This is a genomic window from Andreprevotia chitinilytica DSM 18519, assembly GCF_000711875.1.
Lineage (GTDB): Bacteria > Pseudomonadota > Gammaproteobacteria > Burkholderiales > Chitinibacteraceae > Andreprevotia > Andreprevotia chitinilytica.
Genome location: NZ_JONM01000005.1, coordinates 57,672 through 173,014, shown reverse-complemented (window position 1 = coordinate 173,014; position 115,343 = coordinate 57,672). Strand labels below are relative to the sequence as shown.

Genomic DNA, 115,343 nt, shown 5'->3' with positions numbered 1-115,343 from the left:
TAGGACGTTGGGAATCGTCGCTCATCCGTCCTGCTCCATTCTTCTTTTGCTAAATACTCGAGCTGTTCTCAGTCACGGCCGTTGCGTACGGCAAGGCTGAGCAACAACGCCAAGCTGGTTTTGTTGGTGGCGGTTTATTTGGCCTTGGCGCTCTTGACGTGGTCTTCCAGCTCTTTGAACGATGGTCGTTCGGTCGAGTTGAGCGCCTTGCGGCCGAACTCGACGGCCACCTGCGGCGCATAGCCATTGAGGCTGGCCAGCAAAGTCACCTTGACGGTCTGGAACACCTGGGTGCCCTCGCCCGCCTTGAACTCCAGCGAGCTCGCCAACGGGCCGATGAAGCCATAAGCCAGCCAGATCCCGGTAAACGTCCCCACCAGCGCTGCACCGATCAGCTCACCCAACTGGGCTGGCGGCAAATGCAGCGAGCCCATCGTATGCACCACGCCCATCACGGCGGCCACGATACCGAAGGCCGGCAAGCCATCGGCGAGCTTGGCCATGACACTGGCCGGCATTTCGGATTCATGATGGTGGGTGTCGATTTCGACATCCATCAGGTTCTCGATTTCGAACGCATTCAAGTTGCCGCCGACCATCAGGCGCAGGTAGTCGCAAATGAACTCGACCACGTGATGATCGTGGGCGATCTTTTCGTACTTGGAGAACACAGCGCTGGAATGCGGATCTTCGACATCGGCCTCGATGGACATTAGGCCTTCTTTGCGCACCTTCGAGAGCAACTCGAACATCAGCGCAAACAGATCCATGTAAAACGCCTTGCTGTACCGGGAGCCCTTGAAGAGGCTGGGCAGCGCCTTGATCGTGGCATTGAGCGGCTTGCCGCCGAAGCCGGCCACCAAGCCACCGATACCGCCACCGAAGATGATGACGATTTCGGCGGGCTGCCAGAGAACATGAAGCTCGCCGCCATGAACGGCGTACGCGCCCAGGATGCAGGCGCACATGAATACGTAACCGATGATGACGAACATGCGTCGAAATCCCTGTGCGATGCGGCAATGTCAGACTAGCGCCTGAATAGCCATTGCATGTGTTGTTGTATTAGTTCTAATGCGCTCTAGCATCTTAGTTGCAGGCCATGACACCGGCAATAAGCGATCCTATGCAGCAGTGGAATGCGGCGGATTTGCAACGGCTCGGCGCTACCAGAGCGATGCTTGTGCCTTGGCGGCTCGCACTGGCGCAAAACTCATCCGGTGCAGCGGGCATGGGCCAAGGCTCGCCAGTGCAGCCAGGTGCTCCGCGGTCGGATAGCCCTTGTGCTTGGAGAACCCATAACCGGGATAGCACGCTTCCAGCTCATCGGCTTCCCTATCCCGCGCCACTTTGGCCAGGATTGATGCGGCGGAAATCGCTTGTACCTTGGCATCCCCTTGCACGATGGTTTCGACCGGCATGGCGAGTTTGGGCGCACGATTGCCGTCGACCAATGCCCGCTCCGGCGTCACGGAGAGCGCCTCGACCGCGCGGCACATCGCCAGCATGGTGGCTTGCAGAATATTGATCGTGTCGATTTCAGCCGCGCTCGCACTGGCAATGGCCCAGGCGATGGCACGTTCCTGAATCTGGCCGAACAGCTGCTCGCGCTTTTTGGCGGAGAGCTTTTTGGAGTCGTTCAGCCCGACGATGCCGTGGTCATCCGGCAGGATTACGGCCCCGGCGAATACCGATCCGACCAGCGGGCCGCGCCCGGCTTCATCAACACCACAGATCAGCGCCATGCCCGCCCCAGTACGCCCGCGACTGCTTCAGCGGCACGCTCGGCAGCATTGCAACGCAACGCTTCGTGATGTTGCGTAAAGCGTTCCGCCAGTGCATCGGCCAAACGTTTGTCATCAATGAAGTTGCTGAGCGCCTGCACGAGGTTGTCGACGTTGGCGTCCTGCTGCAGCAGCTCCGGCACCAAAAAGCGACCTTCCAGCACGTTCGGCAGGCTGACATAGGGTAAACGCAGCTTTTTCTTCACCATCCGGTAGGTGAGCCCGGTCAGGCGGTAGGTGACCACGGTTGGCCGCTTGGCCAGCATTGCCTCAAGCGCAGCCGTGCCAGAGGCAACAAGAATGGCATCCGCCGCCTGCATCGCTTCGTGCGCGTGGCCGAACAGCATCCGGAACGGCAACTCCTGCGCGCCTTGCTTCCACATCTCGGTTTCGAACTGCAGCCGTGTTTCACGCGTAATCAGCGGCACCAGAAAGAGGGCATCGGGATAGCGCTCGAACAGTTTTTTGGCGGTCTCGACAAACAGCGGCGCGTGCAGTTCAAGCTCGCTTTGCCGGCTGCCGGGCAGCATGGCAAACACGGTGCGCCTGTTGGGCACATCCAGCACTTCGCGGATTTCGGCTTGTTTCGGTGCCAGCGGCATCATGTCTGCCAGGGGATGGCCTACATAGGTTGCAGGAATGCCCGCCTGACGATAAATCGCCTCTTCAAACGGGAACAGCAGGAGCATGTGCGATACGGCTTGGCCGATTTTCTTGAGCCGTTCCGCACGCCATGCCCACACCGACGGGCTGACATAGTGAATGGCCGGAATACCAGCGGCTTTTGCCGCCGCTTCGACATTCAAGTTGAAATCGGGGGCATCGATGCCGATCACCAGATCCGGCTTCTCCTTACGGATGGCGGACTTCAACTTGCCACGGATACCCAGCAGGCGCGGCAAGTGCTTGATAACCTCGGCATAGCCACGAACCGCCAGCGTTTCCATGGGCACGACCGAGGTCGCACCGACAGCCAGCATTTTCGGGCCGGCAATCCCGGCAAAGCGGGCACTGGGGTAACGGGTTTTCAGGGCGGCAATCAGCTGCGCACCCAATAGATCGCCAGACGATTCGCCGGCCACAATCACGATGCGCGGCCCGGCGCCGCCTGGTTCAAAGAGTCGATACGTCATCGGCTCGGATTCAATTTGTAGTTGGGAATGGTCGCGGGGAGCCTTACTCGCGCCGCATTGACGTGGCGCGCTGTAAGCCAGGCAGTGATGCCTTTCTCCGCAGCAGCGAGATGATACTTGAGTCTTGCAGGAATGCTGAGAAAAACCTTCCCTTATACCGCAAATTGCAAAGGAGTGTCTGTGATCAGCGTATCAGGCCGCGTGTGCTGGCCGCGAAGAAGTCGACGAATGCCTGCAGTTCCGGCGCACCCACGGCCGCGGCTTCGATCTGGCCTTTCGCCTCATCCAGCGGCAGATTCTGGCGGTAAAGGGTTTTGTAGGCGCGCTTGATCGTGGTGATCTGCTCGCTGGTAAAACCACGCCGCTTGAGACCTTCGCTGTTGATGCCATTTGGCGTGGCACGGTTGCCGGCAGCCAAGACGTACGGCGGTACGTCTTGCGAGATCGCTGCAGTGAATGCGCTCATCGCATGCGGGCCGACCTTGCAGAACTGGTGGATGGTGGTGAAGCCACCAAGAATCACCCAGTCGCCGATGGCTACGTGCCCGGCCAGCGTGGCGTTATTGGCAAAGATGCAATGACTGCCAATCTGGCAATCATGCGCAATGTGCACGTAGGCCATGACCCAGTTGTCGTCGCCAATCCGGGTTACACCTTGATCCTGCGTCGTGCCGGTAGACACAGTGACCGACTGGAAAAACGTATTGCCATTGCCAATCTCAAGCCGCGTGTCTTCGCCAGCGTACTTCTTGTCCTGCGGCTGGCAGCCGATGTGTCCGAACGGATGAAAGCGATTATTGCTGCCAATCGTCGTCGCCCCATCGATCACGACATGCGGGCCGACCACGGTGCCTGCACCGATTTTCACCCCCGGCCCGATCACCGAAAACGGGCCGACCTGGACATCTGCGGCCAGTTCAGCTTTGGGATCGATAACGGCGGAGGGGTGAATCAGCGTCATGGGCAAGCTTTGATAGTTCGAGGGTTCAGGGCAGGGATCAGCGCTTGACTTCGCGCTGCGCACACATCAGGTCGGCTTCGGCGGCGAGTTCGTCACCCACCTTTGCCGTCGCCTTGTACTTCCAGATGCCACGTTTGTGAGCCACGATTTCCACGTAGAGCGTCAGCTGATCGCCCGGCACGACTTGGCGCTTGAAGCGCGCGTTATCAATGCCAGCGAAGAAATACAGCGTCTCTTCGGACGGCTGCTCCGTCACGGTCTTGAACGACAGCACACCAGCCGCTTGCGCCAGCGCTTCAAGAATCAACACGCCCGGCATCACCGGATAGGTCGGGAAGTGCCCTTGAAAGAACGGCTCGTTGATCGTCACGTTCTTGAGCGCCTTGATCGACTTGCCGGGCTCCAGTTCGAGCACCCGATCAACCAGCAGGAACGGATAACGATGCGGGAGATGCTTCATGATCTCCATCACATCCAGCATTTGACTCATTTTTCTTCCTCTCCAGATGCCCCGGGTGCTGCACCCAAGGCCATCACTTGTTTTTCGAGTTGCTTGACCCGCTGCACCAACTCATTGAGATGGCGCACCTGCGCGGCATTCTTGAGCCAGTCACCGTGCTCTTGCATCGGGTAAGAACCCGAATACACACCGGACTGGTGAATCGTCTTGGCGACGAGCGTGCCGCCAAGCACGACCACGCCATCACAAATTTCCAGATGACCACTGATCATGGCCGCACCACCAATCTGGCAACGCGCCCCGATCTTGGTCGAACCGGCGATGCCGACACAGGCTGCCATGGCGGTGTGTGCACCGACCTGCACGTTGTGCGCCACCTGAATCAGGTTATCGAGCCGTGCCCCCTGCCCGATCACCGTATCTTCCAAAGCACCGCGATCAACTGTGGTGCAAGAGCCGATCTCGACATCGTCGCCAATGATGACGCGGCCAAGTTGCGGAATCTTTTCCCAGTGATCGGTCGCCCAAGCATTGCCAAAGCCATCCGCACCGATAATCGCAGCCGGGTGCAAAATCACCCGCGCACCGATCTCGCAACGATCCATCACGCAGCTTTGCGGATAGAGTCTGCTGCCCTCGCCGATCGACGCATCACGCCCAACATACGCATTTGCCATCAAAACGACGTTACGACCGATTTTTGCGCCAGCTTCCACAACTGCGCCCGGGCCGATTTCTGCACTGGGATCGACAAACGCTTCAGCGCTAACGCTTGCCGCAGGATGAACACCAGCAATCACTGCTGGCTGCGGATGCAGCAATTGTGCTGCACGGGCAAAGAACAACTGCGGATCGGCAGCAACGATATGTGGTCGGGCCAAGCCCTGCGCATCTGCAGCCTTCAGGACCACGGCACCAGCCCGGCTAGCCACCAACTGCACCTTGAACCTCGGGTTGGCAAGAAATGCGAGCGAGCGTTCATCTGCCGATTCCAGCGATGCCACCCGATCAATCAACACATCATCGCCCCGCGGCTCGCCACCCAACTGGCTAGCGAGCACGGATAAGGTAATGCCTTGGCTCATTTACTGTCCGACAACAGCTTGAGCACCTTGTCGGTAATGTCGATTTTCGGATTGCGGTACGCGGCTTCCTGCAGGATCAGGTCGTACTTCTCAGCGCTCGCGATTTGCTGGATCGCGTTGTTGACGCGTTCCTGCAGCCCGGCAAGCTCTTCATTGCGACGCGTATTGAGGTCTTCGTTCAATTCACGCTGAATGCGCTGAAAATCCTGATTCAGACGCACCAATTCACGTTCCTTCGCCTTGCGATCGTCATCCGGCAAGCCACCTTTGTCGAGTTGCGCCTGCAGCGCCTTGCCCTGCGTGGTGACTTTCTGCAATTCGTTGCGGCGATTGTCGAACTCGCGCTCAAGCTTCTTGGCTGCGCGAACCGCAGGTGCTGACTCACGCAAGATGCGCTCAGTATCGACAAAACCGATTTTTGTCTCAGCCAGCCCCACCATCGACGTGAGACACAGCATTAAACCCAATAACAGTTTTTTCATTTGATCTTTCCCGATACGAATCAAGCGACTTCTTCCATAGGTTGCTGGATCAGAACACCTGGCCCAATTGGAATTGGAATTTCTCGAGCTTGTCGCCCTCCTCAGCCTTGAACGGCTTGGCGTAGCTCAACTTGATCGGGCCAACCGGAGAAATCCAGGTGAACGCCATGCCGGCGGAATAACGCAAATCAGCGAAATTCGGCTTGGTGCCTTGCCCCCACGCTGCACCGCTATCCGCAAACAAGCTCAGGCGTGTGGATTTATCGTTTTTCATGCCGGGCATCGGGAACAGCAGCTCAACCTTGCTGGTGGCGTACTTGTTGCCACCGGCACCGTTATTGTTTTCGTCCTTCGGACCGACCGTGCCATAGGCAAAGCCGCGCAGACTATCGACGCCACCGACATAGAAATTCTTGTAGAACGGGAATTCATTGCCGCCATAGGATTTACCCAAGCCGCCTTCGATTCCCCACATCACGGTGAAATCCTTGGTGAGTGGTACAAACCAGTCGTTCTTGGCCGTCAGCTTGGCATATTTGACTGTCGACGGCGGAGTAGCGACCTCGCCAGCGATGTTGGAATACATCCCTGTGGTTGGATACGACGCGCTGTCACGGGAATCACGTGAGAACGACGTATTGAGCGAATAGGTGTTTACCGTTTCACCATGCTGATTGACGAACGCCAGCACGCGTTGCGGAGAAGAGGAGTTGGTCAGAATCCGCATCCGCTCATAGTTCAGGCCGAAGTTGATTCGATTGGTTTCGGAAACCGGGATACCGAACTGCGCACCGCCACCCAGCGCCGACGTGGTGTAGTTACCAATACCCAGATTGGATGCATCTGCATCGCGGCGATAGGCGCTCCAACCCAGCGACACACCATCCGGTGTGAAGTACGGATCGACGAGACCGAACGAGTAGACCTTGACCGATTTACTGGTGTTGAGATCGACGGTGAATTGCTTGCCGCTGCCAAGGAAGTTGTTCTGCGATAGGGACAGGATCAGCACGACCCCTTCGCTTTGGCCGTAGCCGACACCGATATTGAACGAACCGGTTTTCTTCTCGGCCACGCTGACGTTCACATCAACCTGATCGGTGGCTTCCGGGACAATCGGCGTATCGATGTTGACTTCGCTGAAGTAATCCAGCTGGTCCAGACGTTGCTTCGAACGCTTGATCTTCGAACCGTCGTACGGAGCGGATTCCACTTGGCGCAACTCGCGCCGGATGACGGCATCCCGCGTGCGGTTATTACCGCTGATATTGATCTTGCGGACGTATACCTTGCGACCCGGGTCGACATAGAACGTGAAGCTGGCAATGTGCTTGTCTTTGTCGAGTTCCGGCACGGCGTTCACGTTGGCAAACGCGTAGCCCTCGTTACCCAGTCGGTCCGAAATGGCCGCAGTCGACTTGTTGAGTTTTTCGCGCGAGAAAATCTCGCCCTTTTTCACTTCGATCAGCTTGGTCAATTCATCATGCGGCACGACGGTATCGCCAGCCACCTTGATGTCACCAATGGTGTACTGCGGGCCTTCGGTCACATTGACCGTGAGATACATGTCTTCGCGGTTTTCAGACACGGCCACCTGGTTGGAATCCAGGCTGAATTCGAGATAGCCACGGTCAAGGTAGAACGAGCGCAGCTTTTCCAGGTCCGCCGACAGCTTTTGCTTCGAATATTGGTCAGTACGGGTGTACCACGTCATCCAGCCCGGCGTGGTCAGTGACAACTGTTCCAGCAAATCGCTTTCTGAAAACACCTTGTTGCCGACGATATTGATCTGCTGGATCTTGGCCGGCACACCTTCGGACAGATCGAACTGTACCCCGACGCGGTTGCGCTCCAGCTTGGTGACTGTCGTCTTGACGATCACCGAGTAACGGCCGCGGCCGTAGTACTGCTGTTTCAGCTCCTGGACCGCCTGATCCAGCAAGCCCTGGTCAAAAATGCGCCCTTCCGCAAAGTTTTGCGTCTTGAGCGCTTTCTTGATGTCGTCCTTTTCCAGCAGCTTGGCACCGTTGACATTGATCTGCGAAATGGTCGGCCGCTCTTCGACAGTCACGATCAGCACATTGCCATCAGACTCGATCCGAACGTCATCGAAGAACCCGGTGGCATAGAGCGCCTTGATGGCGTCACTGGCCTTGGCGTCATCGAAACGCTCGCCGACCTTGATCGGCAAGTAGTTGAACACAGTACCGACATCAGTACGTTGCAGGCCTTCCACGCGGATGTCCTTGACCGTGAACGGGTCAAGGGCGAAGGCGTGGATACTGACGGAGCCGAGCGCTGCAGCAAGCAGCAAGGAGAGCGGTTTGAGTGTCATTGTCTCGGATCGGGCAAAGACCGCAGAACGGTCAACCGAATAGGAATCGATGGAAATCGTTGAACAAGGCCAGCGACATCAGACCGATCAGGAAAGCAAGTCCGATGCGCTGACCGATGGCTTCGACGCTGGCGGGCACGGGCCGGCCGGTCAGGAGTTCGGCGGTATGATACATCAAATGCCCGCCGTCCAGCACCGGCACCGGCAGCAGGTTCAACACCCCTAAACTCAGGCTGATCAGGGCCAGGGTATTGATGAACGGCGCGATGCCAAGGCGGATACTTTGGCCGGTAACATCGGCAATCGTCAACGGGCCGCTCACCTGCTTGAGTGACGCTTTGCCGGTCAGCATGTGGCCAAACATCGTCAATGTCAGTTTTGTCTGCAGCCACAAGGTCTTGGCTGCGACTTGCAGGGCCTCGACCGGCGCATAGCGGACGTGAATCTGCGTTTTGTTCCAGCGAGTTTCATCCATCGCCGGCTGAACGCCGAGCCGCCCTAACGTCACGCCGTTCTGCGTGAGCACCTTGGGTTGCACGGTGATTGTGAATTGTTGCGATTGGCGCTTTACAAGCAGCGTGATTGCTTTGCTGCCGTCATGTAAAAGTACCGCCTGCAATTGAGACCACTGTTTGAGTGGTACGCCGTTCAACCCCAACAGCTCATCCCCCGCTTGCAGGCCAGCCTTGGCAGCCGCACCATCCGGCTCAATGGCTTCGATGCGCGCAGTCAGCGGCCACGGCGAGATACCTAGGTTCGCCAGCAATTTGGCATCGAATGCAGCACGCCCTAATTCGACAAACGAGAGCGTAACCGGTCGCTGAGCGCCATTTTCGGTTTGCACCTGCAAGAGCACCTTGCCGTCACCCACCACGCTCAATATTTGCAGGAACAATTCATCCCAATTGCCAACGGCCTCTCCATTGACGGCAACGATCTGCTCACCCGATTTCAAGCCGGCTTTTTCAGCGATCGAGTCAACGGTGACACTCCCGATTTCAGGCTTGATGGTGTCGATACCATAGATGTTGAGACCGGTGTAGAGCACCAAAGCCAGCAGCAAGTTTGCCAATGGGCCGGCCACAACAACGGCCATTTTCTTCAAGGGGGGCTGGGCATTGAACGCAAACCGACGTTCTGACTCGGCAACTGGCGCTTCACGCTCGTCGAGCATCTTGACGTAGCCGCCGAGTGGAATTGCGGCAATTTGCCAGCGTGTTGCACCACGCTGCCAAGAATAGATCGGCTTGCCAAAACCGATTGAGAAGGTCAGTACCCGGATACCGCAACGTCGCGCCACCCAGTAATGACCGTATTCATGAATCGTGACGAGGATGGCCAGCGTGACCACAAAAGCGGCAATGGTGATCACGAGATGCATGGGAATCCTTGGAAACGAATTACGATGAGCGGCGCTTGGCTAGCCAACGCCTCGCAGCTTCTCTTGCCAGCGCATCAGCGTACAGCAACTGATCCAGATTTGTTGCTTGGCAACTGGATACGCATTCGGTCAACACAGATTCAATCAGTTCCGGGATACGGGTAAATGCGAGCCCATCCTCCAGGAAGGCCTCAACTGCAATCTCGTTGGCAGCGTTCAACACGGCGGTTGCCGCACCGCCAGCACGCAACGCTTCGAAGGCCAAACGCAAACAGGGGAAGCGTTGCAGATCTGGCGCTTCGAAATCAAGACGGCCGGCCGAGAACAGATCGAGGGACCTCACGCCACTTTCCACCCGCTCCGGGTAAGCCAAGCCGTAGGCAATCGGCGTGCGCATGTCAGGCGTGCCGAGCTGCGCCAGTACCGAGCCATCTGCATACTCGACCATCGAATGCACGATGCTTTGTGGATGCACAACCACCGAAATTTCATCGACGGAAGCATTGAACAGCCAACGCGCCTCGATAACTTCCAACCCTTTGTTCATCATGCTGGCTGAATCGACCGAAATCTTGCGACCCATCGACCAGTTCGGATGCTTGACCGCTTCGGCCGGCGTAATCGCCGCAAAAGTTTCAACCGGCCGAGTACGGAATGGTCCGCCCGATGCGGTGAGCAAAATCCGCCGCACGCCAACATCCGCGAGCGTCTGCGCATAGGGATGCTCGCGATGGGCGCGGGGCAACACTTGGTAGATCGCATTGTGTTCGCTATCGATCGGCAGCAGCTCTGCCCCACTGGCATTGACCGCATCCATGAACAGGCGGCCTGCCAATACCAGGGTTTCCTTGTTGGCGAGCAATATGCGCTTACCAAGCTGCGCAGCAGCGAGGGTTGGCTTCATGCCAGCGGCACCAACGATGGCGGCCATCACAGCGGTCACTTCCGGTGCAGTCGCAACTTCAACCAGCGCCTCTTCCCCGCAACGGACTTGGGTCTCCGAACCCGCTTCACGCAGACGGCCTTGCAGGCGATCAGCGATGCCTTCATCGAGCACAACCGCGAATTTCGGCCGGAACTGCAGGCACTGTGCAAGCAGCTTATCGAGCTGGCTAGCGCCGGTCAGCGCATAAACGGTGAAGCGATCAGGGTGGCGAGCGACAACATCCAGCGTACTAACACCGATGCTGCCGGTCGCGCCGAGGATGGTCAGGGTGTGATGGACGGAATTCATGGTGCACCTATCCCCGCGAGAGGTAACGACTTATAGCGGCGACGAAAATAAAACAGGATAGAGCGACAGGGTTGTCGCCAGCGGCAAGATAGCCAGCAGGCTATCGATACGATCCAGCACGCCACCATGGCCAGGCAGCAAATTACTGCTGTCCTTGATGCCGGATTGGCGCTTGAACAGCGACTCAAGCAAATCGCCGACAATACTGACGGCGGTCAGCGCCCACCCCACCAGGACCCAAGCCCAGACCGGCAGATTGGCTGGCGCAAAGAGTGTTTTGGGCAGGCAAATGGCGTAAATGGAAATCGCAATCAGCGCGCCGATCACACCCTCCCAACTCTTTCCCGGGCTAATCGAGGGTGCCAGTTTACGGCGACCAAATGCTTTTCCACTAAAATAAGCGGCGGTGTCGGCAACCCAGGCAATGGCCAGCACGCTCAGCAATGCCCATCCGCCAGAAACGCCACCATGCAGAATCAGCATGGCTTCACCGGCTGGCAGCAACACAGCCCAGCCCAGCAGCAGATTCAGATTGCCTGCATCACCCAATCGCCATTTCCGGCTTAGCCAAAGCGGCGCAAGCACACACCAGAACAAACTTGCCCCTAACATCAAGCCGAAAATCTGCAATGGATTGCGGATGCCAAAGGCCAGCCCGACAAACGCAAGGGCCGTTAAAACCGGGTAAACCGTCTTGAGCAAGCCACTCATGCCAGACAGACGCGTCCACTCCCACGCAGCCAAAGCGATGACAAGGGTAACGAATGCAGCCCATGCAGCTGGCGGCGCAAGGAACAAGGCAATCAGCACCAGCGGGATCAATACCAGTGCCGTCAGAATGCGAGTCTTGAGCATGGATCAGGAAACTGGCTGGACTTGCTCGCTGATCCGGCCAAAGCGCCGTTCACGCCCGCGGAACCAGTCGACCGCCGTCTGCAATGCAGCACGATCGAAATCCGGCCACAGCATGTCGGTGAAATACAGCTCGGTATAGGCAAGCTGCCATAGCAGGAAGTTGCTGATCCGCTGCTCGCCACCGGTGCGAATGAACAGATCGGGCTCGGGGGCATAGGCCATAGCCAGATACGGCGCGAGATCTGTTTCTTCGAAACCCGCAATCAATTCAGGCCGATCAGCCAGCATGCGTTGTGTTGCCTGGATGACATCCCAGCGACCACCATAATCGACCGCGATGCTCAGTGTGAGGCCGGTATTTGCTGCCGTTTTCTGCTCACCGTCATTGATCAGCTTGAGCAGTTCGGGGGCAAAACGGCTCCGGTTGCCGATGATCTGCAACCGGATCTGCTTTTCGTGCATGCGTTCGATTTCACCGGCGAGCACCTGCAGAAACAGCCCCATCAGGAAGGAGACCTCATCCGCGGGGCGACGCCAGTTTTCATTGCTGAATGCAAAAACGGTCAGGAACTCGACGCCCATCGCATCGCAGGATTTGATCGTTTCCCGCAGCGCATCGACACCTTTCTTATGCCCGAATACACGCGGCATGAGGCGTTTTTTTGCCCAGCGACCATTGCCATCCATGATCACCGCGACATGCCTTGGCACGCCGCAGCATTCATCTGGAATCGATTGGGTGGAACTTTTGAACATCTTTTTTGCTCGAACGCTGATTTTAACTATTTAGTAAGCCTAACATCTTTAAACTGTCATCAGCTCTTTTTCTTTTTCCGCGTAGAGCTTGTCAATTTCGGCAATGTATTTATCGGTCAGCTTCTGGATATCGTCCTGCCCACGACGCTCGTCGTCTTCAGAAATTTCCTTATCCTTCACCAACTTCTTCAGCTGTTCGTTGGCATCACGGCGAACGTTGCGCACCGCAACACGAGCATCTTCACTTTCGCCCTTCACAACCTTGGTCAGTTCCTTGCGGCGCTCTTCGGTCAGCATCGGCATCGGCACGCGAATCACGTCCCCCATGGAAGCCGGATTCAAACCAAGATCCGAATCACGAATGGCCTTTTCCACCTTGGCCACCATCGGCTTTTCCCAAGCTTGTACGCCAATCGTGCGCGCATCGAGCAGCGTCACGTTGGCCACTTGGTTGATCGGCGTCGGGTTGCCGTAGTAATCAACCATCACATGATCGAGGATGCCGGTATGGGCACGGCCAGTACGTACCTTGGCGAGATTGAGCTTCAAGGCTTCGATGCTTTTCTGCATCTTGGTGTCAGCGGTTTTTTTGACTTCTGCGGTCATCGTGTACTCCTTATGACGAATACGAAACAGACTAAACAAAACAGGCGGAGTCCTCCGCCTGTTTGCGGGCTCACCCAAGGGCAAGCCGTCTGGAAAATCTTTAGCAGTGTACCAGCGTGCCTTCGTCTTCCCCAAGCACGACCCGCTTGAGCGCACCCTGCTTGAAAATACTGAACACACTGATGTTCATCTTCTGGTCGCGACAGAGCGCAAAGGCGGTTGCATCCATCACTTTCAGATTGCGGCCAATGGCTTCATCGAATGTCACGGTCTGATAGCGCACGGCGTCCGGGTTCTTCTTGGGATCATCGGTGTAAACGCCGTCAACCTTGGTGGCCTTGAGAACGATATCAGCGCCAACCTCCATGCCACGTAGCGCGGCAGCAGTATCGGTCGTGAAGAACGGGTTACCGGTACCGGCACCGAAAATCACTACCTTGTTTTCTTCCAGATAACGGATTGCCTTGCCGCGAATATAGGGCTCGGCGACTTGCTGAATGGTGAGTGCGGACTGCACGCGGCTAACAATGCCGGCGTGGCGCATGGCGTCTTGCAGCGCCAGCGCATTCATTACGGTGGCGAGCATCCCCATGTAGTCGGCCGTTGCGCGATCCATGCCTGCCGCTGCCGGGGCAACACCGCGGAAGATGTTACCGCCACCAATCACCACCCCAACCTGCACGCCCAGATCAACAACCTCCTTGATCTCGCCGACGATGCGCTCGATCGTCGCACGATTGATGCCGTAACTATCGTCGCCCATCAGGGCCTCGCCAGAGAGTTTCAGCAAAATGCGTTTGTACTTGGGTGCTTGGCTCATTGAGGTGTCCTTTATATGGGCGAGGATGAATATCTATTCCACTTTGCAATCGGTCGTGATTGTAATCGCTACCAGGCACGAGCGATTGCAAAATAGAATCAAACAGCGAATCAAACAATCAGGTGCAGAAACGCCGCGCGTCGCCGCGCGGCGTTTCTGTTTACAACATCACAGGCCAAATAACATTTGCCTGCAGGATAGACTTAAAGCTTGGCTGCGGCAGCAACTTCGGCAGCGTAGTCCACCACTTTCTTCTCAATGCCTTCGCCCACGACAAACATCGTGAATGCGTTGACCTTGGCACCCTTGTCGGCCAGCAACTTCTCAACCGTCACGTCCGGGTTCTTCACGAACGGCTGACCCAGCAGGGTCACTTCGGCCAGGTACTTGTTGATGCGGCCTTCAACCATCTTGGCAACGATATCAGCCGGCTTGCCCGATTCAGCAGCCTGAGCCGAGAAGATTTTGCGTTCGGTTTCCAGCAGTTCAGCCGGAACCTGGCTCTTGTCGACACAAACCGGCTTGGCAGCAGCGATATGCATAGCGATATCCTTGCCCAGCGCGTCATCGCCAGCACCCAGCTCGACCAACACGCCGATCTTGGAACCGTGCAGGTAAGCAGCCAGTTGGCCTGCGGTTTCATAGCGCTGGAAGCGACGCAGGGTCATGTTTTCACCGAGCTTGGCGATAATCGCCTTGCGCAGATCTTCAACGGATTCGCCGGAGTCGGTCTTGGCGGCAGCCAGCGCTTCAACATCTGCCGGGCTGGACACGGCAACAGCCTTCGCTGCAGCCTTGGCGAAAGCAACAAAGCCTTCATCCTTGCCCACGAAGTCGGTTTCACAGTTCACTTCGATCAGCGCGCCAACCTTCTTGTCGTCGGAAATGAAGGCAACAACCACGCCTTCAGCAGCGGTACGGCCAGCCATCTTGGATGCCTTGTTGCCGGACTTGATGCGCAGCAGCTCTTCCGCAGCCTTGATGTCGCCGTTGGATTCGACCAGCGCCTTCTTGCATTCCATCATGCCCAAGCCAGTTGCTTCGCGCAGCTCGGCAACCATCTTTGCGGTAATTTCAGCCATGTCAGTCTCCAGATTCGGTCAATCTTGCAGTTTCAATCTTGTCAGTTACGAAAAAGGGGCTTGTTCGCCCCTTTTTCGATGGATGCTAATGCGTCCGGATTACGCTTCGGCGTTGGCAGCCGCAACGATTTCCTGAACAGCCTGGTTACGACCTTCCAGAACCGCATCAGCGATGCCGCGAGCGTACAGGCGGATAGCGCGGCTGGAGTCATCGTTACCCGGGATGATGTAATCGATGCCTTGCGGGTCGTTATTGGTATCAACCACGCCGATCACCGGAATGCCCAGCTTCTTGGCTTCAACGACGGTACCGTGCTGATAGCCGGTATCGATAATGAAGATCGCGTCCGGCAGACCCTTCATATCCTTGATACCGCCGAGCGAGCGCTCGAGCTTTTCAACTTCGCGCTGCATATCCAGCAGTTCTTTCTTGCCGTAGCCGCTGTTTTCGTCAGCCAGGACAGTCTGGATTTCTTCCAGACGCTTGATCGATTGCTTGACCGTCTTGAAGTTGGTCAGCATGCCGCCGAGCCAACGGTGATCAACGAAAGGAACGCCTGCGCGTTGCGCTTCTTCAGCAACGATTTCGCGTGCTTGACGCTTGGTGCCAACGAACAGGACAGTGCCCTTGTTAGCGGACAGGCGGCGAACGAATTTCACTGCCTCTTCGAACAGCGGCAGAGTCTTTTCGAGGTTGATGATATGAATCTTGTTGCGCGCACCGAAGATGTATTGACCCATCTTCGGGTGCCAGTAACGGGTTTGGTGGCCGAAGTGAACACCGGCCTCGAGCATTTCACGCATGCTGACAGACATTTAAAACTCCATAAGGGTTAGGGCCTACCGATTCGCGCGACACTTGGCTGATTTGATTAACTAAACAGCACAAGCACCCTTAAGGGCGAATCGGGAAGATTTCTCGTTTACCGGACCATCCAGCAAAGAGACGCAAGAGCATACCAGAATCGAGGGGGTCCGCTCAAGCTGAACAGCCACATGTCTGACTGATCAGCGGCCCCGGCAAGGTGGGCCGGCGAAAACTGAGCACAGCGCATCGAGCCGCTTATCCACTTCGGCCTGCGCAGCAGCATCCGCGCTCAACGCCTGCCGCAACACCAAATAGTCGTCAATCAGGTAGGCGGGCTCGGCAAGTTGCCGATCCAGCACCAAGGCTTCGTTGATCGACTTTTTAGCTGCTTCCGCATCACCAGCCCGCAGAGCCACTTCAGCCGAAAGTCTCAGGGCGTGAGCTCGTTCGCCAGACGGCACATCGTTGCGCGCCAGCAAACCACCCAATATTTGCGCTGCCCGCTCGTCGTGGCCGGCTCCGATTTCAAGCTTGGCCTCAACGTTGTCAAGACGGGGACTCCAGCCGCACGCTGCACCACACAGTTGCCGGGCAACCCCGAGTCGTTCACGTGCGCTGGTCAAGCGTGCGACTCGATCCGCCTCCCCTGTATCGGGCTGATTACGATCGATCAACAACAACGCCTGCTGGTATGCCGCCCTTGCCCGAACTTCGTCTGGATATAAGTGCTCTTCCGGCATGCCAGCCAACACCTTGTGCGCCTCATCGCGCCGCGCCAAGCGCGCCAGCCCCTGCGCCAAGCCCAACCGTGCCTCCCCCTGCCCGGCCCAATGATCGATGCTGGCATAAGCATCAAGTGCATCTTGCCAATAGGCGACCGCATCCTGATCCGCGCCGACCTGCGTCGACCGATTGGCTGCCAACACCGCCGCTTCGGCAAGCTGCACGCGCGCCGGTTTTTGCTCGACCGGGGCACTACCGCATGCGGCCAGCAGCAGCAGGTAAACAGGCAGCAATCTTTTCAACATCGCAATTGTCGGCAGGGTCATTGGCGACTATCCGGCAGCGGTGCCGACGCAGTTGGCGTCACCACCCAGTTTTTTAACGGCCAACTACGCGATGCACCATCGAGCGCTTCGCGAGTGGTGCGCAAAATCGAGTCGCCATTACGAATCATGCCCGGCAGGTGCGGTGCGGCCTCATCGACCACCCGGCGGCCCGTATTCACCAGCGCGGCAGCTTCGCTAGCCACGTGGTTGGCGTTGATCAAGGTTTGATTCAACTGATCCAGCGCACCAGGCAAGCGGCTTTCCACCTCGGCAATCGTGCGGTCGGTACGGTCCAGCACTTGGCGGGTCGATTGCAGCGTAGCGGGCACGTCTTCACCAGCTACCTTGTCGAGTTTGCCCAGCAGCTGCTCGACCGAAGCGCGCGTTTGCCTCATTTCGCTGGACAGTGCCTTGAAGTTTGCCAGCGTCTGGCGAATATCCGCCTTGGGGTCATTGACGTAATCAAGCGTAGTTTGCGCCGATTCGATAATAGGAATGACGCGCTGACGCAAATCCAGCGCGATGTCCGCAAACCCCAACGCCGGTGCAAAGGCCAGTTTGCCGCCTTCCGACAGCTGATTCAGATTCGGCGAACCGCCGACGATCTCGATGAAGTGATCACCCAGCAAGCCATCCTGTAGCAGACTGGCTTGCGAATCCGGCTTCACCCATTTCATGTAGCGGCTTTCTACCAGCAGGTCGACATCCACCTTGGCCTGCTCATTCAGCGACACCTTGTCGACCACGCCAACCTTGAAGCCAGACAATCGCACCTGCATGCCCGGAATCAGGCCGGCGCCATTTTCGGCAATGAAATGCAAGCGGGTCTTGGGCACGAAATAGCCTTGGCGCAGACCGAGCACCGCGATCAACACGCAAACGAGCAGCAGCGCCAAACCGCCAAAACTGCCCACCCGCAAGCCAAGCAGGCGAAACCGCGGATCGCTGTCGTTCAGGTAATTCATGTTTGATCCTGCATTTCTTGATCCCGTAGCGGACTGACGTCCAGCAGCGGCCGCCCTTCGTTGCCACCCACAATCAAAACCACCGACTGCGCGGCCAATGCCTGCCACAGCGGCAGGTCGCTCGCCCAATCCAGCCAGAGCGGCTCGACCAACACATAATGCGGCGCTTGTATAAAGGCCCGCGCCAAGACCAGTTCACGCTTGCGCTGGATATCCAGCCCGGAGGGCAGCGAATCCAGCAGCGGCTTGCGCACGGATTCCTCGATATTCAGCAATTGCAGCGCATCAACCACTCGTGATTCCAGCTGTGCCGTGTGGGCGTGCCGATGGTAGCACGCGGGCAAAATCAGGTTTTCCCACACGCGCAGGTTGCTTAACAAGCTATCGGCCAGCGCCAACAGCGCAACGCAACCCGGCTGCTCACCACTCAATTCGACGAACAGCTGATCAACCAGCGTGATCTCGGGTGGCAAGCGATACACCTCGCCCGCCACACAAGCGGGCAATGCCGTTAGCACATCTTCAACTTGACTCATGCCAGCAAGGACCAACCAAAATCGAGCAGGAATACCGCCAACAGGCCACGCATCACCGCGCGCGACGATGCCTTGGGAATCTCGGTGACATAAGGCTGAGCAGACAAGCCCACCCAGCACGCCAATACCACGGCGATAAAACCGAATAACGCACCCTTGCACACACACACAATCAGCATCGACGGTTGCATGATGCGGTCCAGCAACACCACCTGATAAGTAATGTCCCATCCGGAAGACAACACCACGCCACCCAGCAGCGCCGCCAGAGCCAGATAGAGCGCCAGTGCTGCGGCGGAAATCGTCATCCCCACCAGGCGGGGCACGATCAAGTATGAGGCCAACGGAATCCCCATCCGCGCCAGGCTGGAAAGTTCGCCGTGTACTTTCATCGCGGCGAGCTCGCTCGCTACTGCAGATGAAGAACGCGCAACCAGGATCAGCGCCGTGAACAAGGGACTGAGCTCGCTGAACGTAAGGCTCGCCAGCAAGCGCAGTGAAGCCTCGCGACTCTGACCGTATTGATCATGCAATTGGCTGACCACAATGCCGCCAAGCACGAAACCGACGATCAACATCATCAGCAGCGCTTCTACGCCGGTGAAATAAATCTGCTTGAGCAGCACGCGCCGCACAGGCCAGCGACGCAAATCGGCAAGCGCAGAAAGGAAAGCGGGGCGTCGGAGCAGGTCTGGCATCAGGAAAATAAAATAGGGAAGCAGTTGAATAAGACAAAGCCTAGCGCAATCACTAGACATTATCGACTCGGCACCCGACGCAAAGCCGCAGCGCCAACCTTGATATTGCCGAACAACCCCGGGCAATCGCGGCCATAGCCACAATCGATTAGAAGCGCGGCACATCACGCTTTAAACTATGCGGCAATCCATAGACCACCCACAGATTGCATTCAAGGATATCGACCATGGCAGCCAAACATTCGCGTCTCTTGATCCTCGGCTCCGGCCCGGCCGGCTACACCGCCGCCGTTTATGCCGCTCGCGCCAACCTCAAGCCGGTACTGGTCACGGGCCTCGCCCAAGGCGGTCAGCTGATGACCACCACCGACGTGGACAACTGGCCGGCCGACGCCGATGGCGTGCAAGGCCCGGAGCTGATGGAACGCTTCCAGAAGCATGCCGAGCGTTTCGGTACCGAAATGATCTTCGACCATATCCATACGGTCGATCTGCATTCCAACCCGAAAAAACTGATCGGCGATTCCGGTGAATACACGTGCGATGCGCTGATCATCGCCACCGGCGCATCCGCCCAATATCTTGGCTTGCCGTCGGAAGAAGCATTCGCCGGCCGCGGTGTTTCCGCTTGCGCCACCTGCGATGGCTTCTTCTATCGCGGCCAGAAGGTTGCCGTGGTCGGCGGCGGCAACACCGCTGTTGAAGAAGCGCTGTATCTCGCCAATATCGCCAGCCATGTCACGCTGGTGCACCGTCGCGATACGTTCCGCGCCGAGGCCATTCTCGTCGATCACCTGAAAGAGCAAGTCGAAGCCGGCAAGATCACCCTCTCGCTCAACAACACACTGGGCGAAGTATTGGGCGATGCCTCCGGTGTGACCGGCGCGCGCCTCAAGTCGACCGTAGATGGCAGCACCCACGATCTGGACGTGACCGGCGTATTCATTGCCATCGGCCACAAGCCGAACACCGATCTGTTCAAAGGCCAGCTGGAAATGGATAGCACCGGCTACCTGATCACCAAGGGCGGCCGTGACGGCAACGCCACGCTGACCAGCGTTGCCGGCGTATTCGCGGCTGGTGACGTGCAGGATCACATCTACCGCCAAGCGGTTACCTCGGCCGCCACCGGTTGCCAGGCGGCACTGGATGCAGACAAATACCTGCAAACATTGAAAAAGTAAGCGGCAGCACGTTGCACCTAGCTCCAAAAAAGCCCGGCTGATGTCGGGCTTTTTCATGCTCAGCTTGCTGCTGACTGTAGCGGGTGAGGCAAGCTACAAACTTTATGTCATACTCGCCGCCGAACCCGATTTTCCATCCGCCCTACTCGCGACGGATCGTGACACAAACTCCCCACTCCCAGCCCTGCCACCGCCTTTGCGTCCTGTTGCCTGAAGCGACAGATGCCTCCCATGCGCTCGACTGGTTGGCATTCGACGCCAGCGGCCAGTTGCTCGCCCAAGGCATCAGCCCGCTGACTGACCTGCCGCCGGCCCAACGCCTTGAGCTATTGCTGGCGCCGCCGCAACTGAGCATCCACCAGCTTTCGTTGCCACGCAGTCCGAGGCACCGTCTGCGGCCGTTGATCTTGAACGTGCTCGAAGACCGTTTGCTCGCGCCGCTGGATGCCTTGCATATTTGCTTCAACCAGACGCGCGATGGTCAAACGACCGTGCTCATCAGCGACCGCGCATGGCTGTGCCAGTGGCTGGATCATTTCGAGCAGGCAGGTCGTCATCCTGCCGCGGCCCATGCACTCGCGGAGCAGGTAACAGACTGGCGCTGGATATCCTTCCAGGACGGCTCGCAACGGGGCGGCGTGTTGCAAGCGCCAGATGGTCAGATCGTCCAATTGGATGACCAAGCCGTTGCCCAAAGCCTGATCCCCGCAGAGGCCACGCTGCAATCCGTCACGCTGGCCGACGTGCTCGCCAGCCTGCGCGAATCGACGTCCATCAACGTGCTGCAAGTTGAGTTCGCCGCGCGTTCGGCGTTGCAACTCGACTGGAAGCCACTCAAACGGGTCGGGATGCTGCTGGCCGTGCTGATTGGCCTCCTCTATCTCGGCGAAGTAGCCCAATGGCTGCAATTGCGCAGTGCAACGACGGCTTTGCAACGCGAGCTGCGTCAGACCTACGCGGCTGCTTTTCCGGGCGAGCCGATTGTCGACCCGGCCTTACAAATCGCCAGCAAACTGCGCTCCTCCGGTTTGGGTGGCGATAGCGGCCATCGCTTTGTTGACCTGCTGGCCCGCATCGAACCGGCGCTTGGCCCCGGCGTTCAGCTCAGCAAGCTGCAATTTCAGAGCGGCACAGTGCAATTGACGATCAGCAGTAGCGATGCCGCGGATGCGGCCAAGCGGTTAGGTGCTGCGGGGTTTCAGGTCGAGCACAGCGGCAACGCGCTGACGCTGAAAGAGAAAACACCATGATACAAATCCCGCTAGCACCAGCGCTGAAGCAATTCTGGGCCGGTCGCGATCCGCGCGAACAAACATTGCTCGCAATATGTGGCGTGATCGTGGCGGCGGCGCTGCTTTACTTGCTGGCATGGCAACCGGTCGCCAATGCCCAGACACGGCTCAAGAATCAGTTGCCGCGCCTGCAACAAGACCTGATCGAACTGCAGCGCGGCATCGGTGCGGTGAAAAGCCAGCCGGGTAATGCGGCACCGGCCGATGGCGATCTGCGTAGCGCGGTACAAGCGCAGCTCGACCGTTATGGCATCAAGGCCGATCTGCAAGCCTTGCCGCAGGAACGCATCAAGATCGACGTGGCCCGGCAGAAGCACGAAGACGCGCTCAAGCTGATTGCCGCGCTGGAACGCAGTGCCGGACTCCATGTCGAGCAAGCGCAACTCGGCGGCACCAATGGCATGGTGCAACTTTCATTGACCGTGGGGCGCTGACGTGGCGGGAAAACGCTTGTTGTGGATCGGCGTCATCGCCTTTGTGTTGTTCTTGTTGCTCCGCCTGCCAGCCAGTCTGGTGACCGGTTTTATTCCGAAACCATGGCAACTCGGTGAAGTCAGCGGCACCGTATGGCATGGCCGGGCGGCGCAATTCGGTACGAATGGCCAATTGCTATTGTCGAATCTGCGTTGGGATTGGCAACCATCCGCCCTGTTGCGTGGCACTTTGCGTTGGCAAGTCGCCATGCAACACAATCAACAGCCTGGGCAAGCATTGGTCGATATGGGTATTCGCGGCGCGCAAGTCTCGGACGTGCATGTGACTTTGCCTTTGGCGCCACTGCTCGCATTGGATAAAAAACTCGCGCCACTGCAAATCGGTGGCGATCTGAATATCGATGCCAAAGCAATCAGTGCCAAGGTTTGGGATGGCGTGATCCTGCAACTGAATGACGCCCACTCCGTGATCACGCCGCAAGCCAATCCGTTCGGTAGCTACCGGATCGAAACGCAGCGTGACGCCAATGGCATCAATTGGCACGTCGCGCCACTGCAAGGCACGCTGACGATTCAAGGCCAAGGCAGCGTTGCCAATAACGGCAAGGTTCAAGGCGCATTGAATTTCGTACCCAGCAAAGGCAATGAAGCGCTCTTCACACCGCTGATGCAGCGACTGGGTGGCAGCAGCAGCGGCTACACCCTGCAACTAGGCGCCATCAACTAGCTACACAAATTGGAGGAGCGAGCTTGCTCGCGATTGCACCGATGGATTGGCGTCACAATCGCGAGCTTGCTCCTACCTATCCACAAGACCCGCGCCCGTGGGTCAGGCCGACACATCCCAATCCACGTCCCGCAGTAACGCCGCCAGCTCCACGCCAGAACGTACCTTGAGCTTGGAATAGATCCGCGCCCGGTGCACTTCCACCGTCTTGATGCTGATATCGAGCACATCGGCAATCTGCTTGTTCAAACGGCCAACCAGCAACTCGCGCAACACGTCGCGCTCGCGCGGGGTCAAGCTGGCGAGGCGTTCCGCAAGGTGCTGGCGCACTTCCCAGTCGCCACGTGCGGTTTGATCCGCGTCGAGGTATTGCTCGACCTTGGCCACCAGCACGCGGTGATCGCAGGGCTTTTCAAGGAAATCGGCTGCGCCATCCTTGATTGCCGCAACGGCCATCGGCACATCGCCATGGCCGGTCAGGAACAGCACGGGCGGCAGGTAACTTGCCCCTTTCAGCTCGCCGTACAACTCCAGCCCGGTCATGCCGGTCATCCGGATATCGACAATCAGACAGCCGAAATCGGCCACATTGGCCGCCCCCAGAAAGGCCTCGGCCGAGTCAAAACCAAGGCTTGGCCAGTGGCGGGTTTCAAACAGCATGGACAGAGAATCGCGAACGGCAATGTCATCGTCGATGATGGCAATCGGGCGCATCAGGAGGTTTCCTTTTCAAGTGGAAGTTCGGCCGGGAGCGGTATCCGGCAAATGAAGCGGCAACCTCCACCCGGATTGGGCTCGGCGCGCAAATGGCCGCGGTGCTGTTCGAGCACCGAACGGCAAATATTCAAACCAATGCCCATACCGTCACGCTTGGTGCTGTTGAACGGTTGGAACAACGTGGACGGATCGGCCAAGCCGGGGCCGCGATCGGCCACGGTGACTTCCAGCGCTTCGCCGATGTTGACCGCGCCAATACGAATCTCGCGCTTGCTGATCGGCTGGCTTTCCATCGCCTCGACACTATTCTTGAGCAAGTTGAACAACACCTGCTCCAGCATCACGCTGTCGCCAACAAATGGGGGCAAATCGGCGGGGATTTCCTGCACGATCTTCACGCGGGCCTTGCGCGCCATCGGTTCAAGCAATTGCAACGGCACGGCCAGCAAGTCGGCCAGCCGACAGACTTCCTCGCGTGGCGCACGCTTGGAGGCGAAATCGCGAATGCCGCGAATGATTTGCCCGGCACGGCGAGCTTGATCACCAATCTTGCCAAGCACTTCACGAGTACGACTCACGGCCGGCGGCTCGACATTCAACAAGCCCTCGCCTGCTGCGGCGTAACTGGAAATCGCCGCCAGCGGCTGGTTCAGTTCGTGCGCCAGACTGGAGGCCAGCTCGCCCATGCTGACCAGCCGGGCCGTGTGTTGCAGACGCTCATTCCGTAGCCGGCTTTCTTCGGCTGCGGTGCGCAGGTCGGTAATGTCGGTAGCGATATCGAGCCAGACCGCACGACCATCGACCCAATCGAGACTACGCCGCTGCACGCTATACCAGCGGCCGTTGACCGGGTCGGCGCACTCGGCCAGCTGCGCATCTTCAGGCAGCAGCGGCACCAGGCAGTAGTCGCCGTCGACCGGCAGGACGAAGGTAGAGGCATGGTGACGGTTGCGGTACAGCAGCTGCCCGGTGTGGGCATCGGTGACCGATACCGCCGCTTCCAGCCCTTCCAGCACCGCACGCAACTGGGAGCGCGATGCCGCCAGCGCCTCACGCTCACGCTTGATCTCAGTGACGTCATACAGAGACGCCATCCAGCCACGATGCTCGCCGCGGCCATCGACCAGCTTGGATGCATACAGGCGAACGTCGAAACGCTCGCCATTCTTCTTCATGAAACGCAACTGAAAGCCATTGACTGGCGACTGCCCACTCAGAATCGCCTGATAGGCCGACGCACAGCGCGTCAGTTCCTCCGGCGGCCAGAACGGGAATGGCGGCTTGAGATTGATCATCTCCTCAGCCGACCAGCCGACCATATTGCAGAACGCCGGGTTCACGTAGATCAGCTTGCCTTCGGCATCCATCGCCCGCAGGCCAGTGATCAGCGAGTGCTCCATCGCTGCGCGAAAGCGAATCTCATCGTGCAATGCATCTTCGACCGCCAAGCGCTCGCGCATCCGGCGGCGCACCTGCGCCAGCGCCCAAAGCAACAGCGCGAACAACACCAACACGAGCACAATCAGCGCCGGCAGCGACCAACTGGTAGGCACATTCCGCAAACTGGCGCGCAATCGAAGGCCGTGGCCGGGTGGCTCGAAGCCAATTTCCCGCGTGATCCCGATCTTGAGCACCGCATCCGTCGGCGCCAGCAACAGACCACGGCCATCGAGCAAGGCAAGGTCGTAGCGTTGCACCATCCACCATGGAATCCGCTGTTGCAGCAATTGCGGCAAGGAATAGCTGGCCAGCACCGCCCCTTGATAAACAGTGCCATGGAAATACGGCACCGCCAGGATCACCGTCGGGACTTCATGTTCGATGATATTGCTGTACACCGGATAACCCAGCGTAGCGGCACCATCAATCGCCTCCAGCACCAGCGGATCATCCAGCGATGGCAAGCTACTTGGCCGCTCGCTATAGACCGGCAGCCCGCCCAGCCGGCGACCGGCCATGTCGACATGCTCGACCGTCATCAGCTCCGGGCTCGCCTTCATCAAGGCATCGGCACGGGTATTGAAATCGGTGGGATTGATCGCGCCGGCCGAAAGCCCGTAAGCCATGTTCTCCAGCGCATTCTGATTGGTCTGCAGATACAGGCGCACGCCCTGCTGTTGCCACAGCAAGTCTTGCATCATGGTGTTTTCACGCTGAACGCGCGTCTGCTGATCTTCCATCCACGCGTAACCCGCCAACGCGGCCACCATCATGCCGATAGCGGCATAGGCAAGCAGCCACGGCCATTGGCCGATGAAGCGGGTCAGGAAGGATTGGATGCGCATATGCGTTCAGGATAACGCGGTTGCTATCGCACCCCTATACAGATTTGCCTATATGGAATAAACCGTAGGGACCAGAAACAACAACGCCGCCCAAAGGCGGCGTTGTATGGATTGAACAGCGATTAACCAGGCAAATCTGATTAGTCGCGGCGGCCGGTGAGCATCATCAGAATATTCAGCAAGCTCACGAAAACGTTGTACACGTCGAGGTAAAGCTGCAGCGTGGCGCTGATGTAGTTCGTCTCGCCACCGTTCACGATACGGCTCACGTCATAGAGGATGTAAGCCGAGAAGATGCCCAGCACCACCACCGAAATCGCCAGCGAGGCAGCCGGAATCGCGAAGAAGATATTGGCAATGCTGGCCAGAATCACGATCACCATGCCGATGAACAGGAATTTGCCCATGAAGGAAAAATCCTTCTTGGTCACGGTCGCGACAGCAGCCAGCGAGAAGAAGATCGCGGCAGTGCCGATGGCCGCCATGCCGATCATTTCAGGCCCGTTCGAAAACCGTAGCGCGACTTGCAGAATCTGCGACAGCCACAGGCCCATGAAGCCGGTAAAACCCAACAGGATGAACACGCCGGCGGCGGTTTCCTTGGTTTTTTCGATCAGGTAGAACGAACCGAAGGCAACGCCAAAGAACAGCAGCAAACCAAAGCCGGCGCTCATGTGGAATTGCAGGGCAATACCCAACAACGCGCCAGCGGCAGTCGGCAGCATCGACAAGGCGAGCAGGAAGTAGGTGTTGCGCAACACCCGGTTGCGCTCAACGGCGAGCGATGCGCCGCCGTAGGTGGCGGTATTGAATTCCATGTTGGTCTTCTCCTTGAATGATCGTTGCATTGGAATCGCAGTCGATAAGATGGCGGCAGACCGGGAAAGTTTCAAGCTGAATCGGTCCGCCAGCCAATTAGCCCACTCCGGAACCAACCCCGGCAACCCTCAAGCAAGGGCCGTAGCTGCATCCTGCAGCACCTGATCCAGGCTTGCGCTCCGCCAGCGTGGCGCACCGTCGCGGTCGATCAATTTGGCGCGAACGCCTTCACGGAAATCACCGTGGCGCAGGCAGTACTTGGCCATGCGAATCTCCACCGCCAGCAGTTCTATATCAGTGAGATTGCGGGCACGTTGCGCCATTGTCCAGGCCAGCGCGACCGAATGCGGCGAGCCAACGCGATGAGATGCAGCAGCCTCACCAAGCCAGGCATTGTCGCCAGCATAGGCAGACAGTCGCGCGGAAATCGCGGCCAGATCATCCCCATCCATCAAGGTGCGGACTTCGTCGCGAACCGGCTGCCACAGCGACTCCGGCAACGGCGCCGGTTGTGCCGCAGCAAGCGCGCCCAGCGCATTGGCCAGTAGAATCGCATCGCTATGCCCGCCGCCGCTCCAGGGCAGCTCTGCCAGCGTGTCGAGCACCAATGGCCACGCGGACGACGCCAACGCCACATCGGCGGCGCCAGCCTCTACCGCATCGATCGCATTCAAGCGGATACCGGACAAAGCCATCAACCGGCCGACCCCATCGGCCAATTGGTGCAACCAGTAGCTCGCGCCGACATCCGGAAACAGACCGATCGCCACTTCCGGCATCGCCAGCAGGCTGGTTTCGGTCACGACGCGGTGGCTGCTCGATGCGAACAAACCGAATCCGCCGCCCATCACGACCCCGTTACCCCACGCCAGTACCGGCTTCGGATAACGGCGCAGTTCCATGCACAAGGTGTATTCGTGCGTGAAGAAGGCATCGGCCTCATCGATCAGCGCCTCATCGCACATGCTTTCATAGAGCGCTTTGATATCGCCGCCAGCGCAAAACGCCCGTTCGCCCGCACCGCGCACGACGATGGCCACGACATTGGGATCATCACGCCAAGCATCCAGTTGCTCCTGCATTGCCCAGACCATGGCAAGATTTTGTGCGTTGAGGCGTGCTGGGGCGTCGAGCACCATCAGACCGAGTTGTTTGCCATTTTGCGTGGCGAGCGTTTCAAAGCGGACCAAGCACGTTCTCCTGAAATAGCGTTTTCAATGCTTCAATAAACAACGGCAGCCTAAGCTGCCGTCATTGTCGAGGCGATGGGGGATGTCACCGATCAGCCTGTTCCGCCCACGGTCAGCCCGCCGTCGATCCGCATCGTTGGCTGGCCCACGCCGACCGGCACGCTTTGCCCGTCCTTGCCGCAGGTACCCACGCCCGGGTCGAGCGCCATATCGTTGCCGATCATCGATACCTTGGTCAGCACGTCCGGCCCGTTGCCGATCAGCGTTGCGCCCTTCACCGGGTACAGCATCTTGCCGTCTTCCACGTACCACGCTTCGGCCGCCGAGAACACGAATTTGCCACTGGTGATATCGACCTGACCACCACCGAAGTTGACCGCGTACAACCCTCGCTTTACCGACGCCAGAATCTCTGCCGGATCACGATCGCCATCGAGCATGATGGTATTGGTCATGCGCGGCATCGGCAGGTGGGCGTAGCTTTCGCGTCGACCATTGCCGGTTAGCCCCATGCCCATCAGGCGCGCGTTCAGGCTGTCTTGCAGGTAGCCCTTGAGCACGCCGTCCTCGATCAGCACTGTACGTTGAGTCGGGTTACCTTCGTCGTCAACGTTAAGCGAACCGCGGCGATCCGGGATGGTGCCATCGTCGATCACCGTCACACCCTTGGCCGCCACGCGCTCGCCGATCCGGCCAGCAAATGCACTGGAGCCCTTGCGGTTGAAGTCGCCTTCCAGCCCGTGACCAATCGCCTCGTGCAGCAGAATGCCGGGCCAGCCGGAACCGAGCACCACGGTCATTTCGCCAGCCGGCGCCGGGCGTGCATTCAAGTTGAGCAGCGCCTGATCGACCGCCTTTTGCGCATAGTCATGCACAACCGCATCGGTGAAATAACCGTAATCGAACCGGCCACCGCCACCCGCACTGCCCTGCTCACGCCGGCCACTCTCTTCCACGATCACCTGCACGCTCAGACGCACCAGCGGGCGTACATCGGCGGCGCGATGTCCGTCGTGGCGGGCAATGAAGATCACTTCGTATTCGGAGGCGAGGCTGGCCATCACCTGCACCACACGCTTGTCGATGGCGCGCGCGGCCTTTTCCAGTTTTTCCAGCAAGACCACCTTGGCTGCTTCATCCAGACTCGCCAGCGGATCGACCGGTGCATACAAACTGGTGCGCGGCAAAGCGCGGCTGATCATGGCGGTGCCGCTGCCACCTTGCCGACCGATGGCGCGTGTAGCGCGGGCGGCATCGAGCAAAGGGTTCAGGCCGATATCATCCGAATACGCAAAGGCGGTCTTCTCGCCTGAAATCGCCCGCACGCCAACGCCTTGATCGATGTTGAAGCTGCCGGATTTGACGATGCCTTCATCCAGACTCCAGGCCTCGGCACGGCTGTACTGGAAGTAGAGATCGGCATAATCCAGATCGTGCCGCATCAACTCGCCGAACACGGTCTCCAGCTGGTTTTCATCCAGGCCGAAGGGCGTAAGCAGCGTTTGCTGGGCGGTGGTCAGAGGTGCATTCATGGTGAGATCCAGCCAGTGAATCGCCGGGCCGCATGGCCGACGAAATAAATATGAACATCGAATAAGGCAAGGTAACGCCAGCAGGCCCGCTACGCAATCACAGCACGCGATGTTTCAGCGCCGGCAACACCTTGCGCACGCGTTCGAGCTGGCTTTCCTTGAGTTCCGCCAGTGCGATGCCTTCACCTTCTTCGACCAGCGCCAGCAGCTCACCCCACGGATCGGCAATCAAGCTGTGGCCGAAGGTCTTGCGGCCGGTTGGATGCAAACCGCCCTGCCCTGAGGCGATGAAGAAACACTGGTTCTCGACCGCACGGGCACGCAATAAGACTTCCCAGTGTGCCCGACCAGTGGTGGCGGTAAACGCAGCTGGCAGCACCCAGGCGTCGACATCGTGACCACGGAAAAGCTCGGGGAAGCGCAGGTCATAGCACACCGCCACACCAATGCGGCCGAACGGTGTATCGAATACCAGCGGTGCATCGCCCGGCTCGATGGTATCGGCTTCGGCATAGCGCTCGGCACCGTTGTCGAAGCCGAACAGATGAATCTTGTCGTAGCGCGCCACGCACTCACCTTGCGGATTGAATACCAGGCTGGCGTTGCGCACCCGGCCAGGGTCGCTCGAAACCAAGGGCAAGGTGCCGCCGACCAGCCAGATGCCGTGCTTGGCGGCAGCTTCGGCCAGCATGGTCTGAATCGGGCCATCGCCGAATTGCTCTTGCACCGCCAGCTTGTCGGTGTCCTTCGCGCCCATGATCGCGAAGTATTCCGGCAGCGCCACCAGCGTCGCCCCTTGCCCGGCTGCATCGGCAATCAGCCTTTGCGCAGTTGTGAGGTTGGTGGCGACCTCCGGCGTGGAAATCATTTGAATAGCGGCAGCGGTGAATGACTTCATGATCGCGTCTCGACTCTCTTATTCAATTTGCTAACTGGATGTGCCCATTAGGACCGTTTCTCGGCATGCGACTTGAACCCAAGCTGCTTGACCGGGGTGATTTGCGGATCGCGCATGGTGCCGCTGATATCGTACTCGTACGCCACCAGCTGGCCGAGCGGGTCTTTCAGGATACGTTGCAACAAGAAGGCAGCGACACCCGCAATGGGGTTGACGATGGTCGCCGCTACGGCCACCGAATCGCCCACCACCGGCACGATGCGTACACGCAGGTTTTGCGTGCCGGCGACGAAATTGGCGTCGCCACGGAACAACACCTGCGCTGCCGGGCCGGCGATGACGAGGTTGTCAGTCCGCGCCACGCCATGCTGCATCGTCGCCTCGCCCTTGATCGAATCGAACTCGAAGCCTTCCGAGAACACATCGCGGAAATCGAGCTGCACGCGGCGGGTGAGCGATTGCAAGCTCAGGATCGAGAGGAAACGCCCCGCACCCGGATCGATCTTGCTGAACTGGCCGGCTTGCACATCCAGCCGCATCGAACCTTCCAGCGTGTTCAGGTCAGGCGGGAACAGATCGCCATCCCATGCCAGATCACCGCTGATCTTGGCCGGCGCCCGCTTCATCGTTTCCGGATAGCCCAGTCGCGTCAGCAGTTTGCCCAGGCTTTCGGTATTGGCGTTGAACTTGGCCTCGACCCGCGATTTGCCCGGCCGTTGCCGCCACAGGCCGGACATGGTCGCCTTGCCGTCCGCATTGGCGATGGTCACGTCATTCAGCCGCCAGATTTCACCCTGCTGGACAGCATCCACATCCAGCTTGCCCAGTTGCAAGTCCTTGTAGCGGAAGTCCTCAACGTGCAGATCCATCGCCGGCAGGGTTTGCAATGGCGATGGGGCACTCGTTGCGGTAGCTGCCGCGGCTTTGTCGCCGGCCGGTCCGTTGGCGGGCGGTAACGGCAAAGTGAGCTTGCTCAGTTGGGCCGCGAGCTTGCCGCGCCCGTTGCCGTTCCAGTTCAGCTTGCCGGCAACTTCACGGCTAGCAATATCGCCCGCCCATGAGGAACCATCGCCACGCAGCTGCAATTTGAAATCGTTCAGCGTATAGCCCCAGCCGCTGGCGCGACCGAAGGTCACGTCGACGCCCGTCACACTCACATCGCCACCGCTCTTGCCGGTAGAACCGCTGGCGACCTTGCGCCACGCATCCAGATTGATTTCCGGCCAGCCGCCGACCACCACGATACCTGGCTGGGTAGGCGTGCCTGGCGCACGGTTCAGGCCGATTTGCCCAGAGGTCGGCTGACCATCCCGCAAGACAAAAGCGCCCTGCAATTGCCGGTCATAGCCAAATTCGATATCGGTCTGCTTGCCTTTGTCTGCGATGCGTACCCGCAGCGGGCGGCTTTCGGCAGCGGACTTACCCAGTGGCGCGGGCAAGTCGATCTGCGCACCGGTCAGTGGCGTTTGCAAGGCCAGTTCATAGCCCTCCCGCACCGTGGTGAGCGAGCCCTGATACGGCACGGAACCCTTGAAGCGCTCGGCAAACGGCAGCGTATAGCGCTTGGCCAACTCGGCCAGCTGCGCCTGCCCGGACAACTGCACCGCCAGATTGCCGCTGGCATCGGTGCCACCAGACAAATGGGTTGCACCACCCAGGGCTTGGGCTTGGGCATCACGAATCTGCAACTGGCTTTCAGTGAAACCAAGCACCCCCTTCGCAGCAGAGAGCACCGGCACGCCACCGCCGAAATCGAGTTGGTTACCCGCAAAGCGATACTGCGCACTGACCTTGGAATGATCCGAGCGGTATAGCGGCAAATCGAGCTTGAGCTGCAACTCGCCATCGCCCTCGGTCTTCAGGCCATCCAGATAGCTGTCGGTACGCTTGGCCAGCGGGCTTTGGTGCAGGAAGCGCAGGAACTCGCTGGTCGGGCCACGTGCCACGCCATCCACCTGCAACATCGGGTCTGGCGACGCGAGGTTCGGCACCAGCACGGCGACGTTCTGCGCCGTCGCGCCGAGAATCCGGGCGCTGCGGCCGTGGATTTCCATCCGGTTGCCGTGGAAATCAAGGCTGCCGTTGATGCTTTCGATCTCCGGCCAGCCATCCGCGTAATGCAGTGCCACATCCCGCGCATTTGCCGTCACCTGAAAGACGCCGCCTTTGTCGCCATCGAACGGGAATTTCATCAGCGGGCCTTTCAGCACCACCTTGCCGTTCTCGCCCTCACCTTGCTTGAGCGCCAGCTTGAGCCAAGCCAAGGTCTGATCGCCCACATCGCGTGGTAGATAGATATAGGCCCGATTCGCACGCAGGCGGGCGATATCCGCCTGTATGTCCGCATCGCCCAAATCAGTTCCATCGTAGCGATGCGTGCCCTTGGCAGAGAACGAGATATCGCTGTTTTGCAGCTGCAGTTTGTCCACCTGCGTTAGCCAGACCTTGCCATCCCGCTTCCAGCTCGTTGCGAGTTTCATCTGGTTGAAGCGCAGCGGTTCGACGAATCGTTTGGGATCGGTGAGGTGGAAATCGTCACTCGTCAAAGTCAGCTTGCCGCCACTCTGATCGAACTTGGTATCCAGATTGACACCCGTCAGCGCCGGCCAGCCGACATAGCCCGCCATACTGGCGTTTTGCAGCGAAAGCTCGCCGCTGTAATCGTTCAGCTTGGCGTTATCGCTCCATGTTGCATGCGCCAGTTTGACGTAGCCGCTGGCCGAGACCGGGTTGAGCTTGTCTTGCCATTCCGGCGGCAGCAGCGGCTTGAATGCCACCAGCGGCGCCAGTTGCCAATCCTTCGCCTCAAGCTGCCAGCCCTTGTCGTGCACGACTTGCAAGCTGCAATCGCGGCACAGCGCGCCGGTATCTGTATCGATACGCGCCGCCTTGAGCGTCAATTGCTGGCTGGCGCTGACACCGCTGCCGGTGAGCCGCCAACTGACCTTGCCGTCAAACTGCGCCAGACGGAGAGCGTGATCGGCATATGTACCCTGCCAATTGCGACCTTGCAGGGTCAGGTCGACGCGATGCAGTTGTGCATCGGCAAAACCGAAACTGATTTCGCCACCGCCCTGCCCTTGCCATGCCACCGGGCCGCGTAGCGATGCAGGCAGCCAGCGGGCGATGCGGGTGAGGTCGAACTGATCGAGACGGAAATTGGCCTCGCCATGCCAGCTGCGCCAATCCGCCACCTGATTGCCGTACCAGCTGCCATCCACCTGCAGCGGCGACGCCAGCGAGTTGGGCGGTGTAACCGAGATGGTGAAACGGTGGCGGTTGAAGGCTTTCTGCACATCCACCTGCACGCCAGTCATCACGACCGGTGCACCGCTCAGGTAATCATCCCAAGCGACCTCGCCACCGGTCAGCGACAACTCGCCCTGCGCCAACAACCAATCCACAAAGCGGTTGTCGTTGCTATGCCCCTCGCGCAAGGCAAAGCCGCCCAGATGCCAGACGCCTTGCGCATCACGCGCGACACTCAGCTTGGGGGCCGTGAGTGCCAGGCGATGAAAGTGCGGTGTGAGTGTGGGGATCGACAGCCACGAAACCTCAGCATCAACCGAAGCCAGCTGGATCGCCGGTTTGCCGGCAGGATCGAACACCGTTACGCCATCGATGCGCAGATAAGGAAAGATACCGCGCCAACTGCCGGATAGTTTTTCCACCGCCAGCTTGGTGCCGGCAGCCTTGGCAATCGCATTGACGATGGCAGGCCGGAACTCATCCAGCCGGGGCAGCAGGTAGAACTGCCACACCAGCGCCAGCGAGACCAGCAGCGCCGCCAACGCCAGCAACAATCGCAATACCAGCCGCGAATGCCAGCGCAACACTGCCAACGTCAGCTCGCCAGCGCGGCGCAACGTGGGCCCAAACGCGATGTTCATGCCCGAGCGATCCTTGCCAAAGCCAACAACAGATAAGAAGTACGGCGCAATTTCATCAAGTAAATCGTGTGGGCTGCAAAGTGAAGCGTGGGAAGAATCGAACAGTGCAAATTGGCACGCACTGCCGCATGACATAGAGTCATTCAATATGGAGCAAATGAAACAACTTCAGCGTTTCGTTGCCAGAGGTTTTACGACGACCCAAACCTGTGTCAACAGAACCTAATATTCTACCGGATTCCAGACGTTTCGCTTATGACCGAGCCCACTTCCAGCCCCAGCTCCAACACGCTCCCCGCCAACCTCGCCGCCGCCCTGGCCCATAGCCGTTACCTTGAACGCCTGTTCAACCGCCACCCGCAACTGGCGGAAGAAACCTCCACCCATCTGCATCAGCCCTTCGCCCGCTCCGAAATGGAGCTGCGCCTGCTCAAGCAACCCGCCAGCGACGAAGCCACCTTCAAGCGCCAGCTGCGCGGTCTGCGCCAAGCGGTGATGGCGCGGCTGATCGCCCGCGAACTATCCGGCCTCGCCAACCTGACCGAAGCCGTCCACACCGTCAGCGATCTGGCGGAAATCGCCGTGCAGCACGCGCTGAGCTGGGCCACCCAGCCGGATGAGCGCATCGGCACACCGATCGGTGAAGACAGCAAACTGCCGCAAGAACTGATCGTGGTCGGCATGGGCAAGCTCGGCGGGCGCGAGCTGAATGTGTCGTCCGACATCGACCTGATCTTTGTCTACCCGGAAGATGGCGTGACCGATGGCCCGCGCCACCTCACCAATCACGAATACTTCGCGCAGGTCGGCCGCAAACTGATCAACCTGATCGCCGACATCGACGAAAACGGCTTCGTGTTCCGCGTGGACATGCGCTTGCGCCCGTTCGGCGATGCCGGCCCGCTGGCCTGCTCGTTCGCCGCGCTGGAAAACTACCTGCTCACGCAAGGCCGCGAGTGGGAGCGCTACGCCTGGATCAAGGGCCGGCCGCTGACGGGCGATGGCGAAGCACTGATGCAACTCGTCACCCCCTTCGTCTACCGCAAATACCTCGATTACGGCGCGTATCACTCGATGCGCGAGCTGCACAGCCAGATCCGCCGCGAAGTCGCCCGGCGCGATATGGCCGACAACATCAAGCTCGGCCCAGGTGGCATTCGCGAGATCGAATTCATCGGCCAAGTGTTCCAGCTGATTCGCGGCGGGCGCACCAAGAGCCTGCAGCAACGCCCCACCCGCGCCATCCTCGACGAACTCGCCCGCCTGGGCCTGCTCTCGCAAGAGGCCGTCAAAGAGCTGCAAGAGGCCTACGCCTTCCTGCGTAACCTCGAACACCGCATGATGTATCTGGACGACGCACAAACGCAGATGCTGCCCGGCAACGATATCGACCAGCAACGCATCGCCAAGAGCATGGGCTTTGCCGATTGGCCGGCTTTCACTGCCGAGCTGGAACGCCAGCGTGGTCGCGTCACCCGGCACTTTGAAACCGTCTTCGTGCTCCCGCCCAATCAGGACGAAAACCACCCGCACGCCGCGCTGTGGCAACAAGCGCAAAACGGCGAAAACGCCGACAACGAACTCGCCAAGCTTGGCTATCAAGACGCCCATGAAATGCAGCGCCGCCTCAACGCCTTCGCCAGCGGCAGCGCCTATCAACAGATGCCGGATCGTTGCCGCAAACGCGTCGACGCCATCCTGCCGCCGCTGATCGAAGTCGCCGCCGGCTACCCCAACCCCGATGCCACGCTGATGCGCATCCTCGATCTGCTCGCCGCCATCGGCCGGCGCGAATCGTATCTGGCGCTGCTCGCCGAACATCCGCAAACGCTCAAGCGCCTCGCCAGCCTCTACAGCGCCAGCCCATGGGTCTCGGTTTACCTCACGCAACACCCGATCCTGCTGGATGAACTACTCGACGTGCGCCTGCTGTATCAAGTGCCGGACTGGAAAAAACTCGGCCTGATCCTGCGGCAGGAACTCAACGATCTGGACGACGACACCGAAGCCAAGATGGACTGCCTGCGCCACTTCCAGCACACGCAAGTGTTCCGCTTGGTGGCGCAAGACCTCGCCGGCCTGCTGCCGCTGGAAACGGTCTCCGATCATCTCTCCGACCTTGCCGATCTGGTGCTCGCCGTCACGCTCGAACAAACCTGGGCCGAGCTACCCGGCAAACACCGTCCGGCGCCACGCTTTGCCATCGTTGGCTACGGCAAATTGGGCGGCAAGGAACTCGGCTACGGCTCCGACCTGGACCTCGTTTACCTCTACGACGACGACCACCCGAACGCCAGCGAGCTGTACGCCAAGCTCGCCAAGCGCATCGTCACCTGGCTCAGCACCCTCACCGCCGCCGGCCTACTGTACGAAATCGACCTGCGCCTGCGGCCGAACGGCGCATCCGGCCTGCTCGTCTCCAACCTGCAAGCGTTCGAGCAATACCAGCGCGAATCCGCCTGGGTATGGGAACACCAAGCCCTCACCCGCGCCCGCTTCGTTGCCGGCGACAAGGATATTGGCGTGTGGTTCGAAAGCGTGCGCGAGGAAATCCTGCGCCAAAAGCGCGAACCGAAACCGCTGCACGATGCCGTGGTCGAGATGCGCCACAAAATGCTCGAATCCCACCCCGCCCGCCCGGACGACGTAAAGCACTGCCGCGGCGGCATCGTGGATATCGAATTCATCGTGCAATATCTCGTGCTCGCCAACGCCCACAACCACCCACGCCTCACCGCCAACCGCGGCAACATCGCCCTGCTCGGCTTCGCCGCTGCAGATAAATTGCTCGACCCGGCGCTGGTCGAACAAACCCAACGCGCCTACCGCGAACTACGCCGGCTGCAACATGCCAGCCGCTTGAATGGCAGCACGCTGGCCGTCGAGACGTTTGCGCCGCTGGCAGCGGATATGGTCGGCGTGCGGACGTTGTGGGAAAAGTTGTTTGGGGAGATTCCGGGGCTGCAGTAACACAAGCCTGAGCCACTCGTAGGGTGGGTTAGCCCTCGCGTGCGACATTTATGTCGCTCAGCGACTGGGGCGTAACCCACGCTGCCGGAGTTGCAAAGTCCCAACCACTATTTGATTTTGAATGCAGACTTGGTTGGATAAGGCATTACCAGATCACTGCAGCCCAACCAGGGCCACCATTAGCATTAAAGCCACCACCTGCCCCTGAACCCCTCGGGGCATAAGTAGCACATAGTGCACTTGCTGCACCTGGAGTACTAACACCGGGAGCAGTTTGACCAGCTACAACAGCAACGTTTCTTGCCACAGGGCCACCGCTGCCGCCACGACCTGCGGTGCCAGCTCCTCCTCCATACGCCACCGCAAGCACTGCTCCGTTTGATGCGGCAAAAAAAGTATCACCTCCATCCGATGGCGAAGAAGTGCCCGCCGCCCCAATGTTAATGGTGTAAGTCTCTCCGGGCGTCACAGGTAAAACCGCTAGCACACCACCACCACCAGACCCAGAACTAAACTGAAACTGGTTTGCTACTCCCCCGCCACCCCCGCCGCACAAAATCACCTGCACATGATTCACAGACTGCAAGTCAAGAAGCGGTGGCGCAGTCCATGTTCCTGTGGAGGTAAAGGTCTCCATGCCGGAGAAACCAGCGTTGGTTGTCAACGCGTAGGCATTAGCCATTAATCCTGACAAGGCAGTCGCGCAGAGCAGGCTCGCCCACATACCGCGTGCCCGGCGGACGGATTGGGAGACAGGGTCGATCATCGATTGCATTTTCATGATTCAACTTCCTCGCATGAATGAGATGTTTCAATCAAGAGGCGGTGCGTTCATGGCGGCGTTCATACGCTTACGGACGCCGCGCGGGCATGGCTGCCAAGACGTTCCAGAAAGGAACATACCGTACTGTATTCAAAAAAACCCCTGAATTCAATTAATTTAATAATTTAAATGAAAGAACTATGAAATAATTTACCTGATAAAACTTATACATATCTTTGTTAAAAAATAATAATTTGCCACCTAGATGCTCTGCCAAAAGATGATGCCGGCCGCCCTCCTGGCGTCACAGAGTAACGCCCAAGAAAAAACCCGCACCTTACAACGCGGGTTCTTGATTCTCTTGCCACTCACCAACTAACGACGATCTCTGCGTTCACCTGCATCGCTGCGCCCTTCCACATACAAACGCGCCAGATCGATTGCGCTACGGCGGTTTTCTGCCAGCTGCATGCCGCTACGCGCCAATTGATGCGCCGCCGAGCCGTGCTCGGTCAGGTAAGTCATGATCTTGAACAGCCGGCCCAACTCGGCCGCGCAATCCATGCCCATGTAGGCAAGGCCGGCCGGATCGATGGCAGGTTGTTCGTTCAGGTCGTTGAACGGGGCTGGGGGTACGACCGGGTATTCAGGGTAATAGGAAGGTAGATCGGGCATGATGCGCCTCCTTTCGTGCGGTTGAAGAGCCGCCACCTCGACGCCAATCGAGGGTGGCAGGCACTAGGCAGTGTTGGCGTACCGTGCACGAAACCGGCGCATCCGAAGATGCCACCACCTAGGCCCGCCATTGATAAATGGACGCACCACAGGGGTGTCGGACGAAAAAACCGCTTTGCAGCAGTTGTCCGATTCATGCACAGGACGCCAATCCTGATCGCGCTATTGAACGCGACACGCGGATTGTCCCGATGCCGGCAGGATGGCGCAAGCGCTTGTTAAGAGCGCTGTTCAAAATCTTTTTTGGCAACGGTTTACGTTGCCATTCCCCCCTTTTCGAAGGGGGGTTAGGGGGGATTTCTGCGACAGTTCAACATCCACCGGCGTCGAAATCCCCCTCAATCTCCTATGCCTGGACGAATCAGAAGATTCGCACGGCACAAAAAAGGGGGAAGTAAACCCCTGCAGCGCGTCAAGTTGACGGGGTGCTACACCCCCAATCCCACAAAAACAAGCCATTTCCGTGTCAGCCTAACCGTTTGTCATACAGATCACACCTCCCGTTTTCCTGACGCAACCGCCGCAAAAAGCCCATCTATAACCGAATGACGTTGTCTTTCGATCAGGAGGATGTGATGAGCCCCATCTGTAACCGTCTCGGTGTGATTGTTCTTTTACTGGGCGTAGGCGTTGCGCTCACCGGCTGCTTTGGCGGCGGGGGTGGCAGCACCAGCAGTAGCTCGTCGTCGGGCAATGCGGTTGCCGGGATTGCGGTGGCGCAGCAAGTCAGCGTTGTCGATGCCAAGTAGCCGGAGCGCCGCCATGACCATGCGTAAATCCGTTCGCAAGCTGATTGTCGCCGCGCCGTTTTTCTTTCAAGCCCTGGCCGCCTACGCTGCGGTGCCGGCCACTTCGGCCTTCAATACCGATCCGGTCGAAGTGCATGTGGCGGAGCGCTCGGCCGAGGCGTTCGCGCAGATCAACGAGATTCTCTGTTACATCGCGCAGACGAAGTACGACGCCTTCGTCAACAAGGGCCCTTACCGCGCGCTGGTCGATTCAAACCCGTGCAAATCGAACAAAGACGACCCGAATGCAGCGGCGGCCAGCAGCCAGGACCAGACCTCGGGCAGCAATAGTCCGAACTACATGACGTGGACGCTGAACGTGACCCGTGCCGACAACGCCAGCCCGGAGGCCATCGATTTCTGGGTTTCAGGAGCGGGCGGCGGCAATGGCAGCAAGATGAAGATTCAAGCCCATATGGTGGTCAGCGCCGGCGCTTCGGCGAGCAATCCGCTGGGGTTGTTCAAGCTGGATTACATCGGTTACCCGGTGGTGGGTGGCGTGGTCGGGACCACGTCCGTCATGCAGGGTTATATGGCCGTCACGCTGCAAGGCGGCAAGCCGCAGCTCGCTTTCTATGACACCAGCTCGAATAACGGCAATGGCGGCGGGCCGCAGGTGCAGCGTGTGGTGCTGGATCGCAGCGCCGACGGCACGACAGGTGACGGCACGACCGTGGAAGGCGACGGCACGCAATTCACCTTCGCTTTCGACAGCAATTTCTTCCACCGCAAGAGCGGTGCGTCGGACGTGTGTTACAGCCGCACGGCCTTCGATCAAACGGCGTGGAGCTACGGTCTTTACGACAGCGTGACGGGCGACCGCATTGTGCGTAACAGCGGCTTTCCGATCAGCGTGACGAAAAACGGCAACACCTTGCATGGTTACGTCGGCTATTGGGGCCTGTGGTTGCCGGACGGCAGCACGCTCAGCAATGGCGATACGGTCACGCGCGAATCGCAGAATGGCAGCGCCGGCGTGCCCTATACGCTGTTTGAGGCCGGTGGCCGCTTGACACTGCACACGCGCAAGCAAGTCACATTGGGCTCGATCGCCGGCATTCCGCTCAACTGGCAAACCATGGGGCAGAACAACACGCCCGGCACGCAATTCGAGGTGCATTGGGATAGCGCGCAGCACGCGTTCATCAAGACGCGTCAGATGCAGCAACAGCAAGGCGGGACGATGCAATGGATCGACATCAATCCACCGGTGGCGCTCACATCCAGCGATTTCGGCACGCAACAGGATTTCCAGGCGTTCTCACAATCCCTGGGCGGCGACGTGCGTATCGCGCTGTTCAACCCGGATCATTCGCAAGCCACCTTCAGTGATACATCCGCAGTGCAACTGGTGCTGCAAACGCTGGTACGGCCGGATGACGCTACGCCACCACCCGCCACCTTGCGCTGCTATGAAAGCTGCCCGGATACCACCCAGCTGACCGCCGCCAATCCTTATCATGCCCCCGGCACACCGAACAACTACACCTTCGACTTGAGCAGCATGTTGTTGAAGGAAGGCAGCACGCCGGTGCTGATGACGACAAACAGCGCCACCCAGTTCCAGTTCGGCCTGCAAACCGGGCTGTTGTTCGACCCGACCCCCACCAATCTGAACCTGCTGAAGTGCGACTGGAACCCCGCAGAAACTTGTTCGTGGAAAGCCTGGCAGGCGCTGGATCATTTCTACACCTGGGAAACCGGCCCCAATTCGTGGAACCAGCTCACGCTGCTGAAAGACGGCAGCGGCAACTTCCTCAAGTTCGATTCCCCGCTGGAAGTGGTTTTCAGCTATCTCGCTTCCAGCGTCAGCCTGGGCAGTAGCGATCTGCTGACCAAGGTGCCCTACAAGGATGGGTCGAGCTTCCGGCTGGAATATGCAGGCTTTGGCCAGCTGCAAGGCATTCCCGGCATCTGTTTCGATCCGCTGAGCAACAAGCCGACCGCTTGCGGGCCGGGTACACGCTGGCTGCCACAGTTCTCGCTCAACGATGGCTCGGTACTGCAGGATGCCACGGATAACACCAAGAGCTATCTCAGCAAGGCGTTGGCGAAGGAAGAGCGGATGCAGAAACAGCCAGACCTGACCAACTGCGCCACGCTGACCCTGCCGACCAGTCTCGTGCTGCCCGACCAGACCGGCTTATCCACCCCGACCGGCACCGAACCTGCGGTGACGGCTGCGCCAGCGGTAATCGGCGGTGTGCTGCAATAAGCCTCACCGCGCGCCAAGGGCGGCATGATGATGGCGTTGCGTCATCGGCTGCCCTCGGCCGCGTTGCCCTCCACAGTGCAGCCCTCCGTGCGGTCCCCTGTGCAACCGGCTACGCTGCAGTTTGCGTTGCTGGCTGCGCTACTGCTGCATGCGTCCTTGCTGGTGCTTCCGGGGCTTAGACCGGCGATGACGAAGACGCAGCCGGCTCGCTGGCTGCATGTCCGGCTCGCGCCGCGTGCGCTGACTCATTCGCAGTCGACTGCGCCGCAAGTACCGGTGCCGGTCGTTCTCGCCAAAGCCATCGCGCCAAGCCGACCGCTGGATCGCGTCGCCCCACGTACGTTGCCTATCGTTGAGAAGCCGGCTGCCCCAGCAGCGCCACAAACTGCGGAGGTTGAAAATATCGCCCCGTCCACCGGGCCCGTCACCGGCCTTGCCATCGCCGCCCAAGCCGCGCCAGTAATGCCATCAGCACGTGCCAGCTGGGGTGATCTCGTCGCAGAGCACCACGATCAACCGCCACCGCCTGCGCAACGCCGGCCGGATATGCGCTTGCTCAGCCTGCGTGATGGGTGGCAGCAGTCCTTGCAATATCAGCTCGCCACACTGACCGTCGAAGACCAAACCATCGGCGCCTGTCGCGCGCACTTGTTGGTGAGTGACCATTTGCCGGATACGCCGGATTGGCAATGCGATTCGGCCCAACTGAAAACACTGCTCGGCCAGATCGATTACCGACGCGTGCCGCTGCCGGTGCAACTGGGCTTTGCCTCCGCCACGCTGGAGATCGAAATCCATTTCGATGCCGGCTGGCGGGTGAGCGTTGCGCCGGCGGGGTTGCCGGTTTGAGCGCCTGTTCAAAGTCTCGCAAACTGCCAACTTAAAATGCTGCGGGGTTTTACCTCCCCCTTTTGGTGCCGTGCGAATCTTCTGATTCGTCCAGGCATAGGGGATTGATGGGGATTTCGACGCCGGTAGATATTGAGATGTCGCAGAAATCCCTCCTAGCCCCCTTCAAAAAAGGGGGGATGGCAGCGTAACCCGTTGCCAGAAAAGACTTTGAACAGGCTCTAAGCGCCGCTTGAAGTCGCGCTGACTTCGTAGCCCGGACGGCTTGCCGGCCGGGGTGGCACATACCAAGGCCGCAGCACCCGATTTCACCATTGCTCCCCGGCCGGCCAAGCCGTCCGGGCTACGGGTGGATTCGCGCTCAAGCTGCAAAAAACAGTCACACATCTCGGGTATGTTCCGTTTTTCGTATCGCATCCCGACCGCATCCGCTGATCGCCGCTATGGCGCAGGCGCGAAGGGCTACCAGCCGGCCGCGTAATCCATCAAACTATTACTCGGGTCGCCACAAGACTTGCCGTGTTGCGTCGCCCCTGACGCAGCCCCCTCCCGGATCATCCGTTGCCATGTATTCAAGCTTCCCCGTTTCTCGCCATCCGCTTGCTGTCGCGCAATGGCTTTTGCTGTGCCTGTCCCTATTCGCATTGCTTGCGCTGACGAGCCCGCCAGTCCACGCGGTCGACTATTTCGGCCGGAGCGACAAGCCCGCGCCTGATGCATCTGCGCCGGCCAAGGTCGTCGAGCAACCGCAAGCGCAGCTGGCAGTCATTCCGGAACCGATCCGCTCCTGGTTGCAGGCCAGCATCCGCTATCAGCTCGAATTGAATGCCTCCATCCGCCACGAGCTGGAACTCAGCAAGGGAAAGGGCCATTGGGCGCCGGGGATGGCGATCATCCTGTTGTCGTTCCTGTATGGCGTGCTGCATGCCTTGGGGCCGGGGCATGGCAAGGTGGTGGTCGGCAGTTATTTCCTCACCCAGCGGGCACGGATCAGCCACGGTTTGCTGATGAGTGGCTGGGCGGCGCTGGTGCAGTCGCTGTCCGCCATCGTGCTGGTGAGCGTGTTTGCGGCAGTGCTGCACTTCAGCGCACACCAATTGCTGAATCAGGCCGCCACGCTGGAGACGGTGAGCTACGTGGCCATCGCCGTGTACGGCATGGTGATCTTGCGGCGGCTTTCCAAGGGATTGGATAGCTGCGGTCACGATCACTCCAAGGATGGCGCGCAATCCAGCCCGATTGCGCCACATCGTCACCAGCCGCATAAAGCCAGCGATGGCACGCCGCACCGCTTCCGCTACAAGGCAATGACGTCGCCCGAATTACCCGAACCAAACAAAGGCCACACCGGCCGCAGCATGTTCATGGCCGGCACCGCCGTCGGCTTGCGGCCTTGCGCTGGGGCGATCGTGGTATTGCTGTTCTGCCTGGCGAACGAGATTTACCCGGTCGGCATCATCGCAACGCTGGCGATGGGCGTGGGCGTAGCGATCACCGTCTCGACCGTCAGTCTGGGCATGCTGGGCGTGCGCAAATTGATCACGCGTGGCAGCAGCGATACCCAACGTGCCATTCGCGCCGGCCGCATCGCCAGCTACACTGGCGCGATCGTGATTACCTTGTTTGGCCTGTTGCAAGCAGCGCTGTTGCTGACTGGCCTTGTTACCCCCATCGCAGCCTGATTCCCTCGTGCCCATGATCTTGTCGACTTCCCTCTTCCGCCGCCTTGCCGCAACGTTTGCCGTGCTTGGCAGCATGGTTTGCCTACCCGCTGCCAACGCCCATCCGCATGTGTGGGCGCAGTTCAAGGTCTCCGTTGCCATCGACGCCAAAGGCGCACCGACGCTGCAAGAGGAATGGACGTTCGATGAAGGCTTTACCGGCATGTTGATGGGCGATGTGCGCCCGAAAGGCGATCTGAAAAAGCAGCTGAACAACAAGGAAGTCGCGCAGCTCAAGAAAGATGCTTTCGACAACCTCGCCAACTTCAATTACTTCAACCACCTGCGCACCACGCGCGGGCCGCTCAACGCCAACCCAGCCACCGATTTCAAGGCGCGGCTGCAAGGCAACCAGCTGGTTTACAGCTTCTCGCTCACAATCAAAGACGCACTCGACCTGCGCAAGGAGATGCTGGAAGTCGGCCTGTGGGACGAGAGCTATTACGTCGCCATGGACCCGGAAAGCGAAAACGCCATCCAGGTCAACGCCGCGGCCCTGAAGTGCAAGACCAACACCTTCCTCGATAAGAAAAGCCCGATCATGTACGGCATGATTTTCCCGGCCGTGACGCGGATCGTCTGCTCCTGAAGCGCGATCACGCAAACTTACGAAACCACCGCACCGCAATCACACCAGCGCCCCCATCTTGGGGGCGTTTTCAATTCCAGCGCATCTCGCCATTTGCCAAGCCTGCAACGGGCTGTGGCGAAGCTTCATCAGCGTTTCATATTCGACGGCAACACTAGCGCCAGATTTTGCTGCATTGCGGTACATCCTTTCGCCACCCCTACACTTGGTTTCCAGTCGTCAAGCGAATCAAGGAGTCAGCCCCACATGGACATCCGTCAACGCATCACGATCCTGGTGGTTTCGACTTTCGTCGCCATTGCCTCGATCGGCGGCTACGCCACCTATCAATCTCGCGGAAACGCCAATCAGGTGAAGCTGGTGACCGAAGGCGTGGTGCCCAGCGCCTTGGCCTCGGCCGATCTGGTTTCGCAGCTCAAGGATGTGCAACTCGCCACCATGAATCTGGTATCGGCCCCCGATGCCAATCTGGTGAGCCAGATCAAAACCAGGCTGACCGGCCAGAAGGCCAAGCTGCAATCGAGCCTGGAACTACAACAGCAACAGGCCGATAGCGATACGCAGCGCGGCTTGGTGCAGCAGGCCAAGGAAAGCCTGCATAACTATTTCTCGGCGGTGGACGACACGGCGAATTTCAAGGTCGCGGGGCAGAACGAGCTGGCGGCGGCCACCTTGTTCGCCGGCGTGGCGCAGTATCAAACCGAGCTTGAGCAAATCATCGACACGCTGCGCATCGAAAAAACCCGCAGCAAGGACGCCGCCATCGCCTCGCTGAACAGCCGGCTGGCAAGTACGGTGTCGGCACTGTCGGTGGTGACCGTGCTGGCCATCGTCGTGCTCTCTGCCATCGGCTTCATGCTCTACCGCCAGATCATCCGCCCGATCGGCCGCATGCAGTCGATGATGAGCGAGATCGCGACCAGTCAGGACTTCACCCGCCGCGTGCCGGTCGAGCGTGCCGACGAGATCGGGCGCTCCACCGAAGCCTTCAACGCCATGCTCGCCAAAATTCAGGAAAGCTCGGCGCAGCTCAAGCAAAAGACCACCGATATCCAGGCCATGTTGCAGAACATGCCGCAGGGCATCCTCACCGTGGTCGCGGGCAGCCGCATTCACCACGAATACTCGGCCTATCTGGAAACCATCCTCGAAACCAACGACGTCCCCAACCGTGACGTGATGGCATTGATCTTCTCCGACACCCATCTGGGCGCGGACGTGCTCTCGCAAGTCGAGGCGGCCATCGGATCGTGCATCGGCGAGGATGCGATGAACTTCGACTTCAACGCGCATCTGCTGGTGGGCGAGGTGGAAAAGCGCATGCCGGACGGCCGGGTGAAAATCCTCGACCTGAACTGGTCGCCGATCACCGACGACAACGACACCGTCGTGCGCCTGATGCTGTGCGTACGAGACGTGACCGAGCTGCGCAAACTGGCGCTGGAAGCCAACGAGCAGAAGCACGAGCTGGAAATGATCGGCGAAATTCTGGCGGTGAGTCAGGAGAAGTTCCACGAGTTCATCGTCAGCGCACTGACCTTCATCGACGAAAACGAAATCGTCCTGCACCGGCACATCGAGCCCGATGCCGATGCGCTCGCACAGTTGTTCCGCAACATGCACACCATCAAGGGCAATGCGCGCACCTACGGCCTGCAGCATCTGACCAATGTCGTGCACGAAGCCGAACAAACATACGAAGCGCTGCGCAAGCCGCGCCCGGACATCGCCTGGGATCAGGATTCGTTGCTGGCCGAGCTGGCCGGCGTGCGCGCCGCGGTCGAGCGCTACTCCCACATCAATGAGGTCAGCCTGGGCCGGCGCGGCCCCGGCCGGCGTGGCGTCACCGAGCGCTATCTGTTGGTGGACAAGGGCGAGATTCTGGAAACCCTGCACCGGCTGGAAACCGTCAACACCGGCAACCTGCACGAGCTGGTGGCAGCGCGTGATGCCGTGCGCAAGACACTGCGCCTGCTAGGCACGGAACCGATTGCCGCCACCCTTGGCGCCGTGCTGGACGCGGTGCCTGCGCTGGCAGCGGAGCTTGGCAAGGCCACGCCATCCATCCGCATCGACGACAACGGCTACGTCATCCGCAACCAGGCCAGCGGATTGCTCAAGAATGTATTCATGCATCTGGTGCGCAACGCGGTCGATCACGGGCTTGAGGCCGCCGACGTCCGCACCGCCGCCGGCAAAGCGGCGAACGGCCTGCTGCGTATCTCGCTCGCCGTGGCGGATGGCACCTTGCAAGTCGCGCTCTGGGACGACGGCCGCGGTCTGGCGCTGTTGCGCATCCGCGCCATCGCTGTCGAGCGGGGGCTGGTCAGCGTCGATGAGCCATTGAGCGATGACGAGATCGCCAACCTGATCTTCCGCCCGGGCTTTTCGACTGCTGAACGCGTGACCGATATCTCCGGCCGCGGTGTCGGCATGGATGCGGTGCAAGACTTCGTCCGGCGTGAAGGCGGCAAGATCGCCATCCGCTTCACCGACGACGCGGTCGGCGCGAACTTCCGCCAGTTCAAGACCGTGATCAGCCTGCCGGATAGCTATGCCATCCAGGTGGACGACAACCAGCTGGAGCACCTGCGCGATGCCTCGGCTCACGCGGAGGCCCAGCCGCTGAGCCAGCGCGGCGAAGTCTCGACGCTTTAATTGATTCCCAGCGATTCATCCGGTCGGGCCGCTTGGCGGCTCGGCCACTTCATCCTCTGCAAGACAAAGGAGCAACCATGGCACAAGTCCTAGTGGTCGACGATTCCAGCACCGTTCGCAACGAAGTGTGCGACTTCCTCAAGGCAAACGGCCTTACCGTTGTCCCGGCCACCGATGGCAAGGACGGCCTCGACAAGCTGCGCGCCGACTCCTCGATCAAGCTGGTGGTCAGCGACGTGAACATGCCGAACATGGACGGCCTCACCATGGTGGAGAAGATTCGCGGCGAGCTGAAGAACAGCACCGTCAACGTGATCATGCTCACCACCGAGAACAGCCCCGCCATGAAGGAGCGCGGCAAGGCTGCCGGCGTGAAGGGCTGGATCGTCAAACCCTTCAACGGCGCTTCGGTGCTGGCTACGTTCAAGAAGCTGGTGGTTTAGGAAGCGGGAACGCGATGGTGTGTTTGCCCCCTTCGCGCAAGGGGGGAACGTCACACCCAAGGTTTTGCTACATCAAGGTGAGAAATGGATTCATTGGTAAACACCCTGCTAGCCATCGTGGCCGGCATCGCCCTAGGCGCCGTGCCGCTTGGCTTCTGGCTGCGTGCGGCAAAACAGGACTTCCGCCGGCAACTGCAAGCCCACGATGCCCGCATCCAGGCTTTGTCCGACCATCTATCGCCCGCGCAGGCCAAGGCGCGTGAAGACGATGCGTTGGCGCGGCTCGTGGCGCTGCAGCAGCAGCTCGACCAAACCATCGCCGCCCATGAAACGGCAGCCAGCAACGCCGCCGCGCTGGCCGAGCGCGACAAGGAAGCCAGCCTCGCCCAGGCACGTGATGAACACGCCGCCGCACTGGCAGCGCTGCGGCAAGCCTTGGGCACGCAGCACGATTCGCTCAGGCGCGACGTTGACTCGTTGCAAGGCATGGTCAAGACCATCGAACGCTGGCACGACGAGATGCAGGCCATCCTGGCGAACAACCGCGAGCTGAAGAAGCAGAACGAGGAATTCGCGACCGTGGTCAAGAATGTGGTGATGCTGGCCCTCAACGCCGCCATCGAGGCCGCTCGCGCCGGCGAGCACGGCCGCGGCTTCGCCGTGGTGGCTGATGGCGTGCGCGCACTGGCGATGACTTCCAGCAAGCTGGGACAGGACTACAAGCAGAACCTGCACAAGAACGATCTGGTGACCACCACCACCTTCCAGGACATGCAAGCCAGCGGCAACATGATCCGCACCGCCGTCTTCGCGCTGCAATCCACCGCCGACAACATTCACTCGACCATCACCGCAGCCCACTGACCCTATGATGACTCCCCGCGCCGTCGCGGCGATCGAATGGCTGTTCGAACAGTCGATTCAAGACAACATCCATGCCGGTTCCGGCGAAAACAGCAGGTTCGACAAGCGGAAGATCACTCAGGCAGAGCAAGGCGAGCGCAAGCTGGTCGTGCTCAATATCTCGTCCTATCTCTTTCGCATCGTCGCCTTGTTCGATTTCGACAGCAGCCCGTCAACCGTGCAGTACCTGCAACGCCACTCGCGCAGCCAAGACCTGCAAGGGCAGTTGCTGCTCGATGCCTACGCCGAGCTCGTCAACATGATCTGCGGCAAGGTGAACCGAGCGCTGTGCGAGGCATTCCGCCATGCCGGCATGTCCACCCCCTTCTTTCTGGAAAGCAGCTGCGCCGCGTATGTCGACCTGCTTGAGCCCACGCATGCGCAAACCTATGAAGTCGCCATCGGCGACGACGTGCGCTTCAACTTGATCGTGTGCATCTGTTCGTCCGACGACGGCCAGGTGGACTTCGACGTCGACCGGACGGCGCAGCCGGAAGAAATTGGCGGCGAGCTGGAGTTGTTCTGAGTGTGTCTGTCGGTCATTGCGGGGAATGCGCAGGGGGCATCGTCAATCGGTATGCGCCACGCACAAAAAGTTAGCGCCTTGCTCTCGCCTGCACGCTGCGGCATCGTGCCGATGTTCAGCCATGATCATCAAGGAAGCCCGTGCCGCCCATCTCCAACTTGACTACGCTGCTGCAATCCATGCAGCCGGTGCTCAACGACGGCGTATATGTTTTCTCCACTGTCCCGCCAAACACCGACCTGCGCACCCTCGACCCCATTGGCACCTTCCGCGAGGCCGAGGGGCTGACCGTCGTGCTCGCAGAAGAACAAGCGCAACAAGCCGGGCTGCCGGTGCTCTTTCGCGCCGCGTGGATCACCTTGACCGTGCATTCAGACCTGCAAGCCGTCGGACTCACCGCCGCATTCGCCACGGCATTGGGCAATGCCAATATCAGCTGCAACGTGATTGCGGCGGCGTTTCACGATCATGTTTTTGTGCCGGTGGAATTGGGGCAGGCGGCGATGGCGGTGTTGTGGGCGTTGCAGCGGCAGGCTTTGTCTGAAGCAGACATTACCCGTCAGACAAGGTAGAGCAGCTTCCGTATTATGGACCGCCGATTAAAACAGTTCTTCCATCGCAATGGATACCGATAAGCATGGACGTTGAATGCATATTCCGACGGACGCCATATAGTGAAATCATTTTTGGCGCTGTCGCCTTGACCTTTCAAGCGACAGTACTCGTGCTCCTCTGCATCAGCGGCGCGATCAAAGAAAATATTCCATTTGTGCTTTTTTTCTTTTTCTTTTCCATCACGTTTATTTTTTCATTTTGCTACAGCAATAGCATTCATTACTGCGCTGAAAATCGCACCCTATGGACAGAAAGAGATTTGTTCGGACTCATTTACTTCCGATCAAAGAAAATCGTCGTGAGCGACTATATCTATTTTTACGCTACCGAAAACAGAAACCAAGTCCTTGGCTACCTATTTAACGTCTACAAAGGTGACTTTAACCTCGGCTGCCTCGGCGGCAGGACGTTCAGCGCACAAAGAAAAGACACCCTTGCGAATCTTGAAAAATTGACGGAAAAACTGGGCGTTCCGAATCATGGCATTCTCTAGAATTCGTACTCTTTCAATCCTGACCTGAAACTTGTACGGGATACTATTCCCAGCTGAGATTCAAATTCATAGACATTCATTACACCCTGGCTCCTAAAATCACGCGCAGGCCGACCTCTGCGGGAACTGTCGGCCTACGACGCGTGATCTCGGCTATTCAGCCACAGCATTTAATCATGCTTTCTTCACAAACTCCGATTTCAACTGCATCGCGCCAATACCATCAATTTTGCAGTCAATATCGTGATCGCCCTCGATGAGGCGAATATTCTTCACTTTGGTGCCCACTTTAACCACCAAAGAAGACCCTTTCACCTTCAAATCCTTGATCACGGTAACGGTATCGCCGTCTTGCAATACATTACCATTGGAATCGTGCACGGCACGTTTTTGATCCGCGCTTTCTTCCACGGCATCTTTGGGCCATTCATGCGCGCATTCCGGGCAGATATAGAGGCTGCCGTCTTCGTAGGTATATTCCGAACTGCATTGGGGACATTTGGGCAAACTGCTCATGCTGAATCCTGATTGATTAAATTGGCGTGAAGAACAGAACGAAATTGCGGTATCTGTTCGTGAAAATGCGGTGATCCATTGCGCTGAAAGCGAACTTGCGTTGGCGCTTTCCCGTGCCGGATTTTACTTGGCCGCCCCGTAAAAGGACACGTAACGAAGTGGTGTCGGCGCTGGCGTGCGCAGTTCGCGCCACTGCCTGCCAACAGCCAAAAAAATACCCGACCTATCTGGCCGGGCATTTTTTTTGGGCAGTTCAGTCCGTTTGCCGGGCTGATTAATCCCCCTTAAGCCGCCGCCACAAGCGCCTGTCCGATGTCCTCCAGAATATCGTCGATATGCTCGATGCCAATCGACAAACGCACGGTCTCTTCCGATACCCATGCTTTCTTCAACTCCTCTGGCGAGAGCTGGCGATGCGTGGTCGATGCCGGGTGGCATGCCAGCGATTTGGCGTCGCCGATGTTCACCAGTCGGGTAATGAGCTTGAGCGCATCCTGGAAGCGTGCGCCGGCTTCACGGCCGCCTTTGACGCCGAAGGTGAGCAGGCCCGATGCCCGGCCACCGAAATATTTATCCACCAGCGGGCGGGATTCGTGGTCCGCGAGTCCGGCGTAATTCACCCATTCCACTGCGCGGTGGCCTTGCAGGTATTTGGCGACTTTCAGCGCGTTTTCGCTGTGGCGCTCGATGCGCAGGCCCAGCGTTTCCAGCCCTTGCAAGATCAGGAAGGCGTTGAACGGCGAGATGGCGGCACCGGTATTGCGTAACGGCACCACACGGGCACGGCCGATGTAGGCAGCCGGGCCGAGCGCTTCGGTGTAGACCACGCCGTGGTAGCTCACATCGGGTTCGTTCAGGCGGCGGAAGCGTTGCTTGTGTTCGGCCCACGGGAATTTGCCGGAGTCGATGATGATGCCGCCGATACTGTTGCCGTGGCCGCCGATGTACTTGGTAAGTGAATGCACCACGATATCCGCGCCATGTTCGATCGGACGGGTGATCGCGGGGGTCGGCACGGTGTTGTCGACGATCAACGGGATGCCATGCGCGTGGGCGACATCGGCAAAGGCGGCGAAATCGACCACGTTGCCGAGCGGATTGCCAATGGATTCCACATAGATCGCCTTGGTCTTGGCATCGATCAATTTGGCCGCTGCGGCCGGATCGCGGTAATCGACGAAGCGCGTCTGGATGCCGTATTGCGGCAGCGTATGGGCGAACAGGTTGTAAGTGCCGCCGTAGAGCGTCGAGATCGAGATGATGTTGTCGCCGGCTTCGGCGATGGTAAGGATCGAATAGGTAATCGCCGCCTGGCCGGATGCCAGCGCCAAGCCACCAATGCCGCCTTCCAGCGCGGCCACACGCTTTTCCAGCACATCGGTAGTCGGATTCATGATGCGGGTGTAGATGTTGCCGGCCACCTTCAGATCGAACAGATCGGCCGCGTGCTGGGTGTCGTCAAAGGCGTAGCTGGTGGTCTGGTAGATCGGCACCGCAACGGCGCGGGTGGTGGGGTCGGGGCTGTAACCGGCATGGATGGCGAGCGTATCGAACCGCGGCATTGCGAACTCCTGAAGGGGGATGAAGCCCAGCGTGGCTTGCAGCACGCGCAAGGGACCGCACAAATCTAGCATCGCCCAAATAATGCAAATAAATACTTTTGAATAACGACAATATTCAATCCAGTTATTTGAAACCGCATTCAAGGATGCGTCACTATCCGACCCAGGCAGCTTGAAACACTGGTTTGAAATACGGCTGATCCAAGATGGCCCGTCAAGTGAGCCAGATCACGCTTATGACGCGATAAAACGCTTGAACAAGCGCCGCCCGCTCGACATGCTTGGCCGCAGCGCAAGTCCGACGGATCACGCCAGGCAGCCGGTGCCAAGCAAACCAAATACGAGAATCCGCACCAGCCGGATCAAACGCGCCCGCGATGGCGCGACATAACAGGGGTTCACTTCATGATTGACCGGCGCAACTTTCTAATCGGCGCCTGCACCTTGGCGGGCGGCGTGCTGCTGCCGGCACAGGCGGCGACGCAAGCCAGGCCGATCCGCATGGGGTATTTCGATAACTACCCGCCCTTCAGCTTTCGCGGCCGGGATGGACAAATGACGGGCGCACTGGTCGATGGGGTCGACCTGCTTGGTCAGGCAGCGGGACTTGATTTCGACCATCAGGGTTACCCTTGGGCCCGCGCCCAGGCCATGGTGGAAGCCGGCACGCTGGATGGTTTCTGCACCGTGCTCACCAAGCCACGCCAAGTGTATGCGGCGTTTTGCCCCACCCCGATCATCAGCGTGCGCTTTGGCATCTATCACCGGATCGACGATCCCCGGCCACTGAGTGTTCGCTCCGTGGCCGACCTGCGGACACTGCGGCAGGGCAAATATATCGGGGCGGGCTATTCGGCCGAGAATCTGGAACCCAATTACATCCAATGGTTCAAGGACGAGGAAACCGTCCTGCGCATGATCGATGCCAATCGGCTGGATATCTATATCGAGGGGGAAGTCGTCACCAGCCGCAAATTGCAGCAGCTGGGGCTGGCCAACCGCTTCAAGTTCACTCCCGCCCCCTTCCTGCCCCCGGTGAATTTCTGCTTCGGGCTGCGGCGCAATTTTCCCGATGCAAATGCAATTCTCGCGCGGATGGAAGTTGCAGCGCAGGCCGCCAGGAAGTCCGGTGCGCTGGATGCGAATCTGGCACGGTATCGTTAGGTTTGTAGGGTGGGTTAGCCCCTTTTAAGGGGCGTAACCCACGTAGACGCCACTGCAATTGCCAGCATTCATCCGGTTTGAAACCCTGCCCCGCGTGGGTTACGCCCTTAAAGGGGCTAACCTACCCTCCGAACGCTAGCCCGCTACCATCGCCAGCCACCCACAACGAATTTAACGGCAGGTTGGCGTGGCTTGGCGAACTGTTTCAGAATGGTCATCTGCACGTCGCGCTCCCCCGGTAGCTGCCCCCCATTACGCTCCAAAAGGCCTCATGAAAAAGATATTCAGCGCCCTACTGCTCACGCTTGCCGGCTCGGCCTGGGCGGCGGAAGACTACCGGGTCAGCCATTTTGATGAACGCATCGAGGTGGATAGCGCCGGCAAGAGCACCGTTCATACGGGAATCACCATTCATTTGCTGACCGAGGCGGGTGTGCGGCAATTCGGCCAATACCTGTCCGCCTACAACGCGGAAATGCAGACGCTGACGCTGGAAGCCGCTGCCACCATCAAGAAAAACGGCACCCGTATCGATGTGGATCGGGAGAAAGGCGTATTCGATAAACCGCTGCCGATCACGGTGGATGCACCGCAGTTCAGCCAGATGCACGGGCGCGTGATCACCTTCCCCTCGCTGGAAGTGGGCGATTCGATTCAGGTCGGCTTCAAGCAACAAGACCTGACCACGCTTTTCCCCGGCAAATTCGCGGCCGTGAATGCCTTCCCGCTGATCGAGGTGTATGAAGACGCCAACATCACGCTGACCACGCCAGCCGATATGGCGGTCAAGATCGAGAGCAGCGGCCTTGAGGCCCTCACCCCCGCCACACCGGCCGATGGCAAGCGCACGGTGCGCTTTCACTACAGCAATGCCGCCACCGGCCCGATCAAGAAGCAGAGCAATACGCTGTCCTGGTTCGACGTTGCGCCGCGCTTTTTTGCCACCAATTTCACTGATTACCGTGAGCTGGCAAACGCCTACGCGGCGCGTGCACAGGACAAGACCCAAGTCACCCCAGCTGTCCAGAAACTGGCGGATGAGCTGACCCGTGGCATCACCGATCGCCGGGAACAGGCCGAGCATCTCTACCAATGGGTGAGCGAGAACATCCGCTATGTCGGCGTGTATATCGGCGCGGGCGGCGTGGTGCCGCATGAGGCGGATAGCATCCTCACCAACCGCTATGGCGACTGCAAGGACCACACCACGCTGTACGAAACGCTCTTGAAGGCCAAGGGCATCGAATCGAGCACGGTGCTGATCAACTGGGGCGACAACTACCGCTTGCCGGGCGCACCGGTGAATGCCGCGTTCAACCATGCCATCACATGGTTGCCAGAGTTCAAGCTGTTCGCCGATACCACGCCAGGCTTCGCCAGCTTCGGCACGTTGCCGTTTGGCGAGAGCGACAAATCGGCCTTGATCGTGGCCACCGGCGAAATTCGCCAGACACCAATTCACAACGCCACCACCAGCCAATCCTTCACCGATTACACCCTGGCCCTCGCGGAAGATGGCAGCGCCAAGCTGGAACTGGCCACCACGCTCAGCGGAGAGATCGCCGAAAATGCCCGCCGCTATCTGTCGACTACGCAACCGGACGATGTCGAACGCAAAGCGTTGGAAGCCTACAACCTGGTCGGCTCACTCAAACTGAATACCGGCAAGCCGCATGAGCTGGGGCAAAACTATGTGGTGACCGGCTCGGGCAAGTTCGACCAGTTCGCCAACTTCCCCGGGCCATTCGGATTCGCGATCCCGCGTCTGCCCTCCCAAAGCAACATCAAGGCCTTCCCTGATTTCGTGCTGCAGCAAAAGGGCAAACCGTTGGACGGCACTTGCGCTGGTGGCCTATTGGAAGAGCACTACCACATCAGTTTTCCGGCCAGCGTGAAAATCCTGGCAATCCCGCGCAACGTCGACCTGAGCAGCGACGACGTGATCTACCGAGCCACGTATCAGCAGCAAGGCAACAAGATCGAAGTGAGCCGGGTGCTGGAGCGGAATCTGAAAAGTAATATCTGCAGTGGCGCAAAACTGGCGACGTGGTCGGGCATTGCCAGTGCGATTGATCGGGATTTGAAGAGCCAGATTTTGTATCAGTGATTGGCTTGATGTAGTGATCAATAAAAAACGCCAGCATTGATGCTGGCGTTTTTTATTGATCACTCCGACAAACAGCGTCGGGTCAAATTATTTATTCCGGCACATGCAGGCAATCACCATAGCAATTGATGCAATGAGACTTAACTCCAAAACAAGCGCAAGTACATATCCGTCTGTGTACTCCCAAGAGATAGGCCAAAGTGGTTTGGAAAAAGCAACCCCGCACAAGAGAAAACCGACGATGGAGAATACGATGCCCAATCGCTGCTCATGGCTACTTTTTCCCCGCACCACATTGATCAAGATAAGCACCCAAGGCGCAATACCAGGAAGCAACGCAGCAACAAAAACAGGGCTTTCTCGCGCCGCCGTGGCGGAATCCCCATTGGCAAGCAAGAAGACAAGCGCACTCATCAGCACCCAAAGCAAGGAAATTGCGATCAGGTAAAAACGGGCCATCGGCGTGTAGTTCATTGTTGCTCTAGCCAGAATGCTGCCACACCAATTGCGTTGCCGATTTTTGTTCGTTGATAGCAGGTACGGCACCCTTCTCCGGCCTGGATATTTGCATGATCTCCTTTGGCAACACGAGCCAGGAATTTCTTTTTATAGGCGTCTCCTTGCTTAAAATAAGTCACCAGTACCGCAGCACCTCAATCTGGATTTCCTCTTCGCGCTCGCCGGTCTGGATGAGGTCCGTCAAGCCTTCCGCATTGGTATGACCTTTAAACACGCCTTGACTCGTGGTGGCGCGGTACCGCTGGTGTGCAAGCACATCACCCGTTTCGAAATCCTGCAGCTGGATTTGGCGATCAAATACGGCTGGGGTTGGCACCGCTGAGTGAGATGTACTCATTCCAGTAGTAGCTGCGAGATGATTCGTTCCCGCATAGTCGCCCTCCGATTCATTCCCAATGAAAAGCGTAGATTGAGCAATAACCCGATTCGCGCCATAAGGGCATCCACACACAACAACATCACCTGATTGCACACCATCCCTGCCATTCTCGCCCCAGATGTACGCAGACCCAACAATTGGACCGCGCCCCTTCGAGCATTTGGGACATGAGGCAATATCGCCTGATAAGACGAGAAATACTCCCTCGTCGGTCATGGACGAAGAGGCAGTCAGAACATGACCTCCCGTTGTTGTAGGATTTCCAAGCAGTGCAAGCATCTTCATGTACACCCCTCATCGCATGAATGCAGGTAACTCTTGTCGAGCTAGAAGACTTTGCACGATTTCGTTGCACTTCCGTTTAGGAAGAGTCTCAAAATACCTTTGCTGTTTGAAGCGCTTAGCTTCTCAGGCGTTTCACTGTTTGCCAGATTCGTTTACTGACTGCCGAGACAATGTAGAAACAACAACGCCGGCATCAAGCCGGCGTTGTCCTCTTCTAAAACATCAAATGCGAAATCAGCCCAACCGCGCCCGAATCGCCGCCTCAATCCCGGCAGCATTCAGCCCGCATTCCGCCTGCAATTCCTTCTGCTCACCATGCTCGACATAGGCGTCCGGCAAACCAATTTGCAGCACTTGCTTGGCGATGCCGGCGGCAGCCAAGGCTTCCAGTACGGCACTGCCCGCCCCGCCCATCACGGCGTTTTCTTCCACGGTGACGATCAGATCGTGGCTGGCGGCCAGTTGCTTGATAAGTTCCACATCCAGCGGTTTGACGAAGCGCATATTGGCGACGGAGGCGTCGAGCGCTTCGCCGGCCAGCAGTGCATCAGCAAACACGGTGCCGAAGGCGAGGATGGCGATCTTGCTGCCGGTGCGGCGGATTTCGCCTTTGCCCCACGGCAAAGCGGTCATTTCGGCCTGGACTGGCGTGCCGTTGCCACTGCCACGCGGGTAGCGCACGGCGGCGGGGCCGTTGTGCTGGTAGGCGGTGTAGAGCATCTGCCGGCATTCGTTTTCGTCGGCCGGGGCGAGTAACGCCATATTGGGAATGCAGCGCAGGTAGGAGATATCGAACGAGCCGGCGTGGGTCGGGCCATCTGCGCCGACGAGGCCGGCGCGGTCGATGGCGAAGGTGACATCCAGGTTCTGCAGCGCAACGTCGTGGATCAGTTGGTCATAGGCACGTTGCAGGAAGGTCGAGTAAATCGCGACCACGGGCTTGAACCCTTCACAGGCGAGGCCAGCGGCGAAGGTGACGGCGTGTTGTTCGGCGATACCGACATCGAAGTAGCGCTCAGGAAATTCCTGCTCGAAGCGCACCAGGCCACTGCCTTCGCGCATGGCCGGGGTGATGCCGATAAGACGTTCGTCTTGCTTGGCCATATCGCACAGCCAGTCACCAAACACGTGCGTGAACGAGACCTTGCTGCTCTTGCCGCCCACCATGCCGTCTTCCGGCGTGAACGGCGTGACGGCGTGGTATTTCACCGGGTCCGCTACGGCGAGTTTGTAGCCGTGGCCCTTCTTGGTGACGATATGCAGGAACTGCGGGCCTTTGAGTTTCTTGATGTTGGAGAGCGTGGTCACCAGCGCATCGAGGTTGTTGCCGTCGATGGGGCCGATGTAGTTGAAACCAAGCTCTTCGAACAATGAGGCCGGGCTGAACAGGTTCTTGACGCTCTCTTCGCCGCGTCGCGCCAGCTCCTTGAGCGACGGTGCGACTTCGAGCACACGGCCGGTGGCGTTGCGGAAACCGTTGTAGAACTTGCCGGACAACAGTTTGGCGAGATAGTTGTTGAACGCGCCGACGTTGGGCGAGATCGACATTTCGTTGTCGTTCAGGATTACCAGCAGATTGACGTCGCGGTGGCCGGCGTTGAATAGCGCTTCGATCGCTTGGCCGGCGGTCATCGAGCCATCACCGATCACGGCAATGGAGTGGCGATCGTCACCGCGCAGCTTGGCGGCTTCGGCAAAACCGAGCGCCGCGCCGATCGAAGTGGACGAGTGGCCCACGCCAAAGGTGTCGTATTCGCTCTCTTCCCGCTTGGGGAAACCAGCCAGACCGCCCTTCTTGCGCATGGTGTTCATGCGGTCGCGCCGACCGGTGAGGATCTTGTGCGGATAGCTCTGGTGGCCGACATCCCACACCAGGCGGTCATTCGGTGTATCGAAGACGTAATGCAGCGCGACGGTCAGTTCGACCGCGCCGAGGTTGGAGGCGAAATGGCCGCCGGTGCGGCTGACCGAATCGAGCAGATAAGCGCGCAGCTCGTCCGAGACTTGCTGCAACTCTTTGCGATCGAGTTGGCGCAAATCGGCGGGGCTGGCAATGGAATTCAACAATTCGGACATGGACATCAACTTACGAACGGCGGGCGACGATGAAGTCGGCGAGCTGTTTCAGGCGGGTGGGTTTGAAACCGGCGGACGCATCGCCGAAGGTATCGAGCGCGGCATGCGCCTCGGCCTGCAGCTCGGCGGCTTTTTCCTTGGCGGTGGCGAGGCCGAGCAAGGAGACATAGGTCGGCTTGTCATTGGCGGCATCTTTGCCGGCCGTCTTGCCGAGCGTGGCAGAGTCCGCTTCGCAATCGAGGATGTCGTCGACGACCTGGAACGCGAGGCCAATGCATTTGGCTGCGTGATCGAGCTTGCTCATTTGTGCTTCGGTCAACGCTTGACCGCAATAGGCGCCCAACAGCACCGACGCGCGAATCAACGCACCGGTCTTGAGGATATGCATCAGTTCCAGCTCGGGCAGGCTCAGGGCCTTGCCGACGCTGTAGAGATCGATGCCCTGCCCGCCGCACATGCCGACACTGCCGGATGCCTTGGCGAGCAGGTTCACCATCTTGATCTGGTCACGCGGGTCGTCCGCCAACACGTGGGCGCTGAGCGAATCGAACGCGGCGGTTTGCAGCGCATCGCCAGCGAGCAGCGCGGTGGCTTCGTCAAAGTGCACGTGGACGGTGGGCTTGCCGCGCCGGAGGACATCGTTGTCCATCGCCGGCATATCGTCGTGCACCAGCGAATAGGCGTGAATCAACTCCACCGCGGCGGCGGCGTGGTCGAGCCGGGCCGGATCGGCGCCGACGAGTTCGCCAGCGGCGAAGACCAGCAAGGGGCGCACGCGCTTGCCGCCATCGAGGACGGCATAGCGCATGGCTTGGTGCAAACGGGCGGGAATGTGTTCGTCGGTCGGCAGCGTGCGTTCCAGCACGCCTTCGATGCGCAGCTGTACCGCCTGCATCCAGGCGGCAAAATCCAGTTCAGCGGCAATCATTGCGCCTCCGGATTGAAAGGCTTGAGTTGCTCGCCTTCAAGAATTTTGAGTTGTTGTTCCGCATTGGCAAGTTTGCCTTCGCAGAATTTGAGTAATTGCTGCCCGCGTTGATAAGCGGCAAGCGCTTCTTCAAGCGGGAGTTGGCCTGCTTCCAGAGCGCCGATCAATGTTTCGAGCTCGACCACGCCGGCCTCGAAATCGGCAGGCGCCGCAGCAGCGGATTTGGCAGTTTTGGACATGGGGGAAAACAGGCGGGGAAACCGGTGGAAATTAGCCCAAAGCAGCTAGCCGAGTCAATGCTGGCGTGTGTTTGATGACGCAATGCAACACCTGCTGTGAATTCGCCGCAATTGGGCTTGCCAGGAACTAACATGAAGAGAAATCCGCCCGATTTCTCTTCGATAAACGAGCCTGCCATGAGCCACTTGATCGGACTCATCTCCGCCAGCAATACCCTGCCCACGCTTTATCACCAGATCGAACAGCTGGATGCTTTTGGTTTTCGTGGTGTGGTTGCGCTGCATGGCGGGCAGGACGGGTTGTCCGAAACCAGCGTGGCCGGCTTACCGGCAGGCATCGTCGACGCGATTGGCGATACCCCGACCAACCGGGTGCTGTTGCGGCTGGATTGGGGCGATCCGGCCCAACACGCGATGCGGGTTTGCCGTGACCTGATCGGCGTGGTGATGCGCGGCAGCTTGCAAAACAGCACATCACTCGCCAACCGTCTGCAATCACTCGGCTACACCGCCGATGCCAAAAACCCGACCGAACTGATCTCCGCACTGATCCATTGGTATCACCGCACCCAGCGCGATCTGACCCGCGCCACGCAATCGGCCGTGCAGGAACTGGTTGGCTTGTTCGCCATCAGCGTGATCGAGCGCGACAACCCTGGCGAAATCGTTGTGGCCACGTCGGGCATTCCCATCCTGATTGCCTCACATCAGAACGGCTTTGCGTTTTCCGATCAGCTGTCGCCCTTGTTGCCTTTTGCCCGCGACTTGATCCGGCTGATCCCCGGTGAGGTCGCCAGTATCACGCCGACCCAGGTTCAAATCATCGATGCCAGCGGCAGCCCGACCCGACGCAATCCCGAGCCGATCAGCCCTCGCAATGAGCGGGCTGCGCTAGACCGCTTCGGCCATTTCATGGGCAAGGAAATTCACGAACAGCCGGCGCTGCTGGCGGACACGCTGACCCGCAACGGTCTCACGCCCAGTCTTGCCGAACTGCTGGGTGATGAAGGCGCAAGATTGCTGGCCAATATCGACGCGGTGGTGATCGTCGCCTCTGGCAGCAGCTATCACGCAGCACTGACGGCGCGTTATTGGCTGGAAGGCGTGGCCGGTCTGCCTACGTCGGTCGAGCTCGCCAGCGAGTACCGCTATCTGGATGGCGTGGTTCCCAACAACACGCTGGCCATTGGCGTCTCTCAATCGGGTGAAACGGCCGACACGTTGGCTGCGTTGCGGCATGCCGAATATCTCGGTGCCTCCGTCACCTTGGGGGTGTCGAATGTCCGCGATAGCAAACTGATGCAACTGGCCAAGCTGCAACTGGCGAATGAAGTCGGGCCGGAAATCGCCGTGACATCGACCAAGACCTTCACGGCACAGCTGCTGTCGATGTATCAGCTATCGCTCGGGCTCGCCCAGCAACGCGGCCGGCTGACTGGTGCCGCGCTGGAAGAAGCAACCCGGCTGCTCAGCCTGCTGCCGCGCGCGGCGCTTGGTGTGCTGGCGCTGGAACCTGTGCTTGATCAATGGGCGCAACGCCTGGCGCGTAGCACACATCTGTTCTGCGTTGGCCGGCACTCCAACTACCCGATTGCCCGGGAAGGCGCACTGAAAATGCAGGAAGTCGCCTATCTGCATGCCGAGGGGCATCCGGGCGGCGAGCTGAAGCATGGCCCGCTAGCACTGGTGGACGCCGATCTGCCGGTCGTCGCTTGCCTGCCGTGGAATCCGCTGGCGGAAAAACTGCTCGCCAATCTGCAGGAAGTCCGTGCGCGGCATGGCGAGCTGTTCGTGTTGTCGGATGCTGGCCTTGCCGCTGCCGATCGCCTTAACGTCGCCCGCATGCCGGAAGACCTGCGCGAACTCAATCCGATTCTGTATGCCATTGCGCTGCAACTGCTCGCCTATCGGATTGCCGTGTGCAAGGGCAACGAGATCGATGCGCCACGTCATCTGGCCAAGGCGTTTGCCACCGAGCAGTAGCACCATCCAGCGGTCAAGCTGTAAGAAAAACCCATTTTTAATACTACTGAAACATAAATTTCATACTTTGGGGTTCAGATTCATCCGCTGGACCACCATGCGCATTTCCGCCCAACTCAAAGCCGTCAGCACCGTTACTGTCCTTGCCCTCGCCGGGCTTGGCATCTGGATCACGGTACAGATTGGTCTGCTGCGCGACGACTATCGCCGCGATCACACCAGCCAGCAGGCACTCGCCGCTGTCTCTACCCTGCGCAGCACCATGCTGCTTGTCTCGCGCGCCGATCCGCTTGCGCCAGATACCGAAGCCCGGCTGGTAGCCGCCGAAAAAACCGTCGATGCCGCCGCCCGTGATGTCGCGCCGTTACTGGATGAAGCAGCCGCCAAGCAACTCTCTGGCGCACTCTCGCAACAATGGGCGGATTACCTGAAACAGTTCCATAGCGCGGTGCAAATCTCCGCGACCAGCCCGCAGGATGCGCTCAACATTCCCGAGCAAATCTACAAGAACGATCTTGAACCCGTGCTCGCCAGCCTCGATGTGGCGGCGACTAGCGCACAGACCCGAGCGGGCACGGCAAGCACGGCCATCGAAGGGCGAATCGGCACCCTATTCGCCAGTACCTTGACCCCGTTGGCGCTCACCGCACTGCTGATCGTAGCCAGCCAGCTTTACTTTGCCAGAAAGCTGCATGGCCGCTTGCGTGTGATGTCCGCCGCCAGCGATCAGTTGACGCAGGGCGATCTCACCGGCCGCATGCCGGAAGTCAGCGACGAAATCGGCGACCTTGGCCGCAGCCTGAACCGCTTTCTCGATCAGTTGGCCCAAACGCTCTCGCAAGCACGCAACGCCGCCCAAACCGCACGAGACGATGCTCGCCGCGTAACCGCGTTGGCCGATGCCACCCACGACGACGCAGCGCTGCAGACCACTCATTTGCAAGACATGGCCAGCGCGAGCCAGACCTTGCAAAGCGCCGTGCAGTCCGTCGCCAACCAGGCCGAACAGGCTGCCGGCGTTGCGATCCAGACACGGGATGCAGTGAACATCGCGCAGGATGCCGGCCGCAATTCGATTGTCCGGCTCGACGCGCTCACCAATGAATTCAGCGCGGCGGAAACCGCACTGGATGCGCTCACCAATGCCGTACAAGACATCGTGAAAGTCGCCCGCAGCATCGAAGACATCGCCGGGCAGACCAACCTGTTAGCCCTCAATGCGGCGATCGAAGCGGCCCGTGCCGGTGAGGCAGGCCGTGGCTTTGCCGTCGTCGCCGATGAGGTGCGCAAGCTCTCGCTGCAAACCGCCGACTCAACCCGGCATATCCGCACCATCCTCGATGTCACACGTACCAAGACCAACGAAACGCTCACTGCGATGCAAGCCGCCAGCCAGCGGGTGATCGAATGCCGGGATGACGGCGATGCAATCTCCGCGACCTTGGGCAACATCGGCAGCGCAGCCCGGCACGTGAGTGAAATGATGGAAACGATTGCCGCTGCGGTGGAAGAACAAAGCCAGGCCAGCGAAGCCATCCACGCCCGACTGGCCGGGATTGGCGATAGCGCCGCACAAAGTAGTGCCCGCAGCGAAGAAATGCTCTCGGAGATGCGCAGCCTGACCGATACGGCCAACCAGCTGGATGCGCAGCTGGCGCGCTTCCGGTATGGGCGTTGGGTTAGCGGCGCTTGCTACGCCAGCAGATTCAACACCCGACCATCAAAGTCGAATGGCCCTTCGATCACCGCCTGAATGGTGCCATCGCGCAGCAATGGATGCGCCGGGTTCAGCAGCATATTGCGATCCAGCGGCACGATCACCGATGGCAGGTAGAGACCAAGCTGCCCGGATTGCTTGAGCCAGCCCGTGCCCGCATCGCGACTGGTATCCCCCGCCGGCACGGCATCCCAGCCTGTTGGCGGTGCCAGCGTGTGGAACAGCGCAGGGTCATCCGGCAAATCGATGCTGATGAGCTGGTAGTCATCCGGCATCAAGCCCGGTTCGGGCAGGTGGGCAAGGACTTCAAGAACGGCCAGCGCGCGGCTGGTTGCGGTGTAGACGGCGGGGACATCGCGGTGATTCCAGCGCCCGCCAAACAGCGCGGCACCATAACCGGACAGATCAGTGGCATAAGCCGCGCGGGCGAGTCGCCAGACTTGCATTGCTGGATGGGCGGATTAGCGGGAACGTTTAGAAAACGCCGCCGTACTGGATCACCACCAGTACCCGCCGCACTTCCTGCGCACCGATTTCGGTATCCAGCATCGAGAACGGCGTGGCGCCATTGAAAGAGCGGCTGGGGCTGGTCAGCCAGCGCTTGGCTTTGCGCTCATCGCCAAACGCTTCGACGGCCGCCCGGGTGATCTCGACGATACGTGCCACCCGCTCGCTTTCAGCCACGCCGAGTGTCTTGTTTTCCTTGGTCAGCCGCGCGCCGGTCGAAGCCGGAATATGCAGCACGCCATAGACTTGCTGCTTCGAAATATCGAACGCTTCGGCGATATCCCCCACGAGTTCAGCCGGCATGCCCGCACGGATCAGCTCGATACGCGCTCCCGGCGTAGCCCGCCCCAGTTGGTCCGCCAAGCCGCGCAAGCGCGAGACACCAGCCACATTCGGTACCGCGTGGCGCGATGTGGGTAGTACTGCTGCCTTGGTCATGATGACCTCCTGAGTTCGTCTCATTTGAGATTTAATTCTATCTCACTTGAGAGACAAGTGCATCTACGCAGTATTGCCACAACCAAGCGCGGCCAAGAAAACCCAGCGTAGCGGTGCTGGCTAGGCGTGCGAAACGCAGACAGTACATTTCGTACGGCAAGTGAGCACAACAACGCCAGCAGGGTTTTATTGGCCGCGCTTACATCCCAATCCCACGCGCCATAAATGCCGCCAGAATCGGCATCAACACCAGCAAATGTGCCTCTGCCATCACACAGCGCCGTACACGCTTCAGGTCGATGTCATCCGGGATAAAGGCCGGATCAGCCGCTGCCGCTTTTTTCCAGTGCAAGAAGCGCTTCGTCGGCCAGATCGAGGTCAGTGCAATCAGCACGAACACGGTGACCTTGGCGTGGAACAGTGGGTTGTGCTCATAGAAGGCCACGCCTTTTACGCCGAAGAACACGCGCAGCAGGCCAGTCGCCAGGACAGCCATCGCCATCAGGAAGTACATCATGTCGTAGCGCGCCAGCCGGGCGGCCGCCTGCGGCATCCACTCGCGCTTGACCAAGACCGTTTCGATGGCGAGAAAAGTGACCAGCAAGATGATGGATAAGTAGTGAGCGGCAGCGAGAATTGCATCGAGCATGAAAGTCTCCGAATTGATGATCACGGGGTTACTGCCGCCATGCGGCGCGCCTCTTGCAACGGTGCGGGCTGGAACTTGAGGTGGCCGACGTAAACCAGCGTCTGGCGGATTTTCATCGAAGGCACATCGCCTTCGCGCATGTGCAGGATATCGGCCGGGCTGACCCAGCGCGGATCGCCATCGGTAATCGGCAAACCGGCAGCGCGATAGGCTTCCAGCACGAATTGCGAGCAGAAGAAGCGATCATTATTCCCGGCCCCGAGCTGAATGGTCGCCATGCCACGCAGGCAGAAATCGCGCACGCCGGCCGGCACCAGGGGCAGCTCGCAAATGCGCCGCTCGATCGAGAACGGCGCTTGCAACATCACGCCAACGTAGTTGTAGCGATCGCCCACCTGCTGCAAGGCAAACGAGCGAATCAAACTGGCGTGCTGGTCTTGCAGATCGGGATGGCGGAAGGCCACCACGACCGCCTCTTCATCCAGCACCTCGCTCACCGTGCGCACACGCACGCCCTCGCCCACTGCTTCGGCGATCTGCTGGTTGCCGATATAGAGCGCGGCATGGCTGACCGGCGCCAGCGTGAGCAGACGAATACCCGCCGAGGTCAAGCCGTCGGAGGCAGACAAGATGATGTCGCCGGGATTCAGTTCGGTAGCGGCGACCAGTTTGCCGCCGGTTTTCGGCGTCAATGCCGCCTGCTGGAATGTGACACCGGCCGTAGCGCCGGTATTTGCCACGTTTTCCTTGTTCACACTGGTGGCACAAGCGGTGCACAGCAGTGCGACGAACAAGGACAAGATCAACGACTTCAACATGAAAACTCCAAGACCCCGGAACGGGCCGGGAAAACTTTAAACTACCTGTCCCGATTCGTCATGATAAATGACGAGGGCAACAAAAAACCCGTCGCATCTGGACGGGTCTTTTTGCAGAAAAATGAGCAAGCACAATCAGAGCGGCTGGATATCCAGCTTCTTGAACAGCGCCTGATCGCGCGTTACATCGGGGTTGCCAGTGGTGAGCAGCTTGTCGCCGTAGAAAATCGAATTCGCCCCCGCCATGAAGCACAACGCCTGCATCGCTTCCGGCATTTGCTGGCGGCCAGCGGACAAGCGCACGAACGATTGCGGCAAGGTGATGCGCGCTACGGCGATGGTGCGGACGAACTCGGTCCAATCAAGCGGATCGGTGCCGTGCAGCGGCGTGCCTTCCACTTGCACCAGATTATTGATCGGCACCGATTCCGGCTGCGGATCGAGATTGGCCAGCTGCGCGATCAAGCCGGCGCGTTCCTCACGGGTTTCGCCCATGCCGACGATGCCGCCGGTGCACACGTGCAGGCCAGCATTACGCACCTTGCCGAGCGTATCCAGACGGTCGTCGTATTCGCGGGTGGAGACGATATCGCCGTATTTTTCCGGGGCAGTATCCAGATTGTGGTTGTAGTAGTCGAGGCCAGACTCCTTGAGCTGCTCGGCCATGCCGTCTTTCAGCATGCCGAAGGTGCCACAGGTTTCCAGACCGAGCGCCTTCACGCCAGCGATCATCTTCTTGAGTTCATCCAGATCGCGCTGCTTCGGGCTGCGCCATGCGCCGCCCATGCAGAAGCGGCTGGCGCCGTTTTCCTTGGCGATACGGGCGACTTCCAGCACTTCGTCGGCCTGCATCAACGGCTCGGCTTCAACGCCGGTGTGGTAGCGGGCAGCTTGCGGGCAGTAGCCGCAGTCTTCGCTACAGCCGCCGGTCTTCACGCTCAGCAACGTGGAAAGCTGCACCTTGTTCGCATCGAAATGGTCGCGGTGCACTTGTTGGGCACGGAACAGCAGATCGTTGAACGGCAGGTCGAACAACGCTTGCACCGCATCGACCGTCCAGTGATCGCCAGTGGCGTGTGGCGTCTTGCGCTTGAGTTCGATGGTTTGCGGAGCATTCATGCGATGGCCTTGGTCTACAACGGGAATATCCGGATTCTCGCGATGGAGCCGCCAAGTTGTCAATTTTAAATAGAGAGTTTCTGAACAAGTTGCGCCATTGGCACAGCACTGTGGCGCAAACCCTCGCCTTACCGGCCAACTGTGTGCTGTGCGGCGGTACAGCCAAACGCGGCCTGTGCGCCGGTTGCCATCACGATTTACCTCGCTTGCCAGCATCGCTCTGCCCGCGCTGCGCACTGCCGACGCCAGATGGCGGCCTATGCGGCGGTTGTCTGAAGGCCCCGCCTGCCTTCGATGCCAGTTTTGCTGCACTGGAATACACCGGCGTGGTCGGGCAGCTGATCCCGGCCGCCAAGTTCGGCGGGCGCTGGAGCCTGCTGCCCATGCTGGCCGAAACGCTGCTGCATCGCTTGCCGGTCGCGCCCAGTGTGGACTTGATCCTGCCGCTGCCCTTGCATGCCAACCGCTTGAAAGAACGCGGTTTCAATCAAGCGGTGGAGATCGCCAAACCGTTGGCCAAATCGCTGCACGTGCCCATCGGCCACGACATGCTGATCCGCAACCGAGATACCGAGCACCAGGCCCGGCTCACGCAGGCGGCCCGGCACAAGAATCTGCGTGGTGCGTTCGTGGCGACGGCGGCCATTGCCGGCAAGCGAGTGGCAGTCGTGGATGACGTGATGACCAGCGGGGCCAGTCTGGATGCCGCCGCCCGGGCACTGAAAAAGGCCGGCGCGGTGCATGTGGAGGCGTGGGTGGTGGCGCGGACGCTGTAGCCTGAATCATGTAGCAGCATAGGGCGGGTTAGCAGAATGCGTAACCCGCCGCATGGGTCTGTCACGGCCTGGTTCGGCGGGTTACGCAGCAAGCCGCTAGCCCGCCCTACGAAACTAATCAAACCGCATCGTATACGTCGCATCCAGCGTGCTTTCGTCGGTGCCGAAGCGACTCACCAACGACCAGCGGCGTGAGAACTGCCACGAGAGTTTGATCCCGTCTTGCAGGCCGTTCATGCTCTTTTCCAGCGACAGCTTCACCGTTTTGCTCAAGCGTTTACTGACCGATACCACTTGGGTAGTGGTGCCGTTCTGCATCTTGCCCGTGGCCATGCCGACTTCGTCGATGCCGACCGCGCCAAACACCTGATCGGTCAGGCTGGTGCCGGGGTCGCCCCCCGTCATAGCGGCGTTCAGCAGCTGCACCAACACGGCGGAATCGCCCTTGTCCATACTGTCGGTGCCGTGGCCGAACAGCAGCCAGGCCAGCTTGTCGTTGTCCGGCACGGTCGGTTCCGAATACAGGGTGACACGGGGGCTGAGCGCAGTGCCCTTCACGGCCACCCCGGCCTCAACCGACAAGCCGCGCCGCATGGCGAGGATGTCCAGCCCAGGATTATCAAGCGGGCCGGCAAAGCTCAGCACGCCGCGCTCGATATCCAGCTTCTGGCCGTAGGCTCGGTAGGTACTGCCCTCCAGCACTTTCACCTGACCGAATGCCGCCAGCGACTGGTTCGGCTTGGCGACCAACCGCAGCACGCCGCCCAGCTCAGCCTCGATGCCATAACCACGGAAGCGGAAATCGTCGCCGAGGTCGACATCGAACTGCAGATTCGCCAGCGACAAGCCATGACTGGCCTCCTTCGGCTCGGCCCCCACGATCACCACGTCGTCGGACAGCTTTGGTGTATCAGCGGCGCGGTAATAGATATCGCCGCTATCGGCTTTCATCTTGCCGGTGACCGACAGGCCGTCCTTGCTGTAACTGATATTGCCGTTACCGGACAGCACCAGCAGCATGTCCGGCTTATTGATCAGTGTGAGCTTCTCCGCCACTACCGTGGCCTTGGCGACTGGGTCTGCGCCGCTGATATCCAGCGTACCTTGTGCGGTCAGCTTGCCGGTACCGCCACTGAACTGCACGGTATCCAGCACCACCTGATCCGGCTTGAGCTGGATGCGCATCAAGCCTTTGTTGAGGCTGACCCCAGTGGCGCTGTCCTTGATGGCCAGATCGTCACCATCCACGGTGCCGCTCAGGCGGGCGGTCGCATCGAACGGGCCGTTGCGGGTGATATGGAATTTGGCGCGACCGGCCAGTTGGATATCGTTGCCGAACAACGGCGCGATCTTGGCCAGATCGGGCAGATTGCCATCCGCCAACAGGTTGAGCGATGCGCCGGGAGCCGGTCGCCAATTGGGCGCATCGACGACGGTATCGCCGCTCAGTTTCACGTTGCCAAAACGACGGCTCTGCAGCTCGCCAGCAGCCGTCACGCGGGACTGCACCGCCGCCACGCGCAACTTGAATTGATCCAGCTGCAGCGCCTGCAAAACGTTATCGCCATTGCGCATGGCTGCATCACCACTGAGCCGCTCCAGCTCGACGAAGCCATCGAGCCAATTCGCCTGCGCGATTTGCCAGCGTGCCGACAACACCAGATCGGTATCCAGCTTCTTGAGGCCCGCCAGCTTGGCCCACTCGGCCGGCAACAAACGTGGCGCGGAGCCGGAGGTATCCAGCTTGCCGGGTTGCCAGTTGAGGCGGTCGATTTGTAGCGTGCTTTCACCGATGGCGAGTCTGGCATTGCCGAGATGAACCGCCTTGGGGCCGGCTTCCAGATTGGTTGCGCCCATGAGCCGCATCGGCAGCCGCGCCTTGAGCGTCAGTTCGTCGATCCGGCCGCGCCATTGCTGCTCGGCATTCAAGCCCCCGCTGGCAGCGAGTGCAAGTGAAACGAGCTCGTGCTGATAGTTGCCATCGACATCAAGCCGCAGCCGATGCTGCGCCTGCGTGCCATCCAGATTGAATTGCGCCTTTGCCACTTCAGCGCCGAAGCCTTGCGCTTGTTCGAGCGACAACTCGATCTTGGCCGGGCTGGTGAGGTCGGGGTAAAGCGTGGCCAACGCATCACCACGCGCCACGCGCAACCCCCAAGGCGTGAGCACGTTGGCGGCGCCCAGCTTGCCGTTGATCAAGGGCTTGGTGAATGCGCCGGATACGTCGGCATTGCCGATCACCCGCCCGCCAAAACCATGCCCCAGCTCGGCAAGGTTCTCCAGCGCCAGCTTGAGCGCCAGCTTGTCGCCCGGCTTGCCAAGTGCACCCACCGCGGTCAGGCGATTGCTGCCCAGCTGCAGGAACAGATCGACATTGGATAAGTGTTGATCCGCCAGCTGGGCATGGCCTTTGCCGACCAGTGGTTCGCCGTTGAAGCGGCTATTGGCGAATTGGTAATCCAGCAACGCTTGCCAATGCGGCTTGAGCCCGCCGGATGCTTTGAGCTGCCCGCTGATATCTCCGGCCGGTGCCGCCAGAAAATCGGCCGGGTTGAAGTGGGCGAACTGGCCTTCGGCGCGGAAATCCTGCTTATCCAATCCGAACTCGCCGCTGAGCTTGGCCGAGCTGCTACCGCGCGCCAGATCAAGCTTGCGGATCGCAATACGGCGTTCCTTTTGCGGATTGATCCAGCCGAAATCCGCCTTGAGGCTGGTCTTGAAACCCGGATCGTTCAGGTCGGCTTTGACATCCGGCGCGTGATACGGGCCAGTGAGGGCAATGGTGCCGGCGAGTTGCGTCTTGGCGGTGCTGGGCACCAGCTTCGCCAGATCAATGCCGGCGAGCACGAGCTTGGCATCGAGCCGGTCGGCGCGGAACTGCCCTTGCCCATCGAGCTTGCCGTTGCCGAGCAATTGCGCCTGCAGCTTGTTGAGATCGAGCCGACCATTGCGTACGTCGAATGCGGCATCGATGGATGCAACCGGAACACCCTTCTGCTGGATCGCCAGCGGCTTGGCATTGCGCACCGACAGCGTGCCGCGTGCGGTGTCCTCGCCGGTCGGTTGCACGTTGAGCCGCACGGACAGATCGGCCTGTGGCAAACCGGCCAACACCGTCGCCGGATTCAGTTGATCGATTTCCAGCTTGGCTTCGTGAACGATGTTGTAAACGTAGGGTGCAAAGGCATCGACACGCAAATTCAGCCGCCCCTGCATGCGCGCGCCGCTGATCTGGCCATTGAGCGCCAGATCCCGCAGATTGCCGGCCAGCTTGTAATTCGCGTTGACCGCGTATTCATCGGCGTGCCCGGCAAAATCCACACTGCCGCCGACCTTGAATGGCGCTTGGCCATCCAGACTGAGCTTGGCCCACAAGCGGCCATGCGGCGTTGCCAGTTGTTTCAGGTCGAGTACATGAAAACGCCCGCTGCTGGAGAATGCGAGCTTGATGTCATGCAGCTCGACCGGGGTATCGACGACGACGAGTTTGCCCAGCCGCAGCTCATTGATCTGGATGCCCAGCGGCAACGCCAGCGATGTTGGCGGCGGGCTTGGCTTCGGTTTGGGCGGTTGGGGTTTGGTGCGGATTTCGACGTTGCCGATATCAAGTGTACGAGCAGAGAACGTTCTGCCCCACAACGCGTAGGCATCCCACACCAGGTGCACGCGGTCGACCTTCACGGCGACTTCGGGGGTATCGACCGAGATACCGGTCACCGTTACATCGCGCCACAGCGGCCCATCCACCCGCTCGATCTTCACCACGCCGGACTGGTTGAGCTTGCTGAGCAACCACGCCCGGCCGCTTTCGCCATCCAGCCAGCTGGCAGCGGTATAGATACCCGCAGCCAGCAGCAACAGGAAACCCAGCGTGCCGTACACCAGCCAGCGGATCACGTCGCGCCGGCGCTTGGGCGGCGGGCTGGTGGGTTCAGTCATATCCGGCTGCGTGGTCGGGGTCGTCATCAGAAGGCGAGCCCCAAACTGAAATAGAAGCGGTAATGCCGCGCCTGAATGCCGTAGGCGAGATCAGCGCCCAACACACCAACCGGGCTGATCCAGCGGGCGCCGGCACCGACACCGGTCACCATCTTGAGCGCTTTCCAGTCCTCGGCTGCGCCGCCGTAGTCGGCAAACACCGCGCCACGCCATTGCTTGTAGACGGGATATTGCAATTCGATCGACGACGTGGCGATGACCTTGCCCGGCAGCACTGCCCCTATCCCCGGCACACCCAGGCTTTGGTAGTCATAGCCGCGCACGCTGTTCGAGCCGCCAGCACGGAACAGCCAATCGGTCGGCACTTCGGACTCATCTGGTGTAAAGGTCTGGCCCAGCTCAAGCCGCCCGATCAGCACGCCTTTTTCACCAATCGGCCAGTATTGCTGGCCGCGGCCATACAAGCGTACGAAGGTCTGGTCAGAGAACAGCCCCTTGACCGCGCCGCCGCCTTCCAGCTGCAGCAGATTGCCCTGATGCGGATCGCGCTGGCTGTCGAAATTGCGCCGGATCCAGCGATAGTTACCGGTGAGCGAGTGTACGGTATCGGTCGTGCCATCGTTGGGATTACGCGTCTCGAACAGGTATTCGAGCGTGATCTGCCGATCGATCCCGTTGCTGTTCTTGATTTCGGACATCGACCGCGTTACGCCAATCTTGTCGGTGCGCGTGAGCAAGCCCTGCACGTCGGCCCGCTTGATGGTCGTATAGACGCGATGCGCATAACCAGAGAGCTGCTGCGGGAAGGTGATACCGGCATCGAACTCCTGCGTATCGCGATCCAGCGCGGTCTGGGTATCGAAGACCCAGCCTTTGTTGAACAGGTTGTTGTAGGCGTAATCGACCGTGCCGCGCGGCCCGGCCACCGTGCCGTAGCCCGCGCCGAGCGTAATGCGCTGCATCGGCACTTCCTGTACACGCACGGTGACCGGGGCGACATAGGGTGGCGATTCGCTTGGCAGCGCTTCAACCACCGCGCCGCCGAATTGTGGCTGGGCTTCCAGATCGGATTGCAGATCGAGCAAATCGCGGCGGCGGAAGTAATCCCCCTCGTGAAATCCGATCCGGTTACGCACCAGGAACTCCGGGTAGCGCGTCAGCCCTTCAACCGTGATCTCGCCATAGCGATAGAGCGGGCCGCTATCGATGATCAGCGTGGCGATGGCGGTGTGGGCAACCGGGTCGATCTTCACTTCGTTCTTGGCGAAACGCGCCGTCGGGTAGCGCGAACTTTGCAGGCTGTTGAGCACGCGGCGCTTGGCGTCGCTCCACGCAGACTGGGTAAACGGATCGCCGAGTTTGATCGCCAGGTTGTCCTGCAAGCGCTCTTTCAGGCGCGCCACCCGTTCTTCGTCATCATCGATCGCGCCGTTGAGCTGGAAATCGATCTGGCTGAAGCGGCTGAGCTCACCCGGATCAACCGTCACGACTACGCGCGGCGGCGTGCTGGCTTCATCCAGCCGGGCTTCGACCTTGGGCGAGAAATAGCCGGCCGTGTTGAGCAAGCCGCTGGCATCTTGCGGCACACGCTCAATCAGGGATTTCAGGGTATCGGGGGTGACTTTCTGATCGGTCTGCCAGCGGTAGAGATCGAGGTGATCGACCAGCAGATCCTTGACGTCGGCAGGCGCACTCAGTTCGACCTTGTACTGGCCGAAGGCGGCCATCGAAACAGCCAGAAAAATGAGCAAGGGCGCTGAGCGGACGATCGCGCGGGGCATTGAAGGCATCAAGGATCGGGCAAAACAAAGGCGTTACTTTACCGGACTCTGCGCTCACCTGCCGTTAAGGAATGCCCAAACAAACGCGTTGGTGAACGTTGAATTCCGGTAAGCGGAAAGCAAAAAAAAGCCCGGGGATCGATCCGAGGATCAATCAACCGGGGCCTAGAGGATGGAGGAGTCGATAACGGCCGTGAGGCCGGTGAAGCCAAAAACACATTGCACGTTGGTTAGGGAACCAGATGTGCGTCGGGTGGTTAAACCCGAGTCAACTGCCAGCCGTAAGACTTGACCAGCAGACGTTGAGCAAGCTCAGCGTTCTTAAAAATCTTTTGCAGGGTACGCAGCATGTCCTTCTCCTTTTGGGGTCAGGTGAGTTTGTCGTGCCTAGGCGGGTTTGCCTGTCGACAAGACGAACTTTATCAAAACTACATATCGACCGCAACTATTTTGGTAGCAAAACTACATGAATATTCACGAAACATATATAAATTGACTACATAAAAATGTAAGAAAACGGCATTTTTATTGGTTTTTTACATGTAGTAACATTATTTAACATTTAAACGTGACTGTAACAATATTACTCAAAAAATACAGGTTTTCCACTACAGAATCACCGCAAAACAAAAGGCCGCACGCGCAATGCGTACGGCCTTTGTTTTACCAATGAAATGGCGTGCTTACTTGCTGCCGAGCAGCGCCGCCTTCAGGTCGCCTTGTACCGGCTTCTTGCCCAGCCAGATCGACAACAGCGCGCTGGCAAAATCGTCCCCTGTGATCACCGGGAAGGCCTTGCCGCGAATGCTGACTTTGGTGCCTTGGCCCGGCACGAAGTCGAGTGTAATCACGTCGCCCTTGGCTACCGATTTCACCTCCTTGAACAGTTTTTCCAACGATTCAAGCTGGCTGCCAAAGCGCTTGTCGGCGTCCGGCACGTTGGCAGTCAGCCCTTCGACGAACGATTCATGCATCTTGCTGGCCGAGACTTCACGCATCATGCGCAGCTCGACCCGGCGTGGCGTGGCGGCATTGATCACTGCGGCGGCATCCGAAGTTTTGGCCACCGTGTAGAGGGCTGCGGCGTAGACGTCGAAGACGATCTTGGTGCGGATGCCCGCGCCATTGAGCAGCAAGGATTGGCTGGCGACTTCGGCCTTCTCGGGGATATTCATGCTGGCCAGATCGGCAGCCTGCACGGCCGGAATTGCCAGCGCCGCCGCGATCAAGCCGGCGCAAAGGCTGGCGCGAAATGTCTTGTGCAACATGTTCGTTCTCCTTGGAAAAAAAGCCCACGGGCAAGCCGTGGGCAAATCGAGTTGTTCTTTAATTGGCAGAGCAGCCCATCTAGGCAGTGTGGTGCTTACAGGCTCTGGATGATGCCTGCCGCGCCCATGCCCGTCCCGATGCACATGGTCACCATGCCGTACTGCCCCGGTTTGCCATTGCGGCGCAGCCCGTGCACCAGCGTGGCAGCCCGGATCGCGCCCGTAGCGCCCAGCGGGTGGCCAAGCGCAATCGCGCCGCCTTGCGGATTGACCTTGGACATATCCAGACCCAGATCGCGGCTCACCGCCAGCGCTTGTGCGGCGAAGGCTTCGTTGAGCTCGATCCATGCCAGATCGTCTTGCTTGATGCCAGCGAGCTTGAGGGCGGCTGGAATCGCTTCCTTCGGGCCGATCCCCATGATTTCCGGCGGCACGCCCTTGACGGCGAAGGTGACGAACTTGGCCAGCGGCGTGAGGTTGAATTCCTTGAGGATCTTCTCGCTCACCAGAATCACCGCGCCAGCGCCGTCAGACGTCTGCGAGCTGTTACCAGCCGTGACCGAGCCCTTGGCCGCGAACACGGTCTTGAGCTTGGCAAGGCCTTCCATGCTGGTATCGCGGCGCGGGCCTTCGTCGGTGGTCAGCGTCTTGGTGATGTGCTCGACTTCACCGGTGGCGAGATTGGGGATGCGATAGGTCACGTCCAGCGGCGTGATTTCATCCTTGAACAGGCCCGCTTCGATGGCAGCCAGCGCACGGCGATGCGATTCGACCGCGAAGGCGTCTTGATCGGCGCGGCTGACGTTCCATTGCGTCGCGACCTTCTCGGCGGTCAAACCCATGCCGTAGGCGATGCCCAGGTTTTCATCCTTGGCGAAGATGTCCGGGCTGAGCGCAACCTTGTTGCCCATCATCGGCACCATGGACATGCTCTCGGTGCCGGCCGCGATCATGATGTCGGCTTCGCCCAGGCGAATCTTGTCCGCCGCCATCGCCACGGCGTTGATGCCGGAGGAGCAGAAGCGATTGATGGTCACGCCGCCGATGGTGTTGGGCAGACCGGCGAGGAGTACGCCGATCCGCGCCACGTTCATACCTTGTTCGGCTTCCGGCATCGCGCAGCCGACGATCACGTCTTCGATGCGCGCCGGATCGAGGTTCGGCACCTGCGCCAGCGCGCCCTTGAGCACGTGCGCCAGCATGTCGTCCGGCCGCACGTTCTTCAACATGCCGCGCGGGGCCTTGCCTACCGGCGTGCGAGTCGCAGCGACGATGTAGGCTTCCTGAATCTGTTTACTCATGGTTTGCTCCAGTGAGGAGTAAGGAGTGAGGTGTGAGGGGCAACCCCGGTACACCTACACCCAATTCAAATGCTTTTTCGCCAGTTCAGTGTGAGTGCAAGGGCGGTCACCGGGTTTACCCCTCACGCCTCTCACCTCACCCCTCACTCACGATCAGTTCCGCAGCGGCTTGTTGTTCTCGAGCATGTACATGATCCGTTCCTGGGTCTTGCCCTTCTTGAGCAGGCCCATGAAACGTTCACGCTCCAGCCGCAGAATCCATTCCTCGTTGACCATCGCGCCAGCATCGACATCGCCACCGGTGACCACGTCGGCGATCTGTACGCCGATGTGATAGTCGTACTTGGAAATGAAGCCGCCTTCGAGCATGTTCAGCAGCTGACCACGGATCGTCGCCGCACCGGTGCGACCTGCCACCGGGAATGCCTTCGGCTTCACCGGCGGACGGTAGCCGGTTGCAGCCAGCGCACGAACCTGCGCTTGCGCCACGAACAGCAGCTCGTTCGGGTTGAAGATGACGACATCGGATTCCTTCAGGTAGCCGATCTGCTGGCCTTCCTCGGCCGAGGTACCGACCTTGGCCATGGCCATCGCCATGTAGTAATCCTTGAGTACGGCCAGAATGTCGCCACCCTTGGCTTCACGGCTGGCACGCAGCGCGAATTCCTTGCAACCGCCGCCGGCCGGCAGCAGGCCAACGCCCACTTCCACCAGACCGATATAGGTTTCGACCGCAGCCACCACGCGGGCGCAGTGCATCAGGAACTCGCAGCCACCGCCGAAAGCATAGCCTTGGGCCGCGCCAACGACCGGCACGCGGGCGTACTTGATCGCCATCGAGGTGTTCTGGAATTCGGCGACCATGTTTTCAATCGCGCCAAAATCACCGGTCATGAAGGCCGGGCCCATGCTGGCCAAGTCCGCACCAACCGAGAACGGCGCTTCCGGATGCCAGATCACCAAGCCCTGGAAGCGCGCTTCGGCGATCTTGATCGCTTCTTGCACGCCAGCCAGCACGCTCGCGCCGACACAGTGGGCCTTGGTCTTGAAGCTTAGTACCGGCACATCGTCGCCGGCACGCAACCACATGCGCACGCCGTCGTTCTCGAACACGGTTTCGCCGTAGTTCGGTTCAGCATCGCCCACCAGTTGCGGTGGGTAGAGCTGGCGGCCATACACCGGCAGCGTGGAACGGCCGATCAGTTTGTTTTGCGCGGCACTGTATGAACCTGCCGGCGCATGCACGCCATCACGTTGCGCAACCCAGGCCGGCAGCGGCGTTTTCGCCATGGCCTTGCCAGCAGCGATGTCGGCATTGATGGCTTCCGCCACGGCCTTCCAGCCAGCGGCTTGCCACAGCTCGAACGGGCCTTGCTTCCAGCCGAAGCCCCAACGGATCGCGAAGTCGATATCGCGGGCCGATTCAGCAATGCCATCCAGCAAGGTGGCGACGTAATGCCACACATCACGCAGGCAGGCCCACAGGAATTGCGCTTCCGGGTGTTGTGATTCGCGCAACGCCTTGATCTTGGCGGCCGGGTCTTCGATTTTCAGGATGGCTTTGACATCATCGCTACCCTTCTGACCGGATGCGACGTAATCGCCCGCCTTCGGGTCGAGCACGAAAATGTCGCGGCCTTCTTTCTTGTAGATGCCGCCCTTGGTCTTCTGGCCCAGCGCGCCCTTCTCGATCAGCGCGGACAACCAGGCCGGGCTGGTGTAGTACGCATGCCACGGATCGTTCGGCAGGTTGTCGGTCATGGTCTTGACCACATGCGCGAAGGTATCCAGACCGACCACGTCGGCGGTGCGGAAGGTAGCTGACTTCGGACGGCCCATGCGCGGGCCGGTCAGGTCGTCAACCACATCGAAACGGATGCCGAATTGTTCGGCGTGATGAATCGTCGCCAGCATCGAGAACACGCCGATGCGGTTGGCGATGAAGTTCGGGGTGTCCTTGGCGCGGACAACGCCCTTGCCCAGACGGGTAACGAGGAAGCTTTCCAGCGAATCCAGCTCGGCGGCTTCGGTGCCTGCCGTCGGGATCAGCTCGACGAGGTACATGTAACGCGGCGGGTTGAAGAAGTGGATGCCGCAGAAGCGGGTCTTCAATTCAGCCGGCACGCCATCGGCCAGTTTCTGGATCGACAGGCCGGAGGTGTTGGTCGCGAGGATCGCGTGTTGGGCGAGGTGCGGCGCGATCTTGGCGTAGAGGTCGAGTTTCCAGTCCAGGCGTTCGGCGATCGCTTCGATCACCAGATCGCAGGACTTGAGCAGTTCAAGGTCAGCGCCATAATTGGCCGCCTGGATCAGTTCCGCACGCATTGCCGACATCAGCGGCGCGGGCTTGAGCTTCTTCAGGTTATCCACCGCCTTGAGCACGATGCCGTTGGCATCGCCTTCTTTGGCGGGCAAATCAAAGAGCACGGTTTCGATACCGGCGTTGACGAGATGCGCTGCAATTTGCGCCCCCATCACACCAGCACCCAGCACCGCCACACGGCGGATCGGCACGGAATTGGCCATGGTCTTGCCTCTCAAAACACGAAAAAAAAGCGGGCAGCGGCTTGCCGCCCGCACCAGGTTGCTTAGTTAAAAGCGATAGTTCATCTGTATGCCCGCGATCTGGGCGTAGCTCTTGAAGTCCGCCGAGGTCGTGGTACCGCTGCCCAGGCAGCCGCTGCCGATCAGACATTCGGTGTTGTTCATGCTGGCACCCTGAATGTGGACATAGGTGTAAGCGAAGTCGACCGACATATCCTTGTTGAACGCGTAGTTGAAGCCGGTCGAGAACCAGATCCGGTTGTTATCCGGCAGGTTGGCGATGCGGAAGCGGTCGTCATCAGCCGGTGATTGGTCATACGCGATACCGAAACGCAATTTGAGCGGCGTGCTGTACTGGTAGGACAAACCGAACGAAACACGATCGGTATTGCGCCAGTTCTGCTTGATGACTGCGTCCTCAAGCTTGCCGTTGCTGAACTTCAGATCCAGCGACTGGAACTTGGAATGCCAGGTGTGCGTCCAGTCGCCGGTGACAGCGACCTTGTCGTTGATCTGCTTGAAGAAGTTGACCGCCAGCGAATCCGGCGTATCGACATCGACTGTGCCGCCACCGGTCGTGAAACCGGTTGCCGTCATGGCATTGCCAGCCAGGGTAGCAAATGCCGCATTCGCCGCCGGGCTGACGGCAGCCAGGGTCGGGTTGCTGAAGGACTGCACTTTCCAGGTGGCATCGCCGGACAGATGTTCGGAGATGCTGGAACGATAGGCCGCACCAAAACGGAGCGTATCGTCGTATTGGTACAAGGCGCCGAAGTTGAAACCAGCCGCCCAGCCATCGCCGTTGTATTCCAGCGTGCCGTCGTAATTGGTGTTGCTGATCAGGGAGGCGGCGATTTTCCCGGCATAAGGAGCCAGACCCGGATTCGCTGCGATAAAGGCCGGCAGGACTTTCTGCGCCACGATGGAACCCAGATCAGCCGCCTTGGAATACTTGGCCTTCATGTACTGCGCACTCACACCGGCACCGAGCGACAACTGATCCGTTACCTTGTAGGCGAACTGCGGATTGATCGCGACCGTTTTCAGGTCCAGGTCGATGCCGTTGTAACGGCCGGCCCATTGCGGATCGTATTTGGTGGCATCGCCAAACGGCACGAACATGCCGACGCCGACATAGGCGCGGTCATTGATCTGGTGGGCGTAATACATTTCCGGCACGACGACCGGTTCGGTCGGATTGCCGCCATCGTTGCCGGTGATCGTCAGGCCGATCGCGTTGGTGGCATGGACGTTGGAAGCCTCGATGTGCGGATCAACCACAATCAGGCCACCAGTTAAATTGTTGCCTTTGAGGTAAGTCAGGCCGGCCGGGTTGTAGAAGATCACCGATGCATCAGTGGCTTCTGCCGCGTTCGAGTTGGCCATTGCTTGCGAGCTGACGCTCTGAACCCCGAAATGGTAGCCGGACGCATACACTTGTCCTGCCACAAGAATCAGGCTTCCTGCCCCGATCAGCTGCACTGCTTGGGCGATTTTTTTCATCGTGCTCTCTCCTGGATGCAGCGTCTATTTGCTGCGAAATAATTACGTTGCGTCGATGCCAAAACAAACGACCGTATTAACCTTGGCGAGACGATCTTGTAGTGTCAAGCACTGCACTACAAGATAAGGAAAACTCTTATGCACCAGTTTGGAAAATCCGCCCGCCCTGGTGCATGAAATCGAGGCATTTCCAACAAAAAAACACAATAAAAACAACGAACTAAATACAACCCAATTTCAACTGATCCATCCATGCCGACCCGAAACGGATCGGCTAGGATTTCCCTTAAATCACAACACGATGTATGGCATCCGGATCGGCCTGCGTCAGCCCTTGATCGAAGTCATCAACCATGATCACTTCGCGTTTCAGGCGACGGGCACGCTCCACAGCGGCGAACTCCGCCTCATTAATAAAGCCCTTGGCGCGCGCTTCTTCCAGTCGTTCACGCGCGGTGATCGCCTTAAGCTTGCCTTCGCGCTGTTCGCGACGCAGCTTGCTTTCCAGACCTTCGGTCTCGATGACGGCCTTGAGTGCGTACTCCAGCACACCGACGGAATCGTTCTCGTCCTTCGAGATGTACATGAACTCGACCAGACGATCGCGGGATGCAGACGGCTCCATCAGCGAGCGGGCAATACGGGTGCCAACACGGTCTGCCGGGCCTTTCAGGTTCATGCCGAACGGGAACACCACGCGGCGCATCGCCCAGGCCAGGAAACGGTTCGGATGGTTGGCGAGGAAGCCATTCATCGCCTCTTGCACGTCATACAGTGCGGATTCAACAGCCCAACGCACCAGCGGACGGTCTTCCTTCGGCTCGCCATCGTCATGGAATTTCTTCAACGCGGCGGTCGCGATATACAGGCCGGACAGCATGTCACCCAGACGGGCAGACAGCTTTTCCTTGAACTTCAGGCTGCCACCCAGCGATGCCATGCCCATGTCGGCCAGGAAAGCGAAGGCGGAGGACAGACGCTCGATATCGCGATAGTTCTGCGCAGTCGGGCCGGATTTCGGGCTGCTGGCGAGGCGACTGTAGGTCAGGCCGAGCATGAAGCCACGCACTGCGTTGGAGATGGTGAAGCCGATATGGCCAATCACTGCGCTATCGAACTCCGCACCGTCGTTGTTCATGGCAGCACGCATTTCACGCAGCACATACGGATGGCAGCGGATCGCGCCCTGACCAAAGATGATCATCGAACGGGTGAGGATGTTCGCGCCTTCGACCGTGATCGCAACCGGAATTGCGCCGTAGCCAGTCGCCAGATAGTTGCGCGGGCCGATACACACGGCCTTACCGGCGTGCACGTCCATCGCGTCGTTGATCACCTTACGCATGCGCTCGGTGTTGTGATACTTGAGGATGCCGGACAGCACCGACGGCTTTTCGCCGGAGTCGAGCGCGGTCAGCGCCAGACGTTGTGCCGCATCCATCTGGTAGGCGTAGCCACCGATGCGACCCAGTGCTTCATCGACACCTTCGAAGCGACCAATCGAGAGGCCAAACTGGTTACGGATACGGGCATAAGCACCGGTCGTGTAGGCGGCGAGCTTGCCGGATGCGACGGACATGGCTGGCAAGGAGATGCAACGACCGACCGACAGACATTCCACCAGCATGCGCCAGCCTTGGCCGACGTAGCTTGCACCACCGATCACCCAGTCCATCGGGATGAACACGTCCTTACCCCAGTTCGGGCCATTCTGGAACGTGGCAGCGCCAGGATAGTGACGACGGCCGATGTGCACGCCTTCGTGATTGGTCGGGATCAGGGCGCAGGTAATGCCGATGTCGCCCTTCTCGCCCAGAATGTGATCCGGGTCGTACAGCTTGAAGGCCATACCAAGCACGGTCGCCACCGGGCCAAGCGTGATGTAGCGCTTTTCCCACGACAGACGAATACCCAGTACGTTTTCGTGCAGTTCGCCAGTACGCGGGTCGGTGTAGCTACCGCGGGTCACGATACCGTAGTCCGGAATGCCGCCGGCATCAGAACCGGCTTCCGGGCTGGTCAGGGCAAAGCAAGGGATATCAATGCCCTTGGCCAGACGCGGCAGGTAGTAATCTTTTTGTGCTTCGGTGCCGTAGTGCTGCAGCAATTCGCCCGGGCCGAGCGAGTTCGGCACCATCACCGTCACGGCTGCCGAACCACAGCGGGTTGCGATCTTGGTCACGACGCGAGCATGAGCGTAGTTGGAGAACTCCTTCCCGCCATACTGCTTCTTGATGATCATGCCCAGGAAGCCGTTGTCCTTGATGAACTGCCACACTTCCGGTGGCAGATCCATGATTTCCTGCGTGATCTTCCAATCATCCAGCATCGAACACAATTGTTCGGTCGGGCCGTTGATGAAGGCTTCTTCCTCGGCGGTGAGCTTGGGGGCCGGGTAGTTATGCAGCTTGTCGAAATCCGGCTTGCCGGAGAACAGATCGCGATCCCACCAGACCGTGCCGGCATCGACCGCTTCTTGCTCGGTCTGCGACATCGGCGGCGTGATCTTCTTGAAGATGCCGAACAGCGGGCTGGTGATCAGCGCGCGGCGCAGCGGTTTGAAGTTGAGGATGGCGAACACGACCGCCGTGCCGATCAGCCAGCCGATATGGCCGCCGCGCATGAAGACGCCATACGCCGCGCCAGCCAGGAACACCAGCGAGGAAAACCAAAGCGGCGCACGACAATACGCCAGAACCATCAAGGCGACGACGATCGCCACGATGCAAATGAGCAGGGTCATCTTGTATCTCCTGGATTAATTCGCGGACGGCGCAGTCAGGCCGGCAACGAGGAAGGGCATGAGATTGCGCGCGACAAGTTGCGGATCGCGTGCGTTGGTAACCGGGTGTTCCATGAACAGACGCAGCACGTTGTTGCCGGCAAAGGCACTGAACATCGCGCTGGTGAGAAAGTGAAAGCGCCAGTGCACTTCCGTTTCAGTGAGGTGGGGCAGCGCACGGCCGAGTGCACCGGCATAACGGCGCACCACTTCGCCATAACGGCGCGGCATGCTTTCTTTCAGGATCGGATGCGGCTCGACGTAGGCGCGGGCCAGCAGCTTGACGAAGACCAGACCGCCCAGTGCCGGATCAGTCCCCAATTGCAAGGCAGACTTGATGAAGGCTTGCACGACGGCGTGGACGTCCGGCGTCGCATTGTTGCGTTCCAGCTCGTCGATATTGGCGATCGTCAGCCGGGCAAACGGTTCGGTGCGACGCTCGAACACCGAGCGATACAAACCGTCTTTCGAACCGAAGTAGTAATTGACTGCAGCGATGTTCACGCCAGCCGATTGGGTGATCATGCGCATCGACGTGCCGTCGAAGCCGTGTTCGATAAACAACAACTCGGCGGCATCAAGGATGCGTACCGACGTTTCCTGGGCCTTGGCAGATTCAGCCATCACTCTCTCCTTATTGCGCACTACGAGGCAGCACGCATCGTTTTATTCAAACGTATGTTTGAAACTATATCAGCCCAATTACAAGCGTCAAGTAGGTAATGATCCGAATTGGGGCGATTGATACAAACACGCAACAAACATGCACCGGTATCGCGCAAAAACCGGCCGAAAAGCCGCCATCATGCAGGGATGGCAAACGCATATCCCATGCGGTATCCAGCGCATGGCGCTGACAAACGGTATGACAAATGCTACTAAGAAGCTGCCCGCAACCGATCTGCTGCCATTCTGATTTCCTACTGTTGCCAAGAGGTCTCCCATGTCACATCGCCCTGCCCTGTTTGCCGCGCTCCTTGCCGCTACATCGTTCCCCTTGGCCGCCGCCAGCCACGCCGCGCCGTCACCATGGTGCCAAGCCGGCAAGCCGGTGAAGCTCGCCGGTCTGAATTGGGAAAGCGGCGCACTGCTCACCGAACTGATCAAGACAGTGCTGGAGAAAGGCTACGGTTGTCAGGTCGAGCTGGTGCCGGGCAATACGGTCACACTGGAGAACGCGCTGGCCACCAACGATATCCAGGTGATTGCCGAAGAATGGGTCGGTCGCAGCGATGCCTGGAACAAGGCCGCCGCCGAGGGCAAGGTCAAACCGGTCGGCAAGGTCATCGTCGGTGCGACCGAAGGCTGGTATGTGCCGGACTACGTGATCAAGGGCGATACCAAGCGCGGCATCAAGCCCGCTGCACCACAACTCAAAACCGTGGCGGAACTGCCCAGCTATAAGCAGCTATTCAAAGATGCGGAAGAGCCGGAAAAAGGCCGCTTCCTCAATTGCCCGACCGGCTGGACCTGCGAAGGCGTCAACAGCCAGAAGCTGAAAGCCTACAAGCTGGACAGTTACGTGAACTTCCGCCCCGGCAGCGGCGCGGCGCTGGATGCGGAAATCAGCTCGTCGTATCAGCGCGGCAAACCGATCCTGTTCTATTACTGGTCCCCCACTGCGCTGATGGGTAAATACAAGTTCATCAAGCTGCAGGAGCCGGCGTACAACGAAGCCTGCTTCAAGACGCTGACGGACAAGGATCACGCCAGCCCTTGCGGCAGCGCTGCGCCGGAGGCGGTGATTCAGGTCGGCCTCTCCAAAGCCTTGTTCGACGGCGACCCGGCGCTGGTCGGCTTCCTGACCCGCTTCAACGTGCCGATCGACACCCTCAACAACGCGCTGGCGCAAATGGCCGACAACAAGACCGACGCCGCCACCCAAGCCAAAACCTTCTTTGCCAATCAAGGCAAGCTGTGGCGCGGCTGGCTGCCGGCCGATGTCGCGGCTAAGGTCGCCAAATAACGACGCCGCATGGATATCTTTCTCCCTATATCGATCAAGGCCCCGGTCAACCGCGCCGTCGAAACACTGGTCAGCCGTTTTGGCGACAGCCTGCATGTAGTCAACGATCTGTTACTACAAGGCGGGCTATTGCCCATTGAACGGCTGCTGCGCGGCACGCCAGCATGGTTGATGCTGATCCTGATTGGCCTGCTGGCATGGCACGCCACCCGCCGTCTCGCCCATGCGGCTGGCATTGTCGCCGCCTGCTACCTGATCGGTTGCTTCGGCTTGTGGGATTTGCTGATGCAAACGCTGGCGTTGGTACTGGTATCCACGGCGCTGGCAGTGCTGATCGGACTACCGACCGGCATCCTGATTTCACAATCCCGACTCGCCCGCCGACTGCTGTTACCGGTGCTCGACGTCATGCAGACCCTGCCGACCTTCGTCTACCTGATCCCGGCCGTGATGCTGTTCGGGCTGGGCAAGGTGCCGGCGATTCTCGCCACCGTGGTCTATGCCGTCTGCCCGCTGATCCGGCTGACCGAACTGGGCATCCGGCAGGTCGATCCGGAAATCACCGAAGCCGCCTGGTCATTCGGCACCACGCGCTGGCAATTGTTGGTGGGCGTGCAATTGCCGCTGGCCTTGCCCTCGATCATGGCCGGCCTCAACCAGACGGTGATGATGGCGCTGGCGATGGTCGTCATCGCCTCGATGATCGGCGCACGCGGGTTGGGTGAAGACGTGCTGGCCGGTATCCAGACACTGGATGTGGGCAAGGGGCTACAGGCAGGCATCGCCATCGTGCTGCTCGCCATCGTCATCGATCGGATCACGCAGGCCTATGGCCAATCGCAACGACTGCAAAACATGACGCGAAGCCGCGAAACGGGCGGCCATGAATCCCGTTGAAATCCCGCCACCGCCCCGGCTCGAAGCCCGCCATATCAGCAAGATCTATGGCATTGCCGCACAACGCGCATTGCAATTGCTGCGCAGCGGCGCCGACAAGGCGACCGTTCAGGCTGAAACGGGCTGCCAAGTCGGCCTGCATGACGTCTCGCTCGCCATCGCAGCCGGCCACACCCACGTGATCATGGGCTTGTCCGGCTCGGGCAAATCGACGCTGGTGCGTCATTTCAACCGGCTGATCGACCCCAGTGATGGCGACATCCTGCTCGATGGGCAAAATATTCTGTCACTCGATGCCGCCGGGCTGCGCGACTTGCGCCGCCGACGCATCAGCATGGTGTTCCAGGGCTTTGGCCTGTTGCCGCACGAGACGGTGCAAGGCAACGTCGCCTACGGACTGCTCACGCGTGGCGAAAAGAAAGCGACGGTGCTCGACAAAGCCCGGCGCTGGATCGATCGCGTCGGACTCACGGGTTATCACGATCGCCATCCGCACGAACTCTCCGGTGGCATGCGCCAGCGGGTGGGTCTGGCACGGGCACTGGCGATGGAAACGGACATTCTATTAATGGACGAACCGTTCTCGGCGCTCGATCCACTCACCCGGCGTGATATGCAGCAACTGCTTATTGATCTGCAGGCCGAGCTGCAAAAGACCATCGTCTTTATCACACACGATTTGGCGGAGGCATTCCGACTGGGGCAGCGCATCGCCATGTTGCGAGATGGCCAGTTGGTGCAAGACGCGCCGCCGGAGGAAATCCGGCACGCGCCAGCGGATGACTATGTGGCGCGGTTTGTGGCGACGTTGGGGTAGTTGCTTGCCATCGGAAGAATGATGGCGGGAGATGTGTTGGGCGGGTGCTGCAATTTTCTGCGGAACCCGCCACTCAGGCTTAAGCTGCGGGCGCTTCACGCAAGATGGCGTACAGCGAATCCTTCAAGCGGAGTTTTTCTTTCTTCAGATTCTCGATCTGGATGCTGGCCGACGGGATTTTGTCAGCCTCCAGATTTTTGATTTCCTGATCCAGTTCGTTATGCCGGTGAAACAGCTTGGCGAAATGCGCGTTCTCGGTCTTGAGCTGGGAGATACGGTCACGAAACTCTGGAAACATGGGGCCCCCTTGGCGTAGTGATGAACAAAGCGGCTGGCGCCGCCGTCTGGCCATTGTCGTTCGCTCGCCCGCAAGCGCGCCCCGACTTATTTCACAGGCGGAACAAACAAATATGTACTTCATTCAAAGATGGCCGCGGTTTTGCGCTAGCCGGCACGTAAATAGCCCCTACCTAGCCCTTGACCGCAAGGACTTCATTTCCTTGTAGAATTGGCGGTTTCGTATTCAATCCGCGCGTACCCCAAACAACCATGAAAACCGCCGAGATTCGCCAGAAATTCCTCGACTTCTTCGCCTCGAAGGGCCACCAGATCGTCGCCTCGTCGAGCCTGATCCCCGCCAACGACCCGACGCTGCTCTTCACCAACGCCGGCATGAACCAGTTCAAGGACGTGTTTCTCGGCTTCGACAAGCGCGCCTACACCCGTGCCACCACCAGCCAGAAATGCGTGCGCGCCGGCGGCAAGCACAACGATCTGGAAAACGTCGGCTACACCGCGCGGCACCATACGTTCTTCGAGATGCTCGGCAATTTCTCCTTCGGCGATTACTTCAAGGAAGACGCGATCAAATACGCGTGGGAATTCCTCACCTCGCCGTCCTGGCTGAATCTGCCCAAGGAAAAACTCTGGGTCACCGTCTACGCTACCGACGACGAAGCCTATGACATCTGGCACAAGCAAGTCGGCATCCCGGCCGAGCGCATGATCCGCATCGGCGACAACAAGGGCGCGCCGTACGCTTCGGACAACTTCTGGCAAATGGGCGACACCGGCCCGTGCGGCCCCTGCACCGAAATTTTCTACGACCACGGCGAAGGCATCTGGGGTGGCCCACCGGGGTCGCCGGAAGAGGATGGCGACCGTTACATCGAAATCTGGAACAACGTGTTCATGCAGTTCAACCGGGATGAATCCGGCACGCTGCACCCGCTGCCCAAACCCTCGGTCGATACCGGCATGGGCCTGGAGCGCGTCTCCGCTGTGTTGCAACACGTGCACGCCAACTACGAAATCGACCTGTTCGTTGACCTGCTGAAAGCCGCCGCGCGCGAAACTGGCGTTGAGTACAGCCAGGACACCCCGTCGCTCAAGGTCATCGCCGACCACATCCGTGCCTGTTCCTTCCTGATCGCCGATGGCGCGCTGCCGGCCAACGACGGCCGTGGCTACGTGCTGCGCCGGATCATCCGCCGCGCCGTCCGCCACGGTTACAAGCTCGGCCAGAAGGGTTACTTCTTCCACAAGCTGGTCGCCCCGCTGACTGAATTGATGGGCGATGCCTACCCGGAGCTGCGCCAGCGTCAGGCCGCCATCGAAGACGCACTGCGCCAGGAAGAAGAAATCTTCGGCCGCACGCTCGAAAACGGCATGGCCTTGCTAGATGAAGCGCTGGCTGGCGGCAAACAGGAACTCGATGGCGCAACCGCCTTCAAGCTGTCCGATACCTTCGGCTTCCCGATCGATCTGACCGCCGACGTCTGCCGCGAACGCAACCTGACCGTCGACATGGCCGGTTACGAAGCCGCGCTTGATGCGCAGCGCAAACAATCCAAGGCGGCCGGCCAGTTCAAGATGGCGGCCGGTCTGGCTTATGACGGCGACGCCAGCTGCTTCCACGGCTACAGCGAAACCAGCTTCGAGGCGAACGTGATCGCGCTCTACAAAGGCAGCGAGCAAGTGCAGCAGCTCAATGCCGGCGACGAAGGTGTGGTCGTGCTCGACAACACGCCGTTCTACGCCGAATCCGGCGGTCAGGTTGGCGATACCGGCGAGATTTCCGCCGCTGGTGGCGTCAACGCGCTGTTCGACGTGACCGATACGCAAAAGGTGAAGGCCGATGTATTCGGCCACCAAGGCAAGCTGGCACGCGGCTCGCTGAAAGTCGGCGATGCCGTTACTGCCACCATCGACCTGCATCAGCGCAATGCCACCCAGCGCAACCACTCAGCCACGCACTTGCTGCACGCTGCGCTGCGCGAAGTGTTGGGCAAGCACGTCGAGCAAAAGGGTTCGCTGGTCAACGCCGAACGTACCCGTTTCGACTTCAGCCACCCCAAGCCGGTCACCAGCGAAGAACTCGCCAAGATCGAAGCCATGGTCAACCACGTGGTGATGCAGAACTACGCGGTCGACGTCGGCCTGATGAGCTACGACGACGCCATCAAGGCCGGCGCGATGGCCCTGTTTGGCGAGAAGTACGGCGATGAAGTGCGCGTGCTGAAGATGGGCGACTTCTCCACCGAACTGTGCGGCGGCACGCACGTGCACCGCACCGGCGACATCGGCTTCTTCAAGATCGTGGCCGAAGGCGGCGTTGCCGCTGGCGTGCGCCGCGTGGAAGCCGTCACCGGCGAAGGCGCGCTGGCCGTGGTGCAAGCGCAAGAAGCCGAACTCAAGGCTGCCGCTGGCATTGCACAGGCACAGCCGGGTGAGTTGCTCGTGAAGCTGGAAAAGATTCAGGACAACGCCAAGGCGCTGGAAAAAGAACTGGCCAAGCTGAAGGGCCAGCTCGCTGCCAGCAAGGGTGACGAGCTGGTGAACAACGCCATCGTCATCGGCAACGCCAAGGTGCTCGCCGCCGAGCTGCCGGGCGCAGACAGCAACGCGCTACGTGAAACCATGGACAAGCTGAAAGACAAGCTCGGCTCTGCCGCCATCGTGCTGGCGGCCGTAGCCGACGGCAAGGTGTCCTTGGTGGCAGGTGTCACCGCTGATCTGACTGGCAAGGTGAAGGCTGGCGAACTGGTCAACTTCGTCGCACAACAAGTCGGCGGCAAGGGCGGCGGTCGACCGGATATGGCGCAAGCCGGTGGTACGCAACCGGAAAACCTCGCCACAGCGCTGGCTGGCGTGCAGGGTTGGGTGGCTGGCAAGCTGTAAACGCGCTTCCCTGCCAAGTAAAAAGCGCCGTTCTCCCCTCAAGGAGAACGGCGCTTTTTTTGGGGTTGAACCCCTTGCAGGAGCGAGCTTACTCGCGACTAGCACTGCATCATTCACCATTGCCATCGCGAGCAAGCTCGCTCCTACAGATCTCCGCTTCGAAAACTGGCCGTTTTTCACGACGCCTAGATTTCACGCATCCGCTGCACCGCGGGCACACCGGTTTCCCGCAACGCCCCGATCACGGCAGCGACCACGGAAAGCAGCGCCACGCCGATCAAGGCCAGCAAATAGAACCACGGCACGCTGATCAACTCCGGCGGCGGGTCGAACACGCCGGTCAGCAGTTTGACCAGCATCCACGCTAAGCCAAAACCGGTCAGCATGCCGACCAGCGCCCCCACGATGAACAGCAACAACGCCTCGCTCCACAAGAAAACACCCAACTGGCGCGGCTTTGCGCCCAACGCGGAGAGAATGGCGAAGGTGCGCCGCCGATCAGCCAGCCCCAGCGCCAGAATCAGTCCGGTGGCCCCAGCCACCATCAGCACCGCGAATCCCAGTTCCAGCCTAGCCAGGCCGCCCAGATCGATAGCGGTCAGGCTGGAGCCGATCAGATGCTGGGCCTGCCCGATATCAGTGACTTTGATTCCAGGCCAAGCTGCCGTCGCCAGCTTGGCCGCAACGGCAACCCGCGCCGGCGCGGCGGACGTTTGCAACAACACGATTTCCGCCCCCGCTGCGCCAGTTTGCTCACTGACATACGCAGCATTGGCGACCAGGAAAGAATCATGCGGCGCAGTGGGAAACTCGCGCGCAATGCCGATATAGTGGAACAGGATGCTGTGATACTGGTGATCGCGCGCATTTTGCAGCCGCAGGTTCAGCGCATCGCCTAGCTGCAACTGGAAGTCCTTGGCGGTTTCTTCCGATACCAGTACCCCATCCGGCGTACGCGCCAGCAGCGCCAGCGTCCGTGTTGCATCGCCGCCGGCGAAATAGGCATCCGACATTCGCGTGGCCTCGCCGATATGGCGTGCATCGATGCCATACAGATCCTGCAAATCATTGCCAACGTAGGCAAAGCGATGCTGCATCGGCTGCGCCGCCATCACGCCGGGCAAGGCACGCAGCGTTTGAAGTGCGGCGGATGCAGGCGCTTGTGCGGTCCCCGTCACCGTCACATCCGCGCCATTGGTCAACGCCGCATCGACCAGCGTTTGCGCGTGATAGGTGGTGTTGAAAATCGCCGTCGACGTGGCAAAGGCGAAACCCAGCGCCACCAAGGCGATGCCTTGGGTGATGCGGCGACGCTGGCGGCTGATGGCAGCCGCGACGATGCCGGCCAGCGGGCCAGCCAGTGGCCGCAACACGCGGGCCAGCTGGTCACGACCAAGGCCCAGACCGATCAGGCACAAGCGGGTAGTCAGCAGGCCGGCACCCAGCCACAGCAACACCGGGGCCAGAAACGCGATGTAATCGACCGACGATGACGGCGTGCCTTCCGGGGCCAGCACGACTTGATAGCCAGTGCTCCACGTCCGCCAAAAGACAATGGCCGACAGCCCCAGGCAGATGAAATCAAGCCCGACGCGTTGCCAGAGCCGGGCGCGCTCCTGCCCCAGCGCCATGCGGGCATCCTTGACCGTGGTCAGCGTCAAATTGCGCCACGCCGTGATGAGAATGGCAGCTTGGGCCAACAGCACGCCCGCCAACGCCGCACCGGCGACCCAGACTGCAGCAGAGCCAGCAAAAATCGTCGTCTGCAGTAGCATCGACGAGATGAGCGCCGCCAGCCCTACTCCAATCGCTGCTCCACCAACACCCACGACACCCGCCTCCACCGCCGCCAACTGCATGATCTGCGACCGCGACGCGCCACGAATCCGCAACAAGGCTTGATCGCGCCGCCGCCGATCACCGCCCGATGCTGCCACCGCAATCGTCAAAAAGGCCGCCAGCAAGCAGCCGGGCGCGCTGAGGAACAGGAACAGTACCCGCGCATACAGCGCATCACCCCGCACGGCATCCAGCCGTGCGGCGAGGTTGTCCGCAATTACGCCGTTGCCGGCAATGCGTGCCTCAAGATTGCGCGCCGCCCCCTGCACCGCTACAAACGCCGCCTCGGGATCATTCGGTAGTCGGTCGTGTGCCAGACCGGCATGCAGCTGCATTCGCACCGAGTCAGGGCGGGCAACGGCTTGCGGATCAAACAGGCCGTGCCAAGTACTCAGAGGCAACAGCAACACATTGTCCGGCGGTGCTTGCGGCGCAGCGCCGGGCGGTACGCCAACAGCCTGGAACAGCGAATCGGCATTGGGCAAATCGACGATGCCGGCGACTTTCACTTCGGCGGACGGCAGACCAGGGCGATGGATTTGTACGCTGTCACCCATGCCCACGTGCAGATTTGCCGCTGTTTGCTGCGCGACCAGCACGCCATCAAGATTGCCGACCAGACTCCGTAGCTGCTCAGGAAAGTCCAGTCGATATTGGGCATCCACACCAAGCACTTTGCCTGGGCCGGTGGTTTGCACCGTGCCGCCGGTATGCGCCTCAAACCCGTCGACATCGGCATAGCCCACGGTCTGTTGCTTCGACACGCCAGGCGCAAGCACCTTGGCGATGTCGGGCAACGATGCGCCAGCCGCGATCTGCACCTGCCAATCAACCGGCACGCTCCCAATGGCGCGATGGGTCATCGATGCCGCGCTTTGGGTCAGGAACGCGCCAAGCGCAGCCAGCAGCGCAACCGAGAGCGCGATGCCCGTCATCATGCCGACCAGACGTCCTTGGCGTTCCCGAATCAAACCGCCGAGCCACAGCCAGATCATGCCACCACCTCTCTTTGCCCGTCGGCAAGCAGGCGGCCATGATCCATTCGCCAGATCATCGTCATGCGTTCGGCAACGGCGGGATCGTGCGTGGCGATCACCAGTGCGGTTTCAGTGCCGGCCAGATGCTGCAATAACGCATCCAGCAAGGCTTGCCCGGTGACGCGATCCAGCTGCCCGGTCGGCTCGTCAGCCAGAATCAGCTGGGGCTGGCCGACAATCGCCCGCGCCATCGCCACGCATTGCATTTGGCCACCGGAGAGCGTTTCCGGCAGCTTGTCCGCCAGATGGGTCAGGCCGAACGTTGCCAATGCAGCCGTCACCGCTGCATCGGTATCCACCACTGCGCCGCTCATCAACAAGGGCAAGGCCACATTTTCGGCAACGGTGAGCGGCTCCAGCAGGCTCGGTGCCTGAAAAACGAGCGCGATCTTTGCCGGCAACAACGATTCAGCAGCACCCAAGGCGGGCCAGAGCAGGCTGCCGCTGTCGGGCCGATCAAGCCCGGCCATCAGGTGCAGCAAGGTCGATTTGCCGCTGCCGGAGCGCCCCATCAGTGCCATGCGATCCTTGGGTTGCAGCTGGAACGTCGCCTCGACCACTGCCGCGACGGTAGCGCTGCCTTGTCGATAAGCGCGGCCAACATCCGTCGCCTGAATGAGCGCATCAGCCATCAGCGAGGCGTCCATCCTGAATCCGGATCAGGCGATCCGCCTGCGCCGCCAGCGCCGGACTATGCGTGGCGATCAGCATTGCGCCCCCGGCACGGCGTCGCGCTAGCAGATGTTCCAGAATGCGGGCTTCTGTCGCGGTGTCGACTTCGGCGGTCGGCTCATCCGCCAGCAGCACATCGGGATTGGTCGACAAGGCTACCGCCAGACCGGCCCGCGCGGCCTCGCCGCCCGATAGCTGCGGCAAGCCGGCATGGCGATGCGCGGTGAGGTCCATATCGTCCAGCAGCTGATCTATCCGTTTTTGACCGGATTCAGAGCCGGATTTCCCTGCCAGTTTTAGCTGCAGACGCAGATTGCCTTCCAGCGAGAGGTGTTCAAACAGATTGCCGGCTTGCATCAATATGCCGATATGCCGGGCCCGCACAGATGCCCGCTCTGCCTCCGTGCGACGCGACAAGCGCTGGCCCATCACTTCGACATGGCCGCCGTCAGGCTCGTCGAGGCCCGCCAGACAGGCCAACAGTGTGGATTTGCCGCTGCCGGATGGCCCCATCACGGCCACCAGTTCGCCCGCCTGCAGCGTTAGCGAGACGCCCCGCAATGCCGCCGTCTCGGCATCGCCGCTGTGATAGAAGCGGTACAGCTCAAAGGCGGCCAGGGGCAACATCTCAATCCCACCGGAATGCGTTCGCCATCAGCAACCATTGATCGGCGTTGTCTGCGCCCAACGGAGCGGACATATCCAGCGTCGCGACCTTGCCGCCGTGATAGAACAGGTAACGATGGTGCTCCAGCCGCAACTGCTTGCTGGTCACCGGATTGGGTGCGGAATTCGAGGTGTAGGCGATCAGGATGGCGGTGCCGGCCTGGCGCTTCACGCTCTTGATGGCGGTGATCTTGACGGCCCGGCCAGTCTTGGCCAGCGCGGCGGCTTCGTTGGCGGTCACCGACGCCACGGTGGGTGCGCTGGCCGCCGGGCTAACCGCCAGATCGATGAGGTTGAACTTGTCCGCAAAGCCGACTCCGTCCGGCCGATCCGTGCGTGCCCAGCCTTCCGGCACTTTCAGCGAGAAGCCCAGCGGGGATTTGTAAGTGACGAAGACTTGCGAATCCGGGATATCGCCCGGCGGATTTTTTTCCGCTGGCGCGGCTTGTTCCGCCGCCTGCACGGGCGGCACTGCAATCGATGCAGCTCCGATCAGCGCTGCCAGCATGAGGTAGAAGATGAATGGCGCACGTTTGCCGGCTGCGCCCTGCGGGATGCGTTTCATATAAATCCCTTTCCGCGCGCTATGAGCAACGCGGCGGATCAGGCCAAGGTATGACCCATCAACGCATTATCGCCAACCAGAGTTAGCTGCGACTTATGCAGCCCATCAAGGCAGGTCAATGCAGACGGAACCGCGCCACCCCGTTGCGCATCTCCATCGCCAGCGATTGCAATGACCGGGCGGCCTGGGCCGAACTCTGTGCGGAGGAACTGTTCTCGTCCGACATCTGCGCGATGCGCTCGACGTTGATGGCGATCTGGTTGCTGGCGGTCATCTGCTCGTGCAATGCCACGCTGATCACATCGATAGCCGATTCAACATCGGCGGCGCTGAGCGAAATCTTCTCGATGGCCTCGGCCGCCTGATTGGCCAGATTGACGCCCCCATCCACCGTGACCACCGCCCCGTTCATGCCGGCCACCGCATCGGCGGTCATCTCCTGAATGCGCTTGATCATGTCGCCGATTTCACGGGTTGCGCCGTTGGTGCGCTCTGCCAGCTTGCGCACTTCGTCGGCCACCACGGCAAAGCCTCGCCCCTGCTCGCCCGCCCGGGCGGCTTCGATCGCCGCGTTGAGCGCCAGCAGATTGGTCTGCTCGGCCACATCCCGAATCACCGAGACAATGCCGGAAATGCGTTGTGACTGTTCTCCCAGATCCGAAATCATCGCGGCAGTGGCGCGAATCTGGTCGGCGACGCCGCGAATGCTGGTTGCCGCGCCCTGAATCACCTTGGTGCCTTCGACCGACAACTCTTCCGCCGAGGCCGATGCGTGCTGTGCCTCACCCGCGTTATTGGTGACATGGCCGATGCTCACGGTCAGCTGCTCCACCGCTGCCGCCATCGATGCCGAAGCCTCACCCTGCTGGCTGGATGCCGCAGACACCTGGTTCGAGCCGGCCGCCATCTCGGTGGCCGCCTGGGCGACATCGTCGGCATTGCGTAGCGTGGCACCGATGGTCTCCCGCAGGGCAACCTGCATCGCGATCAAGGCGCTCAACATCTGGCCTGTTTCGCTGCGCCCTTCGCCCACGATGCGCGTGCTCAGATCCCCTTGCGCCACCGCCTGCACCGCCTTGAGCGCATGCTGCACCGGCGTCAGGATGCTCGCAGCGATCACCCAGCCGACCAAGGCCGCGATGACGGCAATCAACATCACCCCACCCGTCAGCAGGTTGCGCGTGGTGCGTTGGGTGCTGATGCGCTTGGCGATCAGCATCTCCAACTGCCCCATGGCCACGTCGATGACCTTGAACTGGGAATCGATCGATCGGGTGAAGAATGCGATGTAATCCGGTGCCGGATAATCCGGCTGCTCGGCCAGCGCGACCTTGCCATTGCCAAGCGCGGCGGCATCCTTGGCGTTCTTGGTCGCATCTGCCAGCAAGGCATCGAGCTTGTCTTTCAAGGACGCATTCGCGGCAATGGCCTTGCCGAAGGTGCTGGCCATCTGATCATTCACGCTGACAGACTGGGCGATCAATCCGCTCATGAGCGCCCGCGAATTGGCATCGATCTGTTTGGTCGCGAGGATGCTGGCCCCCTTGGCGCGCGTTTCGCCCAGTGCCTCTGCCAATGCCGGCGTATCAAAATAAACCGCGCGCATCAGGTAATAGGTGTCGGCATCCGGGTCGAGCGACAGGCCGGACATATCGGCGATTTGCTCAATGAATTTGAGGATCGAGATGCACAGCGCAGTGTGCTTGTTGTAACTCTCCAGCACCGACACCGAATGGCCGGTGACGCCGCCTTCCAGTGCGGCCCAATCGCTGTGCAATTGCGTCAATTGCGCCTTGGTCGTGGCATCGGCGTCTTTCAATTGCGCTTCGAGCGACTTGAGGGTTTCATCTGCTTCGGCCTGCTTGGCCTGACGTTTATCCGCCAATTGGTTCGCGCCTAGAAAGGCGGCGGATAAACCTCGGTGCTGCTGAACTTGTTGCAGGAATTGCAACGCGGCCTTGCCAGAACCAATCCCGCTCTGTTCGATCACCGAAGCATCGATGCCGACGTTGGTATCGCGGATATAGAGATAGAGCGGCGGCCCGACCAGCAAAGCACCCAGCACGCCCAAAATGGCAAACTTCTGCCAGAGCATCAAACGTCCAAGCAAACTCGCCAACATGATGGTCTCCTACCGGCGGACGACCCGATGATGGCCGTCGTAACGTGTTCCCCCGGAAGGCTCAAGCTGTCGAATCATCGCGATGGGATATCACCCTGCAACAACCCCAATGACCGCAGACTCAACATCTTTCCAAATGTGAAAGCAAAACTTGGCGCACTTCCTCTTCTTCAAGTATTAGTTCATCACGACCAAAACACATATACATCAAGCAACTGACAGTCCGAATTGCACGACCGTCTGTCGAAAATGCATTCCTAACTAGAAAGGAAATATCAACGTTTTTTTGCAATTTCGTGATGAATTCAGGATGGAGCTGACAATTAACTGGCATAGGCTTGATACGAATCAATTGTTTTCTTGACCCGATGCATTCGACTTTGATGCCACCCCATCCACGGTTCCGGCTGCAGACAGGGTGAAATAGAACGTAGCCCCCTCTCCCACCTTGGCATCCGCCCAAATCCGGCCGCCGTGACTATTGATAATGCGCTGCACGATTGCCAGCCCAACGCCGGTTCCTTCGAATTCGGTATTGCTGTGCAGCCGTTGGAATACGCCGAACAAGCGCTCGGCATAACGCATATCGAAACCCGCACCGTTGTCTTTCACGTAGTAAATCGTCGGGGCATCGCCACCGTCCTCGCGACCGATTTCAATCACGGCCGGCGTTTTATCGCGCGTGAACTTGATGGCATTGCTGATCAGATTCACCAGCACCTGTTTGAACAAGGACGGATCGATTTGCGCCGAACCCAATGCACCGACCATGAACTCGATCACGCGCTCGGGTTGGCTGGTGCGCAAACCATCGAAGATCTGGCTCACGAAGTCAGACAAATCCACCGGTTGCCGGCGTAGCGGTTGGCGGCCCAGGCGGGAATACGCGAGCAGATCGTCGATCAGTTGGCCCATTTGCTTGCAGTTGGCCACCACCACACCCAACAAACGCTTGCCCTCGTCATCCAGCTGTTCGCTGTAGCCACGCGCCAGCATTTTCGAGAAGCCATCGATCGCCCGCAGCGGCGCGCGCAAATCGTGCGATACCGAATAAGAGAACGACTCCAGATCACGGTTTGCGGCCTCCAGCTCGGCCGACTTGTGCCGCTCGCTGGCATGCGCTTCAGCCAGGCGCGCGTAGAGCAAACCGTTTTCCAACAGCAACACCGCCAGCACGAAACTGGACGCCAACAAGCCGTAGATGCGCCCGACGTAGAAGCCCAGATCGAAGCGCCCGGCATTGAGCACGGCCGAGAGCGCGATATCGCACATCCATGCGCACATCACCACCATCAGCCACAAATCGAGTACCGAATGCGGCCGGCGTCGCCACAGGAAGATCAGGGCCAGCATGCTCAACGCCCACACACTGGACACCACGCCGATCATCGTCGACGTGTAGTGGTTGCCTTGCATGATATTGGGCAGCAGGCTTTGGCCGGTTGTGGTCAGCTGCACAAAACCACAAACCGCCGCCAACACCGCGCCGACGCAGCAAACAACCGTCAGTGCTGGCCTGCCGCTCAAGCGGAGCGATGCGCGAACGCCGTCGGTGAGCTGTACATACGCAATGACGAAGAGCGGGAACCCGCCGTGCCAGAACATATACAGCCAAGCCGTGCTCTGCGGCCCCGCCCCAAGCAAACCGGTCGGCGCGAACAGGCCGGGAAAGGTCAACGCATGCGCCACCGCCACAAAAGCGGTGAACAGATAGCCCACCGCCAGCACCAGCAACGCACGGGAGCGCAAGATGCCGAACTGGCCAAACAGCAAGATCGCGGTGATCAAGTCGTTGATGACCAGGGCCGATTCATAGATCGGGATAAACGCCGGCACCTTGACCAGCGGCACCTTCGCGAACGGCGCAGCCACCAGAAAGACCAGAATCGATACCGCGACCACACCCCAGGCCAGCCGACGCTGCCACACGGTCGCGACCAAGGTCGAGATGAACACATCGCTGGTCTCGCCACTGCCTGCCATGCTGCCTCCCGGCGCGGAATCGGACACCGCAGCCCCGCTGAACAAACGAGCCAATGATCGAAATGCGCCGCCCAAGTCCAGCACCATGCAGTTCCCCTCGTTATGGCCGATCTGGTGAATTGATGAATGTATTGATGAAGTATAGGTAACACAGTCCAATGGCATAAGCCTGCACCAGGCCATCTGAACCAAACAGCCTGAACCAAGGGGGGCTGTTTACGACCAGCGATCAAGTCGGTACCTACCCCGGCACCACGAATTCAGCCGGCATCACCCGCATTTCGGTAAAGTGAGCCCATCCGCCCGAGCCCCATCTGCCAATCCAACGGGCACTGCCTTTTCCCACGCACCGATCATGAAAAAGCCCGACAAGTCGAGCCCGTTCTATCACCAGCTCAAACCGCTGCAAAAAGCGCTCAGCGCCCCCAAGGCCAAGCCTGCGCCGGCCGTCGTTGCCGCTCCGCCGCCATTGAGCGACCACGAACTCTTCATGCTGGCCGCTGCGGGCTCCCGACCGATCGTGCACGACCGCCACCAGCACGCCCTGCCCCGCCCCAGCCCGTGGCCCTTGCAACGTTGGCATGACGAAGCGCAGGTGATGGCCGACGCCATGAGCGATTTCTGGCCGTGGGACGAACTGGAAACCGGCGAAGAGCTGCTCTACCTCCGCCCCGGCATGAAGCTGGATACGCTCAAGAAGCTGCGGCGCGGCCAGTGGGTAGTACAAGCGGGGCTGGATCTGCATGGGCATTCCATCGATACCGCCCGGCTGGCCGTGGCCGAATTCCTGCATGACTGCCGCCTGCGCAACCAGCGCTGCGTGCGCATCATCCACGGCAAGGGCCTGGGTTCGAAGAACAAGGAGCCCGTGTTGAAACTCAAGCTGAAGAACTGGCTGGCGCAACGCGATGAAGTGCTGGCATTTGCGCAGGCCCGTTCGGTGGATGGCGGTAGTGGCGCGGTGCTGGTGCTATTGAAAGGCTGGCGGGAAAAGTAGCCAAAGTGCATGCGCGGCGATCACGCTGGCATACGGTACAATTCCGCACTTCGATGTTTTCCGGCATGCCATGTCCTCCATCGCCTCTTCCCGCTGGGCCAAATGGCTCGCGCTCGTCCTGTTTGCCGTGCTCTGGTTCGGCACTGCGGGCTACCGCAAATTGATTTCGCCGGACGAAGGCCGCTATGCCGAGATCGCCCGCGAAATGGTCGTCAGCGGCGACTGGCTCACCCCCCGCCTCAATGGCGTCAAATATTTCGAGAAACCGGCGCTGCAATACTGGGCGACGGCAACCAGTTTCGAGGTCCTGGGCGAATCCGAATTCGCCGCACGTCTCTGGCCGACACTGACTGGCTTCCTGGGCGTGCTGGCGCTGTTCTACACAGCGCGGCGGCTGTATCGCAAAGAGCCGGACGGCGAAGCCATCGCCTGGGGCGCAGCGGCCCTGCTTGGCAGCTGTGCGTGGTGGATCGGCAACGGCCACTTCCTCACGCTCGACATGGGCGTATCCGCCTTCCTCACCTTCGCCCTATGCGGCTTCCTGTGGGCGCAGCAAGACAGCGCCACCGCACGCGAGAACCGCAACGGCATGCTCGCCGCCTGGGCCGCGATGGCGCTGGCGGTGCTCTCCAAGGGCCTGATCGGCTTGATCATTCCCGGCGCGATCCTGGTGGTGTACACGCTCTGGACGCGTGACTGGCGCTTGTGGACGCGTCTGCATCTGGGCAAGGGCCTGCTGCTGTTCTTCGCCATCAGTGCGCCGTGGTTCGTGCTGGTCTCCAAGGCCAACCCGGAATTCGCGCACTTCTTCTTCATCCATGAGCATTTCGAGCGTTTCCTCACCACCGAGCACAATCGCACCGGTGGCTGGTACTACTTCATCCCGATCCTGATCGCCGGCTTCCTGCCGTGGACGGCCTTGCTACCCGGCGTATTCATTCAGGGCTGGCAGAAAGACGTGCGCCACAATTTCCAGATCAACCGCTTTCTGCTGGTCTGGGCGGCGTTCGTGTTCCTGTTCTTCTCCAAATCCGGCTCCAAGCTGCCGTCCTACATTCTGCCGATGTTCCCGGCACTGGCATTGCTCGGCGCGCAATTGCTACCGCGTCTGGGCAAAAAGACCAGCTGGGCGTTGGTGGGCACGATGTTGGTATTTGGCTTGGCATTGCTGATTGCCGTGCCGTGGATCAGCAGCCAGGCCGGCGAATCCGGCCCACCTGCCGAAGAAGCCGCTTATGGCGTCTGGCTGATTGCCACCGGCGTTGCGCTGCTGCTGACCGGTGGCATCGCGGCGTGGTTGCAGTGGAAAGAACGGCGCTTCGCCATGATCGCCACACTGGTCGTTGGCGGATTGTTCGTCGGCCAGATCCCGATGCTGGGCCACAACGTCTATGCCGGCCGCAAATCCGCCGCCGCGCTGGCGCAAGCCGTCACACCGCAATTGAAGCCGAACAGCACGCTGTATGTGTTGCGCAGCTATGACCAGACGCTACCGTTCTACCTGAAACGCAAATTGCAATTCGTCGAATACGTTGATGAATTCGATCTCGGCCAGAAAGTGGAACCGGATAAATTGATCGACCTTGATACCTTCCTGCAGCGCTGGCGCGATGAAGCCGCGCCGGTCGCTGTCGTCAGCACGCCGATGTACGACGATTTGAAAGCGCGTGGCCTGATCATGCAGATTCTGTACAGCGACCCCGGCCGCGCCGTCGTCGCCAAGCCCTAAGCCCCGAAGCAACAAGGATTGAACATGGATTTCCTGCCCTTCACCCGTCCGAGCATCGACGAAGAAACCATCGCCGACGTCGCCAACGTCTTGCGTTCCGGCTGGATCACCTCCGGCCCCAAGGTGCAGGCGTTTGAAGCCGCGCTATCCGAGTATTTCGGTGGCCGGCCGGTGCGCGTAGTCAACTCCGGCACCGGCTCGCTGGAAATCGCCCTGCGCCTGATCGACATCAAGCCGGGTGATGAAGTCATCACCACGCCGCTGACCTGGGTCGCTACCGTCAACGTCATCATCAATACCGGCGGCAAACCGGTGCTGGTCGATATCGACCCGGCCACGCGCAATATCGATCTGGATGCGGTCGAGGCGGCCATCACCCCCAACACCCGCGCCATCATCCCGGTCGATCTGGCCGGCTTGCCAGTGGATCGCGACCGCCTCTATGCCATCGCCGCCAAATACAAACTGCGCGTGATCGAAGACGCCGCCCAATCGCAAGGCAGCACCTGGAAAGGTCAGAAACTCGGCAGTTTCGGCGACCTGTGCTCGATCTCCTTCCACGCCAACAAGAACATGACTACCACCGAAGGCGGCGCGCTGGTGCTGAATACGCCGGAAGAAGCCCGGCAGTTCGAGAAGTGGCGCTTGCAAGGCGTAACGCGCTTTCCGGACGGCACGATGGATGTCGACCTGCCCGGCGGCAAATTCAACCTCACCGATGTGGCCGCAGCGATTGGCCTCGGCCAGCTCAAGAAGCTCGACGCATTCAACGCCCGCCGCAAAGTGCTGGCGAAACACTATTTCGACCAGATCGACCGCACCCTTGGCCTCGAATTGCCCCTGTGGTCGGATGACTCCAACTGGCACATGTTCCAGCCCTTGCTGCCAATCGATCGCATGACAATTTCACGCGGTGAATTCATCGCCCGGATGAAGGAAAAAGGCATCGGCGTGGGCGTGCACTACCCCGCCCTGCATCTGTTCACCTACTTCCGTGGTCTGGGCTACAAGGAAGGCATGTATCCGCATTCGGAGCGTGTTGGTGCCAGCACCATCACGCTGCCGCTGTTCCCGGCCATGAGCGAAGCGGATGTGGAACGTGTTTGCACGGCGCTGGTTGAAGTCTTGCGGCCGGCACTGCGATAAACACATCGCGTTATTGATGCCTTAGGGCGGGTTGGCGTAGCGTAACCCGCCGGAATCAGATCAGCGGGTTACGCTACGCCAACCCGCCCTACCTTACTGTTGATTGAGCAAAATATTGAGCACCATGACCCCTCCCATCGTTTCCATCGTCATCCCCGTTTACAACGAAGAAGACGGTTTGCAGGCGCTGTTCGACCGCCTCTACCCGGCCCTGGATGCACTCGGCAAGACGTATGAAGTGATCTTCATCAACGATGGCAGCCGCGACAAATCACCGGCCCTGCTCGCCGACCAGTATCACAAGCGGCCGGATGTCACCCGCGTGATCCTGTTCAACGGCAACTTCGGCCAGCACCGCGCCATCCTCGCCGGCTTCGAGCACGCACGTGGCGAACAGGTCGTCACGCTCGATGCCGATCTGCAAAACCCGCCGGAAGACATCAAGACGCTGCTCGACGAAATGGACAAGGGCCACGATTACGTCGGTTCGATCCGCCGTCAGCGCAACGACTCCTGGTGGCGTCACGTCGCCAGCCGCGCCATGAACAACCTGCGCGAGAAGCTCACCAAGATCAAGATGACCGACCAAGGCTGCATGCTGCGCGCCTACAGCCGCCGCATCATCGATACCATCAACCAGTGCGCCGAGCTGCATACCTTCATCCCCGCGCTGGCGTATTCGTTCTCGCAACACCCGACCGAAGTCATCGTAGGTCACGAAGAGCGCCATGCCGGCGAATCCAAGTATTCGATCTACAGCCTGATCCGCCTCAACTTCGACTTGATGACCGGCTTCTCCATCGTGCCGCTGCAAGCGTTCTCGATGCTGGGCATGCTGGTTTCGCTCGGCTCCGGCGCATTGGTGATCTTGCTGATCCTGCGCCGTATCTTCGTCGGCCCGGAAGTCGGCGGTCTGTTCACCCTGTTCGCGATTGCCTTCTTCCTGATCGGTATCGCCCTGTTCGGCATCGGCCTGTTGGGCGAGTACATCGGCCGCATCTATCACGAAGTGCGCCAGCGACCGCGTTACCTGATCTCGGCCATCCTGCAACGTAGCGAACAGAACGACCAGCCATGACCAGCGCCGTCGTCTTCGCCTATCACAACGTCGGCGTCCGCTGCCTGAAGGTGCTGTTGGCACAGGGCGTGGACGTGAAGCTCGTCGTCACGCACGAGGACAACCCGAATGAGAACATCTGGTTCTCGTCCGTCGCCCAGGTCTGCCGCGATTACGACATCCCGTTCATCACGCCGGACAACCCCAACATCCCCGAGATCGAGCAGCGCATCGCCGGCATCCAGCCGGATTTCCTGTTCTCGTTCTACTACCGCAACATGCTCAAGGCCCCGCTGCTGGAAGCGCCCACCCGTGGCGCATTCAATATGCACGGCTCGCTCTTACCCAAGTATCGCGGCCGGGTGCCGATCAACTGGGCGGTGATCCACGGCGAAACCGAAGCCGGCGCGACCTTGCACGTGATGAACGTGAAGCCGGACAACGGCCCACTGGTCGATCAGCAAGCCGTACCCATCCTGCCGGACGACACCGCGCAGGAAGTATTCGACAAGGTGCTGGTCGCCGCGGAAATCTGCCTCAACCGCAGCCTGCCGACATTGATCGATGGCACCGCCACCCTCACCCAGCAGGACTTGAGCCAAGGCGGCTACTTCGGCGGTCGCAAAGCCGAGGATGGCCGCATTGATTGGTCGCAAAGCGCCGCGCAAATCCACAACCTGGTGCGCGCCGTCACCCGCCCCTACCCCGGTGCGTTTACCGATATCGCCGGCACACGCCTCACGCTCTGGCGCACGCTCAATGTGCCCACTGCCCCCAAGCTCCCGGCATCCAAAGGCCCGGTCTTGTGGGCAGCTGACGGGCGGTTGTGGTTGCGGGCAGCCGATGGCGGCGTGCTGAAAGTGCTTGAGGCCAACTGGAATGGCGAAGCGCTTGATGCCGCAAGCTTTGCGGCACACTTTGGCGCACATCCGCTCGCGCTGGCGGGCTGACTGGTGATCCCCTGTAGGAGCGAGCTTGCTCGCGATAGCACTGTTAGATTCACCACTGCAAATCGCGAGCACCCCAAGGATATTTCCACGCTGAGCGATACCAAGGTATCGCACGCTTGCTGGGCACAAGCTCGCTCCTACATAGGCTTCCACACTTATTCCATGCTAATAAATCAGCCGATCCACCCCCGTTTCGGCTAAAATTTCGCCCAGCTATCGGCGGCACCGGATGTGTCGCCGATTCAATTTCTACAAGGAAAACGCGATGAAAAAAGTGCTGATCCTCGGCGTGAACGGCTTCATCGGCCATCACCTGACCAAGCGCATTCTGGAGACGACCGACTGGGAAGTTTTCGGCATGGACATGTTCACCAACAAGATCGGTGAATTCCTCGACCACCCGCGTTTCCACTTCTTCGAAGGCGACATCACCATCAACCAGGAGTGGATCGAATACCACGTTAAGAAGTGCGACGTCGTGCTCCCGCTGGTTGCCATCGCCACCCCGGCCACCTATGTGCAAGCGCCGCTGCGCGTGTTCGAACTCGATTTCGAAGCCAACCTGCCAATCATCAAGTGGTGTGTGAAGTACAAGAAACGCGTCGTCTTCCCATCGACATCCGAAGTCTATGGCATGTGCGAAGACGGCGAATTCGACCCGGAAAACTCCAACCTCGTCTACGGCCCGATCAACAAGCCGCGCTGGATCTACGCCTGCTCCAAGCAACTGATGGACCGCGTGATCGCCGCTTACGGTCAGCAAGAAGGCCTCGACTACACGCTGTTCCGCCCCTTCAACTGGATCGGCGCCGGCCTCGATTCCATCCATACCCCGAAGGAAGGCTCCAGCCGCGTCATCACCCAATTCCTCGGCCACATCGTGCGCGGTGAAACCATCAAGCTGGTCGACGGCGGCAATCAAAAGCGTGCCTTCACCTACATCGACGACGGCATCGATGCGCTGGTCAAGATCATCGACAACGCCGATGGCAAAGCCACCCGCCAGATCTACAACATCGGCAACCCGAGCAACAATTACTCGGTGCGCGAGCTGTCGACGATGATGCTGGACCTCGCCAAGCAATACCCGGCCTACGCCGAGTCTGCCGCCAAGGTGAACGTGGTCGAAACCACCTCTGGCGAGTACTACGGCAAGGGCTACCAGGACGTGCAAAACCGCGTGCCGAAGATCGACAACACCAAGGCCGACCTCAACTGGGCTCCGACTACCACCATGGAAGCCGCATTGCGCGGCATCTTCGATGCGTACAAGGATCAGGTTGCCGAGGCGCGTGGTCTGGTGGATTGATTTCTGCCGGGCATTTGCTCCCGTTGCACCAATAAAAAAACGCGGCTGATGCCGCGTTTTTTTATTGGTGAGAAGTGATGCTTCCAGAGGAGTTCGGCTTATGGCCAGCGTCTGCGAGCGTGCACCACATTGACGACCTCCACCAACGCTGGCGTTTCGCGGTACAGCACAATGTAGTTGCCACCAACGACCATCTCACGCATCCCCGCAACGCGAGTCGAAGCTTTGTAAAGCTTGGGATGATCGAGCAACTTCGCAGCCTTGGCCTCAATCTCATCCTTGAGCACCTGGGCTGCATCGGGATTGTCATCCGCGATGTAGGTGATGATTTCCAATAGATCGGCCAGTGCTTGCGGCCGCCACGCCAGCCTAGGCTTTGCCCGCATGCTGCTTGCGCTTGGCATCAATCACCGCCTGAACGCCAGCCATCACTTGTTCATGAGAGAGATTCGGGCGCGGGTCCGCCAGCGATTCAGCAACCTTTTGCTGCATCCAATCCACGTGCGTGCCGGCCTCGAAAGCGTTGCGCATTCGTGCAGCGGAGTCAGGTCGGCCCCGTGTTGTCTTGAGCGCTGTCGCATCAAAATTGGCAGCGTTAACGTTGTATTGATCAATGCCAAGACCTTTGAGGTAGTTCACGAGCGTTTCAAACTTGCGAAACGTCCTCACGGCACCGCGCTTGGCCGCCAAGGCACACTCAGTCGTTCCATATTTCACGATAACGCCCCAGCCCCCAGGCTGCCCAATAACGTCCGCCCCACTCACCACGCCAGCCTCAACGAGTTTTTCCAGCGTCGCATGATCAATCGTGCTTGCCATTTATTGACCCTTTGGATAACAGATAATGATAAAAATCATAAACGATTAATAACAAATCGGGAAACCATAGTGCATAAGCCGGGCTGAATGAAATGAAGCCCAGCCATGCTTACCAAACAAATGTCAGGCGTCGCTCCACTCAGCACCAATCTACCCGCAGCACACCTTACGCAAACACCCCACCTATTGCACCGCACCAGACTGGTCTACAACTCAAATTGCATCTGCTCTCCAGCAGGCGGCAGGCCTGTGCTTGGCGCAAAGGAGACGGACAGGCCCGGTTTCAATTGCGCTTTGACCGCGATGGATGACCCCAGGCGGATAGCGAGGAGCCCGATCAAGTGTTTGCAGGCTTTGCCATACGCGACAAGATCTACGAGAGCCGGTGCACCATCGTCTACCGCGCCGAGCAAAAGCACGCGCAGCGCAGCGTGGTGCTCAAGGTGCTCAAGGACGAATTTCCGCTGCCGCAGGATGTGATCCGCTACAAACACGAGTTTGAAATCACGCATCAGCTGCAAGGGCCGCGGCTGATTGCGGCCTATGAGCTGCTGTATGTCGATAACCGGCCAGTGCTGGTGCTGGAGGACTTCGGCGGCGAATCGCTGAGCAAACTGGCAAAGACACATCAGTGGTCCGTGGCAGAACTGCTCGCGATTGCCTCGAAGATTGCCGAGGGCCTGGCCGAGATCCATGCCGGCAATGTCATTCACAAAGACATCAATCCGTCGAATATCGTCTTCCACCCACTACACGGCCAGCTCAAGCTGATCGACTTCGGCATTTCCTCCATCCTGTCGCGCGAGGAACCCGCCATTGGCAGCCTGACGGCGCTGGAGGGCACGCTGGCCTATATGTCGCCCGAACAAACCGGCCGCATGAACCGGCTGGTCGATTACCGCAGCGATTTCTACTCGCTCGGCGTCACGCTCTATGAGCTGTTCACCGGCCGGCTGCCCTTTGTCGGCAACGATGCGCTCGAACTGGTGCACCAGCACCTGACCCAAACCCCGACTCCTGCCAACGCCCTCCGCCCAGACCTGCCGCAGCAACTGGCCGACATCATCGCCAAGCTGATGGCCAAGATGGCGGAGGATCGCTACCAGAGCGCCTGGGGCATCAAGGCCGATCTGGATCGCTGCCTTGCCGAACTGACCGGCCAACATGCGCTCGATGATTTCGTGCTGGCGCAGGACGATACCCCCGACCACTTCCAGTTGCCGCAAAAGCGCTATGGCCGCGAAACCGCCGTGGCCGAGCTGAATACTGCGTTCGACGAGATCAGCGCGGGCGGGCGCGAGCTGGTGCTGATCGCCGGCTTTGCGGGCATCGGCAAGACCTGCCTGGTGCATGAGCTTTACAAGCCCGCCACGCAGCGGCGCGGCTATCTGATTGGCGGCAAGTTCGACCAATACCAGCGCAATACGCCCTACAGCGCCTTGGCCAATGCCTTTCAGGAACTGGCCCGCCAGCTGTTGACCGAGCGCGAGGAGCAGCTGGCGCAATGGCGTGCCCTGCTGGCCGATGCATTGCGCCAGAACGGCCAGGTGATCATCGACGCCATTCCGGAAATGCTCTTGATCCTCGGCCCGCAACCGCCCGTGCCACTGCTACCGCCACGCGAGGCCCGCAACCGCTTCAACCTCGTGTTTCAACGCTTCATCCAGGTCTTCTGCCGCGCCGAACATCCGCTGGTGATCTTTCTCGACGACCTGCAATGGGCAGACAACGCGACCCTGAGCCTGCTTGAAACGTTGATGACCGATGAAAACACTCGGCATCTGCTGGTGATCGCGGCTTATCGCGACAACGAAGTCGCCGACGATCACCCCTTGCTCAGCAAACTCGACCGCCTTGCCGGGCAAGGCGCGACCATCCGCCAGATCACGCTCAAACCGTTGGCGCTGCTGCACCTCAAGCAATACGTCGTCGACACCCTGCGTTGCAGCATGGTCGCGGCCACGCCGCTGGCCAAGCTGATCCAGGCCAAGACCGCCGGCAACCCGCTGTTCGTTGGTCAGTTCCTGTTGGCTCTGTACCGGCAAGGGCTGATCTGGTTCGGGCTACCCCCGGCAGGCGGCGCACCAAGCTGGCAATGGGACATCGTCAAGATCGAAGAGGCCGATCTCACCGACAACGTGCTCGATCTGCTGGTCGACAAACTGCGCACCGCGCCGCCGGCAACCATCGCTGCGCTGCAGATCGCCGCTTGCCTTGGCAACCGCTTCGGTCTCGATTCACTGGCAGCAGTCAGCAAGGTTCCCCTGCCGGCCGCGTATGCCGACCTGTTGCCCGCTATCCGCGAAGGATTGCTGTTGCCCAGCTCCGGCCTGCAGCTGGCAGATACCAGCGATGCCACCTCGCCGCTGGTACACATCAGCTTCAAGTTCCTGCACGACCGGGTGCAGCAAGCTGCGTACAGCCTGATCGATGATGAACACCGGCCGGCGATGCATTTGCGCATCGGTCGCTTGCTGCTGGCGAGCATGACGCCAACCACCCGGCACGAACGGCTGTTCGAACTGGTCGATCACCTCAACCGGGGTCGCGTGCTGATCACCGACCCGGCCGAGCAACTGGCGCTGGCCCAGCTCAATCTGGAAGCCGCCGGCCGGGCCAAGGCGGCTGCCGCCTTTGCTGCCGCCCTGCGCTATTCGGCCGAAGGCTTCGCTGTTGGCGGCGGCGATTGGTCACGTGATTACCCGCTCGCATTGGCACTGCACAACGAAGCCGCCGAGCTGAATTACCTCAATGGCGACTACGACGAATCGGCCCGGCTGATCGAGGTGGTCTGGGAGCGGGCCGAATCAAACCGCGATAAAGCACAGATCTACGGTCAACTGATCACCCAGCACACCATGCTGGGGCAGTACGAACAGGCCATCACTGCCGCCGCCAAAGCGCTACGGCTGTTCGGTATCGAATTCCCCGTCGACGAAGCGCTACCGATGGCGCTAACCGCCGAACTGGCTGATGTCGACAACGGTCTGGCATGGCGCTCCCCAATGGCGCTGCTCGATCTGCCAACGATGAGCGACCCGGACACCATCGCGGTGATGAAATTGTTGATGACCGTGCACACGCCCATCTATTTCGCCAACCGCTACCCGCTCTACAGCTGGGTGCTGGCGCGCATGACCACGCTCTCGATGCACCACGGCAACGTGCCCGAATCAGCCAAGGGCTATGCCAGCTTCGGCAACACCCTGGCCGCCAACCTGGGGCGCTTCGAGACCGGTTACGCGTTCGGCATGCTGGGGCTACGCTTGGCCGAGCGCTACCAACTGCAAGGGCTCAAGTGCAAGACGTGCCTGATTCTCAGCATGTTCCTCAACCATTGGTGCCACCCGATCGGCGATGCCGAACAATTCGATGACGAGGGCCAGCTCGCCGGCATGGAGTCGGGTGAATTCCAGTTCGTCGGCTACATCCTGTTCTACGGCCGCACCTTGAATCGCTTCCATCGAGGCGAATATCTGGACACCCTGCTGACCGAGCTGCAACCGAACCTGCGCTTCGCCCAGAAGGCCAAGCATTCGCTCTCCAGCGACAACTTGCAGGCGGCGGCCCGCCTGATTGCCGCACTGCGGGGCGAGACGCCGGCGTGGTTGGCGGAATCGACTGACTCAATCTCCGAAGCCGACTTCCTGCGCAGCTGCGCGGCCAACCGCAGCCACTCGGCGCTCGCCTTCTATCACACCCTCAACACCTTCGTGCATTACCTGGCCGGCCGGCTCGATGCAGCCCAAGCCTCGCTCGATCTGGCCATGCCGCTGCTCGGCTATATCAAGGGCGTCTTCACCGAGGCCGAATTCGTCTTCTACCAAGCACTGATCATCGCCGCGAGCGAAGACGCCAAAGCCCGCCGCACCCAGCTCGCCGCTAATCTGGAGCGCCTGCGCCTCTGGGCCGAACACGCGCCGGCCAACTTCCTGCACCGGCAACGGCTGATCGAAGCCGAACTGGCCCGCATCGATGGCCGTAGCGGCGACGCGATCCAGGCCTATGACGAAGCCATTGACGCCGCTCGTGAGGCAGGTTGCCGGCAGCACGAAGCCCTCGCCAACGAGCTGGCTGGGCGTTTCTGGCTTGGCCGTAGCCGGCCGGAGTTCGCCGAGCTGTACCTGCGCCGGGCGCAGCTGGCCTACCGCGCCTGGGGAGCACGCACCAAGGCCGCCACACTGCCGGCCAGCCAACGCGATGACGACAACGCAAACCTGGGTAGAACGATACAAGCCACCATCTCTACCAGCATCAACGACAGCACGCTCGACCTCGCATCGGTGCTGAAGGCTTCGCAAGCGATTTCCAGCGAAATCGAGCTGGATCGCCTGCTCGACCGGCTGCTGCGCGTGCTGATCGAGAATGCTGGCGCGCAGTATGGCTGCGTGCTGCTGCAGCGCACGGAAGGCTTGGTGGTCGCGGCCTCAATCTCGACGGATAACTCGGCAGCGACGTCCGACCAAGTTGTACCGCTCACCTCCACCGCCGTGCCCCAAGCCATCATCCAGTACGTGCTGCGCACCGGCACCAGCATCGTATTGGCCGACGCGGGCAGCGACGACCGTTTCCTGAACGACCCCTATATCCAGCGCTGCGGCCCCAAATCCGTCTTGTGCATGCCCATCCGCCACGGTGGCGAGCTGATCGGCTTGCTCTACCTCGACAACAAGCAGCTGATCGATGCCTTCCCGCCGGGCCGGATGCATCTGCTGGGCATTTTGTCGACGCAAGCGGCGATTTCGATCCAGAACGCCTCGCTCTATGCCGATCTGGTCGCCGAGGTGGGCGAGCACAAACAGGCCGTGGCCGAGCTGCGCGAAGCCGAAGCCAAATACCGCGCCGTGTTTGAAAACGCTGCCGACGGCATTTTCCGTGCCGATGCCCAAGGCCGGCTGCTGATGGCCAATCCAGCCCTCGCCACCATGCTCGGCTATGCCACGCCTGCCGAACTGATGGCAGGCCAAGCCGGCCAACAGCTGTTGAACGAGGCGGTGCAGGCACAACTCAAGCAACACGCCGAACCGGATGGCGCAATCCGCCGCATTGAATTCCGCAGCAGCCGGCAAGGTGGCGAGCTGATCGATCTATCCGTCAGCGGCCACCTCGCCCGTGCCGACGACGGCAGCGTGCGTTATTACGAAGGCGTGATCGAGGACGTGACCATCCGCCGCCGGCTGGATGAACTGAAAATCGCCAAGGAAGCTGCCGAAGCCGCCACCCGGGCGGAAGGCGAATTCCTCGCCAACATGAGCCACGAAATCCGCACGCCCATGACCGCCATCCTCGGCTTCGTCGAGCTGGCACAGCGGCAGGAGATGACGCCCAAGCTGCAGGATTACCTGCACAAGATCACCGTGGCCGGCCAATCTCTGCTTGGCATCATCAACGATGTGCTCGATTTCTCGAAGGTCGATGCCGGCCGGCTGGAGCTGGAATCCATCCTGTTCTCCCCGCGCGAAGTACTCGACCGCATTTACGATCTGTTCGCGGAACAAGCCTCTGCGCAGGGCATCGCGCTCGATCTGGCGGTCGACCCCGGCCTGCCAGCGCTGCTATGCGGCGACCCGAATCGGCTCGGCCAGGTGCTGATCAACCTGACCGGCAATGCGATCAAATTCACCGAGCAAGGCTACGTGTTGCTGGCGGCGGTACAGCTTGAGCGCACGGCCGATTCGGTGCGGCTGCAATTCTCGGTCGAAGACACCGGCATCGGCATGCAGGCCGATCAGGTCAAACAGCTGTTCCAGGCATTTGCGCAGGGCGATCGCTCCACCAGCCGCCACTACGGCGGCACCGGCCTGGGCCTGACGATCTCGAAACGGCTGGTCGAACTGATGGGCGGGGAAATCGCCGTCAACAGCGAACCGGGCTGCGGCACCATCTTCACCGTCATGGTCAGCTTCGCCCTCGCCAGCCGCTCCACCGCACCGATCGAGGCCCCCATCCCAGCCACCCCGGCGCTGACCCGCCCCACCCACGTGCTGCTGGTCGACGACAACGCCTTCAACCAGCAAGTCGCCAGCGAGCTGCTGCTCGGCGCCGGCTACCGGGTCGATATCGCCAGCAGCGGCGAAGAAGCGCTGCAGCTGATCGATGTCGGCCATTACGATGCGGTGCTGATGGATATCCAGATGCCGCACATGGACGGCTACGAAGCCACCCGCCGCGTGCGAGAACAACCGCGTCACCGTCGCTTGCCGATCATCGCCGTCACGGCCCACGCCATCGCCGGCTATCGCGAAGAATGCCTGGCGCGCGGCATGAACGACTATCTGGCCAAGCCCATCTCCCCTACCGAGCTGTTCCGCATCCTGGCCGCCTGGTGCAACCCCGGCACCACGCCGGACGACATGGATCAACCCACCGAGGTCGACGTCGGCCTGCTCGAATTCGCCGGCCTTGCGCCGCTGATCGATGTCGAGGAAGTGTGGCGGCGGCTCGGCGGCAAAGGCGCGCTACTGCGGCGGCTGCTGGAGCGCTTCGTGCAAAGCCGCGATGGCAGCGAGGAAGCGCTTTTGTTGGCGCTACGAACTGGTGACGACGCCACTGCGCAGCGCATCGTGCACACCACCAAGGGCATGGCCGGCACGCTATCGGCGGCAGATCTGGTCAATGCCTCGGTCGCGCTGGAAAATGCCATGCATGAAGGCCCCGTCCAGATTACCGATCCCTTGCCAGCCGCCTATTTCAAGGCCGACGCCGCCTTGGCCCAGCATATTGCAGCGTTCTTGCAGCGCAACGCCAACACATCGATCCGCCCGCATCAGCTCACGTCTGATGGCTCTGCGGATTACGGGCGTTCTACGCATTGAATTGATAGCTGGCTCGTAGCCCGGACGGCTTCGCCGGCCGGGGAGCTGCCGTGTGGATCAATCTTGTTCAAGATTGGAAACGTAACGGTGATGGAACACGAACCATCACAACTACTTACTACCCCGTATATACCGATTCACCGCCGCATTATGCGCATCCAGCGTCTCGGAAAACTGCGAGCTGCCGTCCCCACGTGCCACGAAATACAGCGCCCGCGTTTGCGCCGGCCGGGTTGCGGCCATGAGGGCGGCTACGCCGGGGAAAGCGATTGGCGTGGGTGGCAAGCCGGTGCGGGTGTAGCTGTTGTAGGGCGTGTCGGTCTGCAGGTGCTGCTTGGTAAGGTTGCCGTCGAAGCTGGCACCCAGGCCGTAGATCACGCTCGGGTCGGTTTGCAGGCGCATGCCGATTTTCAGGCGGTTGGTGAACACGCCAGCGACCATTGGGCGGTCGTTTTCGGTGCCGGTTTCTTTTTCGACGATGGAGGCGAGGATCAACGCTTCGTACGGCGACTTGAGTGGCACGTCTTGTGTGCGCTGCGCCCAGGCGGCGTCGAGCTTTTCCTTCAGGCGGGCATGGGCACGGGTCAGTAGTTTGAGGTCGGAGCTGCCGATGTCGATGAAATAGGTATCTGGAAAGAACTCCCCTTCCGGATGGCCTTCCTCAATGCCGAGCTTTTGCGCGACCTCAAGATCGCTCAGGCTGAGCAGATCGTGCTTGAGCTCCGGCTGCAGCGATAGCGCGTGCTTGAGATCGCGCCAGTTCCAGCCTTCCACGATGGTGAACGCGATCTGGATGGCATCGCCGCGAGCGATCTTGTCAATCAGCTCCAGCGGGGTGAGCGGCTTATCGAGCTGGTATACGCCGGCCTTGAGCTTGCGCTCGTTGCCGGTGGCCTTGGCCAGCAGCACGAACAGGGCCGGGTATTCGATCACGCCCTGCTTCATCAGCTGCTCGGCCGAGCGTTTGACGCTGCCGGGGCCGAGGGTGAAGCGCAGTGGCGTGGCTCCGTTCTGGATGGCAATCGGCTGGGTGGCGTACCACGCGACAAAGCCGCCTGCCGCCATCACCACCAACATCAACAGCCAGAACAGCTTGCTGAACCATCCCATGCCGTTATTCTTTTGGGTCTGTTTCTTGCGTCGTGCCATTTGCGCGCTTTGCCTCGAAAAAGCGTTGTACGGTATCCAGTTCGCGGGTGCGGAACATGGGGGGCAGGCTCTTCCACAGCACCTTGCCGTAGGGTTTATCGACCAGCCGGTTGTCGGCAATCATCAGGATACCGGTGTCGAATTCGTCACGAATCAGCCGGCCAGCACCTTGCTTGAGCGTGATGGCAGCATGCGGCAGCTGGTAGTCGATAAAGGCATTGCGGCCGCTCTTTTCCAGCAGTTGCATGCGGGCGGACAACACCGGGTCGTCCGGCGGGCTGAACGGCAGCTTGTCGATCACCACCAGCGACAGCTGCTCGCCCTTCACGTCGATGCCTTCCCAGAAGGTCTGGCTGGCGACGAGGATGGCATTGGGCGAGGCGCGGAATTTATCCAGCAATTCCGTGCGGCTGCCCTGCCCTTGCAGCAGCACCGGCCAATCGAGCTTGGCCTCTTTCAGCC

The 115,343-nt window shown here is 59.9% G+C and carries 92 protein-coding genes and 1 pseudogene (2 of these 93 cut by a window edge); 32 read left to right on the top strand and 61 right to left on the bottom strand.

Annotated elements, in window-relative coordinates:
• From motB to BR41_RS08700, 21 genes are all read right to left on the bottom strand, one after another.
• Window positions 1–25, bottom strand: the start of a protein-coding gene (motB, locus tag BR41_RS08805) for a flagellar motor protein MotB (RefSeq protein ID WP_035055370.1). 872 nt of this gene lie to the left of the window's left edge; 25 of the gene's 897 nt are visible here — the first part of the coding sequence; its start codon is at window positions 23–25; its stop codon lies off the left edge, out of view.
• 109 nt (window positions 26–134) lie between these two features.
• Window positions 135–995, bottom strand: coding sequence for a flagellar motor stator protein MotA (motA, locus tag BR41_RS08800; RefSeq protein ID WP_035055367.1), 861 nt, complete (start codon window positions 993–995; stop codon window positions 135–137).
• A 171-nt stretch (window positions 996–1,166) separates the two neighbouring features.
• Complete coding sequence (rnhB, locus tag BR41_RS08795; protein ID WP_035055365.1) at window positions 1,167–1,745, bottom strand: ribonuclease HII; 579 nt, start codon at window positions 1,743–1,745, stop codon at window positions 1,167–1,169.
• The gene (gene lpxB / locus BR41_RS08790; protein ID WP_051710522.1) at window positions 1,736–2,917 is read right to left on the bottom strand and encodes a lipid-A-disaccharide synthase; all 1,182 of its coding nucleotides are present in this window, start codon (window positions 2,915–2,917) and stop codon (window positions 1,736–1,738) included. Before lpxB ends, rnhB begins: the two co-directional genes overlap by 10 nt.
• 184 nt (window positions 2,918–3,101) lie before the next feature.
• The gene (gene lpxA, locus BR41_RS08785) at window positions 3,102–3,878 is read right to left on the bottom strand and encodes an acyl-ACP--UDP-N-acetylglucosamine O-acyltransferase (protein WP_035055363.1); all 777 of its coding nucleotides are present in this window, start codon (window positions 3,876–3,878) and stop codon (window positions 3,102–3,104) included.
• A 37-nt stretch (window positions 3,879–3,915) separates the two neighbouring features.
• Entirely contained in the window at window positions 3,916–4,368 is a 453-nt protein-coding gene (gene fabZ, locus BR41_RS08780; RefSeq protein WP_211251704.1) for a 3-hydroxyacyl-ACP dehydratase FabZ, read from the bottom strand.
• On the bottom strand, window positions 4,365–5,423 hold the full coding sequence (lpxD, locus tag BR41_RS08775; protein WP_035055360.1) for a UDP-3-O-(3-hydroxymyristoyl)glucosamine N-acyltransferase: 1,059 nt from the start codon (window positions 5,421–5,423) through the stop codon (window positions 4,365–4,367). Before lpxD ends, fabZ begins: the two co-directional genes overlap by 4 nt.
• Window positions 5,420–5,905, bottom strand: coding sequence for an OmpH/Skp family outer membrane protein (locus BR41_RS08770; protein ID WP_035055357.1), 486 nt, complete (start codon window positions 5,903–5,905; stop codon window positions 5,420–5,422). Before BR41_RS08770 ends, lpxD begins: the two co-directional genes overlap by 4 nt.
• A 49-nt stretch (window positions 5,906–5,954) precedes the next feature.
• Window positions 5,955–8,240 carry an outer membrane protein assembly factor BamA gene (gene bamA / locus BR41_RS08765; RefSeq protein ID WP_035055355.1) on the bottom strand — a complete coding sequence of 762 codons (2,286 nt, stop codon included), beginning with the start codon at window positions 8,238–8,240 and terminating at the stop codon, window positions 5,955–5,957.
• Window positions 8,241–8,271: 31 nt separating this feature from the next.
• On the bottom strand, window positions 8,272–9,621 hold the full coding sequence (rseP, locus tag BR41_RS08760) for an RIP metalloprotease RseP (RefSeq protein WP_035055352.1): 1,350 nt from the start codon (window positions 9,619–9,621) through the stop codon (window positions 8,272–8,274).
• Window positions 9,622–9,640: 19 nt separating this feature from the next.
• Window positions 9,641–10,855, bottom strand: coding sequence for a 1-deoxy-D-xylulose-5-phosphate reductoisomerase (gene ispC, locus BR41_RS08755; protein WP_035055349.1), 1,215 nt, complete (start codon window positions 10,853–10,855; stop codon window positions 9,641–9,643).
• Window positions 10,856–10,885: 30 nt separating this feature from the next.
• The gene (locus BR41_RS08750; protein ID WP_035055346.1) at window positions 10,886–11,710 is read right to left on the bottom strand and encodes a phosphatidate cytidylyltransferase; all 825 of its coding nucleotides are present in this window, start codon (window positions 11,708–11,710) and stop codon (window positions 10,886–10,888) included.
• Between the two features lie 3 nt (window positions 11,711–11,713).
• On the bottom strand, window positions 11,714–12,466 hold the full coding sequence (uppS, locus tag BR41_RS08745; RefSeq protein WP_035055343.1) for a polyprenyl diphosphate synthase: 753 nt from the start codon (window positions 12,464–12,466) through the stop codon (window positions 11,714–11,716).
• 48 nt (window positions 12,467–12,514) lie between these two features.
• Complete coding sequence (gene frr, locus BR41_RS08740; protein ID WP_035055340.1) at window positions 12,515–13,072, bottom strand: ribosome recycling factor; 558 nt, start codon at window positions 13,070–13,072, stop codon at window positions 12,515–12,517.
• A 100-nt stretch (window positions 13,073–13,172) separates the two neighbouring features.
• A complete protein-coding gene (pyrH, locus tag BR41_RS08735; protein WP_035055337.1) occupies window positions 13,173–13,892 on the bottom strand; it encodes a UMP kinase in 720 nt (239 codons plus the stop codon).
• A gap of 203 nt (window positions 13,893–14,095) precedes the next feature.
• Window positions 14,096–14,974: a translation elongation factor Ts gene (tsf, locus tag BR41_RS08730; RefSeq protein WP_035055334.1), complete on the bottom strand. Its 879-nt coding sequence runs from the start codon at window positions 14,972–14,974 to the stop codon at window positions 14,096–14,098.
• Window positions 14,975–15,073: 99 nt separating this feature from the next.
• Window positions 15,074–15,790, bottom strand: coding sequence for a 30S ribosomal protein S2 (gene rpsB / locus BR41_RS08725; protein ID WP_035055331.1), 717 nt, complete (start codon window positions 15,788–15,790; stop codon window positions 15,074–15,076).
• 192 nt (window positions 15,791–15,982) lie between these two features.
• Window positions 15,983–16,831, bottom strand: coding sequence for a hypothetical protein (locus BR41_RS22810; protein WP_051710520.1), 849 nt, complete (start codon window positions 16,829–16,831; stop codon window positions 15,983–15,985).
• Window positions 16,828–17,796 (bottom strand): MlaD family protein, encoded by a 969-nt coding sequence (locus BR41_RS08710; RefSeq protein WP_035055321.1) that lies wholly within the window; start codon window positions 17,794–17,796, stop codon window positions 16,828–16,830. Before BR41_RS08710 ends, BR41_RS22810 begins: the two co-directional genes overlap by 4 nt.
• The gene (locus BR41_RS08705; RefSeq protein ID WP_035055318.1) at window positions 17,793–18,332 is read right to left on the bottom strand and encodes a hypothetical protein; all 540 of its coding nucleotides are present in this window, start codon (window positions 18,330–18,332) and stop codon (window positions 17,793–17,795) included. The genes BR41_RS08710 and BR41_RS08705 overlap by 4 nt, the downstream gene beginning before the upstream one ends.
• A complete protein-coding gene (locus BR41_RS08700) occupies window positions 18,329–19,030 on the bottom strand; it encodes an ABC transporter permease (RefSeq protein ID WP_035055315.1) in 702 nt (233 codons plus the stop codon). Before BR41_RS08700 ends, BR41_RS08705 begins: the two co-directional genes overlap by 4 nt.
• Before the next feature lie 227 nt (window positions 19,031–19,257).
• Here BR41_RS08700 and trxB point away from each other — a divergent pair, with 227 nt between their 5' ends.
• The 4 genes from trxB (at window position 19,258) to gspN (ending at window position 22,667) form a co-directional block, all read left to right on the top strand.
• Window positions 19,258–20,214 (top strand): thioredoxin-disulfide reductase, encoded by a 957-nt coding sequence (trxB, locus tag BR41_RS08695; RefSeq protein ID WP_035055312.1) that lies wholly within the window; start codon window positions 19,258–19,260, stop codon window positions 20,212–20,214.
• A gap of 206 nt (window positions 20,215–20,420) precedes the next feature.
• On the top strand, window positions 20,421–21,464 hold the full coding sequence (gene gspL, locus BR41_RS08690; RefSeq protein WP_035055309.1) for a type II secretion system protein GspL: 1,044 nt from the start codon (window positions 20,421–20,423) through the stop codon (window positions 21,462–21,464).
• Window positions 21,461–21,940: a type II secretion system protein M gene (locus BR41_RS08685; protein ID WP_035055307.1), complete on the top strand. Its 480-nt coding sequence runs from the start codon at window positions 21,461–21,463 to the stop codon at window positions 21,938–21,940. The genes gspL and BR41_RS08685 overlap by 4 nt, the downstream gene beginning before the upstream one ends.
• 1 nt (window position 21,941) lies before the next feature.
• A complete protein-coding gene (gene gspN / locus BR41_RS22805; protein ID WP_051710518.1) occupies window positions 21,942–22,667 on the top strand; it encodes a type II secretion system protein N in 726 nt (241 codons plus the stop codon).
• A gap of 102 nt (window positions 22,668–22,769) precedes the next feature.
• Here the strand turns inward: gspN and BR41_RS08675 are convergent, their stop codons facing one another.
• From BR41_RS08675 to BR41_RS08645, 7 genes are all read right to left on the bottom strand, one after another.
• Complete coding sequence (locus tag BR41_RS08675) at window positions 22,770–23,381, bottom strand: response regulator transcription factor (RefSeq protein ID WP_035055304.1); 612 nt, start codon at window positions 23,379–23,381, stop codon at window positions 22,770–22,772.
• Complete coding sequence (locus tag BR41_RS08670) at window positions 23,381–25,669, bottom strand: PAS domain-containing sensor histidine kinase (protein ID WP_035055301.1); 2,289 nt, start codon at window positions 25,667–25,669, stop codon at window positions 23,381–23,383. The genes BR41_RS08675 and BR41_RS08670 overlap by 1 nt, the downstream gene beginning before the upstream one ends.
• Before the next feature lie 140 nt (window positions 25,670–25,809).
• Window positions 25,810–26,487, bottom strand: a complete 678-nt coding sequence (locus BR41_RS08665; RefSeq protein WP_035055584.1) for a Bax inhibitor-1/YccA family protein — start codon at window positions 26,485–26,487, stop codon at window positions 25,810–25,812.
• 129 nt (window positions 26,488–26,616) lie between these two features.
• Window positions 26,617–27,678, bottom strand: a complete 1,062-nt coding sequence (locus BR41_RS08660) for an enoyl-CoA hydratase/isomerase family protein (RefSeq protein WP_051710516.1) — start codon at window positions 27,676–27,678, stop codon at window positions 26,617–26,619.
• 92 nt (window positions 27,679–27,770) lie between these two features.
• Window positions 27,771–29,210 (bottom strand): metalloprotease TldD, encoded by a 1,440-nt coding sequence (gene tldD / locus BR41_RS08655; RefSeq protein ID WP_035055298.1) that lies wholly within the window; start codon window positions 29,208–29,210, stop codon window positions 27,771–27,773.
• Window positions 29,211–29,307: 97 nt separating this feature from the next.
• Window positions 29,308–30,108, bottom strand: a complete 801-nt coding sequence (locus BR41_RS08650) for a carbon-nitrogen hydrolase family protein (protein ID WP_211251703.1) — start codon at window positions 30,106–30,108, stop codon at window positions 29,308–29,310.
• A gap of 47 nt (window positions 30,109–30,155) precedes the next feature.
• Window positions 30,156–33,998 carry a YhdP family protein gene (locus tag BR41_RS08645; RefSeq protein ID WP_035055292.1) on the bottom strand — a complete coding sequence of 1,281 codons (3,843 nt, stop codon included), beginning with the start codon at window positions 33,996–33,998 and terminating at the stop codon, window positions 30,156–30,158.
• A gap of 255 nt (window positions 33,999–34,253) precedes the next feature.
• On the opposite strand from BR41_RS08645, the gene glnE reads away from it, so the two are divergent.
• Window positions 34,254–36,968, top strand: coding sequence for a bifunctional [glutamate--ammonia ligase]-adenylyl-L-tyrosine phosphorylase/[glutamate--ammonia-ligase] adenylyltransferase (gene glnE / locus BR41_RS08640; RefSeq protein ID WP_051710514.1), 2,715 nt, complete (start codon window positions 34,254–34,256; stop codon window positions 36,966–36,968).
• Between the two features lie 145 nt (window positions 36,969–37,113).
• On the opposite strand, the gene BR41_RS25540 is transcribed toward glnE, so the two are convergent.
• Together BR41_RS25540 and BR41_RS08635 are read right to left on the bottom strand one after the other, a co-directional pair.
• The gene (locus BR41_RS25540; protein WP_373278339.1) at window positions 37,114–37,605 is read right to left on the bottom strand and encodes a glycine-rich domain-containing protein; all 492 of its coding nucleotides are present in this window, start codon (window positions 37,603–37,605) and stop codon (window positions 37,114–37,116) included.
• Window positions 37,606–38,106: 501 nt separating this feature from the next.
• Window positions 38,107–38,406, bottom strand: coding sequence for a hypothetical protein (locus BR41_RS08635; RefSeq protein WP_035055289.1), 300 nt, complete (start codon window positions 38,404–38,406; stop codon window positions 38,107–38,109).
• Between the two features lie 635 nt (window positions 38,407–39,041).
• Between BR41_RS08635 and BR41_RS08630 the strand changes: the two genes are divergently transcribed.
• The 11 genes and pseudogenes from BR41_RS08630 (at window position 39,042) to BR41_RS08575 (ending at window position 50,266) form a co-directional block, all read left to right on the top strand.
• Window positions 39,042–39,215, top strand: a complete 174-nt coding sequence (locus BR41_RS08630) for a hypothetical protein (RefSeq protein ID WP_156970621.1) — start codon at window positions 39,042–39,044, stop codon at window positions 39,213–39,215.
• Between the two features lie 13 nt (window positions 39,216–39,228).
• Window positions 39,229–41,469, top strand: a complete 2,241-nt coding sequence (locus tag BR41_RS08625; RefSeq protein ID WP_035055283.1) for a hypothetical protein — start codon at window positions 39,229–39,231, stop codon at window positions 41,467–41,469.
• 87 nt (window positions 41,470–41,556) lie between these two features.
• Complete coding sequence (locus BR41_RS08620) at window positions 41,557–42,318, top strand: hypothetical protein (RefSeq protein WP_156970620.1); 762 nt, start codon at window positions 41,557–41,559, stop codon at window positions 42,316–42,318.
• Between the two features lie 566 nt (window positions 42,319–42,884).
• Window positions 42,885–44,000 carry a nickel/cobalt transporter gene (locus tag BR41_RS08610; protein ID WP_051710513.1) on the top strand — a complete coding sequence of 372 codons (1,116 nt, stop codon included), beginning with the start codon at window positions 42,885–42,887 and terminating at the stop codon, window positions 43,998–44,000.
• A gap of 19 nt (window positions 44,001–44,019) precedes the next feature.
• Complete coding sequence (locus BR41_RS08605) at window positions 44,020–44,628, top strand: DUF1007 family protein (protein WP_169741273.1); 609 nt, start codon at window positions 44,020–44,022, stop codon at window positions 44,626–44,628.
• Window positions 44,629–44,874: 246 nt separating this feature from the next.
• Window positions 44,875–47,286, top strand: coding sequence for a HAMP domain-containing protein (locus tag BR41_RS08600; RefSeq protein ID WP_035055263.1), 2,412 nt, complete (start codon window positions 44,875–44,877; stop codon window positions 47,284–47,286).
• A 77-nt stretch (window positions 47,287–47,363) separates the two neighbouring features.
• Window positions 47,364–47,729, top strand: coding sequence for a response regulator (locus tag BR41_RS08595; protein WP_035055261.1), 366 nt, complete (start codon window positions 47,364–47,366; stop codon window positions 47,727–47,729).
• Window positions 47,730–48,326: 597 nt separating this feature from the next.
• Window positions 48,327–48,593, top strand: a pseudogene (locus BR41_RS25125) (methyl-accepting chemotaxis protein); the annotation flags it as partial.
• A gap of 7 nt (window positions 48,594–48,600) precedes the next feature.
• The gene (locus BR41_RS08585; RefSeq protein WP_156970618.1) at window positions 48,601–49,158 is read left to right on the top strand and encodes a hypothetical protein; all 558 of its coding nucleotides are present in this window, start codon (window positions 48,601–48,603) and stop codon (window positions 49,156–49,158) included.
• 140 nt (window positions 49,159–49,298) lie between these two features.
• Entirely contained in the window at window positions 49,299–49,730 is a 432-nt protein-coding gene (locus BR41_RS08580) for an ACT domain-containing protein (protein WP_035055259.1), read from the top strand.
• Window positions 49,731–49,795: 65 nt separating this feature from the next.
• The gene (locus tag BR41_RS08575) at window positions 49,796–50,266 is read left to right on the top strand and encodes a hypothetical protein (protein ID WP_035055257.1); all 471 of its coding nucleotides are present in this window, start codon (window positions 49,796–49,798) and stop codon (window positions 50,264–50,266) included.
• Window positions 50,267–50,440: 174 nt separating this feature from the next.
• Here the strand turns inward: BR41_RS08575 and BR41_RS08570 are convergent, their stop codons facing one another.
• Both BR41_RS08570 and BR41_RS08565 read right to left on the bottom strand, forming a co-directional pair.
• The gene (locus tag BR41_RS08570; RefSeq protein ID WP_035055255.1) at window positions 50,441–50,782 is read right to left on the bottom strand and encodes a zinc ribbon domain-containing protein YjdM; all 342 of its coding nucleotides are present in this window, start codon (window positions 50,780–50,782) and stop codon (window positions 50,441–50,443) included.
• 284 nt (window positions 50,783–51,066) lie between these two features.
• Entirely contained in the window at window positions 51,067–52,344 is a 1,278-nt protein-coding gene (locus BR41_RS08565) for an O-acetylhomoserine aminocarboxypropyltransferase/cysteine synthase family protein (protein WP_035055575.1), read from the bottom strand.
• A gap of 405 nt (window positions 52,345–52,749) precedes the next feature.
• Here BR41_RS08565 and BR41_RS08560 point away from each other — a divergent pair, with 405 nt between their 5' ends.
• Window positions 52,750–53,508, top strand: a complete 759-nt coding sequence (locus tag BR41_RS08560; RefSeq protein WP_035055253.1) for a substrate-binding periplasmic protein — start codon at window positions 52,750–52,752, stop codon at window positions 53,506–53,508.
• A 271-nt stretch (window positions 53,509–53,779) separates the two neighbouring features.
• Window positions 53,780–55,615, top strand: a complete 1,836-nt coding sequence (locus BR41_RS08555) for a DUF3857 domain-containing transglutaminase family protein (protein ID WP_035055251.1) — start codon at window positions 53,780–53,782, stop codon at window positions 55,613–55,615.
• A gap of 87 nt (window positions 55,616–55,702) precedes the next feature.
• On the opposite strand, the gene BR41_RS08550 is transcribed toward BR41_RS08555, so the two are convergent.
• The 5 genes from BR41_RS08550 to BR41_RS08530 all read right to left on the bottom strand — a co-directional run bounded on the left by BR41_RS08550 (window position 55,703) and on the right by BR41_RS08530 (window position 60,041).
• Window positions 55,703–56,089 (bottom strand): hypothetical protein, encoded by a 387-nt coding sequence (locus tag BR41_RS08550; protein WP_156970617.1) that lies wholly within the window; start codon window positions 56,087–56,089, stop codon window positions 55,703–55,705.
• A 160-nt stretch (window positions 56,090–56,249) separates the two neighbouring features.
• Window positions 56,250–56,798: a PAAR domain-containing protein gene (locus tag BR41_RS23580; protein ID WP_084186940.1), complete on the bottom strand. Its 549-nt coding sequence runs from the start codon at window positions 56,796–56,798 to the stop codon at window positions 56,250–56,252.
• 234 nt (window positions 56,799–57,032) lie between these two features.
• On the bottom strand, window positions 57,033–58,880 hold the full coding sequence (gene dxs / locus BR41_RS08540) for a 1-deoxy-D-xylulose-5-phosphate synthase (RefSeq protein ID WP_211251702.1): 1,848 nt from the start codon (window positions 58,878–58,880) through the stop codon (window positions 57,033–57,035).
• Between the two features lie 4 nt (window positions 58,881–58,884).
• Window positions 58,885–59,802, bottom strand: a complete 918-nt coding sequence (locus BR41_RS08535; RefSeq protein WP_035055244.1) for a polyprenyl synthetase family protein — start codon at window positions 59,800–59,802, stop codon at window positions 58,885–58,887.
• Entirely contained in the window at window positions 59,799–60,041 is a 243-nt protein-coding gene (locus BR41_RS08530) for an exodeoxyribonuclease VII small subunit (RefSeq protein WP_035055226.1), read from the bottom strand. The genes BR41_RS08535 and BR41_RS08530 overlap by 4 nt, the downstream gene beginning before the upstream one ends.
• 177 nt (window positions 60,042–60,218) lie before the next feature.
• Between BR41_RS08530 and glmS the strand changes: the two genes are divergently transcribed.
• Both glmS and BR41_RS08520 read left to right on the top strand, forming a co-directional pair.
• Window positions 60,219–62,024, top strand: a complete 1,806-nt coding sequence (gene glmS / locus BR41_RS08525; protein ID WP_035055223.1) for a glutamine--fructose-6-phosphate transaminase (isomerizing) — start codon at window positions 60,219–60,221, stop codon at window positions 62,022–62,024.
• Between the two features lie 97 nt (window positions 62,025–62,121).
• Window positions 62,122–63,777 (top strand): methyl-accepting chemotaxis protein, encoded by a 1,656-nt coding sequence (locus BR41_RS08520; protein WP_035055221.1) that lies wholly within the window; start codon window positions 62,122–62,124, stop codon window positions 63,775–63,777.
• Here BR41_RS08520 and BR41_RS08515 read toward each other — a convergent pair.
• From BR41_RS08515 to bioB, 5 genes are all read right to left on the bottom strand, one after another.
• Window positions 63,717–64,187 (bottom strand): RES family NAD+ phosphorylase, encoded by a 471-nt coding sequence (locus tag BR41_RS08515; RefSeq protein ID WP_035055219.1) that lies wholly within the window; start codon window positions 64,185–64,187, stop codon window positions 63,717–63,719. The genes BR41_RS08520 and BR41_RS08515 overlap by 61 nt on opposite strands.
• Before the next feature lie 28 nt (window positions 64,188–64,215).
• Complete coding sequence (locus tag BR41_RS08510) at window positions 64,216–64,686, bottom strand: Xre family toxin-antitoxin system antitoxin (protein WP_035055216.1); 471 nt, start codon at window positions 64,684–64,686, stop codon at window positions 64,216–64,218.
• Between the two features lie 199 nt (window positions 64,687–64,885).
• Entirely contained in the window at window positions 64,886–65,335 is a 450-nt protein-coding gene (locus BR41_RS08505; RefSeq protein ID WP_035055574.1) for a DUF2214 family protein, read from the bottom strand.
• 20 nt (window positions 65,336–65,355) lie between these two features.
• Window positions 65,356–66,153, bottom strand: coding sequence for a YaeF family permuted papain-like enzyme (locus tag BR41_RS08500; RefSeq protein ID WP_051710510.1), 798 nt, complete (start codon window positions 66,151–66,153; stop codon window positions 65,356–65,358).
• A gap of 135 nt (window positions 66,154–66,288) precedes the next feature.
• A complete protein-coding gene (gene bioB, locus BR41_RS08495) occupies window positions 66,289–67,272 on the bottom strand; it encodes a biotin synthase BioB (protein ID WP_035055215.1) in 984 nt (327 codons plus the stop codon).
• 56 nt (window positions 67,273–67,328) lie between these two features.
• Between bioB and BR41_RS08490 the strand changes: the two genes are divergently transcribed.
• Window positions 67,329–68,048 (top strand): ComF family protein, encoded by a 720-nt coding sequence (locus BR41_RS08490; protein WP_211251701.1) that lies wholly within the window; start codon window positions 67,329–67,331, stop codon window positions 68,046–68,048.
• Between the two features lie 114 nt (window positions 68,049–68,162).
• Here the strand turns inward: BR41_RS08490 and BR41_RS08485 are convergent, their stop codons facing one another.
• The 8 genes from BR41_RS08485 to BR41_RS08450 form a co-directional block, all read right to left on the bottom strand.
• Entirely contained in the window at window positions 68,163–72,014 is a 3,852-nt protein-coding gene (locus tag BR41_RS08485) for a translocation/assembly module TamB domain-containing protein (protein ID WP_035055210.1), read from the bottom strand.
• Entirely contained in the window at window positions 72,014–73,768 is a 1,755-nt protein-coding gene (locus BR41_RS08480; RefSeq protein WP_035055207.1) for an autotransporter assembly complex protein TamA, read from the bottom strand. Before BR41_RS08480 ends, BR41_RS08485 begins: the two co-directional genes overlap by 1 nt.
• A 683-nt stretch (window positions 73,769–74,451) precedes the next feature.
• Window positions 74,452–75,036, bottom strand: coding sequence for a chalcone isomerase family protein (locus BR41_RS08475; RefSeq protein WP_035055204.1), 585 nt, complete (start codon window positions 75,034–75,036; stop codon window positions 74,452–74,454).
• A 95-nt stretch (window positions 75,037–75,131) separates the two neighbouring features.
• Window positions 75,132–76,337: an acetyl-CoA C-acyltransferase gene (locus tag BR41_RS08470; RefSeq protein WP_035055202.1), complete on the bottom strand. Its 1,206-nt coding sequence runs from the start codon at window positions 76,335–76,337 to the stop codon at window positions 75,132–75,134.
• A 153-nt stretch (window positions 76,338–76,490) separates the two neighbouring features.
• Entirely contained in the window at window positions 76,491–78,863 is a 2,373-nt protein-coding gene (locus BR41_RS08465; RefSeq protein WP_035055200.1) for a 3-hydroxyacyl-CoA dehydrogenase/enoyl-CoA hydratase family protein, read from the bottom strand.
• A gap of 66 nt (window positions 78,864–78,929) precedes the next feature.
• On the bottom strand, window positions 78,930–80,384 hold the full coding sequence (locus tag BR41_RS08460) for an OmpP1/FadL family transporter (protein WP_035055197.1): 1,455 nt from the start codon (window positions 80,382–80,384) through the stop codon (window positions 78,930–78,932).
• Window positions 80,385–80,670: 286 nt separating this feature from the next.
• Window positions 80,671–83,127: an acyl-CoA dehydrogenase gene (locus BR41_RS08455; protein ID WP_035055194.1), complete on the bottom strand. Its 2,457-nt coding sequence runs from the start codon at window positions 83,125–83,127 to the stop codon at window positions 80,671–80,673.
• A 15-nt stretch (window positions 83,128–83,142) separates the two neighbouring features.
• Window positions 83,143–83,790, bottom strand: a complete 648-nt coding sequence (locus BR41_RS08450; protein ID WP_035055192.1) for a TetR/AcrR family transcriptional regulator — start codon at window positions 83,788–83,790, stop codon at window positions 83,143–83,145.
• A gap of 319 nt (window positions 83,791–84,109) precedes the next feature.
• Between BR41_RS08450 and BR41_RS25120 the strand changes: the two genes are divergently transcribed.
• Genes BR41_RS25120 through BR41_RS08435 form a run of 3 tightly spaced genes read left to right on the top strand, consistent with a single transcriptional unit; the run spans window position 84,110 to window position 86,846 of the window.
• A complete protein-coding gene (locus BR41_RS25120; RefSeq protein ID WP_035055190.1) occupies window positions 84,110–85,132 on the top strand; it encodes an ABC transporter substrate-binding protein in 1,023 nt (340 codons plus the stop codon).
• Between the two features lie 9 nt (window positions 85,133–85,141).
• Window positions 85,142–86,029 (top strand): ABC transporter permease, encoded by an 888-nt coding sequence (locus tag BR41_RS25115; protein ID WP_051710509.1) that lies wholly within the window; start codon window positions 85,142–85,144, stop codon window positions 86,027–86,029.
• Window positions 86,016–86,846, top strand: coding sequence for an ATP-binding cassette domain-containing protein (locus BR41_RS08435; protein WP_051710507.1), 831 nt, complete (start codon window positions 86,016–86,018; stop codon window positions 86,844–86,846). The genes BR41_RS25115 and BR41_RS08435 overlap by 14 nt, the downstream gene beginning before the upstream one ends.
• A 79-nt stretch (window positions 86,847–86,925) precedes the next feature.
• Here BR41_RS08435 and BR41_RS08430 read toward each other — a convergent pair whose 3' ends face one another.
• Window positions 86,926–87,144: an HP1242/YdcH family protein gene (locus tag BR41_RS08430; protein WP_035055188.1), complete on the bottom strand. Its 219-nt coding sequence runs from the start codon at window positions 87,142–87,144 to the stop codon at window positions 86,926–86,928.
• Window positions 87,145–87,395: 251 nt separating this feature from the next.
• Here BR41_RS08430 and alaS point away from each other — a divergent pair, with 251 nt between their 5' ends.
• Window positions 87,396–90,026 carry an alanine--tRNA ligase gene (gene alaS, locus BR41_RS08425; RefSeq protein WP_035055185.1) on the top strand — a complete coding sequence of 877 codons (2,631 nt, stop codon included), beginning with the start codon at window positions 87,396–87,398 and terminating at the stop codon, window positions 90,024–90,026.
• Window positions 90,027–90,211: 185 nt separating this feature from the next.
• On the opposite strand, the gene BR41_RS08420 is transcribed toward alaS, so the two are convergent.
• The 6 genes from BR41_RS08420 to BR41_RS22800 all read right to left on the bottom strand — a co-directional run bounded on the left by BR41_RS08420 (window position 90,212) and on the right by BR41_RS22800 (window position 98,997).
• A complete protein-coding gene (locus BR41_RS08420; protein WP_035055182.1) occupies window positions 90,212–92,860 on the bottom strand; it encodes an ABC transporter permease in 2,649 nt (882 codons plus the stop codon).
• Window positions 92,857–93,534, bottom strand: a complete 678-nt coding sequence (locus BR41_RS08415; RefSeq protein WP_035055567.1) for an ABC transporter ATP-binding protein — start codon at window positions 93,532–93,534, stop codon at window positions 92,857–92,859. The genes BR41_RS08420 and BR41_RS08415 overlap by 4 nt, the downstream gene beginning before the upstream one ends.
• A complete protein-coding gene (locus BR41_RS08410) occupies window positions 93,527–94,201 on the bottom strand; it encodes an ABC transporter ATP-binding protein (RefSeq protein WP_035055180.1) in 675 nt (224 codons plus the stop codon). Before BR41_RS08410 ends, BR41_RS08415 begins: the two co-directional genes overlap by 8 nt.
• Before the next feature lies 1 nt (window position 94,202).
• On the bottom strand, window positions 94,203–94,805 hold the full coding sequence (locus tag BR41_RS08405; protein WP_051710505.1) for a hypothetical protein: 603 nt from the start codon (window positions 94,803–94,805) through the stop codon (window positions 94,203–94,205).
• A 115-nt stretch (window positions 94,806–94,920) separates the two neighbouring features.
• On the bottom strand, window positions 94,921–96,900 hold the full coding sequence (locus tag BR41_RS08400; RefSeq protein ID WP_169741272.1) for a methyl-accepting chemotaxis protein: 1,980 nt from the start codon (window positions 96,898–96,900) through the stop codon (window positions 94,921–94,923).
• 375 nt (window positions 96,901–97,275) lie between these two features.
• On the bottom strand, window positions 97,276–98,997 hold the full coding sequence (locus BR41_RS22800; RefSeq protein ID WP_051710504.1) for an MASE4 domain-containing protein: 1,722 nt from the start codon (window positions 98,995–98,997) through the stop codon (window positions 97,276–97,278).
• Window positions 98,998–99,265: 268 nt separating this feature from the next.
• On the opposite strand from BR41_RS22800, the gene BR41_RS08390 reads away from it, so the two are divergent.
• From BR41_RS08390 to BR41_RS08365, 6 genes are all read left to right on the top strand, one after another.
• On the top strand, window positions 99,266–99,907 hold the full coding sequence (locus tag BR41_RS08390; protein ID WP_084186935.1) for a Smr/MutS family protein: 642 nt from the start codon (window positions 99,266–99,268) through the stop codon (window positions 99,905–99,907).
• A gap of 70 nt (window positions 99,908–99,977) precedes the next feature.
• Entirely contained in the window at window positions 99,978–101,636 is a 1,659-nt protein-coding gene (locus BR41_RS24845) for a phospholipid carrier-dependent glycosyltransferase (RefSeq protein ID WP_035055174.1), read from the top strand.
• A gap of 24 nt (window positions 101,637–101,660) precedes the next feature.
• Window positions 101,661–102,782, top strand: a complete 1,122-nt coding sequence (locus BR41_RS08380; protein ID WP_035055172.1) for a DegT/DnrJ/EryC1/StrS family aminotransferase — start codon at window positions 101,661–101,663, stop codon at window positions 102,780–102,782.
• A gap of 124 nt (window positions 102,783–102,906) precedes the next feature.
• Window positions 102,907–103,860 (top strand): glycosyltransferase, encoded by a 954-nt coding sequence (locus tag BR41_RS08375; protein WP_035055169.1) that lies wholly within the window; start codon window positions 102,907–102,909, stop codon window positions 103,858–103,860.
• Window positions 103,857–104,789, top strand: coding sequence for a formyltransferase (locus tag BR41_RS08370; RefSeq protein WP_035055167.1), 933 nt, complete (start codon window positions 103,857–103,859; stop codon window positions 104,787–104,789). Before BR41_RS08375 ends, BR41_RS08370 begins: the two co-directional genes overlap by 4 nt.
• A 265-nt stretch (window positions 104,790–105,054) precedes the next feature.
• Entirely contained in the window at window positions 105,055–106,098 is a 1,044-nt protein-coding gene (locus BR41_RS08365) for a bifunctional UDP-4-keto-pentose/UDP-xylose synthase (protein ID WP_051710502.1), read from the top strand.
• A 98-nt stretch (window positions 106,099–106,196) separates the two neighbouring features.
• Here the strand turns inward: BR41_RS08365 and BR41_RS08360 are convergent, their stop codons facing one another.
• Both BR41_RS08360 and BR41_RS08355 read right to left on the bottom strand, forming a co-directional pair.
• The gene (locus BR41_RS08360; RefSeq protein ID WP_035055165.1) at window positions 106,197–106,484 is read right to left on the bottom strand and encodes a type II toxin-antitoxin system RelE/ParE family toxin; all 288 of its coding nucleotides are present in this window, start codon (window positions 106,482–106,484) and stop codon (window positions 106,197–106,199) included.
• Window positions 106,468–106,917 (bottom strand): antitoxin PaaA2 family protein, encoded by a 450-nt coding sequence (locus BR41_RS08355; protein WP_035055162.1) that lies wholly within the window; start codon window positions 106,915–106,917, stop codon window positions 106,468–106,470. Before BR41_RS08355 ends, BR41_RS08360 begins: the two co-directional genes overlap by 17 nt.
• Before the next feature lie 341 nt (window positions 106,918–107,258).
• Between BR41_RS08355 and BR41_RS08350 the strand changes: the two genes are divergently transcribed.
• Entirely contained in the window at window positions 107,259–113,732 is a 6,474-nt protein-coding gene (locus BR41_RS08350) for an AAA family ATPase (protein ID WP_051710500.1), read from the top strand.
• Between the two features lie 111 nt (window positions 113,733–113,843).
• On the opposite strand, the gene mltG is transcribed toward BR41_RS08350, so the two are convergent.
• Window positions 113,844–114,842, bottom strand: coding sequence for an endolytic transglycosylase MltG (gene mltG / locus BR41_RS08345; protein WP_035055159.1), 999 nt, complete (start codon window positions 114,840–114,842; stop codon window positions 113,844–113,846).
• A gap of 4 nt (window positions 114,843–114,846) precedes the next feature.
• Window positions 114,847–115,343, bottom strand: the 3' portion of a protein-coding gene (yoaA, locus tag BR41_RS08340; protein ID WP_035055156.1) for a DNA repair helicase YoaA. 1,468 nt of this gene lie beyond the right edge of the window; the window shows 497 of its 1,965 coding nt (coding positions 1,469–1,965); its start codon lies off the right edge, out of view; the stop codon is at window positions 114,847–114,849.

What these genes read in the sequence shown, in the direction of transcription:
- BR41_RS08510 (WP_035055216.1), bottom strand. Translation starts at nt 64,686, where the DNA reads ATGACCAAGGCAGCAGTACTACCCACATCGCGCCACGCGGTACCGAAT.
- BR41_RS08575 (WP_035055257.1), top strand. Translation starts at nt 49,796, where the DNA reads ATGGACGTTGAATGCATATTCCGACGGACGCCATATAGTGAAATCATT.
- tsf (WP_035055334.1), bottom strand. Translation starts at nt 14,974, where the DNA reads ATGGCTGAAATTACCGCAAAGATGGTTGCCGAGCTGCGCGAAGCAACT.
- BR41_RS08635 (WP_035055289.1), bottom strand. Translation starts at nt 38,406, where the DNA reads ATGCCCGATCTACCTTCCTATTACCCTGAATACCCGGTCGTACCCCCA.
- BR41_RS08625 (WP_035055283.1), top strand. Translation starts at nt 39,229, where the DNA reads ATGACCATGCGTAAATCCGTTCGCAAGCTGATTGTCGCCGCGCCGTTT.
- glmS (WP_035055223.1), top strand. Translation starts at nt 60,219, where the DNA reads ATGAGCCACTTGATCGGACTCATCTCCGCCAGCAATACCCTGCCCACG.
- BR41_RS08410 (WP_035055180.1), bottom strand. Translation starts at nt 94,201, where the DNA reads ATGTTGCCCCTGGCCGCCTTTGAGCTGTACCGCTTCTATCACAGCGGC.
- BR41_RS08585 (WP_156970618.1), top strand. Translation starts at nt 48,601, where the DNA reads ATGACTCCCCGCGCCGTCGCGGCGATCGAATGGCTGTTCGAACAGTCG.
- rpsB (WP_035055331.1), bottom strand. Translation starts at nt 15,790, where the DNA reads ATGTCTGTCAGCATGCGTGAAATGCTCGAGGCCGGTGTTCACTTCGGC.
- BR41_RS08645 (WP_035055292.1), bottom strand. Translation starts at nt 33,998, where the DNA reads ATGAACATCGCGTTTGGGCCCACGTTGCGCCGCGCTGGCGAGCTGACG.
- ispC (WP_035055349.1), bottom strand. Translation starts at nt 10,855, where the DNA reads ATGAATTCCGTCCATCACACCCTGACCATCCTCGGCGCGACCGGCAGC.
- BR41_RS08420 (WP_035055182.1), bottom strand. Translation starts at nt 92,860, where the DNA reads ATGATCTGGCTGTGGCTCGGCGGTTTGATTCGGGAACGCCAAGGACGT.
- BR41_RS08610 (WP_051710513.1), top strand. Translation starts at nt 42,885, where the DNA reads ATGTATTCAAGCTTCCCCGTTTCTCGCCATCCGCTTGCTGTCGCGCAA.
- BR41_RS25540 (WP_373278339.1), bottom strand. Translation starts at nt 37,605, where the DNA reads ATGGAGACCTTTACCTCCACAGGAACATGGACTGCGCCACCGCTTCTT.
- pyrH (WP_035055337.1), bottom strand. Translation starts at nt 13,892, where the DNA reads ATGAGCCAAGCACCCAAGTACAAACGCATTTTGCTGAAACTCTCTGGC.
- BR41_RS08595 (WP_035055261.1), top strand. Translation starts at nt 47,364, where the DNA reads ATGGCACAAGTCCTAGTGGTCGACGATTCCAGCACCGTTCGCAACGAA.
- BR41_RS08450 (WP_035055192.1), bottom strand. Translation starts at nt 83,790, where the DNA reads ATGGCTGAATCTGCCAAGGCCCAGGAAACGTCGGTACGCATCCTTGAT.
- BR41_RS08470 (WP_035055202.1), bottom strand. Translation starts at nt 76,337, where the DNA reads ATGAGTAAACAGATTCAGGAAGCCTACATCGTCGCTGCGACTCGCACG.
- BR41_RS08500 (WP_051710510.1), bottom strand. Translation starts at nt 66,153, where the DNA reads ATGTTGAAGTCGTTGATCTTGTCCTTGTTCGTCGCACTGCTGTGCACC.
- rseP (WP_035055352.1), bottom strand. Translation starts at nt 9,621, where the DNA reads ATGCATCTCGTGATCACCATTGCCGCTTTTGTGGTCACGCTGGCCATC.
- BR41_RS08370 (WP_035055167.1), top strand. Translation starts at nt 103,857, where the DNA reads ATGACCAGCGCCGTCGTCTTCGCCTATCACAACGTCGGCGTCCGCTGC.
- BR41_RS08560 (WP_035055253.1), top strand. Translation starts at nt 52,750, where the DNA reads ATGATTGACCGGCGCAACTTTCTAATCGGCGCCTGCACCTTGGCGGGC.
- BR41_RS08455 (WP_035055194.1), bottom strand. Translation starts at nt 83,127, where the DNA reads ATGACCCTGCTCATTTGCATCGTGGCGATCGTCGTCGCCTTGATGGTT.
- lpxA (WP_035055363.1), bottom strand. Translation starts at nt 3,878, where the DNA reads ATGACGCTGATTCACCCCTCCGCCGTTATCGATCCCAAAGCTGAACTG.
- BR41_RS08480 (WP_035055207.1), bottom strand. Translation starts at nt 73,768, where the DNA reads ATGCCCCGCGCGATCGTCCGCTCAGCGCCCTTGCTCATTTTTCTGGCT.
- BR41_RS08365 (WP_051710502.1), top strand. Translation starts at nt 105,055, where the DNA reads ATGAAAAAAGTGCTGATCCTCGGCGTGAACGGCTTCATCGGCCATCAC.
- BR41_RS08710 (WP_035055321.1), bottom strand. Translation starts at nt 17,796, where the DNA reads ATGAATTACCTGAACGACAGCGATCCGCGGTTTCGCCTGCTTGGCTTG.
- trxB (WP_035055312.1), top strand. Translation starts at nt 19,258, where the DNA reads ATGGCAGCCAAACATTCGCGTCTCTTGATCCTCGGCTCCGGCCCGGCC.
- BR41_RS08380 (WP_035055172.1), top strand. Translation starts at nt 101,661, where the DNA reads ATGGATTTCCTGCCCTTCACCCGTCCGAGCATCGACGAAGAAACCATC.
- BR41_RS08390 (WP_084186935.1), top strand. Translation starts at nt 99,266, where the DNA reads ATGAAAAAGCCCGACAAGTCGAGCCCGTTCTATCACCAGCTCAAACCG.
- BR41_RS08670 (WP_035055301.1), bottom strand. Translation starts at nt 25,669, where the DNA reads ATGCGCATCCAATCCTTCCTGACCCGCTTCATCGGCCAATGGCCGTGG.
- alaS (WP_035055185.1), top strand. Translation starts at nt 87,396, where the DNA reads ATGAAAACCGCCGAGATTCGCCAGAAATTCCTCGACTTCTTCGCCTCG.
- mltG (WP_035055159.1), bottom strand. Translation starts at nt 114,842, where the DNA reads ATGGGATGGTTCAGCAAGCTGTTCTGGCTGTTGATGTTGGTGGTGATG.
- BR41_RS08630 (WP_156970621.1), top strand. Translation starts at nt 39,042, where the DNA reads ATGAGCCCCATCTGTAACCGTCTCGGTGTGATTGTTCTTTTACTGGGC.
- BR41_RS08360 (WP_035055165.1), bottom strand. Translation starts at nt 106,484, where the DNA reads ATGCGGGCAAAGCCTAGGCTGGCGTGGCGGCCGCAAGCACTGGCCGAT.
- BR41_RS08750 (WP_035055346.1), bottom strand. Translation starts at nt 11,710, where the DNA reads ATGCTCAAGACTCGCATTCTGACGGCACTGGTATTGATCCCGCTGGTG.
- BR41_RS08415 (WP_035055567.1), bottom strand. Translation starts at nt 93,534, where the DNA reads ATGGCTGATGCGCTCATTCAGGCGACGGATGTTGGCCGCGCTTATCGA.
- BR41_RS08550 (WP_156970617.1), bottom strand. Translation starts at nt 56,089, where the DNA reads ATGAACTACACGCCGATGGCCCGTTTTTACCTGATCGCAATTTCCTTG.
- dxs (WP_211251702.1), bottom strand. Translation starts at nt 58,880, where the DNA reads ATGTCCATGTCCGAATTGTTGAATTCCATTGCCAGCCCCGCCGATTTG.
- BR41_RS22800 (WP_051710504.1), bottom strand. Translation starts at nt 98,997, where the DNA reads ATGGTGCTGGACTTGGGCGGCGCATTTCGATCATTGGCTCGTTTGTTC.
- glnE (WP_051710514.1), top strand. Translation starts at nt 34,254, where the DNA reads ATGACCGAGCCCACTTCCAGCCCCAGCTCCAACACGCTCCCCGCCAAC.
- BR41_RS08475 (WP_035055204.1), bottom strand. Translation starts at nt 75,036, where the DNA reads ATGTTGCACAAGACATTTCGCGCCAGCCTTTGCGCCGGCTTGATCGCG.
- lpxB (WP_051710522.1), bottom strand. Translation starts at nt 2,917, where the DNA reads ATGACGTATCGACTCTTTGAACCAGGCGGCGCCGGGCCGCGCATCGTG.
- BR41_RS08770 (WP_035055357.1), bottom strand. Translation starts at nt 5,905, where the DNA reads ATGAAAAAACTGTTATTGGGTTTAATGCTGTGTCTCACGTCGATGGTG.
- BR41_RS23580 (WP_084186940.1), bottom strand. Translation starts at nt 56,798, where the DNA reads ATGAAGATGCTTGCACTGCTTGGAAATCCTACAACAACGGGAGGTCAT.
- BR41_RS08375 (WP_035055169.1), top strand. Translation starts at nt 102,907, where the DNA reads ATGACCCCTCCCATCGTTTCCATCGTCATCCCCGTTTACAACGAAGAA.
- BR41_RS08600 (WP_035055263.1), top strand. Translation starts at nt 44,875, where the DNA reads ATGGACATCCGTCAACGCATCACGATCCTGGTGGTTTCGACTTTCGTC.
- fabZ (WP_211251704.1), bottom strand. Translation starts at nt 4,368, where the DNA reads ATGAGTCAAATGCTGGATGTGATGGAGATCATGAAGCATCTCCCGCAT.
- BR41_RS08485 (WP_035055210.1), bottom strand. Translation starts at nt 72,014, where the DNA reads ATGACGACCCCGACCACGCAGCCGGATATGACTGAACCCACCAGCCCG.
- BR41_RS08685 (WP_035055307.1), top strand. Translation starts at nt 21,461, where the DNA reads ATGATACAAATCCCGCTAGCACCAGCGCTGAAGCAATTCTGGGCCGGT.
- bamA (WP_035055355.1), bottom strand. Translation starts at nt 8,240, where the DNA reads ATGACACTCAAACCGCTCTCCTTGCTGCTTGCTGCAGCGCTCGGCTCC.
- BR41_RS08555 (WP_035055251.1), top strand. Translation starts at nt 53,780, where the DNA reads ATGAAAAAGATATTCAGCGCCCTACTGCTCACGCTTGCCGGCTCGGCC.
- lpxD (WP_035055360.1), bottom strand. Translation starts at nt 5,423, where the DNA reads ATGAGCCAAGGCATTACCTTATCCGTGCTCGCTAGCCAGTTGGGTGGC.
- BR41_RS08465 (WP_035055200.1), bottom strand. Translation starts at nt 78,863, where the DNA reads ATGGCCAATTCCGTGCCGATCCGCCGTGTGGCGGTGCTGGGTGCTGGT.
- motA (WP_035055367.1), bottom strand. Translation starts at nt 995, where the DNA reads ATGTTCGTCATCATCGGTTACGTATTCATGTGCGCCTGCATCCTGGGC.
- BR41_RS25120 (WP_035055190.1), top strand. Translation starts at nt 84,110, where the DNA reads ATGTCACATCGCCCTGCCCTGTTTGCCGCGCTCCTTGCCGCTACATCG.
- BR41_RS08665 (WP_035055584.1), bottom strand. Translation starts at nt 26,487, where the DNA reads ATGGAATTCAATACCGCCACCTACGGCGGCGCATCGCTCGCCGTTGAG.
- BR41_RS08675 (WP_035055304.1), bottom strand. Translation starts at nt 23,381, where the DNA reads ATGCGCCCGATTGCCATCATCGACGATGACATTGCCGTTCGCGATTCT.
- BR41_RS08650 (WP_211251703.1), bottom strand. Translation starts at nt 30,108, where the DNA reads ATGAAGTCATTCACCGCTGCCGCTATTCAAATGATTTCCACGCCGGAG.
- BR41_RS08530 (WP_035055226.1), bottom strand. Translation starts at nt 60,041, where the DNA reads ATGTCCAAAACTGCCAAATCCGCTGCTGCGGCGCCTGCCGATTTCGAG.
- BR41_RS08570 (WP_035055255.1), bottom strand. Translation starts at nt 50,782, where the DNA reads ATGAGCAGTTTGCCCAAATGTCCCCAATGCAGTTCGGAATATACCTAC.
- BR41_RS22810 (WP_051710520.1), bottom strand. Translation starts at nt 16,831, where the DNA reads ATGACCCTGCCGACAATTGCGATGTTGAAAAGATTGCTGCCTGTTTAC.
- uppS (WP_035055343.1), bottom strand. Translation starts at nt 12,466, where the DNA reads ATGTTCAAAAGTTCCACCCAATCGATTCCAGATGAATGCTGCGGCGTG.
- BR41_RS25115 (WP_051710509.1), top strand. Translation starts at nt 85,142, where the DNA reads ATGGATATCTTTCTCCCTATATCGATCAAGGCCCCGGTCAACCGCGCC.
- BR41_RS08565 (WP_035055575.1), bottom strand. Translation starts at nt 52,344, where the DNA reads ATGCCGCGGTTCGATACGCTCGCCATCCATGCCGGTTACAGCCCCGAC.
- BR41_RS08705 (WP_035055318.1), bottom strand. Translation starts at nt 18,332, where the DNA reads ATGAGTCAAGTTGAAGATGTGCTAACGGCATTGCCCGCTTGTGTGGCG.
- BR41_RS08355 (WP_035055162.1), bottom strand. Translation starts at nt 106,917, where the DNA reads ATGGCAAGCACGATTGATCATGCGACGCTGGAAAAACTCGTTGAGGCT.
- BR41_RS24845 (WP_035055174.1), top strand. Translation starts at nt 99,978, where the DNA reads ATGTCCTCCATCGCCTCTTCCCGCTGGGCCAAATGGCTCGCGCTCGTC.
- BR41_RS08535 (WP_035055244.1), bottom strand. Translation starts at nt 59,802, where the DNA reads ATGATTGCCGCTGAACTGGATTTTGCCGCCTGGATGCAGGCGGTACAG.
- BR41_RS08520 (WP_035055221.1), top strand. Translation starts at nt 62,122, where the DNA reads ATGCGCATTTCCGCCCAACTCAAAGCCGTCAGCACCGTTACTGTCCTT.
- rnhB (WP_035055365.1), bottom strand. Translation starts at nt 1,745, where the DNA reads ATGGCGCTGATCTGTGGTGTTGATGAAGCCGGGCGCGGCCCGCTGGTC.
- BR41_RS08515 (WP_035055219.1), bottom strand. Translation starts at nt 64,187, where the DNA reads ATGCAAGTCTGGCGACTCGCCCGCGCGGCTTATGCCACTGATCTGTCC.
- BR41_RS08400 (WP_169741272.1), bottom strand. Translation starts at nt 96,900, where the DNA reads ATGCTCTGGCAGAAGTTTGCCATTTTGGGCGTGCTGGGTGCTTTGCTG.
- BR41_RS08435 (WP_051710507.1), top strand. Translation starts at nt 86,016, where the DNA reads ATGAATCCCGTTGAAATCCCGCCACCGCCCCGGCTCGAAGCCCGCCAT.
- frr (WP_035055340.1), bottom strand. Translation starts at nt 13,072, where the DNA reads ATGACCGCAGAAGTCAAAAAAACCGCTGACACCAAGATGCAGAAAAGC.
- tldD (WP_035055298.1), bottom strand. Translation starts at nt 29,210, where the DNA reads ATGAATGCACCTCTGACCACCGCCCAGCAAACGCTGCTTACGCCCTTC.
- BR41_RS08460 (WP_035055197.1), bottom strand. Translation starts at nt 80,384, where the DNA reads ATGAAAAAAATCGCCCAAGCAGTGCAGCTGATCGGGGCAGGAAGCCTG.
- BR41_RS08505 (WP_035055574.1), bottom strand. Translation starts at nt 65,335, where the DNA reads ATGCTCGATGCAATTCTCGCTGCCGCTCACTACTTATCCATCATCTTG.
- BR41_RS08405 (WP_051710505.1), bottom strand. Translation starts at nt 94,805, where the DNA reads ATGAAACGCATCCCGCAGGGCGCAGCCGGCAAACGTGCGCCATTCATC.
- BR41_RS08430 (WP_035055188.1), bottom strand. Translation starts at nt 87,144, where the DNA reads ATGTTTCCAGAGTTTCGTGACCGTATCTCCCAGCTCAAGACCGAGAAC.
- BR41_RS08700 (WP_035055315.1), bottom strand. Translation starts at nt 19,030, where the DNA reads ATGCCAGACCTGCTCCGACGCCCCGCTTTCCTTTCTGCGCTTGCCGAT.
- bioB (WP_035055215.1), bottom strand. Translation starts at nt 67,272, where the DNA reads ATGAATGCTCCGCAAACCATCGAACTCAAGCGCAAGACGCCACACGCC.